This window comes from Chryseobacterium sp. CS2K3 (assembly GCF_059515185.1).
In genome coordinates this window covers 1-115,343 of the sequence record NZ_JCAKRW010000010.1, presented here as the reverse complement: position 1 = coordinate 115,343, position 115,343 = coordinate 1, and the positions used below count along the sequence as shown (strand labels likewise).

Here is a 115,343-nt window from a genome sequence, read left to right as displayed (position 1 = left end):
CAAATGAACGAAGATTAGATACAATCACAGAACCCACTGAAGCTCCTATCATTATCATTGGAAGTGGGTACGGAGGTGCTGTTTCTGCATTACGTCTTTGTGAAGCCGGAAAAAAAGTTGTTATGCTTGAAATGGGGCTTAATTGGGAAAAATCCGGGATTCCCTATTCAAACCTTTTAAAACCTGGTAAAAGTTCGGCATGGCTAAGAAAGAAAACCATTGCTCCTTTCATGAATCTTTTCTCTTTGACACCTTTCACAGGTATATTGGACCGATTAGAGTTTGATCATATCAATATTTGGATAGGAAGAGGCGTCGGCGGAGGTTCATTAGTAAATGGCGGAATGGCAGTTACTCCCAAAGAAAGTTATTTCAAAGAAGTTTTTTCCAACCTTGATGCTGAAAAGTTTTATAACCATTACTTTCCTTTGGTACGGGAAGAGCTTAAAGTAAATATCATTGATGAACAATTTTTAAAAGACTGTCCTTATTACAAATTTACAAGAGTAGGCGAAGAAGAAGCTCACAAAGCCGGTTTTAAAACAATAAGAGTTCCGAATGTCTATGATTTCAAATACATGGAAAAGGAATACCTGAATGAAGTTCCCCGCTCTGCTCTTAATACTGAAGTCATCTATGGAAATAATCACGGTAAGAACAGCCTGGATAAAACCTACCTTAAAAAGGCAATGGAAACAGGAAATCTTGAAATCCTTGATCTCCATAGAGTGGAACATATTAAATTGAATGATGATAAAAGCTTTACATTAAGTGCTCAACAAATCGATACTTCAGGAAATACAATTGCTGATAAAATTTTCCATTGCAAAAAACTAATTCTCGCCGCCGGAACTATGGGAACTTTACAGCTTTTGTTGGAATCCAATGCTATAAATGATTTTCCTATTCATGAAAAAATAGGCAAAGGCTGGGGTAATAATGGTAATTTTATGACAGGAAGAAACTGGGTAAAACCATTATCGGGAGGTACGGGAACCAAACAATCTACCATTCCCGTGGGTGGAATTGATAATTGGGAGGATCAGGAACATCCTTTTTTCACCGAAATCGCACCTTTACCAATGGGGATGGATGTTGCCACCGCTTTATATTTACTCATCAACAGGGTTGACAAAAAAGGTGAAGTTGCTTACGACAAAAGTAAGCGTGTACTGAAGTTAAACTGGGATGAAAGTAACACGGCAAAGATGAGAGAAAATGCTAAATATTTTGTCAGAAAGATGAATAAAGCCAATGGCGGCACAAGAAGTCATTTTTTATTTAATAATGGTTTTGGTGCAGACATTTGTTATCATCCGCTTGGAGGATGCGTTTTGGGAGAAGCTACCAATGAATTTGGAAAGCTAAAGGATCATGAGAATCTGTATGTTTTAGATGGCTCATTGATTCCCGGAACAATCGGGGTTAATCCATTTGTTACCATTACAGCAATTGCAGAGTATTGTATTGAAAACCTGATTAAGCAGGATGAATTTTCTTAAATTAAGAGTTTTCCTTCACTTCAATAAGATATTTTCTGATGTTCTGTTCGTGTTGCTCAGGATAGGTAAAGTTTAGTTTTTCGGCTAGATGAGTTCCTAATTCATGCACCAGATCAGCAAAGGCAAATAAAGCGGTCCAGTTTTCCTCGATATTGCTTCCGGAAAATGTAGCTTCTACCCTATTCCACAGATCGTCGGAAAGATATTTTTTGAAAAGCCTTCCGTGTTTATTGGTTGTGATATTATTCCAATTATAATCACTTGCGATATACCATTCTATCAACGGAACAAGATAATCTGTACGAAGGATATTTTCAGACATGAATTTAGCATAAAAAATATCACCACGTTTAAGACATTTTGCCACATACGAAGTATCCCACCAGAAATCGTTGAGGAGCTGTTGAAACTTCTTTTCCGTAGGCTGATGAATCATAATGGATTGATAAGTTGGAGACTTTAAGTTCTTCGTTAAACCATCTTTATCCACTAAAACTTTATATCCCAGATCCCAGTCTTCCGGAAGTATTTCTTGCTGAATCTCTTTTGAAAACTCAGATGTTTGATACAGTTTAAAATCAACTTTCACATGATCTTTATACAAAACCATCTTCATAGCATGTTTCCCTTCAAAAACAGAATCATTTTCTTCAACCGTGGAAATTGGTTCTCCGAATAGATTGAGCCATTCATTATTGATCTCGTATGAGGTTCTATTATTAAAAACGAGTTCTACATCAAGGTCACTGAAGTGATCCACAGGAGCATACGGATTCACCAATGAACTTGTCAACAAAGCAGCACGGATGTCCGGATTATTTTCTGCCCATTGAATAATCTGCTCAAGCTTTTCTTCCCTGATCTTCATAGTATTAATTAGTAAGATTCTGATATTTTTACACGATAGACATCTGAAGAATTTCTTTTAATAGATTCCACGAAGAAACCTCCTTCTTCAGGTATAACTTCTTTCAGATCAAAACTTTTACAATCTTTTGGCAAACCCGAAAATATTAAAGTAAACCAAAAATCCTTCATAAAAGGAACCGGTGTCCAATAAGGAGAAATTGAAATATTCTCAGCATGAATCAGTTTACTTCTATGCTCAGACTGATTATCAAAAAGGTAGGTTGAATGCCAGATTCTAATGAGGTTTCCTAAAAATGGTGACGCCGGAAAGCAACAATGTACAATCACCTGTTTCTCTTCTTCTGTTTTTGCCTGAAGAGATTCCAGGAGTTCTTTTGCAATAACCGGTTTTGTGATTACTTCTTCCACCTTTTATATGTAATAAAAACTGAGCAATGGATAGTTCACCTATCCATTGCCCAGCATCAATGTTAATATTCTAATTCCAGTTTTTCTTTTGTGTACGTTCTTACCTGTTCTGTAAGTTCTGGATGTTCTGCTAATTTCTTTCCATAGGAAGGAACCATTTCAAGAAGCTTTTCTCTCCACTCTCCGTTCAGTTTCTCGGGGAAACATTTTTCAAGAACATTCAGCATAGCATATACGGCTGTTGATGCTCCCGGAGAAGCTCCCAATAAAGAAGCAATAGTTCCGTTTTTATTCACAACTACTTCGGTTCCAAACTCAAGTTTCCCTCCTAATTTATCATCTTTTTTGATAATCTGAACTCTTTGTCCTGCTACTTTCAATTCCCAATCTTCTTCTTTGGCATCTTTGATAAATTCTCTTAAGTGTTGAATTCTCTGAGATTTTGTCATCGCTACCTGCTGAATAAGATATTTTGTAAGAGGAATATTGTGCCACCAAGCTCCAAATAAAGATTTAAGGTTCTTAGTATTTACACTTTCAGGTAAGTCAAGATAACTTCCTTCTTTTAAGAATTTTGTTGAGAATCCTGCGAAAGGTCCGAAAAGAAGAGCCTTCTGACCATCAATAATTCTAAGGTCAAGGTGAGGAACAGACATTGGCGGAGCATCTACTGTTGCCTGCGTATATACTTTTGCCTGATGCTTTTCTACCAATTCCTGATTGTGTGTTACCAGCCATTGTCCGGATACCGGAAAACCTCCATATCCTTCACTTTCTTTAATATCTGAACTGTCTAATAACGGAAGAGCATAACCTCCGGCACCGATGAATACAAAATCAGCAGTAACCTCTTGTTTATGGCTATGAATTCTGTCTTTCACTTTCATTTCCCATTTTCCGTCTTCTTTTGGGCTGATATCTTTTACTTCATGATATAAGAAAACCTCAACTTTTGAATCTTCCAACAGGTGTCTTCCCATTTTTCTGGTCAATGTTCCGAAATTAACGTCTGTACCCAAATCCATTTTAGTAGCAGCCATTACTTCAGATTTATTTCTTTTACTCATGACCAATGGAATCCATTCTCTCAGTTTATCGTGATCTGTAGAAAATTCCATTCCTGAGAAAAGAACAGATTCTGACATTTTATCAAAACGTTTTTTAAGATATTCAGCATCTTTTTCTCCAAATACTAAACTCATATGCGGACATGAATTTATAAAGTCCTTTGGTTCGCTGATATAACCTTTTGCCAATAGATAAGCCCAAAATTGTTTGGAGATTTCAAACTGTTCTGCGATGCTTTCTGCTTTTTTGATATCAATACTTCCGTCAGGATTTTCAGGAGTATAATTTAGCTCACAAAATGCGGAGTGCCCTGTTCCGGCGTTGTTCCATGCTGCTGTGCTTTCTTTGGCAAATCTTCCTAGTCTTTCAAAGATGGCAATTTCAAGTGTTGGATCAAATTCATGAAGCAGCGTTGCTAAAGTGGCGCTCATGATTCCGCCGCCTATCAGTACAACGTCGTATTTAGGTTTCGGTGTTCTGCTTGTAAGCGATTGTGACATAATTTTAAATTTTAGTTCAAATTTCGGGAAAAGTTTTAAAAATAGAAACGCGTTTAACGATTTTAACACGTTATTTTTTAAGATAAATACACTTATTAATTATGCAACAAAATGTCATGGAAAGTTTCAATAAAGTTTCATTGAAATGATTAATAAAAACACTTATAAATCTTAAATTTTAATTAAAAAAACTTTTTTCCACTTCTTTAATAATTCACTAAAAGGTAAGTAATTACCATCTCTATAATTTATAAAAAATTAAGTTTATTTAAGTTTGCTGAACAGAATGCTTAAACCATAATAGTTTACGCTAATATATTTATTCAATAAATCGTGATAAAATATTACGTATTACACAATAAAAATCACATTAAATTGATAAATACATAATTTTATAGATTAAAATCTATAAAAAACACATAAAATATTCATTTTTAATATGTACCTTTCAATTAAATTAATTCATATTCCTATGTAATTAGTTAAAATTATTTCGTAAACATACTACAGATGAAAATTATTAACTTCGTAAGCACATTGTTCGCTACAGTGGTTTTTGCCCAAAGCGGAAGTGTAGGAATCAACACGTCCAAACCGGACCCCAGTGCAATACTGCATATCGAAAATTTCAATGGAGTTTCAGCAACTGCTACTGCAAGTATATCAGGTGGAGCAGTAAACGGAATTACCATTACAAACGGAGGAAGTGGGTATATTACAGCACCTACGGTAAATTTTTATGGAGGCGGAACTGTTGTAAATGGCGGAACAAAAGCCCGTGCAACAGCAAATCTTACCAATGGAGTACTTACCAGTATAACCATTAATAATGGCGGAAGCGGCTATACCAGCGCTCCAACCGTTGTCATCTCCGGAGGCAATAAAGGAATGTTATTTCCTAATCTGAATATTACAGACCTTAATAACACGACTTCTCCGGTAGCTTCTCCTGCCAATGCTCTTATTGGATATAACGGAGGTACCAATAGTAACAATAAGGCTTTGCATATTTTTAATGGCGCGGCAAATCAATGGCAAAGTACGATTGACGCTGAAAATACACCTAAAGTTGCTTACCTTGATTTCACCGGAAGTTTATCTGCATTGGATAACGCCAGTGCTGGTGTCAATACACAATTGCTGGTAAATCCTCCTACCATTTCAGGGGTATCAAACATCAATGGGTTCAAGGTTGTTCCCAATCCAAGTACCGGAGGGTATTCTTTGGTTCTTCCTCAGGGAAATTATCTGGTAGAAGTAAATCTGAATCTTAATTCTCCTCAAGAAAGTCCCTCAGGGCAAGGCGGAACGGCACCTCTTTCAGGCAGCACCTATTATCTGATGGGATATTTTATAGATTTTACCAACGATGTGTATAACAATACGAGTAATACATTCATCTCGGGAAGTAATACCAGAAAAGAGGTTCCGATTGTTTCTAAAGTGAATACCAACCATTTGGCAACCTGGTCATATTATTACAGTGTTCCAGTAAATGCCAATGCCAATATCATCGGAGGATTACGATTGCGACTGGGAAGAATGCAGAACAGTACTTTTTATGATCTGGTGAATATAATTCCTACAGGATCTTATATCAAAATATCTCAACTCTAAAAAAACAACATATGAAAAGAAGTTATATTCTGCTATTATTAATCATAGCACAGATAATACATGCACAAGTAGGAATTGGTAAAACATCTATTAATGCTTCTGCTGTGTTGGAGGTATCAGAATCTACGAATAAAGGAGTTCTTCTCCCAAGAGTTGATATTGTAGATATATTAAGCAATACCAGCCCGATAATTGCTCCGGCACCAGGTCTTATTGTATATAATAAAGGGAACTCTATCAGCCCGGGGCTTTATATCTGGAAAAACAACAGATGGACCCAGATGGCGGATACTTATAATCTTGTAAGTTATATGATGCTCCAGCGTTCTACGGATTATTCTATATTGGGAGGCTTTAACAACGGTACTTTTAAAAACTTAACAGATGCTTCTTTTACAGTAGTATCGAATGATATTGGGGCTTCTTACAGCACAACATCGGGAGCTATTACACTTCCTGGAAACAGTGGCTATCTGGTAAATCTATGCCTTAATATAAGAACTGCGCTTGAGAGCAGCACCGCCGGAATCGGAGGTACTCCTGTTCATCTTCATCAGTATTTGGTAAAACTTGTAGATCCCGTTACCGGTACTCAATATGGGAAAACAATCAGTATCAATGCCCAGTCAATTGCCAGTAATAAAACCCATACTTTAAATATGAGTTTTTCTTTTGTCTCTACTTCTGCAACACCTATCTCGTTGGTTCCTTCTATTGCTCATGACGACGGTGGTACTTATCAGATGGGTGCCGGTGGTACTACTCCGAATAACGGGGAGATCATCATTACCAATACAAAAGTGGATATTCAAAGATCAGCTCTTAACCAATAATTATAATGACAATGAAAAACTATATATATCTTGTTTGTATGTCTCTCAGTTTGATTGGCATATCCATTAATGCTCAAGTTGGCATTAATACAAACACCCCTAGTATAAGCAGCGTACTGGATATTAATTCATCGAATAAAGGTGTACTTTTTCCACAATACGATCTTGTGTCACTTAATAATACCTCATCCCCTATTGCCAATCCTACAGATGGTCTTATGATTTATAATAAAGGAGGGGTATCTACTTTGCCAAAAGGATATTACGTTTGGGTTCGGGATCAGTGGCAGCGAATCATTATTTCCGGAGCTGAGCCTCAGGCTTTGTCTTTGATTATTAATTCCGGTGTTTTGATTCCTACCGGAAGTACCAATAATACACTAGCGAACTTTACTATAGCAGCCAATAAAATCACAGGAGCATCATTGGGAAGTGATACTTCTACAATTACTTTACCGGCAGGAACTTATATCCTTCGTTATTCTGTAGACTCCAGCAATGCCAATAACAATAACGGGACTGCTAATACGCAATATCTTTCTCAGAATTTCACTTGTACACGGTCTTATATAATTAATGCTGCTACCGGAACAAATATTACAGAAACTAACAGAATGTGCCAATTGTCAAGTTCATTTACATTCTTTCAGGGCAGTTATTTTTTAAAATTAACAGCTCCTACCACCATCAAACAGAAATTTGAATTTGACACAGGAAACGGATTTACAGCCAGCAATTTGAATATAAGATCTTCATTAGTACTTGTTATCACTAAAATGAGTCAATAAAAAAAGCTTAAGTACGAATACTTAAGCTTCAGATATTATTTAAAATAGGGTTTCTTAGACAGGAACCTTATTTTTATTAATTCAGTTTTGCGGTTAACTTCTTAAACTGTTTTTCAGCATTTTTACCTTCATAAAGAATCGCGTATACCGTATCAATAATTGGTAATTTCAGGTTTTTCTGCTTAGCTGTTTTGTATATAGACTGGGCAGCATAATACCCTTCGGCTACCATGTTCATAGACTGGATTGCAGATTTTACGGTATACCCTTTTCCGATAAGGTTTCCAAGATTCCTGTTTCTGGAGAAAAGAGAGTATGCAGTTACCAGAAGGTCTCCAAGGTAAGCACTTTCATTCACATCTCTTGGTGCTTCGTAGATTGCTTCAAGGAATATTTCCATTTCACGGATCGCATTGGAAACAAAAACCGCAGTAAAGTTATCTCCATATCCTAATCCGCTTGCAATTCCGGCTCCAATGGCAAAGATATTTTTAAGAATGGCACTGTATTCATTCCCCAGAATATCCTTACTTGTTTGTACTTTGATAAAATCTGAACTGAAGATTCCTTCCAGTTTCTCTGCTGTTTCATCTTCCACAGTTGCAATGGTAAGATATGAAAGTCTTTCCATAGCTACTTCTTCCGCATGGCAGGGTCCTGCTATAACAGCCTGATTTCTGAAACCAATTTTAAATTCATCACGAAGGTAATGCGCTACAACATCATTAACCTTAGGAATGATTCCCTTAATTGCCGAAACAAAGATTTTATTGGAATAATCACACGTCATTTTCTCCAATGTATCCGAAAGGTAAATGGACGGTGTTGCCAGAACAATAACATCGCAGGCACCCACCAATTCATTAATATCAGTAGTCAGTTTTAAGCTTTTCAGGTTGAAATGAGCTGCGGTAAGATAAGTTGGATTATGACCACGAAGTTCAATGGCTCCTTTTACAAACTCACTTCTTACACACCAGTGTACTACTTTACAGTTTTCAACAAGCATTTTTACGATAGCAGTGGCAAAACTTCCGCTTCCTACTACTCCTACAGAAACATCCTTTTTAGTCTTTTTTGGATTCGAAGATTCTGAAATAATTTTCTTTTTAGCCATAATTGGAATGTGAACTGCAAATATATTAAACATAGATTTAACAGAATACTTTCAGGCATGATAAAAACCATTTTCTGAAAAAAATAATACTTCAACACAATTAAACACACAATTCAACGTTAGATACTGAAAAAACTGAATTTTAAATAAAGATATATCACTAAACTTATTTTTAATTAAATTTGCAGTCTTAAAAAAAACGTTTTAATATTCTAAGAGAGGAAATATGAAAAAATTTCTAAACAGCAAGAAGAACGTAAACATTCTCCTGGGAGGACTTTTATTAGTAGTTTTTGCACAAGGTATCTTTATTGCCAAACTATTCTCAGAAAAGGATGACAAAAACTATGAAGTAAACCTTGTAAAAATAAACACTGAAAAAGACAGTGTAGATTATCTGAAAATGAAAACAGATCTTACTTTGGTAGATCAAACTGTTGCTCAGCTGAATTCTTTCCTGAAATCTAAAGATATTTCGAACGAAAAGCTTATGATGCTTGATCAGGATAGCATTGCCAATTCTATTTATCTTTCCAAACAAGCCAATCGATACAGCCAATATCTGATGGATATGCAAAAAAAACTGATGCAGGTTCCACTGGGAATGCCTACAGACGGCTATATTTCATCTAACTTCGGAATCCGTAAAAATCCTATTCCATTCAAAACTGTTTTTGCTTCGGTAAAGACAAGTGCCGCTCCGGAAACAAAAGCAGTTGCAGCTGCTCCCAAACCGGAAGTAAAAGCTGAACCGGTAGAGAAGATAGTGGAATTAACTGACAGCTACGGAAATAAAAGAGAGGTAAAGGTAATGGTAACTCCTAAAGCTACTCCTGTTGCAGCAGCACCTACAGCTACTTCTACATCTACAAAAGCTGTTGCCACATCATCTAAAGCTCCTCTTGAAAAAAATAATCCGCCTGCAGAAGCTGATCAGATGCAATTCCATAAAGGATTGGATATTGCGGTTGCTTTCGGGTCTGATGTAAGGGCGGCGGCAGCTGGAACTGTTATTTTCTCGGGACAAAAAGGAGGATATGGAAATTGCGTGATTGTTTCCCACGGAAATGGGCTTGCCACTCTTTACGGGCATTTATCTCAACTTGTTTCTAAAGTGAATGAGAAAGTAAAAGTAGGTCAGGTAATTGCTAAATCCGGAAATTCCGGACGTTCTACAGGTCCTCACCTTCATTATGAAGTACACAAAAATAATACTCCGGTTAATCCGAGATTATTTATGAATCTATAAAAGAAAGCTGTCTCAGTTGAGGCAGCTTTTTCTTTTTAAACACAAAGCACACTAATAATTTCTCAAATATCACAAACATTATTATTGCATTGACAGATCTGCGTAATCTGTGAAATCTGCGAGAGATTTTAACTCAAAGTTTTAAGATTCTTTCTGTTTGATTCTAAGGAAGCTAAGACTTAATCAGCAATCTGACTGGATGAAGTTTTGAGAATCTCTATATGGGTAAGCTTTGTAATATTACACTAAAACAGCTGCCTTAGGCAGCTGTTTTTTATTTTATAATCTTAAAAGTACCTTTCGGATGAGTAAAAGTACCGTCTTTTCCTGCAATATTGGAATACACTATATTTTTATTGTAATCCTGGATGTGTGTTACATTGAAACCTAAATGAGGCTCATGCCAGTACACCATAAAAACATTCTTTGCAACTTCTACTGCTGTATATTCTACCGTATCTGTACTGTCTTTTGAACTTCCGGCAGTTCCGGTAAAGGTCATCGTTTTGTTATCTTTAAAATCCAGAAGGAATTTTACAGCTCCAAAATCAACTTCCATTTTCTGTCCGATAGCGGGATAAGGTGATTTTAAATCCCAAGCCATTTCTCCAAGAAAAACTTTTACCCCCATTTCCAATTCATCTTTTCCGGGAAGGTTCGGATATTTTTTCACCATATAATCTACAATCGAAGGAGTAGTTTTATGCTCTGTAACTGCTTTTTTATAGTTTTCCAGATATCCTTTCACAAAATCAAGGGATGTAGGTGATAAAGATAATTTGGCAAAGTGTGATGGAACTACCTGTTCAGGCTTCAAAGATTTCATCGCATCTATTTGTCCTATCCATTGATCAATAGCCTTTACATTCTGTGTATCTGCCATCCAAAGATGTGAATCTACAGATACTGAAATCCCTCCCGCAATGGTTTTGACAGACGGAATCCAAAGAAAACTGTGAGCCGGGTCTTCAGGGTTTTGTTTAATCTCAATTGTATTACCCTCCAGATCAGGAACAGAAGTTACTGCTTCCGGAACAAAGATTTCTGATGGAGCATCCGCTTTCAATTGTGGTGCCCAAACAGCTAATTTATCATCTTTTGAAGCGGAAATAAGATAAGCGGTCTGTGCTGTAGAAATGATTTTTACGTTTGGAAATGCTTTTTTAATAACATCCAATCCAAAATAAAAGTCAGGATCGCTGTGGGAAATAAAAACCGTCTTTAAATTCTTTCCTGTTGATTTGATTTCTTTTACCAATTGTTCTGCATACTGCTTTTGAAACTGTGCATCAATAAGCATTGCATCTTTATCACCGTAAACAATAGTAGAAGTAATGGGGAAAATAGCCTTGGTTCCGGGGTTATACACTTTTACCTTCAGATTTCCTGCAAATATGCTTATGAAACCCAGAATGGCAATTAATGATAATAATTTTCTTTTTAACATTTTTGTTCTTTTTAAATTAATTAGTAAGCTGCTGTAAAACGTTCACGGATATGATTGTTTTGTTCAAGCTCATCCACTAAAGCTACTGCTACATCTTCTACAGAAAGACGGCTTCTTCCGTTTTCATCAAATACCGGAGTTTCTAATGAAGTTCTGTATTTTCCGGTTCTTGCTCCTGTATTTGCCTGATTCATTTCTACTGCCGGGCTGAAGAATGTCCAATCCAAAGTATTATTCTCTTTGATCTTGTTTAAATAATCTCTTGCAGCGGTTGCTCCAGGTTTGTAAGCATCAGGGAAGTCCGGTGTATCTACGATCTGTACATTCTCCGGTGTATAAAGGCTTCCCGCTCCACCTACTACGATCAGTCTTTTTACTCCTGATTCTTCTACTGCTTTTTCAATGTTTTCAGAACCGTTCAGAAAATCATTGTAAAGATTAGGATTGGTCCATCCTGCATTGAAAGCACTGATTACAGCATCACTTCCTTTCAAAGCTTCTGCTAATTCTTCTACATTATTTACATCTACGCTTTTAGCTGTTACGTTTTCTTGTGTTTTTACCTTCGATGCGTCTCTTACTAATGCTTCCACTGCATATCCTCTGTCTGCTAATTCTGTTACGATGTGTGATCCTACAAATCCTGTTGCACCGATTACTGCTACTTTTTTCATAATATTTTTATTTTAATTAATTGTAATAAATTTTGTTACATTTATAGTTAAAAAAATTTTATTCGAATTGATCTGCGAATTCCTGCAAAGACTTATCTCCTAAAAAATTAATAACCAACTGATCTGTTTCTTCAAATAATGTATTTAAATGAACATTGATTTCTTTTCCTACACTACAAGCCGGATTAGGATTCTGATTTTTCTTTCCTAAAACTTCTGTATTCTTAACCGCTTTATAAATGTCAGAAATTGTAATCGTCTCAGCATCTTTGGCAAGCTGGCTCCCGCCTTCTTTCCCTTGTCTGCTTATAATTAAACCAGCTTCTCTTAATACACTGATTTCTTTTCTTACGATTACAGCATTTACATTAATACTACCGGCAACCCAATCAGACGTTAACCAATCCTGAGGGCTTTTTGCCAATAAGGTCATTATATGTACTGCCGTAGCAAATCTTGTATTGTTCATTGTAATTACATTGCAAAGATAGACAAATTTTAATTGTAATAAAATATATTACAGTTAAATTTTTCTTAAAGAATCAATTTGTCCAGATCCAGGAGTAAATAATTGATATTTTGATTAATCGTTCTGGTCGCAGACTGCATCTGATTGAGCATTGCTGCACGGTTATGAAGATCATCTGCCCTGTAAAATCCTCCGTCACTGAAAATAACTGAATGATCTGCTGCTGCTTTATCATCATCAAATTGATAATGAAGCCATCTTTCCTTCATATTTCCGATGATTGATCGCTCTTCCCTGTTCGAAAACTTTTTCTCTGTATACATATACCAAATGAAAGGCGGAAAGTTTGGCGACTCCAGTTTTTCTCTCCAAATGTCTCTTAAAAGGTTTCGTTGATGAATAAACTCTACTTTTTTTCCTTTGGGATTAAGTGTTGCCAAACCAAATCCAGCTCCCAAGACCCCTCCTCCAATATCAATGGCATTGCTCCAACCCTGATCTCCTACAATTCCTCCGGCAATGGAAGCTGCTGCTCCGGTAATGATAGAATATAAAATCAGTTTATTATTTCTGGATGAATTAAGATTATCAACATAGTTTCCTATCTGTGCCACTCTTTCGCCTTCACAATCGAATTCAGCAGCCACAGCATCTAATTCTGTAAGCGCAATGGTAATTTTACTGTTTATTTTGGTTTTTAGCTGTAAAACTTTAACCTGAGAGGCTAATGATGAATCTTTTTTAAGATCAATAATCTCATGAACTTCATCCAGATTATCCAATGCATTTAAAATTAAAATACTCTGATCAGAAAAGAGTTCTTTCAGTTCTTTATTGGCAGCAAGTATAGAATCCGAGTTGTAAGACGGAACTTTATTACTGTAATTATATTTGAAAGGGGCTTTACAATAGCTGTCTTTAAGAGTAAGTATATTCTGCTGAATCATCTGATTCTTCCTGGAAACACAGGAAGTAAGCAGACTGAAAACAATAAAAAGGTAAAAGAGTTTTTTCATTCAAACCAATTTTTATACAACAGCTGAATCATTTATCAGAAATCATTAATCAGTTTCAATAATTCATCAACACGAATATAGTACAAATAAAAAAATTTACCTGAAATCAGGTAAATTTTTAAGCTATTTTTAAGCTGGATTATTTAATATCCAGTAATTCTACTTCGAAAACAAGCGTACTGTTTGGTCCGATCTCTTTGCTGATTTCCTGATCACCATAAGCAAGGTGTGGAGGAATAATAAGTCTCCATTTGCTTCCAACAGGCATTAGCTGAAGAGCTTCTGTCCATCCAGAGATTACTCTGTTTAAAGGAAAGGATGCAGGAGTTCCTCTTTTTACAGAGCTGTCAAATACTTTTCCAGAAATAGTGGTTCCGTGGTAATGACATTTTACTGTAGATTTAGGTCCTGGCTTTGCTCCATCACCTTCTGTGATAATTTCATATTGCAAGCCGCTTGGTAATTGTACAACACTTTCCCTTTTACCGTACTCTTCCATATATTCCTTACCGTCTTTCAGATTCTTTTCTGCTAATTCTTTTTTACGTTTAAATAACATATCTGCTACTCCCATATTATAATTTTTTACAAAGATAAGGCTTTTTGATATTGAAAAACATGTGCCTAAAAATTTAAAATTCAAACACTTAATGATATTATTCAATCAAAATCGCACTTAATATTGAATATCACCCTGTTAGTTTGCATTTTTACGACAATAAAATTCAAACAATTGTAATAATTACTTAACACAGATTTCAAAACTTGGCGTTATAATTGGATTTAAAAACTAAATGCCAAATCCAATACAATATAACAAGAAGTTTGACGAGCTGAATGAAGAGGAAAAAGAGCTTCTTGAAATCAACAAAAAATCAATTGCCGATTTCGTTGAGCAATCCTCTTCCATAAGTGACGTGAATTACGCAACCAGAAATGCTCATGCAAAGACTTATGCTGTTGCCAAGGGTACCTTTTGGGTAGACTCTTTACTTCCCGAACCATTAAAACCTTTTTTTGATAAGGAAAAATTTGATCTGATCATAAGGTTTTCTAATGCCCAACTTAAAATTAAAAATTCAAGAAATGATTTTCCTGCGTATGGTTTGGCTGTACAGATCAGGGATGAAAACAATAAACTGCTTTCCAATTATCCATTGGTAAATTTTCCTTTATTCCCGGTTAATTCGGTTTCTACTTTTTTGAAGTTGTTCACAGCCATTAACCGTTTTTATATGAATAAATGGAGCAGTTTTTTTTCACTGATTGCTCAGGCTGTTAAAATACTACCTTCTGTTTTCACCGGGTCCTTTATAAGAAATACTTTAAAATTAATAAGTAAAAGAAATGACTTTATCCTCTCTTTTGACTTCTATTCCGTAGGTGCTTTCCGATTAGGAGATTATATGATGAAGATAAAGCTAAGCCCAAAATCAATCAATAAGAATATCGGTAAAAAACAGGGAACAAGAAAAAGCTTGAGGAACTATCTTTATAGAAATGACTTTACAGCTGATGTTCTGGTTCAGTTTTGTTATGATCTAAAAGACCAACCTATCAACAAACTGAATGTGGAATGGAAAAATTCTCCTTATATTAAGATTGGTGAGGTGAAAATAGATAAAAATTCTTTATTGAATCCGCATGAATCCTGCAATGAACTTCTTTCTTTCAATCCTTTTGAAAGTAAGGCAATTTTTCAGCCTGTGGGAAAGATACAGAAGTTGCGTGATGAAGCTTATAAAGTGTCTGTGCAGACCAGGAGAAAGATTAATACCCTTTTGCATGGAAAAAAAAATGAGCTGTAATAACAGTTTTTATTAATTTTTATGCTACGAATGCACGAATTTTTTATTTATAAATAATAATTATATTCTTCTGTAGATCAATATTTTATACTATAGAATATTGTATAATACAAAGATTTTATTCGTGCACTAGTGGCAAGAAAAGATCTGGATATACTTTTTGTTTACTGTTTCCCAGCCAAAAACAAAAAAGCCTCCAGAAATATATTTCGGAGGCTTTCATCTATTTTAAATATTTTATTTTTCTTCCAATTTTTCTTTTTCATCTTCTTTATCAGGGAAGATAATAGATAGAATAACTGAAATCACCAATACACCTCCTACAATTCCTAAAGAAACCGGAGATGAAATGTGATACCAAGGCGCAATAAGCATTTTCACTCCAATGAATGAAAGGATAATTGCCAATCCGTATGGAAGTTTGCTGAACATATGAATAAAGTTTGCCAACAGGAAGTATAATGATCTAAGTCCTAAAATAGCAAATATATTGGATGTATAAAGGATGAACGGGTCATCTGAAATAGCAAATATGGCAGGGATAGAGTCTACTGCAAAAAGAACATCGGTAAACTCGATAACACCTACTACTACTAATAGTGGAGTTGCCATTTTGATTCCGTTCTGAATTGTAAAGAACTTATCACCGTCGTAATTATCGGAAACTTTCCAGAAACTCTTGATCAGTTTTGCTCCGGCAGTATTGCTGTAGTCTTCATCTTCATCATCACCGCCATCTCCCCACGATTTGATTCCTGCATAAACAAGGAATAATCCAAACAGAGTCATTACAACGTTGATTTTTACAGCTTCGCCAAAAATATTCATTTCAGGAAGATAAGTAAGATTAATAAGCCCTACTCCTGCAAATATGAAGATCGCTCTGAAGATCAAAGCACCAATAATCCCCCAGAAAAGAACTTTATGATGAAGAAACTTCGGAACTTTAAAGAAACCGAAAACAAGGATAAAAACGAAGAGGTTATCTACAGAAAGAGCCTTTTCAATCCAATAGGCTGCCTGATATTGTGTAAATTTCTCTACTGCCAAAGCATGGCTTTCAGGGGTTCCGTCGGTATTGAAAACCCAATATACCACTCCTGAGAAAACCATAGAGAGTGAAATCCACACAACGGTCCAGATGGTTGCTTCTTTGGAAGATACTTCATGACTTTTTTTATTGAAAATTCCTAAGTCAAGGAGTAGCATGATAACCACTGTTACCGCAAATCCCCACACCAAACCAGGGTGAAGGTCTAAAATACTTTGATGTTTTTCCACTTTAGTATGTTATTATATGATAAAAGCAATAGATGCACAGAGTACAAATATTGCTATTTTTTATTTATCTTTTGATTTATAAATGATTATAAATAATTCATCTGTACCGTCTGAACTGTTTGCTCCAGTTTTCTGTCTGCTGTAGGATCTCCGATGGCATTGAATTTCCATTCTCCGTTTCTTCTGTAGAATACTCCCATTACCATTGCAACATGCCCTTTAAAAGAAGCATCATTAGCAATATCATATTTTGCAAAAACTTCTTTTACATTCGTTGGTGTACCTTCATAGATACGGATAGAAGCGAAAGGAATAGTACCGAAATCCTGACCTCTATAGCTATTTAATACCATTGCTACGTGGTCAACATTAGGTTCCAGCTTACTGAAATCTACAGTAATCACCTCGTTATCAAGACCGTCATCTCCGTCTACGTCTCCTGTAAGATCGTCTCCACTATGTCTTACAGATCCGTTTCTTGATTTCAGGTTTCCGAAATAGATTACTTCAGTAACATTTTTATTTGAATCATATAAAATACAGCTTCCATCTAAGTCTACTGCTTCTTTTTTAGTTCCAAAAAGACCTTTTTTCACAATTGCTCCCCAGTTGATTCCTACACAAGCTTGGGAAAGTTCAGCTCCGTTTTCTTTTTTAAGGTTGATTCTCTGACCTTTTTGTAAGTTGATAGCCATCTTTTTATGTTTAGTTGTTATTTATATTTCAGCAAAATGGGATGAACCAAATTGCAAAAAGATTTAAAGGCAAATTTGCAGTTTACTTTTCGCTATTCTGCCTTTTAGTTATTATTTAAGTTCAAATTAAGCATTGCCCGCAAAATATTTGTTTCCTCATCAAAATCAAATATTTTACTCATAATGTCTATATTTTCAAGGTTTTTAATATAATCCTTCAATACGCCTTCTACTTCAGGGGGTAAATTGCGCTTTCTTTCATTCATACTGCTTTCAAGCAATTCATTTTTACTTTTCAGCTGATCAATGATGGTACTCTGATTCGATTGATTTTCAGAAACATCCAGCTTATCCAGTTCTTTGTCAAAAAGATAAAGCTTTTTATCATCTACATTAAAAATGAAATAATCATCAGACTGGAAGATCTTAAAAAGTTCATACTCATGAGTTCCTATGATATAACCACACACGAACCGAACTTTAAATCCCTGGATATTAAGCCTTCCCAATAATTTCCTTTCAATGGTATAATCTCTATACTGATACGCTGGAAAAGATTCAACCTTCAGCAGAGATTCATCTGCTTCAGATCTGTAAAATTCCTGTGCATATTTCTTATGAAAGTACAGTACATTTTCCCAATTGGCAGTAAAAATATCTTCTGTAAGATCTTTATACAGTGTTTTCAGATGTTGGGAAAACACACCGCTGTACATTTTCCTGTCAGTCTGAAAGCTGTCTATACGTCTTTCTTCAAAACCTGAAATATATTTTTTGTTGATGTCAATTTCATTCAGGACAGTCAGCATTTCATTTTCTTTCTGCCTTTTAATTTTGGTAAGCAGTTCAATGAGACTGTCCGTATACTGCAGGTGGAAAAGTTCTAATTTATTATAATCTAAAGCCGTATTTTCCTGGAACAGATTGTGAATAATATCTGTTTTGATATAAATGGATATTATGTCAATATGTTCAAAAAAATTAGCAAGGAGCTTAAGTCTGGTTAACCTCCTTCTGCTTTGTGACAATATAATGGCTGCATCTTCCCCCACCTTAGTATCCTATAAATTAACCTCTGACATTTGCTTTTAATTCATGCTCCAATGTCTGAAGATCCTGATCAAGCTTTCTTCTGTTTTCAGCTCCGGTTTTCTGGATCTGTTTCACCTCATTTAAGGTATTGATCAACATTGAAGTCGTTTCTCTTAGCGTTTCCACAGACACAATAGTCTGCTCATTAGCTCTCGCTACATTGATAGAGTTCTGACCAAGACGTTCTGCATTCTTTCTTAAAATTTCTTCTGTAGTAGAAGATACTTTTTGCTGGATCTCAATATTCTGCTGCTGTCTGTACATGGCAACGGCAAGTGAAAGCTGATTTTTCCATACAGGAAGTGTAGTGGTAAGAATAGTCTGTGCTTTTTCTGCAATAGAAACGTTGTTATTCTGTACGAGCCTGATCTGAGGAAGTGACTGCATCATGATCAGACGCACGACTTTAAGATCAGCCATTCTTCTGTCTAATCTCGCAATAAAATCTCTTTTATCTGCAATCTGATAATCCTGAAAATTCTGAGGATTGGCTTCCATCTGAGCAAGTTCACCTGCAGCTCTTTCCATTCTGATATTTCCTGCAATTACAAGCTCTTCAATTTGCTTGATAGAGTTTACATTACTTTCAAAAATCGTCTGAAGAACAGCGTTATCTTTTGTGGAAGTAATAATACCTGCATTTACTTTATAAGAGATCTGATCGATATTATTGATGATCTTATCATATTTCGTAAATAAGTTTTCCACCTGCGTTATTACTTTCTTCATGAAAGGTAATTTGCTAAGGAAGCTTTTTACTTTATTTCCGTTAAGCTCTTCAACGTCTACATAATTTAATTCTACTAACAGATCATTGATAAGCCCGCCTACTTCTCCTGAGTTTGATCTTCTTACATTTCCTAAGAAGCTGTCACTCTGATTGGTTAACGTTTTCTGTAGTTCTGCTCCAAAGTTTACAATAGACCCTGGGTTTGCTTCATCAATAGAGTTTGCCAGAGCTTCATATTTCTGACGTTCTTCTGCCTGTAACTGAGTGAGGTTTACATTCCCTTCTCTGTCTACAAGCACTGCGGGTGCAGCATTTTGATTTTGAACCGGTAAACTTGGCGTTGCCATGGGTGTAGGTTCAAATGTTTTAAGCGGTTCAATTGATCCTAGTGGATCTATCGGTTGATTTTCTTGATTATCCATAATTATTTCTGATAAAGTGATACAAATTTCTCAAGCCCTTCTCTCTGTCCTGCTCCTACAGCTTCAAATTTCCATTCTCCGTTTCTGTTGTAGATTCTTCCGAATTCTACAGCTGTTTCGATTGAGAAATCTTCGTCTAGTTCATATTTTAAGATCTCTTCATTCGTATCTGTATTGAAAATTCTGATGAAAGAATTTCTTACCTGTCCAAAGTTTTGTCTTCTAGAATCTGCATCATGAATTGTTACTACAACTGTAATTTCCTTTACTGCAGAATCAATTTTTGTAAGATCAATTTTGATCTGTTCATCATCACCCGCACCTTCACCGGTAAGATTATCACCCGTATGAATTACTGCCTGGTCCGGAGATTCTAGGTTGTTATAAAAAATAAAGTGATTATCTGAAACTAATTTTTTATCATCCCCTAATAAAAATAAAGAAGCATCCAGGTCAAATGCTGTTCCTGTAGAAGTATTATTGATATCCCATCCTAAACCTACAGTGAATTTAGGTGCGTTAATATTTTCTCTTTGTCCTTTTTGTAAGTTAATAGCCATAATATAATTCCGTTTGTGTTAAAGTATTGATGTTATTTTCGTATTCTTTTATTAAATGATAGTTATTACTGATGGCGAGTTCCAATAGAAGGTCCATCTGTTTCTTTTTTACTTTAGACGTAAGATAATCAAAATTACTTGATTCTAAGCTTAAAATATATTTTACAATTCTGGTATTAAACTCAAAACTTTGTTTATTCATCACTTCTGCAATATGCTCTACATTTTTCACCGCATAGTAATTGAAAAAGTTTTCAATTTTAGGATCAAGGTCAAAATTCATGAGTTCTGCATAATACAGAAACATAAAATCTGCTTCCACATTATATTCATTCAGGATTTTGTTGACCGTATATTCATGGCTTCCCGTTATCTTTATATCATCTATAAAAATACAAAGTTTTCCTCTTACAAAATCTTTATCGATATAATAAGTATCATTGGCAATCAGATTTTTGCGATCTTCGAAACTAAGATTACCATAATCTGTTATATAGGTATGATTTCTATTTATTTTTGATAAGATGGAAGATTTTTTTCCTTTTTGAAACAGATAGAAATCCAGATGTTTTTTAAAGAAAAAACACAGAAAATTGGAAGCTGTAGGAATTGCCATATAAGGACTTGGAAGCACTACAATCTGCTTATCTGTATTTAAAAGTTCTTCATTTTCAGTAATAAATCCTTCGAATAATTCTCTTGCAAATTTTTCAGCATACGACTTATCGCCATACTTGAAATAGCTGTATTCTGCAGGTGAGAAAGTAAACTCATCCGCCGAATGAATGTGGTGTAAGCTGTATCTTTTATTCATGTTTATCTTTAGTGTTTAAGTAAATGTGCACTGAAACCAAAGTCTTTTGCCCCTTTATAATCTGCGAAAGGATTATCACCAATATGCAGAATCTGAGACATTGGCAGTTCCTGATCTTTAATATTATTCTTCACTTCCTGAAAAATAAGCGGGTTAGGTTTCGAACAGTTGATTTCGTCAGAATAAATGTGAAAATCGATATACTGATCCAGATTTTCATGAATCAGAAATTTTCTCATTGTTTTTCCTTTGATGAATCCGGTATTACTCAGGATATTGATTGTCTTCCCTTGATTTTTAATTTCACCAAAAAAATCATGAATATTTTCAAATATGACAACCGGTCTGTATTCCAGGAACAATTCTTCACTTTTCACATAAAACTCATTGAGTTTTTCTTTATTTAAAAGTTTTATATCTACATTCAACGCTCCTAAAATCATCAGATAAATTTCAAAAGTATCTATATTTCCTCCTGTAACTTCATTGATGGTATTGCAAAGATCATCATAATATTTTACAGTTTTTGCAACCATTTCTATCGGTGCGTCAACATTAAAAAACGAGGAGAACAGCTCAACTCTTTTTGTTTTAAATTCAGGATGAGATTTGATTAAGGTGAGCCACAGGTCAAAAGAAAAATGACAGTGGTTGTGAATGTCGATATCTGTTTTCAATATGTTTTAGTTAAAAGTTTTATTTAGCTTTCTTGAAAAAGATTTAATTTTTTTGAATCATCAACAAGTGTTTAGTTTCTATTCTTCCCAAAGATAAAATTTTTATCATAAAAGTATCGCTTAGATTCTCTGTTTTAAGATATTTTATGATTTGATAGAAGAAACAATAAAAAAGGGTTGTAAAATTATTACAGTCCTTTTTCTGCTATTAGAGCTTATATTTTTTATTGAGATTGGCTACTTTTCTATTTTTCAGGCATTACTTTATATGTCGGATCTTCCTGAATATTTACTTCTACAACTGCTTCTGCATTTTTCAGCATTTTACGGCAGTCTTCACTGAGATGGCGCAAATACACTGTTTTTCCCTGCTGTTTATATCTTTTTGACAGTTTATCAAGAGCATCAATAGCACTCATATCCACAATGCGGCTTTCTTTAAAATCTACCACAATTTCGTCAGGGTCATTCATAGGATCAAATTTATCTGCAAAAGCTGTGGCAGAACCAAAAAACAATGGACCGTATATCTCATAATGTCTGATTCCGTTTTCATCGGTATGTTTTCTTGCCCGTATTCTTTTAGCATTATCCCAGGCAAAGACCAGGGCAGAAATAATAACTCCTACCAAAACAGCTAAAGCAAGATTATGAAGAACTACAGTAATTAAAGCAACTGTAATCCCTACAAATATATCAGACTTCGGCATTTTATTCACAATTCTGATAGAAACCCACTGAAAAGTACTGAGTGCCACCATCATCATTACCCCTACCAATGCTGCCATCGGGATCTTTTCTATGACAGGTGCACCCATTAAAATAATCATAAGGATCATGAGTGATGCAATAATTCCTGATAGCCTTGCTCTTGAACCTGCATTAAGATTTACCAGTGTTTGTGCAACCATTGCACAGCCTCCCATTCCTCCGAAAAATCCGTTTGTAATATTTGCCAACCCCTGAGCAACCGATTCTTTATTGGCACTTCCTTTGGAATTGGTGATCTCATCCACCATGGATAGGGTCAGAAGGGATTCAATAAGTCCTACTCCTGCCATAATCAATGCATACGGAAAAATGATCTGCAAGGTTTCCAGTGTAAAAGGAATCTTAGGAATATGAAAACTTGGAAGATTGCCGCTGATGTGAGCGATATCTGCTACTGTCTTCGTTTGAATATTAAATCCGAAAACTACAGCGAATACAACAATAATAGCCACCAGAGAAGCGGGAACAGCTTTTGTAATTTTAGGAAAGAAGTAAACAACAGCAATCGTAAGAGCTGTTAATCCTGCCATGATATACAGGGGAACTCCCTGAAGCCAGCCGACTACTCCATTGCTGTCTGTAATTTTAAATTGTTCTACCTGTGCCATGAAGATAATAATTGCCAATCCGTTCAGAAAGCCATACATTACGGGTTGAGGAATAAGCCGTACAAATTTGCCGAGCTTAAAAATTCCGACAAGCATTTGAAGAATTCCTGCCAGCGCAACAGTTGCAAAAAGATATTCTATTCCGTGAGATTGTATCAGGGCGATCAATACTACGATGGTAGCCCCTGCTCCTCCTGAAACCATTCCGGGACGTCCTCCTAAAACCGCTGTTACAAAACCCATTATACATGCTGCATACAGTCCTGTAAGAGGTGAAAGCCCGGCAAGAATGGCGAATGACAAAGATTCAGGAATCATAGTCATCGCAACGGTAAAGCCTGCCAGCAACTCATTTTTATAATTTATTTTTTTCGAAAAGTCGAATAAGCTTATAGTATTTTTCATTGAACTGCAAAGTTATGGACTTGCTGAATGGTATACAATTTTTTATTCTTTACTTCGTTATCATTAAAATATTTCACACATAAGTACATATAATATGTTAATTTTAATTAAAATTTCTCTATAAACCTACATTTTTATATTTTCGACAGGAATCTCTTATGATTTTTGTTTAAATTTGAGAGCAATTAAGCAGATTATTTGGTACTAAACAAAATATTCAAAGCATAAAAAACTGGTTGTCAAAACACAACAAGTGAACACATAAGGCTTATAAATAGTATTGCATGAAAAAACTTTAATAGGTTATATATTATTTACACAAAATGGTAGAGAAAGGAAGTTTGAAAAAGAAGAAGAGTTATAAATCCATTGAAAATAAGGAATATAACCTAATTACATTAAAGTAGCGCGGAGCATATTATTTTATTAAATTAAGCAATCCTATCCTGATTAATTTTTTAAAATTTCATTGTTCTACAAATTCTCAGATCTTCTTACCAGCCTCCTATCTCAAACATTTGCATTACACCTTGTAATACATTATAATATATCTTCTATTCTGGCTTTTATGCAAAAGTTTTATTAATAGATAATATTAAAAAAGAATGTTATACAAAGAGATCCATATTGGGACGTTTATTAAGGAAAAAGTAGATGAAAACGAAATAACAATGGAGAGGATCTGCAAGTTTCTGAGCAAAGATGAAGAGGCTGTGGAAAAAATGTACAATAGCAAATCTATGGATTCTGATCTTCTTCTAAGATGGAGTAAACTATTGGAGTATGATTTTTTCAGACTTTACAGTTCCCATCTGATTTTATATGCTCCTCCGGCTGCCATCAATAAAAATCAACAGAAGTCTGATAAAATTCCTTATTTCAGAAAGAATATTTACACCCAGGAAATCAAAGAGTTTATCATGAAAAGAATTATATCTGGTGAGATGACCCAAACTGAGGTTATTAAAGAATACTCTATCCCTAAGAGTACTCTTCACAGATGGCTTCAGAAAAGTGATAATATGAACGGATAAACTGAAACAAAATGCGCCCTAATTACAAAAAAATCTATCAGGATATGCTTAAGCTTGAATATCCTGATAAATTGAAAGATCCAAAGATCAAAGAACTTCTTGGCAAACTGGAAACTACGGAAGATGTTCTGAAATTTAATGACAGGCTCTTCAAACCTTCAAAGGAAAGCCAGAAAAACAATCAGAAGCTAAAGACTTACGATAAGAAAACCATGCTGAAACTTCTTCAGTATCAGAAGAAACACGGACATTCTACCAGCTATATGTCTAAAAAATATAAAATAAGCAGAACGACCCTCACCAAATGGAAACAAATGTTCGAGGAAGAACTTGAAAATAAAGAACAAAAAGCCGATTGATCATCGGCTTTTTTTGTAAAGGTAACTATAAGGAAAAAAGGGGGCTTTACTTGCCGGATTCGAACCGGATAACCTTGCCGGAATTACCGACTTCGTTATTCCTCCCCAAATGGCTGTAACGATGAATTTTTTCCCAACGATACTTATACAATACATTCAGAACTGAGCCAGAGGCGGGAAGAAAGGAAGTTTAGAAAATTACGATACAAAGATGTATTCCGATTCCCCGCTTCCGGCTTAGTTACTGAAATATAATCTTATAAAAACAAGGTAATAATCAAATAGTGATGTCGTGCTCTACCAGCTGAGCTACCCTTCCTTTAATTTTATTGGAAGAGACAGGATTCGAACCTGTGTCCCCGTCGTAATGAGCGAAGTAACACTATTCTACGACACTTGTTTGTTTTTTTAAAAAAAGAGGCAAATATTCGAAAAGACTTTTATAAATCATTTTCATGATCTATTCTGGAGTCGAACCAAATGTAACCGAAGTAAGCCTTCTCTACGGCACTCTTTCATCATATCAAGGTAAAAATTTTGGAATCTTCCGTGCATTTGCTCTAACCAACTGAGCTACTTTTCCTTTTCGAGGGAAAAGGCAGGACTTGAACCTGCGACACAATGTTTATGATCTCGAAGTATGATTCCAGAACGACACTTGAAAACAGCAAGGCAATGGTGCAAACAGACACGTATTAACGGTGTGCTCTCTTTATACTATCTGCCATTGCAGAACAGGACTTGCACCTGTACTTCCGTTACCCCACGAAGTATTTCTGTTTTACGGCACTTGCTTTTTTATAAAACCAAGCAATTCAATTGTAAGAGTAATGGTTCAATTAAAAGTTGACGATGGAACTCTTACACACGGCATTGGTTTATTTTTACCAGGCAATTTTCGAAAAGACTCTGTCAGTTTGGAATCGAAGTATGTCTTCTCTTACGGCACCGGTGTTAATTGTTACTACAAAATTATACGGTTAGTACGCAATCTATTTACGTAGATATTTTTTTTAAAAAAGAGAAATTACAATTTGAAATAGCTTAAAAATCCCTAAAATCGGAAGCAAAATAATTAATACATCCATAGCCCCGATTGCAACGGCATCCTTTTTCTGTTTTGGCTTGAAATAAGCACTGGCGAAAAAGATACAGTGAAAAGCGGGAATAAGCTTCTAAAAATAGTTTTTAAAAGCAGTGCCTTTTACAGCACTACTTTTTGTATGATTTCAATTGCAGATTTTTGGTCTTCCAACGCATTCAGTACATCGAAAATTTTGTCTGACCAACCAGCAATAAGGTACACATCATTTCTTTTGATATCTATTGGCTGTCTTCCATACCCTGCTAGGTCAAAAATATATAATTTGGCATTAGGTGCCAAAGCTTTATATTGGGTCCAGGAATATTCAAAAGAGTTTTGATTATTATTGCTGTCCCAAAGCTGAGTATCGGTAAACAACATTACTTTATCTACTTTTTCTTTTCTTCTGATCAAATCTTCAATCACCAGATAACCGTTTGTAGAGTATCCTACTTCTCCTTCTCGCTTGTAGAAAGCATCTACGTTTCTAAGGATTCCATTTTTAGGCATCGGAACGCGTAACCAACGGTCACCAAATATTCCCGTCACTACATTCTGGCATTTTGACTGTAGGATCATAGACATCAGAAGACCGATATCATACAACAAAATTTTACTTTTGGGAGATACTGATTTCTGCATAGAACCTGAAACGTCTGCTGCAATGACTACTGAAGTCCCAAAACCAAAGCCTTTGATGTTCTGAGCACTTTGGGCAACAGCTTCTTCCAATGCCTCCAATACGGATGACAAATAAGGGGAATCAACAGCTTTCAATTCTCTGTACGCAGCAAGAAAACGGAATGGTAACTGTTTGGAATGTGCCACCGCTTTTTCATCAGCCAGATAACGACAGACTTTCTCCATAGCTTTAGAAGACACTTCTGCTTCCAGGATGTTTCTGAGGTTTCGTAATGTTGCCATATAACCTAATTTATTACTAAAGATCAGCTCTTCCCATTTATTTTTGAAAGCCAATTTTCTTTCTGCTTCATTAATAAATTTGGTCTGTCCCAATACTGAAAGCTCTACTTCCCAGGTGTAAGGAGTTTCCAATATACCATGAGCAATTTTATTGAAAATTGTCTGTTGATCATCATTTTTAGCTTTGGGATGAACAAGGAATAAGGCATCTTTCATTGTTACCTCAGCCTTTCTGTTATATTTTGCAAATTGGTATTCGTCAAACCTATTGAATGATTTCGCGAGACCTTTCTGAATCTGCTTGGATAATCTGTTCAGCTTTTTAGTTTCTGTTCTTTTATTGGATAATTGGTAATATGCCAATAATTCTGTGATTTCATCCGCTCTCTGAACAACGCTATCCACAGTTCTGCTTACCAGATCAGAGCCTGAAATTTCTTTTGCCAACTCTGTAGCCAAGACTAAAGGAACAGAACGTAAATGCATATCTTTTCTCGCATAAACAGCTAATTTTGCTACAAATTCCGGGTCATTTTTGCCAATCAGAGACTTTATTCTCTCTAATCTGCCATCTCCTTTTTCATAAGAGATATTGGACAGTCCTGTTGTCACCACAGCACTATATAATTCTTCTTCAGGTGTCATTATGTATGCTTTTTCACCTTCGTAGTTCAAGACTTCTTTATTTTCTTTTTTCAAAAAATTAAATTTCATGAGTTACTGTTTTTTTGTTAAACATAGGGAGAGTTGCTTCCTCTCTGATTTCTGATGCAAAGTAACAATGGAATTACGCAGTCATTTTGCGTAGTTTATTTTTTATAAAATTTTATTTTTTTGAATGTCTTGTAGACCTTTTGATGTCTTTTGACTAAATCAGAATGAGAAGTTTTAATATTTTAAGCAGACCAAAATCTGTTTCTATTGCTTAGGTTTTACTTTCGCAGATGCAATCTTTTATTTAAACCTTCTATTATTCAATTCAAATAAAGGAATTAGAAATGTAAGTTTTTAAAGCGCCGGTTTTCTAGCTTTGTTATTATTAAAATTAAAGCTATGATTAAAGGATTATATGAAACTCATGTTCAGGTAAGTGATTTGGAAAAAGGTATTAAGTTTTATACGGAAGTATTAGGGCTGAAATTGGCACACAGAGATGAAACAAGACCTATAGCATTTCTATGGATTGGGGAAGATAAAGAGTTTATGCTTGGACTATGGGAACAGAAAGAGAACCTTCAGACAAGGCATTTTGCCTTTTCGAGCAGTAAGGAAGATATTTTGAACTATTCTGTAAAGTTTTTAGAGGATAAAAATTTGAATCCTTATAACTTCCTGAAAAATGGCAGCATTGAATCCATGGTTTTTGCCTGGATGCCAGCGTTGGCTATTTATTTTAATGATCCAGATGGTAATCAACTTGAATTTATTTCAATTCTTGAGGGTGATGGAAAGCCTGAATTGGGTGTTTTGACTTACGATGAATGGATGAAACGAACACAATAAAATATTTTTTAAATTTTTAATAGCCACGAATTCACAAATAAAAATCTGTGCATCCGTGGTATATTTTAAGCTTTTAGATGAAATAGCATTAACCTTCTTATATTTTTAAATAGCCACGAATTCACGAATAAAAAATCTGTGCATTCGTGGCATTTTTTTAAGCTTTTAGATAAAATGGTATTAACCTTCTTATATTTTTAAATAGCCACGAATTCACGAATAAAAAATCTGTGCATTCGTGGCGCTTTTTAAAGCTTTTAGATGAAATGGTATAACCTTCTTATATTTTTAAATAGCCACAAATTCACTAATAAAAAATCCGTGCATTCGTGGCATTTTTTTAAGCTTTTAGATGAAATGGTATCAACCTTCTTATATTTTTAAATAGCCACGAATTCACGAATAAAAATCCGTGCATTCGTGGCATTTTTTTAAGCTTTTATTGGCTATTGGCAAGTTTTTTTACAGCAAGAACGTGTTTACAGGGACCTCTTTCCCCCTGGTACTTACTGAACCATTCACACGTGCAGCGTTCTTTATCTTCTTCAAGAATAACCGTGTGATGCACACCTGTTCCCTGTACTCTTGCCTCTGTTCTTTCTTTATTTTTATTTAATATTTCTACTTTTCCACCTTCTATCAATTTTTCTGCATTCTTCATACGAGGGTTTAAACCTAAAATCCGGCTGAGTTTAAAAGGAAGTCTGCGATAGAAAAATTCATTTTCGTCAAGATCATAACCTAATAATCCCATTGCGGCTAATCTTCCCGTAATATTATCAGTTGTACTCAAGCTCAGGTTTTCATCTACAGCTAAATTTCTTCCATTGAATGATTGATTAGCATAAGCATATTTATCTAAAGCATCGATCCACTCATCAGGTACCTCTGTTGTAAGGCTCTCCAATACCGCTCCTTCACCAGAAAATCCCCGCCAGCTTTCTCTGGATAAAGAGAAACTGAATTTTATATTTCCCATATACAGCTGCCATGTGGTAGATTGCATATTAGTATGAGGAAATACCTGCATACTGTCTATGTAAGGAAGTAATGGCTCTAGCAGCCGAAGCCTGTGAAGCCCACCGATACAAACGGCATCCGCAGATTTTACCGGTGAAAACATAGGCTTGTTTCCTCTCACCATAAGATAATAGTCTGATTTTACTACTCCTTTCGGCATTCCTCTGAATAACTGCTGCGTCTGAATTTTATTAAATGTATGCTGTTTTTCGGATTCTGAAAGATAAATCTGTACAGTCCCCAGCCCTTTGATCCACTTTTCAGGTAATGGTACCTTTCTTTCAATTACTTTTTTTTCCTCTTTATAAAGACCAACTTCTTTTTCCCCCACGGAAAGCATAATTTTTTCGTTTGGACGAATACTTCCTAATGCAGTTATCATTGGCTGATTAAAATCTACATTGGTGGTTCCGTTTTCCAGAAATTCACCATCCAGCCCGTCAGGAAGAACATCTATCCTTGCATATACACCGGCACAATGAGAAAAACCTTCAAAACGAAGCCTTTCATTTCCGGCGGTTACAATAGGATCTTTAAGCAATGCCATCTGAAATGGAGACAGGTTGAAACTTGATTTCACAATATTGGAAAGTGTAATCAGGCAACGTGCCAGAATAAAAGGTTGTCCTACGTTTCCCCAGAAAAAGCAGGGAGCGTCGGTATTTTTCTGTATCTCACTGTATTTGGCAAGAAACAGTTCTTCAAGGGCATCTTTCCGAACCAGCGAAGAAGATTTTGAATAGTTGTAAATGAGCGTATCTTCCATAATTTATTTTTTAAGAAGAAGATTGCAGATTTTTTTCAGGCTTGAGTTTTCTTTCCAATCGTTTAGCTTTTCTATAACTTGTTGATTGGCTTCTGATTGGTTTAAAGCCAAAACTTCATGGTAAATTTCTAACAGTTTTTTCAAGTTGGTAATCGGTTGCTCCATTTGAAGTAATATATTAGATATGAATTCTTCCAAAGCAATATTATGATCTTTGCTTACATTCAGCATATGATGCTGCATAAGATCCGTTAATCTCTTAACAGGTGCCCATTCCAGCTTTTCGTGCAGACCAACCACTTTTCCTAATTGAGCATTATCTATCATTTTGTGGGAAACATGTTCCAGCCAAATTTCAGCTGCAGTTCCTCTGATGGTTTTATCACCATCTAAGAATATTGTTCCCAGAAATAAATATCCCATGGAATCCAAAGGTTTCTTAATCTGATATAGAGCCTGCGCTGTATGAAGCACCAGATTTCTTTCATATACTTCTGCGATACCGGAATAGAAAAGACAATATTTAATAACCTTTGCCAGAGCATTTCCTAATGTATTTGGAAAACACCACATCAATGCCGGAATTTCGGTAAGCTCTTTCTGCTCAGCCACAAAGTATTCCAGGAATAAAGGTTCTTTTCTTTTTTCTAAATGATATTTTGGAATTACAATATTTAATTCAACCGGATAATATGAATTTTTCTTACTGTCTATTGTTTTCCAACTATAATTTCCGGAGAAGAATTCTACAGGAATAGTATCATATCCAAAATCCTTAAATTCTTTAAATATAGTTTCCGGAGAACGTGTAATTCCTGCTGTCATCCACCATGACGGATGTTCAAATTTCCCTTTCGGTGTTACATTTCTACCGAAGAAAAATAGCAATAGGTCTTTGTATTCTCCTTTTAATTTTTTTTCAACCTGCTGTAATGCTTGTGATGTATTATCTAAAGCGCAACGCTGCAGTGCCAATTGAAGATCAAGATGATGAGGTTCAATATTTTTATTCTGATAAATCTCAAATTTTTCTACCAGAATCTCCGGTGAAATCCAACACGGTGAATGCGTTGTGGTAAACAATAACGGAGTATCGTCACCCAATTTTATTTTATGATTAACGTAGATTGCAATTTCTTTGAATGCCTCCATCGTAGGACATTCTGCCCCCACATTTTCAATTGGTCCTAACTTTTTCTGATAGTTGGAATAAACTTCTCTTGACGCTTCTTCATCACGGGTTTTTTGATATATTTTTTCAAGATTTTTAAGCTGAAGAGGATATTTTCCTAATAAGCTTAATCCATAATTAATAATCAGATTGCACAATAAAACATTTAAATAAGGAACTTCCCACTTTGCAATAGTTTTACAGGCTTTAAGAAATACCGGCTCGATTAATTTTACAGATTCGGCATCCACATCATTCGCAAAACGGATAAATCCATCCAATGCTATATCACAATGATGACTGTACGGATCATCAATAGCCAAAGGAAGAAAGAACATAAGGTCTTCAAAACTCTCCAGTACTTTTACTTTATTCCCGTCTGTAATAAGAGATAATTGTTCTGAAGTAATGACGTCCAGTTCAGGTTGCTTTTCTTCTATGTATTTTGCTAAAACTGGGCGCACATTCGTTAATATATTATCAGAATAATGAGAAAGAGCCTCCATCATATTTTCAGATGCAGGGATATATCTGTGAATGATTTTTGCAGCTTTTGACTGTATACCATCATCTTTACTTACAAATGCTGTGCTTAAAGCCATTCCCAACATTTCCGGATCTATGATCTTCTTTTGGAATATCTTTTCTGTAAGCATCAGACTGGCAATAACCACTGTTTTCACTTCTGAGCTCAACAAATTCGGTAAGTAATGAGAAAATTCATCACTCTTAAATTCAGAAGTTCCCACTATTTTTTTAAGATGCGTTAAGAGGGTATTGACCGCTTTTGACTGTGGTGAGGAAAGCCCTGCAAGCAGATCATCCTGAAGTTCTACTAATTCTTCATCTGTTGGTTTCAATGCTGTAAACGAATCCATAAACCAACCCGTCACATTTTTATTGAAATTTCTGTTTGCAGCTAGAAGGCATTCTCTCAGAAATCTTTTTCTTTCAATTTTCTTATCTGCTACCAGCTTTTGTATTAATGGAAACCATTCTTTCTGAAAAGGAAGTGATTTAGAAGGATATTCGCATAAATACCAAAAATGGGTACTAAGCGTATCCGGGTGATGATATAAATCTGCTACAGGATAGTTACTTAAGTGATACCCCAGTAATTCCGGCTTAGGTTTGATATAGCCTTTTTCTGTCCATCCTAAAATATCTTTATAATTAAAAGCTGTAAATTCAGCGTCTATAGAATCATTAATGAAGTCTGAAAACCAATCCGGGCATCCCCATTCCAGTATTTGCTCTGCCTGTTCAGCATTTCGGAAAATACTCCAGTAATTTTTACCAAAGTTTTTCTGATCCATACAAACAAATGATGCAATGTCTATAATTGAGTGCTGATTCACAGAACCCGCAGTATGATAAGAGTTTTTGGTCATGATGATCTTATTGATCTCACGGTCCATTTTTTTTATCGTCGGTACTAATGTTTTCTTTTCTTCTGAAGAAAGCTGTTTCAAAAAAGGGATGATCTCATGTACTTTTTCCTCATTAAGAATCTCATAAAGTCTCTCTTTCATTGGTTATTAATTTGATGTATAATTTTTTTCAGGTTATTCTCTTTTTCCCATTCTTGAAACAAATCCAGAAGACTTTCATCCACTTGGGTCTTGTTCTGATTAAGCAGTTCATAATAAAGCTCCAATAGCTTTTTAAGATTAAAAACCGGTTTTTTAATTGCTGAAAGAATGGATATCAGCAGTTTCTCAAAGGCTTGATTATGACTGGCACTCAAATTAATAACATCCGAAATACCGTCTGTAAATCTTTTCACAGGAGCCCATCCGAAATTAATTGTTTCCCCCATCAAAATCCCAAATTTCTGTATATTGAAATCTTCGGAAACCACCTTGCTTATTAAGACTTCAAAAGCCATACCAGAGAAGGTCTTATCTTTATTAAACAGTCCCGAAGAGAGGAATAAATAGTGTACCGGCTGAAAAGGTGCATTTAATTTCATCCATGCATCAAGAAACGCTACATTTCCTTTAATATCATATTGATAATCAGCATTTGATAAATTTTCATTGTATTTTTTTGCAACTACTGATCCTGAAAAATAAGGGGCTGTATATAAAATATGAATCAGGTCCCGATCATAAACACCATGATAGGAATTGAACAAATGATCCAAAAAAGAAGCGTTTTCCGGGAGCTGTTTTTGATTTTCAATATCTACTAAAATTTGTGGGATTTCTTCTGTCCCATTCCATTTGTATATTTTTCTGTAACCGAAATCCCAATGGAAACTTCCATCCAGATATTCTTTCTGATATTGATCTTTGAAATAATTCTCATCAAAAATAGGTTTCAAAAGATTAAGATAAGCTTCACTCAAGTGTTCTGTTGCATATTGCTCTGCATCCTGAAGATTTTCTTTTTCTACACGAAGTATGGCTATCTCCAAATCAAAAGGGATAGGCTGCTCGCCATACTGCTGATAAATTTTTACCTTATCAACAAGTTTACGGGCTGTAATCCAGCAGGGCGTATGATCCGGAACTGAAAGCATCGGAAGCTTTTTATTTTGTTTTAATAATTCATAAATCCCCAGCAGTAATTTGTGATAAGCTTTGAAAATAAAAGGGGTTTTCTTTTCACTCCAGCTTTCAAGGGCAGGAAATCCCAGTCTCGCTTCCTGTAAAATTTTTGATTTATTTTCATATTTCAATAAGCCGTAATGTATCAGAAATGTAGCCAGCAAATGATGAAGTCCCAATGTTTCTTTTCTTTTGAAGGCAGCTTTGAAGGCTGGCTCCAATTGATTAAGGTGTTCTTCTGTAAGGTCATCATTAAACCTTAATAATGCATCCAGAAACAGATCGAAATGATACGGTTCATTATTATTGAATATCTGAGACGCCAGAAATATAAAATCATCGATATTCTCAATAGGCAAAACAGGTTGTGATATATGCCACAAGTCATTTTTATATGGTGATTTTTCTTTGGGCTCAAGAATTCTATTTTCTACAAAAAATTCTTTTAACAAAGTATGGGCATCGGTAAGAATAGAGTCTCTATAAGAATGCAATTCGTTCTTAACCCTTTCTGAATTTTTGTTTGCGTATTTAGCAATAATTTTTGCAGCTTTTGTCTGAAGGGTTTTATCTTTATTCAGAAAAACAGGCATTAAAAGAATACAAACTTCCTCGCTGTATGTTTTGTCATGTTTTACAATTTTCTCCAAAGCCTGAAGTATTGCATTGATAGTATTCTTTGTGGGAACCGTCATCAATGAATCTGCAAATTGTAAAAATTCTTCAGTTTTAAAATCATTATCTGTAAATACTGAGCTGAGTACCTTCAATACTCCAGGGTGCAAAGAATATTGCGTTGAATGAAAAATAATAAACATTTCATCCTGCAATCCTATAATCTCTTTATTCGTAGGTTCCAAATGGGTAAAGAGTTCCAGAAACCAAGCATTATGCTCTTTTGAAAAATTGAAATTGATAGCATTGAGTGTAGTTTTCAACAATCTCGGACGATCTATTTTATTTTCATCAGAAAGCTTTTTGAAGATATCTTTCCAATTTTTATCCCTGTAAGATCCAGTCACTCCAGATTCATATTCAAATAAAAGCCAGATATGAGATTTGAGTGTCACCGGATAAGTAAACAGTACTTCATCAGTTCTTGAAGAAGATGCCAATAGTTCAGCACATATTTCATCATTTATGGTAAAATATTCCTTACTTTCCCATTCTAAAACTTTCAAATAATCAAAACCTTCTAAAAACAGGGAACTTCCTCCGATCCATTCCGGAACGTAGAATTCAAATAGTTCGTCTATAAGATTAACTGGGACTGAATAGTATCCGGGTCTTAATTTCTCATATTCAGCTTTTGTTGTACTACATGCCAAAGCTGCTAACACAGAGATTGCATTGTGCCCCCATTCCTTATTGATGTGTTTCTTCAGGATGGAAGCAACTTCTTTTTTATCTTTTGGTATTAGTTTTTTAAGAAACGGAACTATTTCCTTGATTTTATAGTTTAAATATATCGTCTTAAATTCCTCTGCAATAAACATAAATTCTTTCTTGTCAGCTAAAATAACAAAAATTGACTGACAGACAGTAAATTATCCCCAGAAAGTGAATTTTTTAACAAAAATTTAAGGTAATTAAAGTATATATATTGTCTGATTTAATTCACTGTATAAAATTCCCTGTTTAAAGATTTATTAATTAAAAACAGTAATCTTAGTATAAATTTCATTATTACGGTTCTGATATAGTAAGGAAAAAACGGTTTGAGCTGATTACTCAAAATATGCTGGGATTATCGCGTAAAAAAAGCTGTACAATGAGTGTACAGCCTTTGAGTTTATTCATTTTTCAGAGAGTTCTTAATTGTTTTTCATACACCAATGTAGGATTTTGGCAATGTTTCTTGCATCATCTACCCCTCTGTGATGAGTTCCGTCAAGCTTGAACCCAAGTTCATTCAAAGCCCTCTGCATTCCTACGCTTTTTCTAATGGTGGGATGTATTTCCCCGAATAAGGTTTTCACATTGATATGATCATCACCTAACGGATAATCCACATAAAACCTTCTTGCCTGATCCTGAAGCATATTCAGATCATAGTTTCCATAGCTTGCCCAGGTTAGGTTTTCGGAATCATATTCTGCTCTTAGAATATCAAAAGCATCTTCAAGCGCAATACCTTCATTATCCAGCAAGTTTTGGGTAAGCGTTGTCAGTTCTGTGCAGAAAGGGCTTACTTTTGAGTGCTGAGGTTTTATTAAAATTCCTTCATTTCTGGAGATCTTTCCGGTTTTTGCATCCATAATGCATACTCCGATTTCTATGATCTCACTTTCCTGACCTCTCGGGGGTCTGTTTTCCCAACATGTTGCTTCGAGGTCTATAATTAATATATTATCTGTTGTTTTCAATTGTTTATGTTTTAAGGTTAAAAGAAGAAAGTTGGTCGTCTTTAAACGTTTACTCCCGTCTCTATTATTATCCCAAAATCTCATTGAGAATTTTGGCTGTGTTATAAGCATCGTCTGCCCCGCTGTGATGATTTCCATCGAAATTCATTTTAAGATGATCAAGAGCTCTCTTCAATCCTATAGATTTATGAAGTTTGAAATGTCTTTTAAATTCGTACATCACGTCAAGATATTCTCCTGAAAAAGGATTTTCTATTCCGAGCCAGTCACACTGTTCGAAGATCTGTTCTCTGTCGAAATTACCATATCCAGCCCAGGTAAGCAGTTCCGGATTGTACTCCTCCATTATTTTTTCGCAGGCTTCTTCGAAATAGATTCCTTTTTCTTCTATAAGTTGCGGTGTAATTCCTGTTAGTTTTGTACAGAAGCTGTTAATCTCTGATCTTTCGGGAATGACATAAATGCTTTGTTTTTGGGAGATTAAGTTGGAGGTAAGGTCCAATTTACAAATTCCCATTTCTATGATATCGACTTTTTGTCCAATCGGAATCCTGTCGTTTTCCCAACAGGTTGCTTCCAGATCTACAATTATTATTTCATTGGTTGTTTCCATGATTATTATAAATCTCTAGCTTAGTTCCTTGGAGCAAAAGGCGGCGTCCATTTTTTCTTTTTCATTATTTCTTTCACTTCTTCGTAGGAAATCGGATAGAAGTTATGGCAATCTACTCCCACATCAAAGCTTAGCGCCATTTCATCATCCGGTAATGTTCCGTGTGAGTGTCCGTATAATTGCCAGACTCCACGATGTGAACCATTCCATGTTCTCATAGAGTAATGAAAGAGAATGATCTTCTGTTTTCCATTATTGTTATCCTCTTCATCTATTCTGAGTTCATGATAATCTCTGATGGAAGCAAATCTTGTGGGATGCGTTAAAGCAGCACCTTCATGATTTCCTTTTATGAGATGAATATTGCCATTTAACTGATCCAGAATTTCTTTTGTAAAATCCGGTTTACCAAGACTGAAATCTCCTAAATGGTAAACAGTATCTCCAGGATTTACTTTTTCATTCCATCTTTTGATCAGCTCTTCGTTCATATGTTTGAGAGACTCAAAGGGTCTTTCGGAGAATTTTATAATATTTTCATGACCAAAATGATGGTCTGCTGTAAAAAATATATTGGGTTTCATTTTTTTATTTTTTGTTGTTTTATTGAACCACCCATCAAATCTGTGATTTGACACCCATCCGTAGAAGGGAATATTACGTTTTCAACTTCAATCTTTGTGAAGGGTGGCATCCTATTTTTTTAATTTTGAAATGCTTTATAAAAAGCAGTTTCAATTTCCTGTTGATCATTTTCAGTATACCTTCTTGAAAAATGGATCGGAACAGCTTGCTTTACCTTACATTCATTCATAATTTTTCCTGATGCAGACGCAAAACTGTGATAATTGAGCCTGGCAAATTCCTGATCCGAATCTTTATAAAACGTTTCAATGTACACCATATCTGCATTATTGAAGACCGATTTTATTTTTTTATAATTGTCCTCATCGGCTGCATGGTCCATGATAACGCCTAATCTGTAACCTTCACTTCTGGTCAGTAAATGAGATAGATCTGATGCTTTGTACAAGGTTCCTTCTATCTCAATTTCTTTATCCGTATCATTATTTTCAAAAGCTGTCTTCAGTTCGCTAATCCATTTCCCTTTCTTAAAATCAGAAGCATTTTCATTGAAGGTGACTGCGTCTTTTTCTTTAAACAAATAAGCTATAGAATCTGTTTTATGATCAAGAATGGCAAAATCAACATCCACATAGACATCTTCAAAAAGAAAATTCTGTGTTTTTACCAATTCCAGGTTCCAGTATGGCGGACGGATTGTATATATATTAATTTCATCTTTGGAAATAATTTCACGGATCTCGTATTCAATGGCATTTTCATCGATTAAATTCCAGGTATAGGATTTTAATCTTGCTTCGACCTGCTGATGAATATTTTTTGGTCCGCAAATCACTACTTTTTCTCCGCTTCCGATCTGATGCCTGAAAATACCGTCAAAATTCGAAAAGTGATCGATATGGGTATGGCTGATGAATATCGCGGATATTGTTTGTATCTCCTTTACCGTCAGTAAACTCGCTTCACCACAATCGCATAAATAATGCTTTCCTGAGTTGGGAACTTTTATTAATACACTGATGTCTTCTTTTAAAAGACTTTTTATTTCTGCTTGTAACATTATTTTTTTTCTTTTTAAACCACCCCGTCAAAAATTTTTTGAATTTTCGCTACCCCTCCAAGGGAGGGGAATTTTCACGTCTTCATCTGAAATATTTGTAAACATTCTAGCTATTCAATACATCTCAAAGGTTTGTGGTTGTGTTTATACATAAAAAAGTTCCGGTAAAAAAATTACCGAAACTCAATCTTTATTTTAAACAATAAGTTCTTTTATCGCTTTTCTACGTACACCAAAATCAGATTTCCTGATCTTACACATACGATTATCCGCTGGATGATGAAAAACAATACCTTCCATATTATTCTCAGGATTGCTCAAAAAGTTTTTGATACATTCAAAATCTAAACTTTCTAACCTAAGAATATTACTTCCATGTTTTACTAATAAATGACCTTTAATATTTTCAGGATTTCCTTGTACTTTCTCACCAATAAGCTCGTAAGTGCCATCTTCTACCTTGCCCGATTCAGCCAACGCGTTGAATCCTTCCCAGAAGTATTGATCATCTTTTTTCTCTATGCTACACTCTACCCAATGCGGATGATGACCTGTAATAAGATCTGCTTCCTGACATGGAATTGCACCTTCAGGAGCTGATTTCCCTTTTTTGGCATCGTATCTTTTGTATAATTTCCCTTTGATCACCGCACATGCAGAACCATCAAACTTTTGCGTAGCAATAGCTTTTCCATCAAAAACCCAATTGTTTTCAGGATTGATTTCGTTAATAACTCTTCCTAAATTATTTATATCTTTTTTGAATAATGTACTTATCTTTTTCATTTTTAATCTGTTTTAACAGCAAAAGTTTTTTATTTCATTGGCATCACTCCCAAACTACACTTTTGCTGAAATCAACTCTTCTTTTATAAAATCAATTACTAAAGAATTCAACTTTTTGTTGATCCTTTTCTGTTCCTCTTTTTCTATCGTTGTGAAAACAGCCGGAAAATCTTTCTCAAAATCTTCAAGAATATCCTGTGCAAAAAGACCGATTACCTTCCCTATCATTTTGGGTTGGAATTCACCTATTTTACTCATTACATTATTTAGTCTGTTTACGGTGACATAGTTCTGAATTTCTTCCCAGATATTTTGAGCTGTTTCACTGAAAAACACCTGTTTCTGAACAGTTTTTTCCTTCTTTTTCACCATTTTGGATTTTTCGATCCATTTTTCATTCTTGTTTTTAAGAATTACTCTTGCACCATTTCCGAAATATCTGGTTTTCAAAGTTTTTATAATTGTTCCCTCACACATATTGTTCAGTTCCGGGAATCCTAACCATGTCGGAATTTTGGAATTGAAAACATTCGGGAATTTCAAAGCTTCCTCTAATGTTCCTTCAAAAAGGGTTTTAGCATAGAAAAATCCGGTTTCCTCAAAAATCTGATTGATGATATCGGTATCCAGGTAAGTCACTCCATTCAACTTAATGTCGAATGCATAAAATTCGTTGTAAGGAGCATATTCAATACCTTTCTGCACTTTCACAGCATCTTTTACCGGTTCTACATCTTTATGTTTGTAACCGCCACCGAACAACTCGCCATAGATTACTACAGTTTCAACATTCGGGTATATTGTTTTCACTTTTTGGAACACATTAATTACATTTTTTCTATAACGTTCCAAAATATGATGGGCATTGAAGAACTTTTCATCTTTTTCAATGAAAGCGGTTCTTTTTCCGATCTTAATCTCCTTTCCGTCGGTAAAGAAAGAAAAAATTAGCACCATGAACCTTTTCCTGCACGATGAAAACCTCATCCCCAAAGCCCTGTAATCTGATCTGATCGATCACACGGGTCTGGTAAGCATTTTCTATAGAGTTATATGTTTTAAAAATCATTTTTTTAGTTTTTAATTGTTTTAAAATTCTTTAAAAGAACTTCAATATTTTTCTTTCCCACAGGGTTCATGGAATGACAATAAAATTTTGGCAATCTTAAATGGTTGTCCATACAGTATTCTATAAGCCATTTTGCACAATCGTAGCCTGTTTTTTCTACAAAACCTTCTGCATTCGGTTCGGGATAATGCACATCTGCAAGGTCATGATCAAAAGAAATCATTTCCGGAAGTCCTTTTTCCAAAATTCTGTTGATAAACTGATCGTAATTTCTCACGATATGCCAGTCTTTTCTGAGGAAAACATCCTGTTTTGTGTGATGATAAACCTCTATCGGATATCTTACATCATCCAGAAACAATAGTCTTTTGTTCATTTCCATCGTATTATTTTTTGTCAAACTTTTCCTAATTCTCAAGAATCCAATCTACAACGGTCTTTAAAAAATGTAATCTTACTTCTTCAAATCTTGTAATATTGGGAATATGATTAATTTCCAGTAAATGTTTTTGACCGTTTTTCTGAATGATGTAATCATTTGCGATCACATCCATTCCTATTTTATCTTTTAATAGTAAAGTATCCTGTAAAAGTTCCGCATCAATTTCCATGAATTGGGCATTATCGGGATGTATTGATTTCAACCATGTTTCACCTTCGAGCTTTATCTGCCAGGATTTTTCACCTATATTTAAAATTCTTACTGCATCACCTTCAAAGTAAGGTTCAAGCACACTATTTTCAGTACTTTCCCAACTTCCTGTAAATTTATGCTTGTTTTCTCCACAATGCCAGTTTCCCCATTTTGCAACCAACTCATTATCTGTATTGATGTAAGCTCCTTTAGAGATAAATCCTCTTTGGGAATTAAATTTTGAATACTTCATTGCTTTGGCTAGACACGGAATTTTCAATCGGCATTCCAGCATACCATAAGCGTTTGGAAAACATGGACCGTTCCAGAGTGCCAATCCGGAGATAAAATCCAGATCTTCTTCAAAAATCCCATGATAAACGACTTTATCTACCGGAAGCATACCTACTCCCTGAGCTTTTTCAACGTATAATGTTCCATCTACTACCTTTATCATCGGAATGGATTGATGCCAGATCATAAGACCATCATAATGTTGTCGTATATATTCGTATTCTTGTTCGTGTAAGCCGATAACGGCTATTCTATTGTGAGTCATTTTTTTAGTTTTAATTGTATTATTCTTATTTGAAAAGTAAATATTCAATGCTTTGAAAATACTTTTCACGTTGGAATTTGGATAAAATCCGGAACTGTTGATACAGTTTATTTCCACTATCTTCCAACCTTCACCTGTTAAACAAATATCCATTACAAAGGCTTTTTCAAGATTAAAAAGCTGAATCATTTCATTAGCGAAATCTAATCCGTCCTGTGAAACATGTTCTTCGAAAGGAGCATCTTCATGAAGTCGGTAATAACCGCTATCAACAATTTGTCCGCCCACGATCCAAAGTCTTGCTTCTTTTATGGTTCGCTTTGCTTCAGAAATCTGAATTAAAGAATCTGCTGTAATTCTGTTGGCTTGGTTTTCCAGCCTTTCAAAAACAAAATCTTTCCAATCTGTTTCTGTAAACACTTTGCCTGTAAATATTTTTGCTTCGTTGTAAGGCTTGATGAATTTTTCTTCACCTTTTTCCCAAGTTATTTCTTCTGAAATTTTTTGGACGGAAACCTTATGATTCAACAGATTTTCACCATAATACTGTGAATAGACCTCATATAAATGATTTCCTCCATAAAAAGAGCCTGGATACCAATCTGAATTCTGCTTTGCCAGTCTTGCTATTGTCACAGAACCATAAGCGAAAACATCTTTTCGATCTGTTTTAAAGTCCAATTGATCTGCTGTTGGAGGAATATTTATGACTTCATAATCAATATTCAATTCTTCCAGCGCATCAAAAATTTTATAATGATCCGGATCTGAATATATATTAGAGTGAATTAGAAAATACATGATTATTAGTTTTTAATTTTAGGATGGAGCTTTGGAAATGAAACAAAAAAGTTAATATTATATCATTAAACTTCCGGCTTTTTTCCTCAACTTCCAGTTTTATATTACACCATCATATCTGCACAATTGGAGCTTGCGAAGGCAAAGGGTTTTGCTTTAAAGACATATCCCATTCCCAGAATATATCCCATAGCATCTTTTAATGCTACATTGGATTTAAAATCCGGATCGGTATTAATGTCTGCGTGTACCTCCATTTCCACTCCATAATTGTCCAATACAGCACAAATCGCGTAAGCAATTTCAACGGATTTGTTGACTTCATTCAGCATTCGTTCTTTGATACTGATGGTCTGTATTTGTCTTTCTTTTCTGATAAAGGTAAACGCTCCTTTTCCTTCACGAATGAATACTACTGCCGTAGCATAATTAATAGCTTCTCCATATACGTGAGAGTCTGATCCCACACATACTTTCAGACGATGTCCGCTTGCCTGTTCGCGAATGATGGCTTCTTCTACCAGCTGTGTGATAGAGTGTTGGAAAATTTTTCCACTCATATTCTGCCATGTTTGTTGTTGCGTTTCCATTTTTTCTACATGTTTTAAATTTTGCTTTAAATTAATTTGTGATTACACTATAAATCATTATGTATAGGTTTGAGAAAGCTTTGTCTATTTATAAACTATGCTTGCTTGTTTTTGAAAAGATCGTCTGCGCTTGACCAACTTTCTCTTGTCCTATTTCATTTAAAAAAGTAAAAGGTTGTCTATATTTTTATTGACTAAAGATCTTCTGCTCTCGACAAACCTTTTTTCTTTTCTTCATTTTGTGTGAATGGTAACTGGTCAACTTTATAATTTGAATTTTCATGGTTTTAGATCAATTCGGTATTGACCAGTTATTCACATCCAGTACTCTATAAGGGAATCGAACCCTTGTTTTCTGCTCGAAGGGCAGGCGTCCTTACCGTTAGACGAATAGAGCGGGTTTTATAAGTAATCAATAATTCGTGATGAGTAATAATAAAAACTACTCTTCTATCATTCATTACTTATTGCTCATTAAAAAGAATAAGCTTGTCTTTAAATTTGCTTAACAAAAAGAACTTCTACGCTTGACAAGCCTTTCTTTCGAAAATTATATTGAGCATTTAATATTTTTTTTGACCAACTGACTAGGAATCGAACCTAAACAACAAGAGTACAGTTCCTGCATGCTGCCATTACATTATCAGCGGTTTTAGTGGAAGTAGTAGGATTCGAACCTACTCAGCAATGAAGCAACAGATTTACAGTCTGCCCCGACTCTCCAACTTCGGCGTACTTCCATATTTTGTGGCTAATGAATAATTTATCATTCATTACTTATAAAAAGAAAAAGCCTGTCTGTATTTTGTGTTTTGGCTTAAAGATCTTCTGCGCTCGACAGACATTTTTCTTTTATTAATAAAGGATATTTCTTAAAAGACAGTATGTTATGGAATTTTCACTTCTAACATTTTATCTCTTTCATTGAGATGGCTATGGGATTCAAACCCACTCAGCTTACGCAACGGTTTTGCAGACCGCCCCGACTCTTCCACTTCGGCGAACCATCATTTTTAAGATTATTTGTTTTCATTAAAAAATAAAGCCTGTCTGTATTTTTGTTTGATATAAGAACTTCTGCGCCCGACAGACTTTATTTTACCTAAAATTGTATTAATCTTTTTTCTTAACTCCTGATTGTTTGTTATTAAAAAGAAAAGTTTGTCTGTATTTTCGTGTTTGGTGTAAAGATCTTCTGCTCTTGACAAACTTTTACTTTTCTACTGAAACAATTAACATGAGTTACTGCGATTTTGGAAAGATTCGAACTTTCAACTTCTGGTTTAACAGACCAGCGCTCTACCATTGAGCTACAAAATTTTTTGTACGGGAAGAGGGATTCGAACCCTCAGCGCCTTGATCCTAAATCAAGTATGTCTACCGTTCCACCATTCCCGCGGTATTTTTTATGAGTAATACTCTATATTTCCAGTATTATTTATTACTCATTATTCTGTCTGGAAAGCAAGATTCGAACTTGCGACCTCCCGCGTCCAAGACGGGTAAACAACCACCGTTATCTTTCCAGCTTTTGGGTTCACTTTTTTTCTTTTCCGGGAGACAGCCGGATTGGAATTTTTTTGTGAACCGCTTAGTAATCCCAGAAAGATTTGAACTTTCAACCCCCGGTTTAAAAGACCGGTGCTCTAACCCATTGAGCTATGAGATTTTATATTTTGGGTATCTTCGGGAATCGAACCCTGTTCTCCGGTTCCACAGACCGGCGCTTTACCAAATAAGCTAAAGAAACCATAAAAAAAGCGCCTCTTTTTGGGAGGCGCTCGTTTATATTTTTACGTAAAAGATCATTAGCTGACCCACGTATATAAGCACCTTTTATCCACAATTTCACTACCAAAAACACACGCAGTACCTGTCGGCTCCTGTCCGAATATTACTGATGGTTGATTGAGTATGTTATGTAATTGTTTCATTTTATTTTTGTTTTGTTTTTAAATTATTTTTTATTGAATCCTGAAAACCTGTTGCTTTCAATTTTCGGTTGCAAAGTAAATATGAATTTTTGAAACCCGCAAATAAATTTTTAAATTAAAATATTGAAAATCAAATAGTTAAATACAAAATAAAGAATAAGAGATTTCTGTCCGCAATATTTTGCAGATATCTCAAATACCTAAATGACTGTCTCTCATTGGGTTGTCTATCACTCTATTTTATTGTATTAAAGTTGCATTGTTAATTAAAAATTTTTCATGTTTATGGTTATTTTTTTTCATTCTAAATAATTCCTGACCTAAAAAACAAAAAACGTCTCGATTTTTCGAGACGTTTCAGCTATATTTTGATTAATTTTTTACGAGTTTACAGTAAATAATTTCCAAAGTCAGCACATTTCGCCTCATTCCATATCATCTCATCATACGCGAATAATCCTTTTGTAGAAGGGCTTTCGCATAGTATTGTATTGATATGTGCTCTTTGTATTGTCATAATTTTCTGGTGCAAAGATATGAAATTTGATATGATGTATCAATGTTTAGTGATTAAACATCCTGTTTCTGCTGGTTTTAAATCTTGAAATATCTTTTAGAATTGTTTCATCAATTGGATTAAAATATTTTAATTCATTGACGATTTCCGAGCGGGTTCCTATTTTTTCAGCAATGATTTCGTAGGCAATATTTCTTGTTATTGATTCCAAATCCGGATCTTTTCTGAACTCATGTTTCATGGCATCCAGATAGGTAATCTTTTTATATGCGGGAGTTTTCTTATAAAGTTCCTGTATTTCTGACTGCAGTTTCTCAACGTCAAAGATATTGGCGAAATAGTTATTCAAACAATTGAATGCGTCTTTGTCTTCTTCCCATCCTTTTAAAAGGATTTTTTGTGCTGCTTCGGGGTTTTCCATTTTCTTACGGTAAATCAAAGAAGCTTTCACCATCTGATTGTTTGAAATATAATCATCGGTCACCATCTGATAATAGGTGTGAGCATTTTTAAGGTCGTTAATTTCCTTGTAAAGATCACCTACCTTTTCTTTCTGCTCCATTTCTTTGTAAAGGTCTATTGCTTTTTTATATTGTTTTGCTTTTTCATAGCAATTGGCTGCATCAGATTTATTTTTCAGTTTTTTAAGGTAAACTGCGGCGGCTTCATTGTAGAATCCTCCATTTTCTAATGTTTTTGCTCCTCTGTAATTGTCCTGAAGCAGGTTCATATAGACTTTTGCAGCTTTTTTATAATTATTTTCGGCAATGTATTTTTCGGCGAGCTCTTCATATTTGCTTCTGATTCTGTCAAACAGTGAGTTTTCCAAATAAAAATTTCCACCACCAGCTCCTTTTCGGCTTGCATTTCTTTTGTTTTGTTCTTTATCTTTTAGAGAAGCAATGACCATCAGGATGATGAAGGCAATGATCAGGAAAATAATCAGGGTTCCTATGACACTCCAGAAGCTTTCATGAAAAAGCTGGGCAACGATTCCAATGATCTTAAACATTGCCAGCAACACAAAGGCTGCCATAAATTTGTCTATAAATTGCTGTTTATTCATCGTCATCGGAGTTTAAAATGGTTTTATCATCTCTGAACAAACGGTAAAGAAGCAATATAACACCAATTGCCAGTACCCACACGAACCAATTGTAACCGAACATTTTCACTAAAGGATAAAAAAGATATACCAACATTGCCACAAGGATAATGATCAGAATAAATTTCACCCAGGTCGGAACATTATCGCCACCTACATTTAAAGATTTATTTTTAAACAGGAAAGAATACAATCCTACGCCTGCAATCATAAGAATAACCATATAGAGGATATCTGAAACAGGAGTTTCCTTTTTCAGTTCATTTCCACCGGAGTCGACACCTTTCACTTTTGAATCTTTTATAGTAGAAGGCGGAGGAACTTTATCAAGCATATCGATGGTTCCATACAGTTTTCCCAGGGAATCTTCCATCAATACCTGTCTTTTCTTGAGGAGATATTTTACGACATCACCGTTTACCGGTTTTCCTTTGGTATATTGTTTCAGGGAATCTGAAATTTTACGTTTTAGCGGTTCGGTTCTTTCTTTAACCTGCTTTGTTATTTTCTTGGTATAAATGGTTTTAAGGGAATCCCGGCTGTGTTGTTCATTTTTATTGAGCTTTTGAATATCATGACTTATTTCCCCAACTTCTCTGCCTCCTTTCTTTTTATATTCTTCTTTTGCTTTTTGGGGTTGTCCTTCCAATAATCCGGCGTTGAGAAGTTCATTGGACAATCCTTTTCTTTTGCCATGATACATGGAATCAATCTTCATATCTATTTCGGAAACTCCTGACTGAAAGGCAATCATGTCTGAAGGTGTTTTCACCTCATCTGTCACAATTTTACCTGATGAAACAATATTTTCTTCCTGTTCAGGGTTATTTTTATCTGATGGCAAAGCAATTTTCAGGACAATAGCAATCACAATAACTGCCCAGAATGCCCTACGGAAATTTCGGGTTCCTTTACTTTCAGGGGCATCGTTTGTACCTCCTCCGAATAGTCCTTCAAACCAGGTAAATTTCCCAAACCCATCACCTCTGGATGTTCCCATGATATCTAAAGGAACTCCCAGCTCTATTGCCCTTTCCGGATATTTTTCAATGTATTTTAAATACTTTTCAATTTCTTTTTTGTTCCCAGCCATTACCTTTTTCAGATCAAACGGCAAGTTATTCATCCATTCTTCTTCGGTTTGTGGCTTTTGTAATGCTTCCAGAACTTTATCATCATCCATTTCTACCGTGTAGCTTTCTATGAACTGAGGAATTTTTACGCCATTCAAAGGTTTTCTAATTGGTTGATCTATCTTTTCCGGTTCCTGAATCAAATCCAGCCAATTAATCTGCTCAGATAATTTTACAATACCGAACTCAGGATGCATAATGAGAAGTTCTGCATCTACGATTTGCCAGTCTTCCTGATTTATTTTGGGGTAAAATGTAGTATTTTCAGGGATGAAGAGTTGATTATCTATAGACTGGAAGTAAGCATTTCTCCCGATTTCCTGAGGGGCAAGGTCATTAAATACCAGAAAGCATCCGTACAATACATTGGGAATGTCTGCCGGGACCGCATATGATTTTATTCCGCGAAGGTCTATCCCAAGGGTTTCCATTTCCTGTAGCCACACAACGGGTGAAGAACCTTTAATCAAAAGTCCTTTTCGGGGATAATTATTTTTCGGAAAAGGTTTTATTCTAAGCTCCATAATCCAAAATCTGTTCTATAAATGCTTTTAAAAATCGATCACACATCTCATCCATTGTTTTTACTTTCAACAGGGCATGTTCCGGAAGATAATATTCTGATCCTCCAAACTCGGTATAAGTTGCCAGCGATAGGAATCCATTGGCTGTAGAAGGAATAAAAAATTCTTCAATGCTTTTATTACTGCTTCTGAAAGTCAGCATTCCGCGGGAGTCTGTAATGATCTCGCTCCCATCCGGGAAGGTAAATTTATTCTTGTTCTGTTCGGCAAAGACTTTGATGTCAAATCTGTTTTTTGAAAAGTTTAATGTATTTTCAGAAGCGCTGTATAATCGATGTCCTGAAATGACAAGATCTCCATTTACGTTGATTCCAATTCTATTAAAATTATTAATGATTTTCATCCCGCTTTGTTTCAGCTTTGCGGCTTCTGCTTCTGCCTTTGTGGTATTTTTATCAATCTCTTTGTCTTTGCCGGAAATGGTTTCTAAAGAGATATTTCCTTCTATATTTATTTTGTATAATAAGGGGTTGGCAAACTCATGAAGATAAAAGTTTTTCCCGAAATAGATCAGCTCGTAAGTCTGCGGAATATTCAGCCCGGTAACATTTTGTTCTGAGTATTCTTTTGTATTTAAATTCAGCTTGGAGACTAATTTTTTATTCGGCTGATACTGACATAGAATAAAATGCTGCTGTTTATTTTTGGCAAGTGCAAATTTTCCGGCAGGTTTTACGGAAATGTCTTCTATCAGAACTTCACAGCCATGATACGTTTTATAATAATCATAAGAATGTCTGTCATAATAATTATCGGAAAGGTAAGTTTTCAACAGTTGTTTTTTTGAACTCAGAATAAAAAATTCTCCTTCATATAAAAACTGTGTAATTTTATTAACGGGTGTAGGAAATAAAATAGGGTAATTCAGTGGAAGGTCTGTTTTCTTTGCATTTAAATTAATTGTTGCCGTTTTTTGCTTTGGCGGATTTGCCCATAATTCCTGAAGTGGAAGTTTTATTTTCTGGATATGTTTTCTTGCTCCTTTGTCATGTTTATAAAAATTAATTTCGCCGTCTGAAGAGGTTGTTACCAGAAATTTCAATCGGTCCCTGTTCTGATAAATGACTTTCTGTACTTTTTCATCGGTAATATTATCCTGATGGGTAATGAAGAAGACTTCAATATCTTTTTGTGTATTTTCTTCATTAAAAAATTTTTCTAATGCTTCTGAAACTTCCAGAACCGGGCTGACATGATTCAGATTTTCAATTACTTCTTCAACTTTATTAAGGGTAATTGGTAATCCGGTTTGTCCTAATGCAAAAACCTTACATTCGGAATGTGCTTTAGGATGCTTAATAACGGCAATAGCTGATGCAAATGCTAATACTTTTGGAGTTCCCCAATTTCTCAGGGAAGTATCAATCAGGATTACTCTTTCAAAGATATTCTCTTCAGGTGGTATTTCCCTTTGAATGTATAATGCTTCATTATTGGCGACACGATTCATAAACACCTCATCTTCATTGGCAAATTCAGATAAAAGCATTCTGTGAAAATCACCTTTATTGGTCATATCGGAAATACCTCCAATCGGCTGCTCTCCCGGGGAAAGGTGGCGCATGGGGATTCTGAGCCCGCTCCAGATTCTTTTGATAAGGCTTCCCACCTGAAATGTTTTGGGTTCTTCAATCAGTTCTTTGATAAAGTCTTTATTTGTATCCGCTGTTGTTTCTTCCTGCGCTATTTCGTCATTCAATTCCGGTTCATCCACTAAACCTTTCATTGCATCTATGATGGATTGTATGGTTGGAAACCTTTCGTTGAGATCTATTGCGGACAGATCTTTATTCAATACTGATGGTCCTGCGTATTCTTTTTCGGCGCTTGCAGCCAGTTGTTGTGGTCTTTTATAATAGATTTTTAAATTGGCTTCGGCATTCGAGGCAGATATTCTGTTGTGACTGTCTTTAAATAAGGTCTGTAAAAGAATAATTCTATTTTGCTTTTGTTTGTAAACCTTTGGAAGCGCTTTTATTTTTTCAAGGAATTCGATTTCTTTTTCTGCATTAAACTCAAAGTTTCCGGTACTGTAAAACTGTGCGGTTTTTCTTAAAGGACCTGCAAAATCTGTATATCCATCCTGCATGGCATATAAAACCATCAACAAAGCTCCAAACGGAGCCCATCCTATTGGCTGAAGTTCTTTTAAAATTTCCATGATATAAGGTCTGTACGCAATCGCCCCCACTCCCGGTACCGAGATGAGGTTATTATCATTATATCCGGAGTCACCGGGAATATCTTCGTCGGTTTTCCATTCCCAGAAATAGTTTTCATAGGATTGGAAATATGCCTTTAATTCCATTCTCTTGATTTTTCAGTAAGGCGGAAAGAGCTTACGGACAATGGTCGGAAATCTGTTTTTCTGATGGCAAGATAATTTCCGTTCTCGTCCCATAAAAGCCATCCGTCCGATTCTTTATTATATTTCTGTTGTAAGAAAATGCTTAAATTCTTAAATTCAAAATCAAACCCTGAAGGTAAAAAATGTCCGTCCTTTACCCAATATGTCTTCCCAGGCAGGCTTAATAATGGGGTTCCCATGAAAAAAGCATGGTCATTTATTAAAGTCCATTCTATTTTTTCTAATCTGAATTTCGGTAGTGCAACAATAATGTCTTTGATCTCATCCATATTGCATAGCATTGCCACTGCCGGATATTCTTCGTTGCTTTCCTTTAGCCTTACATTTACTTTTTCACTGATTCCAAAGTAATTGTTGTTAAAAGCCGGAAAAGTAAGTCTTAATGCTTTATCAATCGGGGTCCAAAGTAATCCTGTTCTTATTTTTTTGCTTGGCACCAAGGCTTCCTTTTTAAACAAAAGTCCATCACGTAATTCATATAATAAAAAGTTGGGCAACTGATGAATTTCCGAAGCCTGTGACTGTTCTTCGGTAAAGCCTTTGAGCCACATCGTTTCATCATCCACCGCAATCTGAATATTCTTCCAGTCTCTGACAGATCCCAGAAAGTCTTCATCAATTCGGGGAAGTTCTGCCCAGAATTCTTTTATATCGTTTGAAGAATTTTCTGCCATAAGCTTTCTATTTCCTGCTGAATGTATTGTTTCTGTTCAGGGTTTCGGATCCATTCGCAGCGGGTTTGCAGGTATCTTAATTTATCTTTGATCACGTTTTGTTCTTCAAAGCTCAGCATTCCCTGGTTCCATTTATCTACAAGGATTTTTACATCCTTCATCACGTCTTCCGGATTGGGCGTTTTGTTCTGCATTGCCTGTGGATGGGAATTCGGATGATCATCTTTTTCAATAGTTCTGTTGATAATTCCTTCCAGAATTTCAATCTGTTCTTCGGTGTCCCAGATATGTTTTAAAACCCAAAGGTCGGAAAGTACAGCTTCTTTTCTTCCACAAATTAAAGCACTGGCGGCAATCAGATTCTGAAGTTTCACAGCTCTGCGGTCAGAAATGGCAATTCCTGTATTTCTAAGACTCATGATGGTATTCAGGTAGACTTCGTAAATAGGTCTTAAATCTACTGCTTTACATAAATTCTGAAGTTCTCTGATCTCATCTGCATGAATTTCAGGAATATCTGTTTCTTCTTCGTTTTCTAATTTTCTTCCGGCTAAAAGAACCTGCTGTAATAGTTCGGGATTTACATAATCTACATTGATTCTCACCAAAAAACGATCAAATAATGCATTCAAAGCTTCATCTTCGGGAAGAACGTTACTTGCCCCTACAAACATCAAAGCTGGTAAATGTTTGGTTTCTTTTCCTCTTTTGAAGATTTTTTCGTTCAGTGCCATCAGTAATGAGTTCAGGATCGCAGAATTGGCATTAAAAATTTCATCCAGAAAAACCATGGAGGCTTCAGGCATCATCCCTTCAGTATTGGTCAACAGTTCTCCTTCTTTTAATTTTCTAATGTCAAAAGGACCGAAGATCTCGTTGGGTTCTGTAAAACGGGTCAACAGGTATTCAAAGTTTTTTCCGTCTTTCACTGTTTTCGCCAGAGTTCTTACAATGGCTGATTTTGCTGTTCCCGGCGGTCCGTATAAAAAGGCATTCTCTCTTGCCAGAAGACAGATTCCCAACAGATCCACCACATCATTTTTACCTACGAAAGTATCTTTTACGTAGTTTAGAACGGTATTGAGTTTATTGATATTCTGAGTCATTGATTTTCTTCAGTTATTATTTTTAATTCTCTCCAAAATGCGTCTTTATGCATCCCAAATTCTGCCATAAGCAGTTTATTGATAAACGGAATTTCCGCCAGTTTGTAATCTTTTTTTTCAACAATCCTTTCCAGATATAATTTCCGGTATGTTTTGTCTTTAAGTTCTTCTTCCCAATTTACTCTTTTCAGATCAAGATCATATCCAATCCCTGAATAATGAAATTCTGTCAGAATATCTTCAAGCATTATAATCAAAGCATCTTCAGGGTCTACTGAATGTAATGCTGTGATAATGTCCGGTAAGAATCGTAATGATAAGTCTGCCGACAGTATAGACGAGATATCTCTGGCTGCTTTAAATTTTGGGATAAGTTTTTCGAGATTGTTGGCTGTATTCTCTCTTATAAGGTAAAGTTGGGCACTATGATATAGTATTTTTGCAGCCCAGACAGCCGTTTCTCTGTTACAGGTTAGCTGATCAGATAAAAACTCAAGTCTTTCTTTTTCAAATTCTTCATCAAAATAGGTTTCTGCTTCCTGCTCTTCTTTGAGGGAAATTTCCTGGATATTCGAAAAAAGGGTAATGCATTCATTCTTTCTCAGCAGAAAGATGGTATCTAAAAACGGTGACTTGGTTTCCATCATCTAACAAAATTAAAATTATTTCGCTGAGAACAAAATTTTTGAGAGGGGATTGATATTTTTTTTAAATGCCACTAATGCCTTTAGATTTGCAAAAGGATTTAGTGGCAAAATATTAATCATGTCATCGCCGTGGCTGTAGCAATGACGTTTTAAGCTACTATTTCAATGATATTGTTTTCAGGATCGAGAATCACGCTTTCGTAATATCCGTCACCTGTTGTTCTGGGCTCACCTGCGATTGTATAACCATCTTTTCTCAAAGTTTCTGTGAGCTCATTTACTTTTTCTTTACTGTCTACAGAAAAGGCAAGATGAATAATCCCGAAATGCTGGGCTTCGTAAGAATTTACGCTTTCTTTTATATCTGGTCTGGTCATAATTTCAATACGACTTCCCTGATCAAAACTCAGGAAGTAAGATTCGAAGTTTTTAATCGGGTTGTGGTATTTTTCGTTAGAAGCAGCTCCGAAGTATTTCTGATAAAACTCTTTTGTTCTTTCCAGGTCTTTTACCCAAATGGCGATATGCTCTATTTTCATTTTTTAAATTTTAATAGGGACAAAATTACCATGCTTGTTTTATGGATACCTGCTCTCTGTTATTGTATTGTTGTTCTGTATTTACCGCTTAATTTTTAGAGTGAAATAAGAATAAATTGATTAAAATATTAAGTTTATAACTCTTTAATGCTTTTAAAAAGGATTCTTTATCAATTGGAAACAAAGACTCTCAATCTGTTCGTTATGAGGAGATCAATATAAAAGTTATTATCTTTGTGCCAGTCAAAATAAAATTATGAGTATTCACATCAGTGCAAAAAAAGGAGAAATTGCTAAAGTAGTATTGCAGCCGGGGGATCCGCTTCGTGCACAGTATATTGCTGAGAATTATTTAGAAAATGCTAAACTGGTAAGTAAAACCAGAGGTATCTTTTATTATACGGGTCTTTACAAAGGTAAGGAGATCACTGTAGGTGCGAGTGGGATGGGTTTTCCTAGTATCGGAATCTATTCTTTTGAATTATTTACAGAGTATGAAGTAGACACGATCATCAGAATCGGGACTTGCGGTGCATACAATACAGATCTTAAACTTTTTGATATCTTGAATATTGAAAATGCAGCGAGTGAAAGTACTTACGCCAAATATGCATGGGGAATAGAAGAAGACATCCTTCCTCACCAGGGAAATATCTTCAACACGATTAATGAAACTTCTAAGGAGTTATCTACAAATGCAAAAGCAATCAATATTCACAGTAGTGATATTTTCTACAGAAAAGATCCAAACACTCCTGAAATTGCTACAAAATATAACTGCCCTGCAGTAGAAATGGAAGCTTTCGGATTATTTGCGAATGCTCAGCATTTAGGAAAGAATGCCGCTACAATCCTTACTGTAACAGATATCATTCCAACTCACGAAAAAATCTCTGCTGACGAAAGGGAAACCGCTTTGAAACCAATGATGGAATTGGCTTTAGAGTCTGCAATTAAGAGTTTATAAGAAAACATTTGCTTTTAGCATTTGAATCCATAAAAAAAGAGCTTTACTTTATCAGTAGAGCTCTTTTTTATATTCTGAAAAAATTCCTGGCGGTTTCTGTAGTTTCATCGGCAACTTCGGAAATGTCGGTTTTCTTAAGGTGGGCAATCGTTTGTGCCACATAAGGCAAAAAGGACGGTTCATTTCTTCTGTTCTGAATTCTTGGCATATTCTTCGGCAGCATGAATGGTGCGTCGGTTTCAATCATCATTCTGTCGAAAGGGACGTATTTGATAACCTCTTCCAAATGCCTGAATCTTTTCTCATCGCTAATGGCTCCGGTAAATCCTAAGTAATATCCTTTATCCAGATATATTTTTGCTTCTGCCAATGTTCCGGTAAAGCAATGTACGACGGCTTTAGGTAATTTAGAAAGATATTCATCTGTAATTTCGTTAAACCTTTTGAAGGCTGATCGTTCATGAAGAAAAAGTGGCTTATTCATTTCAATTGCCAACTCCAACTGAGCTTTATAGCATTTTTCCTGAAGGGGTCTTGGTGAAAAATCACGATCAAAATCCAAACCGCATTCTCCAACTGAGATGACATGATCTTTTTTCAGTAATATTCTCAATTGATTAATGCTTTCATTATTAAATGATTTTGCATCGTGAGGATGAATACCAGCTGTTGAGAATAAAATATCGGGATAATCTTCTGCAATTTCCGCTGATTCTTTACTTCCGCGCACGCTTGTTCCTGTAAGAATCATATGGTCTACTCCATGATCCAACGCGCGGTTGATGATTTCGTCTTGTTCGTTATAGAACTGTTTATTGGTCAGGTTAATGCCAATATCAATGTACATATTCATTTGTTTTTTGTTATTATTTTATCCGGGTTACTATTTCCCAGTTTTCATTTTGTTTTGGGTTATCTGTTGTGTTCATCACAAGTCTGAATTCAATTTTTCCTTTGTCTTTCGTGGTGAAAATTTTAAAATAAAGATTCCCTGTTTCAGCATATTCTTCTGATGGCTGATGAGTAAGGTAATAGCTCTGAACCTTAGAAAGATCTTTCTGAAGATTGGTATTTTTAACCAAAAAATCCAGGAATTGTTTTCTTTTGTCTGCGATTGATTTTGAACTTAGATCAGTTGTTTTATAAGTACCTTCAAAAACGGCGACCAGATTATCACAACCGGAAAGTTCAGCAGTAGCTTTGAAGTTATCAGAAGTATATTTTTCTTCTACCGTTTCTGTGTAATTGTGAATGTCAATACTTCTTTTATGTTCTGTAGCAGCTTTAAAAACTTTTTTATCTTTCCATTTGGCAAGGTTGCAACTTGTAAGATAAGATTCTTCGTACACATTTCCGTCTTTATAGACAAAGGAAAGCTCCGTTGATTCCAGGCTGTCAGCCGGTTTGCTATAAGAACGGTAGTTTTGTGTTGCCGTAGCTTTCAGTTTTCCGTTTTCATAAGATAATCCGTCTATAATATTATAGGAAAAAGGAGCATACTCCAGAATTTCATGTCTCTGGCTGATCTTATTGTCTTTTCCCATGATGATATAAAAGATCTCGGAATTGGTATTGGAATTTCCACCCAACATACCTTCGGAATTTCTTTCTATGATATAATCTGTAATACCGTCATTATTGAAATCTTCGGAAGCAATCTTCTGTAAGGTAACACTATAGGGGTCTTCATCATTTTTAAAAGAAACTGTGTAGTTTTTATAGTCTATTTCCTTCGGTTTTTCACTTTTTACCTCTTCATCCAATAAGACTTTAAGAATATCAAAATCTTTTTGAGCTTCAGCGTTTGGAACAGGCTTTACAACTGCTAATGAATCTTTTTTCACTTCAGGCTTACTTTCTTCTTTTCCTTTGCATGAAAACAGAACTAAAGCAGCTATTACAATATATTTCATGTGATGTGGTAATTTATGAATGGCAAGTTAAATCATTTTCAAATAATATTATGAATGAATAATTTCTTTAAGTATTGCACTCAGTTTTGGAAGTGCAGAAGAGCTGTTCTCCTGTATTGAATTTAAAGTTTTAAAACCTTTAAGAATATAATGGAAATAAGTATCATTTTCAGGATTAATAATAACGATGTGCTTAGCTCGTATTTTCACCGTTTCTACGATATTTACAGGTAAAGCCGTAGATCCTGAGGTTCCTACTACGAATAATATATCCGTATGATCTGCAATGTCATAGGCAGTATCAAAATAATAATACTTTTCATTATAACATTCATCAAACCATAAGGTATGCGGACGTAGCCAGCTGCCACATTTTGTACATTTCAATCCATCAATATCTTCCTGAGTAAGGTCTTCCGTATATTCTTTTTGTTTTACATTTTCAGGGAAAGCAATAGGTCCGCTGCATTCTTTTGAACAACGTACATTCTGTTTGTTTCCATGAATTTCATAGACCTTCTGTACTCCTGCTCGCTGATGAAGTCCATCGATATTCTGAGTTATCAATTTGAATCTGTCACCTAAAAGCTCTTCAATTTCAGTAAGGGCAAAATGACCATCATTCGGCTTTGCTTCTTCAATGAGCTTTTTCCAAAAGAGATTGTACTGCCATACTTCTTCAGGTTCCTGTCTGAAATACTTCAAGGTTCCAAATTCTTCAGGACGATGATATTTTGTTCCTTTAATCCAGATTCCGTCTATGGAACGGTAAGTGGGAATTCCACTTTCTGCTGAGATACCAGCTCCGGTAAGAAAAGTAACATAACCGGATTTATTTTTTATAACCTCATTGAGTATTGATTGTAATGCTTCCATGTTTTTTAGTTTTTAAAGCTGAATTAAACGAATATATCTGCCGGTCAATTCTATTGTGTGTAAAATTACTCTCCAGAGACGCAATCTTTTTGCGCAGCAAACTAATCGTTGATAAATTTTTCCAGAAAGCCAATCAGTTTCTTCCCTCCATGGCTCCAGCGGATCCCATGTCCTTCTTTTTCTCTAACTTCAAAGACAATTTCATGTTTATAGTGAAAGAAAACGTTCCACCACGTCTTATTTTCCAGGATATAATGAATTTTCTGCATTACTTTTTCCTGTTTTTGCTGATTATTGCCTTTTACTTCACCCCAAAAGTCTTCATCCATCCTTCCGGTATGTTTTTCCCAGGCACGTTGTGCAATGGTAATTTCAGAATTAAAAGGTTCTTTACATGCTTTAACCAATATTTCATGCAAAGGCGGAACAGCCCGTTCATCACGAATACTTGCAGAGGTAAGCCGTTGTCCTAAAACAATCAGCCAGTTTTCAAAGGGAATGGTTTCCATATGTCTTGCTTTTACCTCAGCAGTTTCAACACTGTTAAATATTTGAATAAACTGACTGAAAATTTTTTGTCTGCTAACATTTATTTCTTCATTAAAATAAGGAAGGTCCCAATCCAGCATATCATCCTGAAATTTTTGGATATTCTCTGACAGCTTTTCCAGATGTTCTTCTGCTAAAACAGCATTGTATTTTTCTTTCCAGGAATCTGAAAATAAGAGAATATAATTTTCAAATCTATTCATTATGTGTTTGTATTAAATTAACGAATAGTTTTTCTTCTTTGATCAGATAAGCAATAAGATTAAACCATTCTTTACAATGATCCAGAATCCATGCATCTGAGGAAATTATAATTCCTGATGTTTCTGCAAGAATTTTATCCGGGCTGAATTGTAATTCTACTTCCCAGTTGAGGTTATGATCCGCAGCAAAATCAAGAATAATTTGTTTAATTCTTCCGCTATTGGAAACCGGTTGATCAAATATCCAAACTAATTTATGGGCATGGCATTTCTTGAAAAAAATAGAGACAAGTTCTATCGCTTTTTGAGTTTGATTGACTCTTTTGTATGTTCCATGAACTCCTGAAAGGTCACGAAAACAGCTGTCAAGCCCTTCGAAAACATAGGCTTCCGACAATAAACTTTCCAGTAAGATCAACACATTAAAACCATCAAGATAAAGGGTTTAGGTCCGCCATATTTAACTGTTTCAGTTTTCTGTCCCGAATCTGCATATCGGACGCTGCTGCTCCTCTCAAAACCTGTATCTGTCTTGTTTTCAAACGATATCTATTACCCACAAGCTCAGATGCTGTCTTTTCTGCATATCCTCTTGTCAGTAAATACTGCATATCCTGAACAGCCAGCTTCAATTTACTGATCTGCTTTTCTGTCCCGAATAAGGTATCATCGCCTGTATTTTTACCACGGTTTCTGCTATTCATATTCAAAAATAGAGTTTTTGGATAAAGATTGAACTTATTTTCGGAAAGATCATAATTTTATTGTTTAAGCAAATGCTTTTTAAGCACTTATCATTTTATTCCCTTGTAATAAGTTATGTTATGTTTTTTACAACAAAAGAGATATTTTATACAACGTTTTGATGTTTTTTCGGAATAAGTTTGCAAAGACTTAAAAATACCTTTATGAATACACTGAAAAAACTATGTTATTTGTCTGCAGCGATTCTTTTATCAGCGCCTTTCGTATCATGTTCCAATGATGATGACACTGAAATTGTAATTGAACAGCAGACTCCTTCACAGGTTCTTGCTTCTACTCCATGGGAAACTACGGGAGCTAAGGATAAAAATGGGAATAGTGTCGCATTAACTGATGCCAGTGTAGCTGGTTATGTTGGTTTTGCTTACTTCAAAGCAGACGGAAAGTTTGCAATTTACAGCCTGACTGATATATTAAGATCAAGAGGAACATGGCTTGTAGATGCACAGGGAAAAACAAGAACTATTGCTTCTCTAAATCCTGATGGTTCTACAATTTTCACGCGTGATGTGGAAATCCTTGTTCTGAACAAGAATGAATTCACGTACAGAATTCGTCCTAATGCAGCGGATCAGTCTATTTATTATGATATTATCCACACGAAGTCTTCTCATACAGAACCTACGAACGGACAACTTACATTAGCTTCTACTCCTTGGGAAACTACAGGGGCTAAGGATAAGAACGGAAATACTGTAGCACTAGCTGATGCCAGTGTAGCGGGATATGTAGGATATTCTTATTTCAAGGCAAACGGAACTTTCAAAATCTTCGGATTGAATGATGTTCTGAGATCTCAGGGAACATGGTCTATTTCTCCTGATGGAAAGAAAAGAACTCTGGTTGGTTTAGATAGCAACGGGAATGTTACCTTCACTCGTGTTGTAGATATTCTTACGCTGAATGCAACTACTTTTACCTACAGAATTACTCCTGATGCAGTAAACAACCCTACTGTATATTACGATATCATCCATACTAATGTAACTCATAACGAGCCTCAGTAGTGATTATTTTTTTGATAATAAGGAAAACCTGCTCTGCGAGCAGGTTTTATTGTTTTTATGATATTGATATTAATTAAAGAGCGATTTTTTTTCTTTATTTATCCAGCCTGCTAAATTTTCATAGTTTACATAATAAATTTTCAGGTCTGCGTTGTAGGCACTGCTTGTAAAATAGATTCTCTTGCTTGCAGTAACTGCCTGATTGGTAAAGAACCACTTTCCCCGATTGACATCTGCCACCGTACTGTTTGTTACTTTGTATACTTTTAAATCAGCCTGGTATGAATTGTCTACAACAAATACTTTTATATCTGCCTGATTGATATTCTTGGTTTCAAAAACTTTCTGAGCTTTCATTAAGGTTCCTGAGAAAAACAATAAAACGAGTACTATCAGTTTCATAAGTATTTGTTTTTAAGCTTAATAAAAGATACGGATTATTCTACCAATATTCTTCCCACCATTTTTTCCAGATTGTATTTTCCAATTGATCAAGATTTACCTTTTCACCTATAACCGGCAAAGTAATAGGCTGGTTATTTTCTTCTGCATTCTTAGCTGCGAGCTCTATAGGTTCAAACCATGCATGCTGAGCGAGTTTGAATTTTGAATGATGTACCGGGATAAAGTTTTTTGCTTTTAGTTCTTTGACCTCATCTATCAGCTGATCAGGCAAAGTATGAATGTAGGGCCATTTTTCATTGTATTGTCCGCATTCCATGACGGCAAAATCAAAGGGACCATACTTCTCTCCTATTTCTGCAAAATGATTTCCGTAGCCGCTGTCTCCGCCTAAAAATAAATTCTTAGTAGGTGTTTTCAATACAAAAGAGGTCCAAAGTGAGATATTTCGGTTCAAAAGTCTTCCGGAAAAATGTCTTGCCGGCGTCAGGGTGATTCTGAATCCTTCAGCAATATCAATGCTTTCCCACCAGTTTTTTTCAATGATCTTTTCCAGATCCCAACCCCAATATTCAAAGTGCTGCCCTGTCCCCAAACCACAAATAACTTTTCCTACTCTGTCTTTTAAAGACTGAACTGTTTTATAATCCAGATGATCCCAGTGGTCATGAGAGATCAACAAAAAGTCGATATCCGGCATATGTTCCGGCTTGTAGTAATCTGCACCCTGAAATGCCTTGATGGAACCCGGCATCGGTGAGGCATTTCCACTGAACACAGGGTCTATCAGGAATTTCTTACCATCAACCTGTATAAAGTAAGAGCTATGCCCGAACCAGATTAAAACATTCTCTTTCGGATCAAGCTTCTTCAAATCCGTTACTACAAATGGAAGTGTTGTTTTAGGAGATGTATTTTCTACCTTACATAAGCTGTTCAAAAGTGCTTTGGTCATACTTTCTCCTTCCAATAACGGTGGCGTGATAAGTATATTCTGAAATCTTCCGTTGATATAATTGGGAAGTGTACTGAAGTATTCCTTTCTTTTTTCATCAGGAAACTGTCCGAGTTGTTTTACTAAATTCATTTCCTTATTTTTTACATTCTGAGTCTTTCTTCTTCAAAATCGAGTCTCGTTAAATAATGTCTTATATATTCTTCGTCAATATTGGGATTGCGTCTGTTTTCTTCTCTAAGCCAGATTCTTTGTACTTCTAATGTTGAAAAGTAAATTTCTTTAGCTTCATCAGAGAGTTTGTGAACGGAGTCTTCTTTATCTTCCTGCTCCCAGCGGTCCATCAGTTTATTGAAATATTCGTTTTCGCTTCTTCTTTCTTTATAGTTTTCATTAAGGTATTTCAAAGCGACACGGCGCATTCCTTTTCTTAAAAAATGCTCTGATTCTTCTTCCGACAGATATCCGCCACTAGCATCTGATAATTTTAGTTTCTTTATCAAAGTTGGTAATGTTAATCCCTGAACAATCAATGTAGCTAAAATCACAATAAAGGTAATGAAAAGAATAAGGTCTCGATGAGGGAAAGGCTGTCCGTTATCCATCACCACCGGAATAGATAACGCTGCAGCCAATGAAACTACCCCGCGCATTCCTGTCCAACTCATCAATATCGGGGCTTTCATTCCCGGGTCTCTGTCTGCTACTTTAATAAAGTTTCTCATGATCAAGGTAACAAAAACGGCTCCAAAGGAAGATAAAAAACGAACAATAATAAGTACAGCTGTAATTACTAAGCCATAGGTAACGGCTTGTGCAAGGCTTATTCCTTCTTTATCTAATCCTAACATAATTTCCGGAAGGTCTAATCCTATCAACAGAAATACAATTCCGTTGATCAGAAATACGAAACTTTCCCATACGTTGGACCCTTTCAATCTTGATTCTGAAGTTCTGAAAATTTCATGTCTTCTAATGGATAGGAAAAGTCCACCACTCACCACTGCCAGAACCCCTGATGAATGAACTTCTTCTGCTACAATATACATCACGTAAGGCGCTACAAGACTAAGAATAGCATCCATATTGACGTCAGTAGGAAATATTTTTTCAATTTTCAAGAAAATAAAAGCTAAAACCACACCTATTCCTAATCCTCCGAATACCATCCATCCAAAGCTTAAAGCCGCGTCCTGCCAGATAAATTGCCCTGTCGCCACTGCTACCATTGCAAACCTGAAAATGATAAGAGAAGAGGCATCATTGAATAGACTTTCTCCTTCCAAAACGGTAGATACATTTTTGGGAACTTTTACAAATTTTAAAATAGCTCCTGCACTCACGGCATCAGGCGGAGATACAATTCCGCCCAGTACAAAACCTAATGCTAATGAAAACCCGGGAATATATGAATTTGCTACAAAAGCTACTGTTATTGCTGTAAGAAATACGACTATGAATGCAAAACTGGTAATGATTCGCCTCAACTTCCATATTTCTTTCCATGAAACGGCAAATGAGGCTTCGTAGAGTAAAGGAGGTAAAAAAATGATAAAAATAAGTTCAGGATCAATCTTTATTTTGGGTAATCCGGGAATAAAACTGATCACCAGCCCGGCAATCACCAAAATTATGGGATATGCTACTTTTAAACGATTGGCAAGCATAACAGCACCAATAATTACGAGGACTAATCCTAGATAATAAACGAAATTTTCCACCATCTATTTTCAATTAATTTTAAACCAATTTAAATATTTTTTGAGAAATATGATGGCAACAGGTGAATATCAATAGTGATAATCAATAAAAAATTTTATTAGCTTTTGATTAAAGCCGCACATATTTGTTTTACTGATTTCTGAAAACTTTGGGCGATAATCCTGTTTTCTTACGGAAGAATCTTGCGAAATAATTTGGATAATCGAAACCAAGACTGTAGGAAATTTCACTCACGGAAAGTGTTGTATTTTTAAGCTTATCTTTTGCTTCTTTCACTACATAATCGTGAATATGATCTAATGGAGATTTCCCTGTAAAATGTTTAATGAGGTCTCCGAAATAATTAGGTGAAAGATGACTTTTCTGTGCAAAATAAGCTACCGAGGGCAATCCTGCAATATGATCGCTTTCTTTGAAGTAGTTGTCCAGATTTTTGTAAAACGCATCGATGACTTTGTGATAAATTTTACTTCGGGTATCAAACTGACGGTCATAAAAGTCTTTGACATAGGTAAGAATCAGATTAACATATGAAATAATGACTGTTCTTGAATAATATTCTTTCTGAAATTCATGATTTGTTTTTCTGAAGAGATCCCAGAGAATATTTTCTTCTTCTTTTGTCAGAAAAAGAGCTTCATGATTGTTATAATGCACAAAGCTGTAATCTTTAGCATATTTTTCCAGGTATTTTGCATTGATCATGATACAAAGACCGGAAAATGGAGGTGCAATTTCCCACTCTAAAGTATTTTGGGGACAGTCTGCATACAGATAGGATGAATCGGATTGATCTGCCAGCAGTTGATGAGCAGTAAAGTTAATTTCCATCGGAGGCTTGATTGCGAGAAGATAAAAATCAATGGTAACAGGTTCAGATTTTAGTCTGATATCATTTTGTGTTTCAAAATCTACAATGTGAAGATCATCACTTTTTAAGTTATCCACATTCAGATAATTACAAAATTCCGGTATGTTTAATATTTTTATACTCATTGTGCGGATTCCAATAATGGAGTAAAATTAAACATTATGAGCGGTTACCTTATGATACAAACCAAGGTAAAACGGATACATTTTACTGATCTATGTTATAATATTGTAATGATAAACATAATTAACAGACTAAACAGTAGCATAATAGCTATTGCTACAGCACCTTTAGCAACATGTTTCATGTATCTTTTTCCGTCAAATGTAAATTTTTCAGGATGAATACTGAACTCTTTAAATACAAACGGGTCTATTTTCAAATCTGGTCTAAAGCGAACGATTCCTTCTATAAATCTTGCCCGTAACGCTCTGCCGTTTTTAATATAATGAGTACAGCCAATATCTGTTCCGTCAAATATCACTTTAATCTCGTTATGATCAATTCTTACAGCCAAAACCCATGTTTTAACCTCGGTTGTCAGATAAACCTGATATTCATCTGAAAGGTAGGAAGCTCCCAACTGACTGTAAAGAATTTCTTTTATACTTCCGTCTTTTTTATAAAAATGAATGCCCTGATCATCAACCCTAATTTTTCTTATGGCTACCCTCATATTTTTTTTCACATGTCGGAAAAATTTATACATTGCTATTGCCCAAACCGGATAATACAGGAGAGCTACGATAATAAGTATCGTCACACTTCCTGAAACCAAGAAAGGTAATACAGCCAGCGCGACAAATACGATCAACAATATTGCTCCTCCAAAAATTCTGATTAACCAGGTCATTACCCAGCCAGGTTTGGAAGCCAACGGTAAAAAATCTTTTCTTATCTCCTCTTGCATCTGTTTAAAATACAAAAAAAATGATAATAAAAAAAGAGCCTCAGCAATATTCTGTGACTCTTTACTACAAAACTGAAATAAGATATGTTATAAAAACTATGAGATGGTATATATTTTTTCTGTGGTAACGTTATAAGTATCGGAAACTACATTATCTACAAACCTCCATTCTGCTACAGCATCTCCAGCCGTATATTTCACATGAAGATAACCTCTTTTGTATAGATTGGCATATTCCAAATCATCAATCAAAGATGAAAATGCATCAGCTAATGCTATTGCTTGAGTAGGATCTGAAGTAATCCCCAGATATCCTTCAAGCCCTGGTGAAGAAACGGAGCTGCATGCCAATTCTGTCCCGACAGCTTTTCCATTGGCATCGGTTAACTTTCCTAGCCATGCGTTGTGTGTGTCACCGGCAAGCACAATTACTTTTTTTCCGGCAAGGATGGAATACAATGCTTCTCTTTCCATAAAATATCCGTCCCAGGCATCAAGATTATATGGTAAAGTGGTTTTGATTCTTGCGATTTCCTGTGCTGTCAACGTTGGATCCTGTAACTGATATCTTTTTTTAATGGTAACCAGCTGAGTAATGGTATTCTGAAGAGCCAGCATCGTAGCCGGCTATGCACTTCCGTGTTTTTTTATCTCTGCTAAAATCTGATTGAGTAACATTAATAATTCTGCCGGAACCATCATTTTAGTCATTAAGATCTGCTGTCCTAATACTTTCCATTTTGCAGTATCAGCACTGATTTGTGATCCCAGCCATGTCATCTGCTCACTTCCGATCAGCTTGCGACCTGTACTTAAAAAATCTGCCTGAAACTGAGGTTGATTAAAGTTACCTGTAGTATCCAGATAATCTGAGTATTCCAATTGTTTATCTCTTGCAATCACTCTCGTATCCATCATATAAAGGGAAAGTATATTTCCGAAGTTGAAGCTTCTGTAGATCTTCAGATCTTTTCCTGTTTTAAGAGGAATATATTCACTGTAAGCCTGGAAAGCTGCCATTTTCCTTGCCTGGAAGTCACCTTCTTCAGGCTGATGGTTCTCTGCTCCGGATTTATAGGTATCATTTGCAAATTCGTGGTCATCCCAAACACAAATGAAAGGTTTTTTCTGATGTGCTAATTGAAGATTTTTATCGCCTCTGTATTGTCTGTATCTTTCTCTGTAATCGTTTAGGTTAAGGATTTCCTTTGCTGGTTTATGGGCTCTTCCTAGTTGATTGGTATAAGGGTTTGTTCCATATTGCCCGGGAGCATATTCATAGATATAATCTCCAAGGTGTACCACAACATCTGCTTCAGATTTAGCAATTGCACCATATACATTGAAAAGCCCTGCCGGAAAGTTAGAACATGAAACAACTGCCATTTTCACTTCGTTTACAGTATCTGCTTTGGAAGGTAACGTAATCGTCTCTCCTATTACACTAGATTCTTTGGTTTTAATATTATAAAATCTGTAGTAATATTTTGTATGGGAAGGAATATTCTGTACATCCACTGCAACTGTAAAGTCATTCACAGCCGTTGCATTTGCCTGACCTTTTCTAATTACTTCAGTAAAGCTGCTGTTCTTGCTGATTTCCCATGTTATTTCTGCATCTGTTCCACTGGAATATCTTGTCCAGATAATCACTCCTGTTGCGGTAGGATCAAAACTTGCAACTCCTGTTTCAAAACCGGCATTTTTCAGATCACCGGGAGCACTTCCACTGTCTGTGAAGTCATCGCTGCAACTTTCGATCAAAGGAGCTATGAATATCCCTCCTACTGCCAGTAGTGAGTTTTTAAGAAATCGTCTTCTGTTAAGTGGATTGTTATCTGCCATTATTACTTTTTTTGCAAAGCAACGGGATCTGACGAAGAAGGCTGTTAACTAAGTTTTAATTATTCTTTATGCTTTTTTTAAACATATGTTTAACATAACACTTTACAACATTTTTGATAAGTTTAAAATTATAATAATTCGCTTAAATTTTTATAATTCACAATGTATTTATTCCCCAGATAAAGAATATTATACTTTTATTCAATCCCTATAACAAAAACTTAACATAATAAAATTTATCTCAAAGCTTAGAAATATATTTATATATTTACAACTCTAGACAACTATTTTTTAACAAAATTATCATGAAAAAAGAAAAATCAATTCAGAAACTTGAGGCAAAAGGATTAGGAGGATTTACTAAAATCTTCGGAAAAAAAGTTTTAGGAGGTGAAGGTGCCCCAACAAAATCAATCCCTGAAATTGTTATTAAGCCCCACAAGCCTAAAGCATTAGAACCGGGAGATGGTCTAGAAATAGATGACACTAACGATGGTCCTTACTAGAATTCTAAGAAAAAACTTCTAATAACTGCCTCAGATTTATCTGAGGCAATTATATTTAAACCCCGTACATGTATTGTACTATTTGAATCCAAAATAATATGCAAAAATATATCGTCGGAATATTTATATTGTTGTTATACAGCTGTGGTGCCAATAAATATAGTCCGTTATCAAAATACAATACCTTTGAAAGAGAAGGAAATTACATTCGAGTAAAAAATGATTCAGCACAAATAACAATGTTAATATTAGGAGGGCATCTGAGGGCACAAAACGAACAAGGGTTTGATTCTATAAAACCAAGACTTCAGAAACCAATCAATAAATACAAAGGGGAAAAATTGTTCTATTTACAAAATTCTACCACCAAAACGTATGACTGTGCTTTATTCATTGATAAAAATAAAGAAACTCCTTCATTACAGGAAACAAAAAAATTCATAACCAAAAGCATACAATGTGGTAATTCTGTAGTATCATTTAAAATATCAAAGCAAACCCATAAGGACAACTTAAAATTCTATTTAGAGAATTTTAAATGTATGAACTAATAACATAATGATTTTAATTATATCCAAATCCGGAGATCTTCCAACTGAACAAGTAGCCAATTGGTTAACAGCATATAAAGTACCTTTTTATATATTAAATGATAATATTTATGATGTTCTTGATATTGATTTTAATAAAGGAACTATCTTTATTGGAGGTTATCCTATTGACGTCTTTAAGGTAGTCTGGTTCAGAAGATATCCGTATGCATTGCGTGAAAATCAAAAAATGGATATCAGGAACAAGTTATATTTCTCTTTGATAGAATATAATTTGATAGAATCTAAAGCTCTCAGAGAGTATTTGCTGTTTGAACTGAACAGAAGAAATGTTACCTGGCTCACCAATCCTTTTTACGTTACCGAGAATAAACTGATACAAATGCAGATGGCTAAAAATTGTGGTCTTTTAATTCCGGATACGTACATACCCAATAATAAAAAAACGATTGAAGATTTGATCACTTCCGGTCATAATCTTATTACTAAGCCAATCGTCAGCGGTATGAATTTCAAGTTCAATGATAGTATTTTTACAATGCAAACCACGAGTGTGAATCATAAGGTTGATAATATTCCTGATTATTTTAAGCCTGCTCTTGTACAACAGAAAGTAAAAAGAAATTATGAAGTCAGAGTATTTTATTTGCTGGGTAAATTTTTCTCAACAAAAATAATCACCTACGATCATTCAGTTGTAGATAATCGTCTTTTAGTAGCCAATGAAGAATGTCGATTTGAAATTTGTAAAATTCCAGATGAGATTGAAAATAAATTGAAGACCCTACTCGATTCAATGAATTTAAATTGTGCATCTATAGATTTAGTCGTCACCGATGAGAATGAATACTGCTTTTTAGAAGTAAATCCTGTAGGACAGTTTACCTTTCACTCAGTATTCAATAATACTTACTTAGAAATTGAAATTGCTCTTGCCTTAAAAAACATGTTAAAAGAATGCAACAAAGAAAATATCTTACCTTAATCCATTTCATTTTAGATGATGATTTTTCAAAAAAACTGAAAAGCTTCAATGAAGAAAAGGAACCTCAGAAAGTAATTTCCCACAAATACAACTCAATAGGCTATAAAGTGAAAGTTTATGACAAGGTTTGTACACCTTTTATAGACTTAAAACGATTTGAAAAATGAAAAAATACTTTGAATTATATCAAGACTGCTTTATTGTAAAAGGAGCGAAAAACATTATCCTTTCCGATTTCCACTTTAATAAAATAGTTAATATTACAGATTACTATGAGTTTTTCATTGATGAATATTACTTTCCTATTGAAGAAGATCTTTCAGAGTTAACAGCATTTTTTGTAGATGAAGGATTTGGAGCAATTACAGAATGCGTTTCACCCAAAGCATTTCGTAAAGAATTTAAATGGCGATCAGCAACGAAGATTAATGAAGTAATTATAGAACATAAGACGACAGATAATTTTAATATCAATGAAGTTTACGGCAAAATAGAAGAACTTTCTTCCAGTTTTATTCAGATCAGACTTTTAGAGTTTTCTTTTTCTAAACTTAAAGAAATTTTATCACTTCTTGAGTTTTCTTCGATAAGAACAGCTGAAGTGCTATTACCTTATAATGAGTTGGCTCATAGCGAAGAAGTAATAGAAATGTTAAAAGAAAATCCTCGAATAATGACGGTATACTTTTACAATGCTCCTGAAAATAAATCTATTGTAGACAATGATCAAATGTTTACAATTATCTATTATGAAAAAAACTTAACCAACCCTAAACACTGTGGTATCATCAGTGAAGATTATTTTTTAAATGACTTACAGAATATTTCGAAAAGTAAATCTGTAAACAATTGTTTGTATGGGAAATTATTTATTTCTGCTGATGGAAGTTTAAAAAGTTGTCCTTCTTCTCAAAAGGTCATTGACAATATCAAAATAACTTCAGTAACAGATTTGTTGCCAAAAATCGATAATCAAAAAGAAAGGTTTATCACAAAAGACCAGATAGATATATGCAAAGATTGTGAATACAGATATTTTTGTACAGATTGCAGAGTATACAGGGAAGATCCCGAAAATGTTTATTCCAAACCTTTAAAATGTGGCTACAATCCTTATGAAGGCACTTGGGAGGAATGGAGTAAAAACCCAATAAAAATTAAAGCTATACAATATTATGATCTTGAGAACCTTAATTAGTAGTTTGTTCATCTGTCTTTGCTCTAATATTTTAATAGCCCAGAACATTAGAGTTGAATATAATGTAAAGGCAAAATCTGACTCTACGAAAGCGCAGACAACAGAAAGTACTATGCTTTTAGATATTTTTGGGACAACTTCTTCGCGTTTTTATGCTCAAAACCTGTATAAGAGCGATTCTATTAAAAGCAGTGGTGTCACTCCTAAAACTTTTTCAATCAACTTCAATAATGCCATAATAAAAAATAATAATACTTTAAAAAAGTACTACAGAATATTAGTGGATGCTTATGAAGTTACCACTGAAGTACCCGCTTTAAAGTGGGAAATTACCTCAGAAAAGAAGAAAATAGGCGATTATGAATGTCAACAGGCAACCTTACAATATAAAAACAGACAATGGACAGCATGGTTTACCCAGGACATCCCTATTTCTGAAGGACCATTTGTCTTCAAAGGATTACCAGGCTTAATCATATGGATATATGATGATAAAGGCAACTATGATTTCATGTTAAATAAGCTGATAAAAAACTTTTACGATCCATATGAGGGAGTTGATTTCAGGAATCATAATCTTGTAAAAGTTACCCCGGAGCAATTGAATAAAATATATTTGAACCATTATTTAGATCCTTACAAAGAAGCTAAAATGGGGAAAGTAAAGATAAATTTCCAAGATGAAAAAGGAAATCCTATTACCAATGTCAATTGGAATGAACTGGCAAAATATAAACAAGAGGAAATTAAGCAAAATAATAATCCTATAGAGCTTTCGGATGCGGTAAAATATCCTAAATAAATTCTTTTTGTATATTTTTTGAAATAATAGAATACGAAAATAATTATCAATTGATAAATATAAAAGGCTCCAAATTATGGAGCCTTAATTATCTAAATATATTTTAATTAAAGTTTTTCAGCAGGAGAATTTAAAACTTTTACTTCAATGTAATTGACTACTTTTGTTGCTCCCGATTCATTTTTAATATTTGGTTTAAAACTTGGATAATTCATAATATCACTAGCCCAAAAATAATGTCCGTCAACCTTTTTCTTAAAATTTGTTCTTACTGTTCCCGACAATGAATAAGGAACAGTATATTCAGCAGAAGTATATTTCATATGTGTAAATACTTTCACTCTTACTTTTGAACGAGCCGGAACTTTTACTTTATAGGAAGATTCTATACTTTTTTCGTTGCTGGTATCTTCACCATGTGCCTTTTCTCCTCCAACGGTAACTTCAGTTGAAATTTCGGCTTTTGCTATAGCAAAATCAATACCTACCTTAGCTCCTACTTTCAAAGTACCTGACACTTTTCTTTGCCAAGATGTTTTATAACCTTGTTTATAGCCATATTTAACAGTAAGCTCAGTTTCTGAATTACTTTGATTTACAGCCTCGGTTTCAAAAACTTCATCAGGCATATCACCATCTTGTTTGTTAGATATTTGTGGCTTCCCAAGTTTAATTTTAGCATCAGGTTTAGTTCCTGCATAATTATCTTTATTAGCGTCTACTGAAAGATTAGAATTAAACCAGATTCCATCAGCTATTTCACCTTTGTATGAAAAGGCTTTTTTCAAATTATGTTTATCTCCATTAGATTTTATGTCATAACCCAAATCTTTCAAATGCGCATCTGTTAGTGAAATTTCCTTTGATTCGTTTGAATGTTTGGTAGTGTGCGACTTTTGATCAAGTTGAATAACTTTAACAACTTTCCAACCCTTTTTTATTAACTCATTTGCAGATTCATTGTTGCTTACTCTAGCATTTTTAGCCATTAAAGCATCAGCATTATCCTGCTGCTGTACTGATTCTAAGGTTTCATTTGTACAACTACTAAGGATTACAATTGGTAAAATAATCAAGCTTTTTGAAATAATTGACTTTTTTTTCATCTTTACAATTTATTTGATTTTTGTAATTCAAAGGTAATCTTCAAATGAAGAAATCTGTATGTTTTCAAATGAAATATTTATTAAGTATAACATTGATATTTAAATAATTACAATTGTTATTTTTATTAAAAAACATGGTATTATCATGAGTAATTTATTTTAAAAAGACCATACCAAATAATATTTTTATAGATCAATTTATTTTTAGTTTAAATCTATAAACATTAACTATTTTTAACTGGTATTTTTTGAATATTAAAAAAATGGCGTTATTTTATAATTAAACTCTATTTGAAAAAAATGATTAAGTCGGTTTTGGCTGATCAATTTATAATTGTTTCTAAATTCAGTTAAAGTCACACTTCTTAGCTTTCAAAAATAAAATATTTGAATCATCTTTCTTTGCGATTAGAAAATAACCTATTGGTTCAACAAAAAGTATAGATTTGGATAAGTCCCAACTTTTGAGCTTGATCCTAATATTATGAATAGAGAATAAACATAAAAAAAGCACCTACATTTCTGTAAGTGCTTGATTTAAAAAGTGGTCCCACCTGTAATGTCCCCCATGTGTTTATGTGGCAGTAGATGGAGTTATATTGACTTTATATCAGCTATTTATAAAAATATTGGAGTTGTGTGGAATGCTGTGTATGTAGATGGGTTTAAGCGTGATTGGGGTTTTAATTTCCTTTAACGGGAGCTTAGATATCAATAATGGGTAAATTATTTTATATTTCGGTTTTTAACTAACTTAAAAGCTTGAACTAACGGATTCAAAAAATTCGCAGTTGTAGATATTCCACCTTCACTCAAAACTGATGCCACATAAATTGCATCATCACATTTTTCTGTATCAAAGTAATAGCTAACTTCATCATCTTTATCAATTATAAAAAATGCTAAGATCTCATTAGGTTCATTTTTATTAGTAAATTCATCAAAGTTTAAAATTTCATAAACATTATCAAATCTTAACATTTGTGTGACATAAAAAAACTTATCTATATTCTCATTTTCAATTCTCTTAGCAATTTCACTAATTTTTCTAAAAATTGTAGTCTTAATCGAGCTGTCAAATGACAGCAAACTAAAGGTTTCATCGTTATAAACTATCATACATGTAGGCATGAGCACTTTTTGCATATTAAACGCTTGTAAGTGCATAGCGAAAAAATTCTCCGTAAAATTTGCATTTCCATACATTTTTTCAAAAGCAACTATAGGAACTTTAAGCTCAGGTAATTGCCCCATAACCTCTACTCTAGAACCTTTTTTGAATTTATTTTCTTCTGTGTGAAAAATATAGTCATCAATCAAAAGCATATTTCTGGGGATTCGGTGAAAATAAAAATCATCAATCTTACTTTGTAATTTCTCACAAAGCGCACAATCTTCATCAATTATACTCCGCATCTCATTCATAAATTCCTTCATATGAGTGATACCCGCAATAAAATTATCATACAAATCTTCTGTTGACCCTTTCTCATAAAAAGAAAACTCTGCAGAAAAGTAGATTTCTTTATGACCCAAATCTAAAAATCTTGTCCGCAAAGATTCAATAATGGTAGAATATTCAACATCATTTTCAATTGTATAAACATATTGGGGTAATGACAATTCTTCTTTGTCAGAATAAATTGTTATACTAATTCTTTTTTCTAAATCGAAAGGCTGTTGTTTTAAAACTGCATTTCTTTTCTCTATAAACCATTTGCAGACATCATTTACTAAATATTTATTTCTAAGTTCTTCATAAGTTTTATTATATTCTGTATGCGCAAGTGATTTTTGCAATACAAACGTGATATTTCGGTATTCAGATAAAAAATTATCTAAAGCAGCTATATTATCAAAAAAATCAGTCCCTTTTTCAAATTTGTCTAAACTACTTAATGCACTATAAAATTTATGCATTGCTGGATAAAGTAGCCCTTTTGTTTTATTTGTCATATATCCATATGTTAATCAAATCCATCTTATGCTAATAGTAAAAACGATCTAAAACCTCTTTATTTTATCTTTTTACAATATTTTATAATTCTTACTACTTAACTCTCTTCCTCATAAAAAATTTTGTAATATTTTCTACCGTTTTCATCAATACCATGCTCCATTAAATTTCGATTTCCATGTATATATATATGAAAATTTTTATCCAATTTGAGAACGCTTTTTAATATTCGTGATTGCTTTTTCACAGCTTGTGTAGAGATTGCAAAATCATTTATTTGTTCTAAATGATTTTCTTTTCGATATAACTCGTCAAAATTTCTAAAAGAATCAATTATATTTTCATTCTCAAACACATCTTTCTCAAATTCATCTTTTTTGAAACTTTCATTGTTTTTAAAATAATCTACGGTTCTGTTGAGTAAAGCAATTTTATCAGTTTTCGATACATCGAATTCATTTTGAATCTGTTTTGTTATAAAGTTTTTTGTAATATTTAAAAAGTCCTTAGTATTATGATATTCATCTGAATACGGACGAATTTTTAAAAAATTATCTTTCCAATATTGTGCTTCATTACCCTTGTTTGTATTATCTACAATTACTAATTTATAACCTTTATCTTTTTCAGTATTAAATATAATACACCCTTTATCCAATTTATTTATATTAATTCCCTCTCTACTTAAAACTTCAAAATTATTCGCCTTCTTCCCAATTTCTAAAAAAGTATCTTTATTTTCAGACTTAAATAAACCAACAGCATCAATAGTTTCTCCTTCAAGAATACAATCTTTAAAATATACTGTATAAAATTCTCCCAATTTGATTTTAGGGTGTATACTCTCATTGTATAAACTTTGAGCTATATTACAAGATTCCTTTAATAAATTTTCGGAATTATTAAAAATATTTGTTACATAAGTAAAAACTTCATTTAATGCTAAAGTTGCATCATGATAAAAATGATAGAATTCTTCATATTTAAACGCCGATAGAAAATAATTTAATAATAATTTTTCAAGGTTATCATCAATTTTCAAAAGTGATTCAGAAAATTCAATATCATCTTGGCTCAATTTATTTCCTACTTTATGAAGAGATAAACTTTCTATTTTAATATATTCTTTATATAACATATAATAAATTCTAATTTATGAATTAACGAAAAATATGTAGCCAGATTATTAGATATATATATAATACTTATTGCAATGCCCAACACTAAAATTGAGCTCCACCAAAGAATTGTATAAAATCTCTTTTGCTCATTTACAAAAGACTTTGTATTTAAGTCCTTTGGGTTACATTCGTCAAATATTTTATTTATTTCTTCTTCACTTAGTAATTCTTTATATCGTTCTTTAAGCTGACTATAATGCTTGTCAAATAATGCAACTCTTTTTGTTAGTTCCCATCTCGAATAAAATAATATCCCAATTGAAATTACTAAAAATGAATATGATAATATGACAACTTCAAGAGTAAATCCGCCGACAAAATCTCCTTTTGAAACAGCTCTAATAACAATTACAGAAATAAAGAATGATATAATAGTAATTATATTTTTTTTAAAATCACTTATAAAACCATCTACGATTTTATCTATTTTCTCTTGAAGTCCAATTAATATTTCAGATAATTTGTTTCTTACTTCTATATATTGTTTAACATTTTGTCTCTCATATATCTTATAGTTTGACAAAATAGAATCAAAAGAGGTTTTGGCTATTAATAAACTTTTAGGCTCGTAATTGAGAGAAATAATATTTCTTGCAATACTTATTTTGTCATTCGTATTTCCTCCTATATAAATCCATTCATATATTTTGAAATATAAATCTACAGAAGCTACATCAATATCTATATTTTCTACTGAGGACGTTTTTATTTCTTCACCAAAAGTTTTATATCCATTAAGCTTATATAGAAATTTATCTTCTTTAACACTTGAATAGTCAAAAATAAACATCAATGTATATAACACACAAGCTTTTTGAAATACCTTAATAAAATTTTCATTTATATTCTCAGTCACAATAGGATACAAATCATCTGGTAGTAAAGTTTTTTTCTCTATATCCCAATGACATAAATTCATTGCAGTAAAAACCTTATCTGTTCGGGTCTTAAGTTCAACTAATTCATCTCCATTATTTTCATCTCTTCCTTTGTTTAATACTTTTATCGTCTGGGTTTCAAAAAAAACTTCATTTGAATCGTCTTGAATTTCGAGGATTAACTTATTAGTTTTTATATTATCTTCAATTATTTTTAAAAATAGTAGGAAAGATAAATTTTCAAGATATTTTGTAAACTCACTTATAAAATACACTGAGAGGTAATTATTTTTTTTATTTTTAATAATAGTAATTATCAGCTCTATTGTATCTCCAACCTCTAACCCGCCATTTTTCAAACTTTCAATATACTCACTTAAAACACCTTCTCTACTAGCATAATTTTCTAATATTTCATCGTCTTTTAGCAATGAAATATGGAAATTGTCTCTATCATTTATTTTTTCAACAAAAATATCGGTGTCCTCAGGAATAAGAGTTTTATCTACTATAAAAACAAATGAAAGTATGACTTCTGAAAAATCCTCCTTTATAGAGCTCGGAGCAACAGAAGCACTTGTAAATAAATTTAAAATATTTAATGAAAAATCAATCATTTCCTTCTATCTTTCCTGCAAATTGATAACCTTCAGGACTTAATATTCCTAAATATAGATTTCCATCTTTTTCAAAAGGAACAAAAGTTTTTTTCGGATTAGCAACGTCATGTTTAATTACCAAATCTATTTCTTTTGATAAAGATATCGTGTTTTTAAATTTGTCTTTGACTATTTTAGGCTTCTTTACGAATGTTGCATCAAATTTATATTTAGTTGGAAGTTTATTTATTTTCTCCTTAACCTTTGCCATATCTAACTCACTATCGTTAGGCTGATAATTACCTATTATATTATCTCTAAAATGATTTAAATCAAAATCACCTTCACCTCTAAAATATGCTATTGTTGCATTCCACAAATGTAAATAATCAGATTTATGATTCTTCTTAATTGGTTCTAGAATATCTCTTTTTATTGAATTATATGCTGTTAAAGTATTCTTATCATCATCACGTATTTCAACTAACTCAAGAAATTCTTTCCACCAATATGCCGCCTTCGTTGTATTTGAATCATAAGTAAGTAATTTATACATTTCGGTCTCATCATCATCTATTTTTACATTAGCTATAAAAGATTTAAAAATCTTCTTTTTTGTAGGCAACCCATTTGTGATGACACCTGTAACTTCCTCTATAAATTCATTATAATCTGCTTTTGAAAGAATAATTTTATATTCGTTTTCAGTCATTTGAACAAAGGAAATAATTAACATCCCTTTTTGAATTTTTATATTTAAATGATCGATTTTTGTTTGAGCAGTATTTTCTTCTTGCAAAAGTCTTTTCGCAATTGATTCACTGATTAGATCTCTGTCATTCCCTGCAATAAAATTATTTATATATGTTTTCATGGTTAGAGAATTTTCCTCAAAAACATATTCTCTATCTCCCTCATTATTCGAAACATTTTCTAACAATTCAATTATATAATTATTTACATTATCGGTTTGAGTAAATTGTTGTAACGTTACCTCTTGCAAAGCAATATCAACTTTATAGAGGCTATGATAAATGATATTCATGTATTAGTTTTTTAATTATTAATTTAGAACCAATTTACAAATAAATAATTTCATGGTTTACTATTAAATACAGAATTACTTAATTTCAAACTCTTTTCTTATTTGCAAATTTCATATAGTAATGCGACAAATCATGACGTATTATATATTAATTTATAGTGTATTATTTTACTTAAAGTACAATTGGTGATTTCTATAGTTTAAACTTCCTTTAGTAAGAATTGTCGGATAACACATATCATCTTCACTAAAATTCAACTTCGACACCTTAATTACCTCTTTGGAAATGTCAGTTAATTCAAATGCATAGTTTGGATTATATATGCTCTCAATTACATCAATTTTAGTATTTCATATGCTGCCACATCTCTTTGAGGCATTAATATTTTTTCGGAAGTATTTTTGATTTGGTCTTCTTTACTGATATAGTATTGGGTAAATAAGTGTTTTACTGGATAACTAAAATATTCTACAGAAACAGTACACGATTTCAATTCATCTATTACATTATTTTCATTCGATTTCCAAGTTGTATTTAGTTTTGGAGTTTGCAATGGAACTCAAAACCGGATTAAAAGAATCAGATGTAATTCTGCAATTAAGTTATATGTTTTTATTGTTATTTTTAGAACGCCTTTTAATATATAAATCGTAGATATTTCTATACATCGAATAGCAATATATTAATACTACATCAGTTTTAGGAGATTCCTAATTTTCTTCTACACTTTTTTAATTCATTTTCACTAAATAAAGGTCGAAATTCTTCTAACAAAGCTAAGTATCTATCGATAAGTCATTCTATCAGCCAAAATTAAATCTCTTAAGCCATTCGTTTCCTGATCATTTATTAATCTTTTTGATCCTTCATAATAGCCATATTTATCTAATAAAAGTTGTAAGCTCTTGAACGAACGAATCTTTTTCATTTCTAAAAAATTATTCGCTAATTGAAATTCAAATTTCAATTTTAAATCAGTTGTATTCATATCTTTCTAGTAATCACCATTCAATATCAAATATAACAATCATCAGCATTAAGATGTAATAGTTTTTCAATAATTAAATTTACAACAACTCTTATTTTTATCTGTATAATAAAAAAGTCCTCTTTTAAAAGAAGACCTTAATAGTTCTTTGCATTACTCTTATTTAATTTCAAAACACTTCGTTTTCATTTTTAATATTTTCCTGTTCCCACTGCAATAGTTGTTTGGGAAAATCATCAGTCTCTCCAAATTTATTTATTTCTCCTTCTACCATATAACCCACATATAAAATATCCTTTTTTAAATCTACTACTATAATGAAATTAGTCATATCACAATTATGAACCTCACAACCTCCTGCTTCTAAAATGTCATTTTCGACCATAATCTCTCCTTCAACTGCCCATCTAGTTTTCATATACTCATATCTTTTCTTTCCAATTAAGCTTATTAATCTTCTTTTTAAAATAGGATTACTTAAAAGTTTTACATCATAAGAGTATTCTCCATTAAATTTTCTAAGAGAATTCAATGAAGTTTCTTCTGTTTTTGTATTTGAAATATTAATGCTCTTATCATTCTCTTTTTTAGTAGTGTTTTCATTGGTATCTTCTACAGGCTGTGTTTCATTTTCTTTTTTCCGAAATAAGCATCCCATTAATCCAATTGTATTTTCATCAATTATATCAATAATCAACTGTCCTCCATCTGGGTTATCAATGATAATTTTATCATTTTCAACTTTAAACGGAAATCTTTGCGATGATTTAGTTATTCCATTATAATAGTATCCATCTTTTAATTCAATATAACCGACAATAGAACATCCACTTTCATAAAGATTTCCGTTATTTCCTTTACTTGATACATATTCGTAAATTCCATCTAAGGAACTTTCAGATTTACACGATAATAACACCGCTAAAATAAAAAACAGGAGTATTTTTTTCATTGTTAATTATTTTTTGTTAGATCATTATCTCCTGAAATCCTTATATATCGAACTTTACCTAACATTGGAACATTTACAACTAAATCTCCATCAACATATGTAAATATCATTTTTCCGTTTTCAACATCCACCTTATCATCATATTGTTTACAATTCCAAATTTCACCAATGTATTTAATTTTGTTTCCATTAATAATCAAATCCTTTTTAGAATTAGCCATTCCAAACATCTGAATATTCATAGAATACGAACCATCATATTTATGATTTATGGATTGATTACAGGCAGTAGTTATTAATGTTAGAAAACACAATAAAGCAATGTTGATTTCTTTCATAGCTAGGGGTTTAGTGTTCAATTTTATAATTCTTTTTTTAATATTCTTTACTGAAACCCGTAATGATGTATGAAAACAAAAAACGGGCTTGAGACATTGTCAATACCCGTAATCGAGGGAGTCGAAGCCCTGTACAACAAAGTAAAGCAATGCCCAAGCCCTTAGCTTGAGCATTTTGCTAAACTCCTTCCTGTTGTACTTGAAATTTTCGACTTTTCGATTACAGAAATCAGTTTGCGAAATGCAATATGTTTTTATCTAATTTTAAATATTTCTATCTTATATTTTATTTTTCCGTTTACTACCGTAAAGCTATTAATTTTAATAGTGTTAAACAACATTTTTATGTTTCCTCCACCAATGATAATTTGAATTCGTTCATCTTAAATGGTATAAAACTTTATCTAAGTGGTATTCTCCATTCAAAAATAGTGTTAAAATTCATTGTAAGTGCCTAACATCAAAGTCAATTTTAAATTAATCTACTTCGTTAAAAACAATGTTTATATAAAGGAGCAGTATAAAGCACCAGTTTTGTATTTCAATTTTACTTTTTATCAAAACTGCAAGTAATAATTATTTTTCGCCTAATACAGTATCCACTTATAACTCTGTATTCCTCAAGTAAACCTTCTTCATAAAGAGCTTTTGTCCAATTTGAAATACTTTCCACACTTACATTCAATCGTTTTGCAGTATACTCCCTTTTTGCGAAATACTCTATAATACTTTTGCTCATTGAATTATACTCTCCCCACAGCAGTTTTTCTCCTGTTTTCAAATCTTTATTGGAGTAAATTTCAATAGGCAACTTAATATTTCTTCTGTCTGTATTTTCTATTTTGTCTGTATCATTAATTTCTGCTTCATGAATAGTTTTATAATGGTCAGTTAAGAAATATTGTCTTCCTTTTTTGATTAAATATTGCTTTTCTAAAAGATTCTTTCTACAATTTCCAACAATATTTGGATGTAGATTCAAGAATTCTCCAATTTTTTTATTTGTCATTTGATTAAATCCGAGTTTCTTTTTCAGGGAAAAATCCAAGCCCAACATCAGCTTTTCATTTAGCGACAATTCTTTATTTGATAAGATTTCAAAAGGAATTTCTATTATCAATTTCCTTGTAAACCCTAAATGCGGTGCGAACTCATCTTCAAAGTTCCCTTCGGTATATCTTTTCACTGTACTATTTTTTTATGTGATAAATTCTGTTTCCTTACTAATAGTAGTAGTAGTAGTAGTAGTAGTAGTAGTGAATTCAAGAGGTTTAATCTACCACGGGTTATAAAAATGCATGTCCTCTTTCATTTTAGTACCACTCGATCCCTTTGTTGTATTCAAGAGGTTTCATATGATTATTTCCATATAAACTACTCTACTACTCCTTTTTTTCAAGAAGTAACAGTACTACTTTATCTCCAATCATGCATTTCAATTCACCTAATATTACATTTTAATCTTAACGATCCTGCATTTCAATATCACAGTGTTTGCATTTCATTTTCACCAAATATGCATTACATTTTTACCAATCATGCATTTATAATTAATGACATAATTAAAAAGTTCAATTAAAAACCCTAATTAAAAAAAAGATGACTGTTAACCGGCTGGAGGCGGTAAAAACCGCCTCTCTTTCTTTTTTCTTCGTAATATCAATAAAAGCCTCTTTGTTGTTTAAATGATTGTAGCTATTGAAATTAGATAGTATTGAACTGTTTTAATAGTGTTCCTTTGAATAAATGAAATCAAATAAAACCCTGTCAGTGCTTTTAAACATTATTCTCCATTGGAAAATTTTTAATCGGGAATCTGTATCAGATTTTACAATTGATTTTGTAGAACATCACTGAAAACATTTCCTACAAACGAATTATTTAATTTTCAGTTTGAATACTTTATCAATATTTTAGAATTATAACTAACCTATGTTGTTTAATTCAAAATTACTTCTGGACTTCGTCGTGTTAAATAATTAAATGTTTGCAAACTTATATTTAACAAGAGGTTATGTCATATTTCTTTTTAAGTTTTTCTGTTCTTAAGATCTGGATCCGCAGATAAACCCACGTTTCTTTGAGTGCCTTCCTCTTTAATAAAAAGACACTGAAAGAAAACTATATCAAGAAATCAGTGAGAATCTATAATTCTAAACTGTTTCAATAAATCCTGTGTAAATTTTGAAAGCGGACGATTATGAATCTCTTTTTCATTTATAAAATTACCAAATAAATATCTTAAATAGGTCTTCTTATCAGGAAACAATCCTTCTATTTTTAAATGATTTTTAATAAGCTTCCGTGTGTAAATCACAGACTTCATAAGAATCTCATCAGCTATATCATGATGGCAATTGTAAATATCTTCTATAGAATAAAGCTCATTATGTTTAGAAACAACATCAAAAGTATCAGTTACCTTTGGAATAAAATTTACTTTTAAATCCTGTTTTTTTAATTCTTTAAGAGAGAAAATCTTTCTAGGATCTGGATTATACTCTAAATAAAACTTAGCTAGATCAGACAAATTATTGAAATAAGGATGAAAGTGCTCCTGCAAGTTTAAATCAGCATTATTTTTTGTATTATTACAATTAGCACATGAAGGAATTAAATTGTATAATGAAATTGATAAATATGGATATTTTGTTTTTGGAAAAAAATGATCAAATTGAAACAAGGCTTTTTTACCCTTTATTGTAATTCCATACTGTGCGTTACAGTAACAACATGATTTCAAATTGATTTTTTCTGCAAGCCAAACTCCTCTGTTTTTACCATCTCTAAATCTATCTTTATAACCAAAGCAATCCAATAATTCAGTACCAAACGCTGTAATTTCAGAATTTTCATAGATTATCTCTTCCCATCTTTGAGTTTTAAAATGATCTATTATTATTTTTAGTTTATTTGGTTTCTCAGTAATTATAGTATCAAAATTCCTAAGCAAATAATTAATAATTTTTCGTTGTGTTGAATCTTTTACTTTCTTTTTTAAATCACTTAATTTATCCTCGGGTTTTGTATATTTTTTAAATTTTGATAAATATTCTAACTCAAAATCAATTATAGATCTAAACTCCTTTTTATCTAACCTGTTCTTTAAATCAATTATTATCATTTCCAAATATTTTTTTATATTCTTCCTTTATAAAATTCTGGTAGGTAGATTCTTGATATTTATTTTCATACATATCCATCAATCTTTCCCTAATAACAAAATCACCTATAATGTCTATAATATCTTTTTCCATAGCTTGATTTGTAGTTTTCTCTTTCTTTAGTTCTTTTATTAAATTTTCAATTACTGTTGTTGCAAATTCTCCCATATAACCATTTTTCATAAAGAAGCTATCTGCAAGTAAATCATGAATATTAGAACCAAAAGTCCTATCTCTATTAAATATTTGTTTTGAAGAATTTATTTTTTCTCCATGTTCATTTGTCGATTCATCCATTTCCAAAAACATTATATTTTGAACTGGGATATCTGATAAGATAAATGGAGAATGAGTTACAAAACATATATTCAAATTTACTCCAGACAAATTAAGATTCTCTATTCCATTTAGTAGACGATTGATAAACACCCTTTGATATTCCGGATGAAAATATAGTTCTATCTCTTCAAGAATAATATTGAGATTAGTATATTTTATCTTATCTTTTTTTTTCTTAACGGAATTAAGATTATATAAGTGATAGAAAACAGTATTCAATATATATATTATTTGCCTTTCCCCAGAACTTAAAGATTTAAATGGTATATTTTTATTTTTACTCTTAGAACTTAATAATATTTCAATCCGAAATATTGGTGGAGGAACCAGCTCTGCAACACTCAAATTTGGATGGATAACCTGTAAAGCAGTAATTGATTTAGAATATGAAGCAGTAAATATATTTGTACTGCTCAAATTAATATTTAGCTCTTCTGAATATTTTAAAAAGTTAAATACTTGTCGTAATTTTAAAGTAATATGAGTAGAATCTTTATAAAGATTATCTACAAGTTTTTTAATTTTATCATCGTAAAATTTTCGCTTATTACGATCAAAATAATCTGTGTATTCTTTATATTTCGTAGCTATTTTAGCTATTTTGCAATTTAAATAAATCTTTACAATTTCCCATTTTTCATCTTCAAAACTCCCTAACTTCAGTCCATGTTTCTTAAATAATAATTCTAGAATCTGTAAGTTAATTTCCACATCATTAAACTTAACACCTTGCTTGGTATCATCCCTATATAGATACTGATTTTGAAAATCAGAAACCGACAATAATTTCAATTTTAACTTTTCTGCAATTAAATTATCTGTAATTCGCTTTGCATTATGATGTGGCTGCAGGATATTTGAAATTAACCTAGATTCCGCCAACTCTTTTTCCCTGCTTGGAGCTATTGTTCCTCCTTGCTGTCTATAAGGATTTAAAACAATCGGAATTTGATAAGCATCATTTTTATGAAATAAATTATTAATCCAGAAACCAGGTTTATCCTTTTTATATCCCATTTCATGATGATTATATGCCCACAGAGAATAATTTAAAATCTGAGTATGAAAAAAGTTACCATCTATAAATTTTTTAAATAATTGTGATTTTTTTTCTTCAGTTCCTATTAAAAGTTGTCTAAAATTTCTTCCAAACTTTCCCTTTGAAACAGTTATTGAATTGTCACGAACTATAATTTTTATACATCCATTTACATCAGTAAAATAAAATTCAAGATTTATCTCGGGAATATGCTCAAGCTTGATTTCATTATTTAAACCACTAAAATTAACTTGAAAACCATATGCAAACGATATATTATTTATTGCACATATTAATAAATCTATAAGAGTACTTTTACCACTTCCATTTTTACCTACGATAGCTGAAACATTTATTTTTATATCTCCCCTATTATATAGATTTTCATTAATAGAGGGATTGTAAGTAACTTTTTCCACTTCCTTTTTGTCATTATCTAGATCAAAAGTGTAATCATTATAAAATCTATAAATATTTCCGATTTGTAAATTTTTTAGAAAATTAGGATTACAATTCGCTAATGGTCTTATTGCAATAAGTCTAAAACTCATCTTAGTTTTTTATTAATGGTTATTATTGGCTTAAATGTAAAAATATTAATCATATATAAAAAATAAAACCTGCCAGAAGCAGGTTTATACTTGGTATTGATTTTAAATTTAGGCAGATTTACTAAAATACTCTTTCAATAGTTCTGCATTCTCATCCTGTGATATTTTAATATAGCTGTTAAATGCCTTTTCAGTTCTATGCCCTGTAATATTCATAATTACCCTTGTAGGAACACCCCTCTTGAACATATTAGTAGCAAAGGATCTTCTTGCAGTGTGAGTACAAATCATTTCATATTTCAAAAGATTTTCTTCAATCCTTTCTTTCCCTTTATTTCTAATTTTTAGAATTTTATCATTAATATTTGCCAAGTCGCCCAACACTTTCAAATTTCTATTCATTGTTTGATTAGATACAGATTTCGGAAGATTGTTCGGATTATCTTTGTACTTATCCATGATCTCCCTCACTGCTGGAAGAATCGGAATATTTACCCATTCATTCGTCTTTATGGTTTTAATCCTAAGAATATCACCAACAATATGCTCCTGCTTTACTTGGCTAAAATCACTAAACCTTAACCCTGTATAACAACCGAAGACAAATAAATCCCTCGTTCTTTCCATTGTTTTATCACTACTTAAATCCAATTTTAAAAGCTTGGAAATCTCTTCTTCGCTGAGATAAATATTATTGACATCTTCTCTTACGGTCTTAAAATTTTTATGCTGGTATCCTGTGAAAGTGTTATAACCGTCCTCAGTTGCCGAGTTTAAAATCGCTTTAAGATTTTTAATGATTTTACCAAAACCGTTATTAGTCAGCCCTTCAATTCCTGTATAGAAATCCATGAAGTCATAATAAAAATCAATATCAAAGCTCATCCAGTCTAATTTGTTTCTACTATAGTCTTGATAATCTTCAAGCTTGTGTAAAGCAGTACGATAGCTTTTAATCGTACTCGCTGTAAGACGGTTCTTACCATTTTCTAAGTACTTTTCAGCATATTCAAAGAAAGTATATTGTTTCTTTTTCTCCGTCCCATTCTTATCAGCATTGTAAACAGACTTTACATAATCAGTAGTAGGATCATTACCCTCGATCAGCATACCATTAACAATATCTTCCACTTTTTGACGAATTCCCTTAATGTAAATGTTGAACCTGTCAGAGCCAGGATAACTCCTCTTTACCATCTGTGTTCTCTCATCCCAGTATTTTTCGTCAATATTCTTATGAGTTGAAAAATGGGTTGTTTTCTTTTTATGAGTATACCTCAGCATCAAAAGGGATTCAGGACTTTTCTTTTTCTTCTGATAATCAAGCTTACTCAGGATAAATTTAAATGTTGCCATTATTTTAATTTTTTAAATTGCTAATTGTGAATTTTGCGGCATAGTTTTGTTGTAGTAACTTTAGCCCTAAATCCTAATGTGCTACAACGGTTAGGGCTAAAATTATTATTAGAATGGTAAAAAGTCATATTCCTCTTCCAACTTCTGAATTGCTTTTCTTCTCTTGCTTTTTTGGGAAGAAGACAAAGGGCTCTCATCAATTACATCCATTAGTTGCTTAAATATTGATATATTTTCAGGATGACGATTCTCAATATTTTTCAATGCTGTATAAATAATATTTATCAAATCATACTTTACAGGTTCTACTTTTTTCTCGTAAGGCAGAACCAATTGATTTTTTAATTTAGTAAGCATTCTCTTAAGTTGAACTAAAGCTGAATTTTGAGATGGTTCTACAAGTAGAGTTTCGAACAACAATTTACTTTTGAAAATTATCTCAGGTTTTTTCACTTTTATTTCATATTTGATAATATGTTCGTTAATAAAACGTTCGGCAGTGTAAGTTCTTTTTTGCTTCGCATTTTCAACAGCGTCATATATTTTGAAACAAATACCTTGTTTTTTATCTTCAAACATCTTCATATAAGATTTTGAATAAATAAGATCATGATTATGCATCCTCAAAATTTTCTTCAGAAATTGTTCAGCATTTATCTCTGAGTTACAGTACCCTCCGTATTCAAGTTCAATGACTTCTGATTTTTTAATATCTATCTCGAGAATCTTTTTAATGATAACATAAAAATCCTGCAATTCTTCATTTTCTACTGTATGGTAATTATGTCCGAATAAAAAATATGGAATGCTGAGGTTAATCATAACCTCTCCAGAATTCTTAACATAAAGAGAGAAGTTTTTGTAATTTGGATTAACTTTCTCAATTAATGTATACTGGTTACGTAAAGTAGGATGATCAATAAGATTATCCCAGTTCAAATTTAATACTTCTTGTTCATCTACCTTTATAGATATAAAGTCTACCTGCGTTTTGTATAAATTATTGTGGTTCATGATATTTTATTTAATTGTTAATATTATTAATGGGCAACTGCCCAATTAGCCCCTTTACCAAGCTCTATTGTAAGAGGTATAGAAAGTTTTACGACATTTTCCATCTCATATTTTATAAGTTTTTCTATGATTTCCACTTCATTTTCGGGAACTTCGAACAGCAACTCATCATGAATTTGAAGGATCATTTTAGACTTCAAACCTTTCTCTGCAATGGCTTTATCACAGTTCACCATTGCCATTTTAATAATATCGGCTGCACTTCCCTGTACAGGAGAGTTCATTGCAAGGCGTTTCCCTTTTTCACGAATTGCCATATCGTTAGAAGCGAGCTGAGGAATTGGTCTGGTTCTTCCGAATAGAGTTCTGGAATAACCATGATGATCTGCATAATCTACTAATCCTTCCAAGCAGGATTTTACCCCTTTAAACTGAGCAAAATAATCTGACATCATTTTTTCAGCATCTTCCTTAGAATGATGTTTCTTTGTAATTGCTGTAAGAGATTCCGCTAAACCTACCGCTGACATTCCGTAGATTAGTCCAAAGTTGATTGTTTTGGCAATTTTCCTTTGTTCCTCCGTTACTTCTGAAATTTTACTGCAATTGAACACTTTAGAAGCGGTCAATCTGTGAATATCTATATCATTATTATAGGCTTTCAATAAATATTCATCTTGACTCATTTCTGCCATCACCCTCAACTCGATCTGTGAATAATCCGCACCAATCAGCACACATCCTTTTTCAGCAATAAAAACCTCTCTGAACTTGGAAGCGATAATTTTAAGTTCATCAATTTCGTTGTCCTTGTCCCTTAATTTTACATTAGGAATATTCTGTAGATTCGGATTACTACAGCTAAATCGTCCTGTTGCCGTTCCTATCTGATTTAAGTTACAATGAAGCCTCTTTGTTTTTGGGTGAGCTTCTTTCAATTGATTACAGAAACTTAACAAAGTGTTGATTTTCCTGTAATCCAAGATGAGGGATATTATTTCGTGGTCGTCTTTAAGTTTTGCCAAGTGCAATTTATCAACAGAAATCAATCCTAATTTACCTTTGGAAGTAACTTTCGGTTGAAGTTCCAACGTTTCAAAAAGCAGAGTACTCAGCTGTTCATTGCTGTTAAGGTTGATTTCCGTTCCTGCAACCTCCATTATTTTTTCGGTGGTCGTATGTAGTCGGTTCAATAGCTGATGTTCTACACCGTTTAATTTTTTGATGTCTATTTTTATACCATTGAGTTCGATTTTAACGAGAACATTAATTAATTGATGTTCTAATGTATTGATTGCTATATCCATTTTAGTTGTGATTTAATTGTTGATTTAAGTAATGGTACAATTGTAGGGTTAGGTCTGCATCTTCACAGGCATATTTCGTAAGCTCTTCTTTCGGAACCTCAGTAATATCCCTGCCTTTCCTCATTTCTTCAAAGGAAATCTGATGATAGTGTAGATGGAGTTCAGAAATTTCTTTCAATCCATGTGTTTTGCGGTTGGGATCCAAGAGATAATCTAAAATCATCGTGTCGATAATTTCACCTTTGATCTCAATACCATACTGCTGAAAGAATTTCAAATCAAATTTGGAATTGTGAAATACTTTAGTTATTGTTTTATCTTCAAGTATCGGAAGCAATGGTTGTAAGAATTCTTTAGCCTTAGCTTTATTTTTATAAAAAGGGAGAACGATGTTAAATCCCTTTCCTTTCTCAATAGATATAGCAACACTCACTATATGGTCTGTAAATGGGTCTAATCCTGTTGTCTCCAAGTCTATGACAAGAATCTTTTGTTTTATTATTACTTTTGCCATTGTTTAAATTTTAATTGTTAATTTTTGGTGCTATTATCAGTACTGAAAAATTTCTGTAAATGATTGACTAATCGTGTCATTTTATTAGGAGTATCAACGGTTTTGTAGTCAGTCTTAACATCATTGATCGTTAAAAGCAACTGTTCATCAGGCTTTGCGGTAATGATTTCAACAAATACCTTAGTATTACTCGGAGTTTCTACATAGCCTATACCTTTATATTCCAGATATTTTTTAAGCCTTATGGTAAATCCTCTCAAACTCAGCTGATATCGTGATCCTATTGATTCTTTCCTGAATTCAGCAAATAATTCTTTTTTATGAAGCTTGGTTTTGGTCAGTAATATCTGATCTAAAAATTCCATCAGTTCCAGTCCAACCTCGCTAATAAGTTTTCTTAACTCTAAGTTGATAGGAGGCGCTTTTATCAAACCTTTTTCAAGGTACAGTTTAACGCAGTGTAGCATATAGTGGTCAAACCCTAACCATTGATTCTCGTTCCACTCATCAAAGAAGTGATGTCCGAAGTCATCGTAAACTGTTAAATCTTTTCCGTAGTGAGTTGACAGTTCAATTTCATGTTTTCTCCTTTCTGTACTGTTTCCTGACGGAGATTTTACATAGTAGTTGCTTGTGATAATCATTTTCGGACCATACGCAAATGCGATAAAAATATCATGCTTGTACTTCCTGCTTATGGTAAACCCGTCTGTTATTCTGCCAAAGAATCCCTCAAAATTTTGATTTTCTTTAATATCATTAATGGCTACAATACTGGTGAAAGGCGTTACCCTTTGGAATGCAAAACCGGAACTGCTGGAAAAATCTTTTCCTGAAATATTGCACAGAAACCTCATATAGCTTAAGCCTCTTACCAACAAGGATTTTCCTGTTCCTCCCTCTATCAGTCCGATCTCATTAACAATACTATCAAGCAGTATCACCGCCTTTGCCAATGCAGGATTTTGGAATGTATGAAGCATATAGCCAATCATTACCTCGAATGAAAGAATTCTCTCTTCTATATTTCCCGCAACGTTGTGTATAAACGCTCTAAATGGAATAAACTCTTCCAAACAAGGCTCATTATAACTAAAACCCCTCTGAATGATCTGATCGTAAAAAACATGATGTTCTAAATCCTCATAATCTACAGTTTCGAGAGTTTTTGCCTGTACTTTTACCACTGTATTTTGGTAGCAGAAATAGCTTATTTCCTGTGTATCCCTTAGTGGTTTAAGCTCTTCATATCGCAAAAACGATAATGTTGCATCTTCTGAAATCTGCCGTGCTTTATTGATCCAAGCATTTTTGATTTCATATTTGGTTACTCCGTACTCGAGTTCTGATTCCTGATCAAAATTCTCGTCAAGATATTCGAGTGCTGTCTGTATGATGTCCGATTTACTGACGATCCCTACAATATTATTCTGTATTCTGACAAGATGCTCAACTTCAAAGATTTTAGTTCTTCTGAATCCCAAATCTTCGGCATAACCTATATATCCGTAAGTATCAAACCTCACCTTACCTTTATCAGTAACCTCAAACGGAATTTCTATTTTTCCTTTGTTTCCCATTTTATTTCTTTACTTTTTGGGGTTAGACTTTAAAAATTCCTCCACCTCAGAAAGCTTATACCGAACATTCTTACCGATCGCATAAGAAGGGAAATTGGAATTAGCTTTCTTAAAGTTGTGGAAGTGTGAAATTGAGATCTGAAGATGTTCGCACAACTGTTTATCTGTTAAAAATTTCTCTGAACCTGTTGGCACTCCTGCAGCTATGCCTTGCTCCGTCAGCAGAGATAGTACTCTCCCTGCTATCCGAATCTCCAGTTCCGAAAAGACTTTTATCAAATGGTATGTTAGTGCGTTGTTATCCATGCTCTGTCTCAACTTGACAAAGCAAAATTATAAGGAACAATAAGGGAATTTAAGAACGCGTAAATTCTTATATGGATAGATTTAAATTTTACGCTTTTTTGAGATTTTTAATTCGTGTTGTAAGAAAATGGTCTAGTGATAAAGAAGGATTTGTGATAAGAGATTTGTCATAAGCGTTTCTAATATGAGGGAAAGCGTTGTATAATGCTTTCATAAAATGTATTCGAGTAACTTTAGTATACCGTAATTTTTTAGGAATAAATCTCTTTCGTACAACTGTTGCATTGGCTAATCTCTCTTCAATTTTGGAATTAATTTTATCAATATACTTTGCCTTCATACGTTCTAGAATATCCTCTTTATATTGATTAGTAATAATTTTGAAAGCTTGTTCTAATAAAGATTTCTGATCTACTCTTAGATACAGTAATTTTAATTCAGTAATATTTCCAGTAAATTCGAAAGTATTAAAGTACAGTTTTTCTATGGAGCCTGAATCTAAAGAATCTTTTAATGTTTTAAAGAAAAAATTTTTAAAATTCTCTCGATGTTCGTGACTTACATACAACGGTATTTTCTGATATGTTCTAAAGTCTCCGTTATCTTCTTCGAAAATCGGAATTGTTTTTTCAATAATATACTTATTCTCATCATCTATTGTTTGTTTTAAATTTAAAAATTCTTTTTCAATTGTCTTTAACTTCTGGTCGTTAGTAATCTTTCTGAGAGATTTGGCATTGTTATCTATCAGTGTTAAATAGTCAACGGTAACATCAATCCCATTGTTAGAAGCAATGTTATTCATCCATTGATTTAAGAAGCTATCATTATTATCCGAAAAATACTCAGATGCATACAAGTATAAAAAATATCTCTCTTGAAAAGTAAATTTCTCCATGTTATCTTTAAAGTATTGAGGATTTAGGCTTTCCTCCTCCAAAAAGTAATCTAAAAATGTAAAAATTTTGATAACTGATTTAATAGATATTTGAGATAACTGATGTTTAGACATATAAACAAGACTTTTATAAGGAACTAATATAAAAATATTCGAGGATATATAAAGATTTTGGAAGATTGACGAAAATGGAAATTTTCTCAATCTCTTTAGGTAAAGGCAACACAGATATAAAATAGGAAAATAACTTCTGTAGTTTTATAGTCACAAAATCATTTTAATTTTTATTTTAAAATAGAACTACATCCTTGCGAAGTCAATCCAGCAAGGCTTTTCCGAGGAAGTTTAAGCGTATATTTCAGCGTTGTAATTTTTGGAAATAAAAAAGCCCCATAAATAGGGGCTTGTCGAGTTTTTGTAGTGGTCCCACCTGGGCTCGAACCAGGGACCACCTGATTATGAGTCAGGTGCTCTAACCAACTGAGCTATAGGACCTCAAAACTTGGTTAAATTTTGTGTTTGCAAAAATAGTAAAAATTATTTCACTACAAAATTTTTTATTGCTTTTCTTGGCAAAGTTCTACCAACACTCCGTTTGTCGACTTAGGATGAAGGAACACAACTATTTTGTTATCAGCACCTTCTTTCGGTTCTTCAGAGATAAATTGAAACCCTTCTTTTTTCAGTCTTTTCACTTCCTCAACGATATTTTCAACCCCAAAAGCAAGATGATGGATACCTTCACCCTTTTTTTCAATGAATTTTGAGATCGGACTTTCAGGATTACTCGCCTCTAATAATTCTATTTTACTCTCTCCCGTTTCATAAAAAGAAGTTACCACCCCTTCCCTTTCCACCGTTTCTTTTTTATAGGATTCTTTTCCCAATAATTTTGTAAAAAGTTCGTCCGAGATCCCCAAAGACTTTACTGCAATACCGATATGTTCTAATTTCATAGTTATTAATGAGTATAATTAATCGTAAATTTGATACTCCTGCTTAATTTCAAAGTATCAATTCAAACAAAAGTACTAAATTTGCATAAATTATGGAAAGTAACAGACAAAGAAAAGTAGCTCAGATCATTCAGGAAGACTTCGCAGAGCTTTTCCGCAAACAAGCTGCTGACAGCAAACAAAGTATATTAGTATCCGTTTCAGACGTAAAAGTAACGGCTGATTTGGGTATTGCTAAAATTTATTTAAGCATTTTCCCACAAGAATTTCGTACTGCTGTAATGAAGGAGATAGAAGAAAATAAACCTCAGTACAGAAACTTTATTGGTCAGAAAATGGCAAAACAGGTACGTATCATCCCACAGCTTAACTTTTATCTGGATACCGCCCTTGATGATGTAGAAAGATTGGATAGAGAATTAAGAGGCGAAGGAGACAACCCTGTTTTATAGATTTTGAAGAATATTGCATTTTACATAGCATCCAGATACCTTTTAGCTAAAAAAGGGAGTACTGCAGTTACATTTATTACATGGTTATCCGTAGGTGCCATGATGGTTGCTGTGACTGCAATGTTCGTCATTATTTCCGTATTTTCAGGACTTGAAGACCTGAATAAAGACCTAATCTCTAATCTTCATGCTGATCTTACTTTAAAAAGCTCAACAGGTAAAACCATTAAAAATCTGGATCAGGTTAAAAAGGTTTTGAACAACAATAAGGAGATCGCCAGCTACTCCCGCATCATTGAAGAAAAAGTATATATTAGCTTTAATGGTAAAGGAGATATTGCCTACTTGAGAGGTGTAGATTCCGCTTATGTAAATGTAAATCCTATTAATAAGGAAGTTTTTTATGGAACTTACCCAAGTTTCAAATATTCTAATGAAGTTCTGATGGAAAACAGCCTGAACAACAGGTTGTCTGTTCCGGTAGATTCTTCCAATCATTATGCAACGGTATTTATGCCGAAGCCAGGAACCGGAATTATCAGTAAAGAAGAAGATATTTACAACAAACGAGATATTTCAGTGACGGGAGTTTTTCCGGGAAAAGATCAGCTGGATAGCTATGTCATTTCTCCCATTGAACTTACTGAAGAATTATTAAACCTTCCAAGAAATTCAGCATACCAGATTGTTATTAAGTTAAAAAATCCGGAAAATGCCGATTCAGTAAAACAAAATTTACTTACTTCTCTTGGAAAGAATGTCGAGATCAAAACCAAAGAAGAGGAAAATGCCGCCTTCTGGAAAATGATCAATACAGAGAAAATGTTTATTTACCTGATTTTTGCATTGGTAATCTTTATTACAACATTTAATCTTGCCGGAGCCATTATTATCCTTCAGCTGGATAAAAAAGAACAGGCAAAATCTCTTATCTCACTTGGATTCCCTCTAAGTCATTTAAGAATGACCTATTTCTACACAGGTATACTTATCGTTATTTCAGGAGTAATTTCGGGATTAATTGTTGGGACAGCATTATGCTATTTCCAATTATATACTGAATTCTTCAGAGCCAATGAAACACTCCCATTCCCTGTAAAAATAGTTGGAAAGAACTATTTCATCGTAGCGCTTACCGCTTCTGTATTCGGAATTGCAATCTCATGGTTCTTCTCAAAGATCAGCAAAGAGTATATTACTAAAAATTAATATATTAAGTTTATATATTTAACCTAAACAACTTTTTAGGGTTTCATTTTTTCGTACCTTTACGCCCCAATTTTAAAAAAATGAAACGAATTTTATCCTTTTTTCTACTAATTTTCACATTTGTCAGTGGTTTAGCACAAATCCCTGACGGATATTATACACCCGCCAATGGATTAACAGGTTCTGCACTTAAAACCTCCTTAAAGAACATTATTACAGAAGGACATCAGGATCATGGATATGGAGGTTTATGGACAGCTTATCTTACTACGGACCGTGACTATTTTTACGAAAATGACGGTACAATCCTGGATATATATTCTGAAAATCCTAATGGACAAGACCCTTATAATTACACCCCGATTACCAACCAGTGTGGAAACTATTCTGGTGAAGGAGTTTGCTACAACAGAGAGCACATCATTCCTCAAAGCTTATTTAATGAAGCTTCTCCAATGGTGGCAGATGTTCATTTTATCCGTGCAGTTGACGGTAAAGTAAATGGCATACGATCTGATTATCCTTTTGGAATAGTGGGAACCAATGTTTCATATCTGTCTCAAAATGGCTCCAAATTAGGGACTTCTGCTTCGCAGGGTTATTCAGGAACTGTATTTGAACCTATCGATGCATTTAAAGGAGATGTTGCCAGAATGATATTTTATTTTGTAACAAGATATCAAGACAAACTTCAAGGTTTCTCGTCAGGTGGAATGCTTACCAACACTGCATTTCCGGGTTTACAACCATGGGCATTACAACAATATCTGGAATGGCATCTTATGGATCCCGTATCTGCAGAAGAAACAGCCAGAAACAATGCATCATTTACTTATCAGGGGAATAGAAATCCGTTTATAGACCACCCTGAATATGTAATGCAAATATGGGGAGACCTGACACCGGATACAGAAAACCCTACAGCAGCTACAAATTTAGTAGCCAGCAACCCCACTTCAAACTCCATAGACCTTACCTGGACTGCCGCAACAGATAATGTAGGTGTAGTAGCTTATAATATCTATGTAAATGGAACACTAAAAACTTCTGTATCAGGAACTGCAACCTCCACAACAGTAACAGGATTATCTCCTTTAACTACCTATAATTTCTATTTAATTGCCAAAGATGCATTTGGAAACTCTTCCCCTCAAAGTACTGTAGCAACTGGAGTTACACTCGACGGACCTGTCGGAACAGGAAGTTGTGGAACAGAAAATTTTGATAGCATTACAGGTACTGACAATTCTTACAGTGAAAGAATATGGACAAATAATGATATCACATGGAAAGCAACCAACACAAAAATAGATGAACCACTGAATACATCAAGAGCTATAACCATCAGAAACGGAGAGCTTACAAGTTCCTCTATCGCTGGAGGTATTAAAAGTATAACATTAACAACTAAACGTATATTCTCAGGTTCAAATGGAAATTTAAATGTTTTCATTAACGGAACTAATGTAGGTACTATTCCTTATACTACTACAGCCACCACAACAACAATCGATAACATCAATATCAGTGGGGATATAACGATAAAAATTACCAGTACAACATCCAATAGACCCACCATTGACGATCTTAGCTGGACTTGCTACAACGGATCATTAGCAACTTCTGAAATTAAAAAAGACAAATCTCAATTCACAATCTTCCCTAACCCGGTTAAGAACAACGAATTATTTGTAAAAGGTGAGAACCTGAACAAAATTTCAAAAGCAGAAATCTATGATCTTTCCGGAAAAGTGATAGAAGTGATTGCAAATCCTTTCAAAAATTCAAACAAAATCAACCTGAAAGGACTGGTAAAAGGAACTTATATCCTAAAAACAGATCATTTCTCTACCAAATTCATTGTAGAATAATTATTACAAAATATTTCACACTAAAAGACCGGATTTTTCCGGTCTTTTTTTTAATTTTGATCATATGGATTCCAATAAAAAATTAGGATTGATAGGACGTAATATTTCCTACTCTTTTTCTAAAAAATTCTTCGAAAACAAATTCCAAAAGCTTATGCTTAAGGACTTTTCCTATGATATTTTTGACCTTAATGAAATCAGTGAAGTAGAAAAGCTATTCTCATCACCTGAACTTTTAGGATTCAATGTCACGATCCCTTACAAAGAACAGATCATTAATTACCTTGATGAGCTAAGTGATGAAGCTGAAAAAATAGGCGCGGTAAACTGTGTTTTAATTCAGGATGGTAAAAAAACAGGATACAACACTGATGCATTCGGATTTGAAAAAACGTTACTTCTTCATAAAAAAAACAACCAGGATAAAGCATTAATTCTAGGAAACGGTGGTGCTGCAAAAGCTGTAAAATATGTTTTGGATAAGCACAACATCGCTTCACAAACCATTTCAAGAAGTACAGAAATTAATTTTGAAAACCTAGATAAAGAAACAGTTCAGGAACACACGATCATCATCCAGTGTACTCCTGTAGGAACATTCCCGAATGTGGAAGAATGCTTAAAGTTCCCTTTTGATGGGCTTTCTGAGGAACATCTGGTTATCGACTTAATATACAACCCGAATTATACTCAATTTATCATCAATGCATCTGAAAAAGGAGCAAAAACTGTAAACGGCTATTATATGCTTGAACAACAAGCAGAAAAAGCTTGGGAAATTTGGAATTTTCAAAAAAAATAACATAAATTAGTACTTTAATTGACTTTAAAGCTATACATAAAGGATATTAACGCCACTCACATAAAAGATTTGCTATGATTACAGAAAACAATCTTTCTGAAAACGAAGAAAAGAAAAATCCTAACGAAGTATCTCAGGAAACATCAGAAAATACAAATTCTCATGATGCTGCCCCTCATGAAGATGATACTGAACACATGGAAGAACATGAAGATGTAGATATTTCTTTGGCTGATGCCTTAAAGGAAATGGAAAAAATAATCAACACTCCCAATGCTGGTGAAAACTTTAAAAGATTCAATCAGCTGAAGGATAAAGCAAGTCATTATATTCATGATGAAATAGAAGATAAAAAGCATGAATATGCAGAGGCTGGAAACTCTTCTGAAAATTTCAGTTACGAACATCCTCTACAAACAAAGTTTTCGGCTTTAGTAAATATCTTCAAAGAAAAACATGATGACTTTCAAAAAGGTCAGGAAGAGGAGCAGAAAAAAAATCTTGATCACCGTCAAAGTATCATTGAAAGATTAAAAAATCTATACACCAATTCTGAACCTGGTACCAACCTTTTCAAATCTATCCGCGAAATCAAAGAAGAATGGTCAAAAGCCGGACAGGTAGCCAAATCAGAATTTAAAATCCTTAATAATAATTATTTCCACCATCTGAACCAATTTTATCAGATGCTGGATTTGAATAAAGAATTTCTAGAGCAGGAATACAGTCACAATCTTGAAAAAAGACAGCACATTATTGCCAGAGCTCAAGAACTTGAAAACGAACCTGTAATTCAAAAAGCATTAAATGAGCTTCAGTATCTTCATAAATTATGGAAAGAAGAAGCTGAGCCAGTAGCTGAAGAATTCCGTGAAAAAACGTGGGAAGAGTTTAAAGAAATTTCCAACAAAATCCACGAAAGAAAATCTGAACTTTCTGCATCTATTGAAAAAGAACAGGCTGCCAACCTTGAAAAGAAAAGCCAAATCATTGCTGAAATCAAGAAGCTTTCTGAGCCATCGGAAACTCCTAACCACAATTATTGGCAAAATGCTATCAAAAGAGTGGAAGATCTACGTTCCGACTTCTTAAAGACCGGAAGTGTCCCTAGAAAACTCTCCAATCAAAACTGGAATGATTTCAAAACAACACTCCGAGGATTTAATACAACAAAAAACAATTATTATAAATCCTTAAAAGGTTCTCAGCAGGCAAATCTTGAAGAAAAATTAAAACTGATCCAGACTGCTCAGGACAATCAGAATAATGAAGAATGGGATATTGCCGTACCGTTATTCAAAAAGCTTCAGGAAGACTGGAAAAAAATAGGACATGTTCCAAAGAGCATGACCAATAAGATCTGGGATGAATTCCGTGACGCTTGTAACGCATTTTTCAATAATTACAGAGAGAAAAGCAATACTTCCACAGATAACTGGAAAGAAAACTTTAAAAATAAAAGAGCTCTTCTTGACGAATTAAAAACAGTAAGCAACGAAGAAGGAAGTATTGAAAAGATTGAGCAGATTAAAACAGCATGGAATAATATTGGAAAAGTTCCAAGAGATAAAATCTCTATCAATACTGAATTCAACAAGACTTTAAGAGAGAAACTGAAGATCAATAAAATCAACGAGCTTGAATTAAAAGAAGAAGGTTTATCTGAAAACCAGCTTACTGATAAGGCAAGAAAGATTAAAAATCAGATTTCTGATCTTGAAGCTGAAATTGTAAAGCTAGAAAACAACCTTTCTTTCTTTAATAAGCCATCAAGAGAAAACCCTCTTTTAAGAGATACTTACAATACAATTGATGAGAAAAAAGCTCATTTGGAAACATTAAAGCAGAATCTTCACAATATTATTGCCGGAGAATAAGTCTTAACAAATATACAAAGGCGGAGCAAAGCAATTTGTCTTCGCTTTTTCTTTTTATATATATGAACAACGACGAATTTTACATTAAAAGATGCATTGAACTGGCTCAAAAAGCCATAGGCAAAACCTACCCAAATCCCCTTGTTGGCAGTGTAATAGTACACAATGGGGAAATCATCGGTGAAGGCTATCATCATAAAGCAGGAGAAAACCATGCTGAAATCAATGCTATCAATTCCATCAAAAATAAAGAACTCATTCCGGAATCTACTATCTACGTTTCATTGGAACCATGTGCACATTATGGAAAAACACCACCTTGTGCTTTAAAAATAAAGGAACTCGGCTTTAAAAAAGTAGTAATCGGAGCTATGGATTCTCATGATAAAGTGAACGGAAAAGGAAAGAAAATTATCCAGGACGCTGGCATTGAAGCCGTGTCGGGAATTCTTGAAAACGAATGTATTGAACTGAATAAAAGATTTTTCACCTATCACGAAAAGAAAAGACCTTATATCATTTTAAAATGGGCAGAATCCGGTGATGGCTTTTTGGATAAGGATTTTAAACCTACAGCAATTTCAAATACATTGGTCAATCAGTTTGTACATCAATTAAGGGCTGATGAACATGCTATTTTAGTAGGCACTCAAACAGCTTTAAATGATAATCCCAGCTTAACCGTAAGAAATGTTGAAGGAACAAATCCTGTCAGAATTTTAATTGATTTTGATTTAAAAATTCCTGATACCTTTAAAATTTACAACAACGAAACTAAAACTCTTGTTTTAAATACCATTAAAGAAGGCTCTGAAAATAATATCCATTTCATTACAATAGAAAAGGAAAACTTTTTGAATCATCTGATGAACATTTTATATAAAGAGCAGATACAATCTGTTATTATCGAAGGCGGAAGCTTCACATTACAGCAATTTATTGATGCCAAACTCTGGGACGAAGCTATTATTATTAGAAATGAAAATCTAAAGTTAGAAAACGGCACCAAAGCTCCTGAATTCATCGAAACAGCTTATAAAACAGAAAATTACAGAGATAACACTATTTCTTTTTACAAGTCAATTTAACACATTTTATCACTCCAAATTGAAATAATTTCTTTACATTAGTAATATCAAAAAATATTATCATGAAAAATTTAAAGAAAGTTTCAAGACAAAACTTAAAAAAGGTCAGCGGAGGTATTGCTCCTAAATGTTGTTCATATTACCCACCACAATGGCAACATTGCTGCCCGACACCTTCAAGCATGAGCTGCCCACCACCTTGGGTAGATGGATCATTTCCATGTTAATACAATTACATCGTACAAATTAATTAACTAAAATTATCATGAGAAATCTAAAAAAATTATCCAGAACAGGATTGAAAACAATTCATGGAGGTTCTGTTTTTGTAACATGTACACTACCTAATGGACAGCCTACAAGATGTAGAGACAAATGTCCTCAGGATTTTTGTGGTCCGACAAGCTATATGTGCCTGATTCCAATGGACCTTTGTGGCGATGGAATTTAAAAAGAATGATACTCAATAAAAATATAAGCCGTCAAATTTTGACGGCTTAATTTATGATTATGATCTAGAATACATATTTTTGCATAAATAAAGCCGGAATACAGAATGACGTTTGAGTATAAAACCATAGAAAAACCCATAGAAAATACTTTATTAAAAGAAAAAGGAAGCAAGTTTATAGGATTTGCCTTTCCGGTTACCAATGAAAACGAGCTCAAGGCTGCATTGGAAAAAATCAGGGAAGAACATCCAAAAGCCACACACCATTGCTATGCTTTCAGAATGGGACTTTCCGGTGAAAATTACAGAGCAAACGATGATGGAGAACCATCCGGAAGTGCAGGATTGCCTATCTACAACCAATTGCTGGCTAATGAAATCACCAACGTTCTTGTCATTTCTGTACGTTATTATGGCGGAACAAAGCTAGGTGTTTCAGGTTTAGTAAAAGCCTATAAAGAATCTGCAAAGATCACGCTCGAAGAAGCCAATATCATTACCAGAGAACTGGAAACTGAAATTGAGATTCAGTTTAACTTCAATCAACAGAATATTATTTTTACTTTACTTTCAAAATTTGATGCCAAAGTTTTAAGCTTTGATGCGAATGAAAACTGTATTCTTACCGCTTCTCTTAAACTCGCGCAAAAAGAAGGTATTACCGAAAAGCTAACGGAAATGCAGCATGTAACATTTGAATTTAATGATTAATGATCTTTAAAATTTGATAAAAAAAACACCTCAAAAATATCTGAGATGTTCTATATTTCATATTAAATCTGTAAAATTAATCTCTTCTTCCACCGAGAAGCAATGATCCCCAGTAGAGAAGTTGCGCTAAAGATCCTAAAGCTGCAACCACATAAGTACGCGCTGCCCATCTTAAACTATCCTGCACTCCAACAAATTCCTCCGTTGTTACAGTTCCTGTATCCTTAAGCCATTTCATTGCTCTGTTACTCGCATCATATTCCACCGGAAGTGTCACGAATGCAAATAAAGTAGTCATTGCAAACATTGCTACACCGATGGCAAGAACCGTTGTATTTCCATTTGGATTTTCTATTGATCTTGAGGCTGCCATAATAGCGATACCAGCTATAAGGACAAACTGCATCAAACTGGAACTTATATTAACAATAGGAACCAATTTTGAACGTAAATTCAACATTGAATATCCTACCGCATGTTGTACTGCATGTCCGCATTCATGGGCTGCCACTGCTGCTGCTGCCGCATTTCTTTGCATATATACTCCTTCTGAAAGGTTTACTGTTTTATCTACCGGATTATAATGGTCCGTCAGCTGCCCGGGAACTGATATTACCTGAACATCATTAATCCCGTTATCTCTCAACATTTTTTCCGCTACTTCTTTCCCCGAAAGTCCGTTTCGAAGATGAACATTGGAATAATATTCAAATTTTGATTTCAACCTGGACGAAACCCACCAGCTCACCAGCATTGAAATACCAATAATGATATAATAACCCGCCATTTTATATAGATTTTGTGTTCATTTTTTAAGCATAATGATATAAAAACTGTGCCAAAGTATCCGATATTATTATTTATATTTGTCCTCAAATTACTCTCAAAAAACATGTCAACAGTTTCAATTATTGAAGTAAAAACCACTGGTCAACTCAAGCAATTCGTAAGATTTCCTATGGATCTGTACAGAAATAATCCGTACTATGTTCCATCCTTTATCAATGACGAAATCAACATTTGGAATGCTGATGAAAATCCTGCACTTCAATATTCTGAAGCGAAACAGTATTTAGCCTATAAAAATGACAAAATTGTAGGAAGAATTGCGGTTCTTATTAACCATAAGGAAGAAAAAGAATTAGGAATTCAGAAAGTACGTTTTGGATGGATTGATTTTATTGACGACAAAGAAGTTTCGCAAGCCTTAATTCAGAAAGCAATAGATTACGCAAGAGAGAAAAATATCAGTAAGATTGAAGGACCTATGGGATTCACCAATCTTGATAAAGCCGGAATGCTGATCAAAGGATTTGATCAACTGGCAACTATGATTGGTATTTACAATAATGATTATTATCCCAAACATCTTGAAAAACTAGGTTTAGTCAAAGAAAAGGAATGGGTGGAGTTTGAAATTAAGTTCCCGGAATCACTACCTGAGAAAATAATTAAATTTAACGAGCTTATTTCGCAAAAATATAATTTAAAGGTTTTAAAATTCAACACGAAAGATGAGATCATCCGATATGTAGATCCTATGTTTGACCTTCTGGATGAAACCTACAAACATCTTTCAACCTACACTCCTATTTCGGACGAACAACGTAAGACCTATAAAGAGAAATACTTTAAACTTATTGATAAAGATTTTATTGTATGTATTGCTGATGCAGATGACAATCTTGTTTCTTTCGCAATAACAATGCCTTCTTATTCAAAAGCCTTGCAAAAATCCGGAGGAAAACTGCTTCCGTTTGGATGGTGGCATTTCTTAAGAGCGGGAAAGAAAAATGACAGAGCAAATTTCTACCTGATCGGGATTCACCCTGATTACCAAAGAAGAGGAGTTACTTCTATTATCTTCAAAGAAATTTTTGATACCTTCAAGAAAAAAGGGGTAAAAATCCTGGAAACAAATCCTGAACTGGAAGAGAATAAAAGCATTCAGCTATTATGGCAAGACTACAATCCTGTGAATCACAAGAGAAGAAGAACCTATTCAATGACATTGGATAACGAATAAAAATGAAACTCTCTACAAATTATCCGGATACACTTCTTACTCTTTGTTTTTAATTACGAAATAAAAAACCTGTTACATGAAACCGCAACTCATCATTTTCGCAGTTCTGATAGCTGCTTATATTGTTTACAACTTTTTTTTCCAGGTATCGGACGACAAAACGAATACTGCGGTAAATATTGTTTTTGGAAGTATTCTATTTGGATACATTTCATATATGGCATATTCTCTTCTAAAAAAAATGAAGAAATAGTATTATTTTTTATTTATGATTCATTAAAATAGAATGTTGCTTTTAAGCAGTCAATAATCATATCTCCATCCTTTTCAAAATAAGTTTTAATTGTAAAAAAACTTAGTACTACAATTACAATCCAGAGGGATTAAATGCCTTTGAGATATCAAACCACATCTACCTATTGATGGTGAATACAAAAAAAGGTGAAAAGTATACAAAAAAAAATAATCATCGATAACTAATTTTTATTGATTCTAAATTACTGATTTCACTCATTTTCACCCGACTTTTAAGCTGATAAATTTCATGCTTTCTTGTTTATTCGTTAAATTTGCAAATTGAGATAATAATGCAAAAATGAATTTACCTGAAAGTTATATTCCAATACTTATCCAGGCAGGTGTAGCAGTAGGATTTGTTGCTGTTTCATTGCTTGGTGCACATTTCTTAGGTCCACAACAGAAAAAAGGAAATTCTGTAAAAAACCAGAGCTGGGAATGTGGGGTTCCTGTAGAAGGAAATGCTAGAACACCGTTTTCTATCAAATACTTCCTGACTGCGGTATTGTTCGTACTATTCGATATTGAAATCGTATTCTTTTATCCTTATGCGGTAAACTTCAGAGAATTCGGTATGGAAGGATTCCTTGCTGTGCTTACGTTCGTTGCGATCTTCTTCGTAGCGTTTTTCTATGTTTGGAAACGTGGGGCACTGGATTGGGATAAATAAAAGTAAATATGAGTTTGAATGATGGATTTTGAATCAATAATCCAGCATTTATAATTCAAAATCTAAAAACAAACAACATGTCAGATAAAAAACCAGTAATAAGAACAGATGCACCTGCTCCCGAAGGCTATGAAGGAGAAGGGTTTTTCGCAACAAAACTGAGCAGTGTAATCGGGATGGCAAGAAAGTTTTCGCTTTGGCCGTTACCTTTTGCTACCTCTTGTTGTGGTATCGAGTTTATGGCTACCCTGAACCCTACTTATGATGCTTCAAGATTTGGGATGGAAAGAAACTCTTTCTCTCCAAGACAAGCAGATATGCTGATGGTTTGCGGAACTATATCAAAAAAATTAGGACCAGTCCTTAAAGAAGTATACACTCAGATGGCTGAGCCGAAATGGGTAGTAGCTGTAGGAGCTTGTGCTTCCAGCGGTGGTATTTTTGATACGTATTCTGTACTTCAGGGAATTGATAAAATTATTCCGGTAGACGTTTATGTTCCAGGATGCCCTCCAAGACCAGAACAGATCATTGAAGGAGTAATGCAGGTACAGGCTCTTGCAGAAAGCGAAAGCATCAGAAGAAGAGATATGCCTGAATATCAGAAATTATTAGATTCTTACAACATAAGCAACTAACGGAAATGACAAACGAATTTGTACTAGAAGCAATCACAAGAGAATTTCCGGAATCTGTTATTTCAAGCTCAGAACCTTATGGAATGCTGACCATTGAGGTAAAGAAAGAAGATATCAAGAAGATTATTCACTATCTTAAAGATTCAACACTGGAAATCAACTTCCTTACAGATATCTGCGGGATTCACTACCCTGAATTTCCGGAAAAGGAAATTGGTGTTGTATACCATTTACATAATATGATGACCAACTTCAGATTACGTCTGAAGATCTTTATGTCCAGAGAAAATATTGAAGTAGACTCACTTGTTGAGCTATATGCCGGAGCTAACTGGATGGAAAGAGAAACGTATGATTTCTATGGGATTAAATTTAAAGGACACCCGGATCTTAGACCTATCTTGAATATGGAAGATCTTGGATACCACCCAATGTTGAAGGAATATCGCCTTGAAGACGGTACAAGAACCGATAAGGATGATAATATGTTCGGAAGATAAAATAATGCAATAAGCAATATGCAATAAGCAGTAAGCTTAAAGCCTATAGCCTATAGCCTAAAGCATTTAAATTATGAAAGATAACTCATTATCTAATATACTAAACCAGTACGAAAGTAAGGAACAGATTGACGGGCAACTCTATACCCTGAATTTAGGACCTACCCACCCTGCTACTCACGGGATTTTCCAGAATATCTTAACGATGGATGGAGAAAGAATCCTTCATGCTGAGCAAACAGTAGGATATATCCACAGAGCATTTGAGAAAATTTCTGAAAGAAGAAACTATTCTCAGATCACTACCCTTACAGACCGTATGAATTACTGTTCTGCACCTATCAACAATTTAGGCTGGCACATGACAGTAGAAAAGCTGATTGGTGTGAAAGTTCCAAAACGTGTAGATTATATGCGTGTTATCTTAATGGAACTTGCAAGAATCGGTGATCACCTGATCTGTAACGGGGTAACCGGAATGGACTCGGGAGCTATTACAGGTCTTACTTACATGTTCATCGAAAGAGAACGTATTTATGATATGTATGAGCAGATTTGTGGAGCAAGGATGACAACCAATATGGGAAGAATCGGAGGATTTGAAAGAGATTTCACTCCTAAATTCCATGAGTTACTGAAAGACTTCTTAAAAACTTTCCCACCAAGATTCAAAGAATTCTGTACATTACTAGAAAGAAACAGAATTTTCATGGACAGAACCATCGGTACGGGAGCTATTTCTGCCGAAAGAGCATTAAGCTACGGGTTCACAGGTCCAAACTTACGTGCAGCAGGAGTAGATTACGATGTGAGAGTTGCACAGCCTTATTCTTCATACGAGGATTTCGATTTCATTATTCCAGTAGGAACTTCAGGAGATACTTATGACCGTTTCATGGTTCGTCAACAAGAAATCTGGGAATCTATTAAAATTATCAAACAAGCATACGAAAATCTTCCAGAGGGACCATTCCACGCAGATGTTCCTGATTTCTATCTTCCTGAAAAGGCAGATGTTTATCAGAAAATGGAAGCGCTGATCTACCACTTCAAAATCGTAATGGGAGAAACTGATGTACCGAAAGGAGAAGTTTACCATGCAGTAGAAGGTGGAAACGGAGAGCTAGGTTTCTATCTTGTAAGTGACGGAGGAAGAAGCCCTTACAGACTTCACTTCAGAAGACCATGTTTCATCTACTATCAGGCTTACCCTGAAATGATTACAGGCTCTGTAATTTCAGATGCCATTGTAACGATGTGTAGTATGAACATTATTGCGGGAGAATTAGACGCATAAAAAAATTATAAATGTTGGATTATGAATTTTGAATTAATCCAAACTAATATAAAAATTGAAATTATTTAGATTCAAAATCTAAAATTCAAAATTTAAAATTTAAAAAAGTGAGCGAAACAATAGCTTTTAAACCGGAAAGTTTAGCACAGGTACACAAAATTATCGCAAGGTATCCTGAAGGAAGACAAAAATCAGCTCTTCTACCTGTACTTCACTTGGCACAGAAAGAATTCGGAGGATGGTTAGACGTTCCTGTGATGGATTATGTTGCCGGACTATTAAGTATCCAACCGATTGAAGTATATGAAGTGGCAACTTTCTATACCATGTTTAATATGAAGCCGGTAGGTAAATATGTTTTGGAAGTTTGCAGAACCGGACCATGTATGGTTTGTGGAAGTGAAAAAATTCTTGATCATATCAGAACCAAGTTAAACATAAAGGATGGAGAAACTACCGAAGATGGTATGTTCACCCTAAAGCCTGCAGAATGTCTTGGAGCATGTGGATATGCACCAATGATGCAACTTGGAAAGTTCTTTCATGAAAATTTAACGATAGAAAAAGTAGACGAAATCCTTGAGCTTTGCAGACAGGGACAACTTGCTTTAGACTAATAAAGATTTTGGATCCTTAATTTTGAATTTTGGATTTAAACTTAGTTAATTTTTTTAATAATTATAAAAAGCTAGAAGCCAAAAGCCTATAGCGAAAAGCATAACAAACAATGAGTAAAAAACTTTTACTTAAAGACGCACATATAGAAGGTATCCGCTACTTTGAAACGTACCGTAAACAGGGAGGTTATACAGCAGCTGAAAAAGCCTTGAAAATGACTCCTGACGAAATTCTTGAAGAAGTAAAAGCTTCAGGATTAAGAGGTCGTGGTGGAGCTGGTTTCCCTACAGGAATGAAATGGAGCTTTTTGGCAAAACCAGAAGGCGTTCCAAGACACCTTGTAGTAAATGCGGATGAATCTGAGCCTGGAACATTCAAGGACAGATATCTAATGGAATTCCTTCCTCACCTATTGATTGAAGGAATGCTAATTTCATCTTATTGTTTAGGTTCTAATACTTCTTATATCTATATCCGTGGTGAATACTCATGGATTCCGGATATCCTTGAAGAAGCTATTGAAGAAGCTAAGGCAGCAGGATTTTTAGGTAAAAATATTTTAGGAACTGGTTTCGATCTTGAAATCTATGTACAGAGAGGTGGTGGAGCATATATTTGCGGTGAAGAAACTGCATTGCTTGAATCCCTTGAAGGAAAAAGAGGTAACCCAAGATTAAAACCGCCATTCCCGGCTGTAAAAGGTCTTTGGGAGAGACCAACGGTAGTAAATAACGTTGAATCTATTGCGGCAATTGTTCCAATCATTGATATTACAGGTGCTGAGTATGCAAAAATCGGAGTGGGAAGATCTACAGGTACGAAATTGATTTCAGCTTGTGGAAACATCAACAAACCGGGTGTATACGAAATTGATATGACGATCACTGTAGAAGAGTTTATTTATTCTGATGAATATTGTGGTGGTATTAAAGACGGAAAAAGATTAAAGGCTTGTATCCCTGGAGGAAGTTCTGTTCCAATTGTTCCGGCTAATTTATTGCTAAGAACGGTGAACGGAGAGCCAAGATATATGAACTATGAATCATTGGCAGATGGTGGTTTTGCTACCGGTACAATGATGGGTTCAGGAGGTTTCATCGTTTTAGATGAAGATCAGTGTATTGTAGATCACACTATGACTTTAGCAAGATTCTATAATCACGAGAGCTGTGGACAATGTACTCCTTGCCGTGAAGGTACAGGATGGATGTACAAAATCCTGAAGAAAATTGAAAAAGGAGAAGGAAAAATGGAAGACATCGATCTGCTTTGGGATATCCAGAGAAAAATCGAAGGAAACACTATTTGTCCATTGGGTGATGCAGCAGCCTGGCCGGTTGCAGCAGCAATTCGTCACTTCAGAGATGAATTTGAGTGGCACGTGAAAAACCCTGAGTTATCTCAAACTCAAAACTATGGATTGGCACATTATGCAGATCCTATCCCTGCTGTTGAAAAAAATGCTTAGAATGAAAAAATTATTGGTAGCTGGCTTAATGATGTCAAATTTTGTATTTGCACAGAACACAAAAAGTGATAGTACACAATATGACAGATCAGTTGAAGAGGATTTAACATATGTAAAAAGCGAACAACAAAAGATTAAAACCGAAAAGAAGGAAAAACCCTTGCCATTAAGCAAAAAAGGTCAGGTTTTCGTTTTTTATGGTTGGAACAGAGCAGCGTATAGCAATTCTGACATCCATTTTACAGGAAACGGATATGATTTTCAATTGAATAATGTAACCGCACAGGACAGACCTACAAAATTTGGAATTGTTTATTTTGATCCAAGCTGGTTTACTGTAACACAGTATAATTTCAGAATAGGATACTTTATTAAAGATAATTTAGCGCTAGTTTTAGGAATTGATCACATGAAATATGTGATGGATCAAAATCAAACCGTTAACTTTAAAGGACATATTTCAGATCCTGAATATGCAGCAATGGTACAAAACGGGCAGGTAAATCTTGCAGACGAGAAGTTCCTTACTTTTGAACATACGGATGGGCTTAATTATGAAAACTTAGGTCTTGAGAAATACAAAAATCTTATTCATAAGAAAAATATAGATTTGGTATGGTCTTATGGAGCAGGTATCGGGTTTATGTTCCCGAAAAGTAATGTAAAACTTTTTGGTAATGAAAGAAGTGACCGTTTTCACGTTGCAGGTATGGGAACCGATATCAGATCCAGCATCAACTTAGTTTTCTGGAAAAACTGGATGCTAAGAGTAGAAGGAAAAGCCGGTTATATTAATATGTGGGATATTAAAACTACATTGAATAACAAACCTGATAAAGCACGCCAGGACTTTGTTTTCGGACAGGTTCTAGCAGGAATTGGATATACATTTAATACGAAAAAATATAAATAACAAAGCCTATTGCTTAACGCATAAAGCTTAAAGCATATCATATGAGCGAAGAAGTTAAAAAATTCAAAATAACTATAGACGGACAGACTACTGAAGTTTTGCCTGGTACTTCTATTCTGGAAGCTGCGAGACAAATCGGTGGTAAATCTGTACCTCCTGCTATGTGCTACTACAGCAAACTGGAGACCAGCGGAGGAAGATGTAGAACTTGTCTTGTGGAAGTTTCTAAAGGATCTGAAGCAGATCCGCGTCCTATGCCGAAGTTGGTAGCAAGCTGCAGAACGAATGTAATGGACGGTATGGAAGTAAAAAACCTTACTTCTGAGAAAGCTCAGGAAGGAAGAAAAGCGGTTACCGAATTCTTATTGGTAAATCACCCGCTAGACTGCCCTATCTGTGACCAGGCAGGAGAATGTCATCTTCAGGACTTAGGATATGAACATGGTGTAGAAAGTACAAGAACAGAATTCGAAAGAAATACTTACGAAGCTGATGATCTTGGACCTAACATCAAATTGAATATGAACCGTTGTATTCTTTGTGCAAGATGTGTATTAACGGCTAATCAGCTTACAGAAACAAGAGAACACGGTATTCTTTTCAGAGGAGATCACGCTGAAATTTCAACCTATTTAAATAAAGCTTTAGATAATGACTTTATCGGAAACATTATTGATGTTTGTCCGGTAGGAGCATTAACAGACAGAACAGCTCGTTTTGCAAGCAGAGTTTGGTTTACTAAGCCAATGAACGCTTCATGTAAATGTGATAAGTGTTCCGGAAAAGCAGTAGTTTGGATGAAAGGTGATGAAATTGTAAGAGTAACTGCAAGAAAAGACCAGTGGGGAGAAGTTGAAGAATTCATCTGTGATACATGTCGTTTCGAAAGAAAATCATTATCAGACTGGAACATCGAAGGTCCTAGACATATTGACAGACATTCTGTAATTTCATTGAATCATTACCAGAAGCCAAAAGACGAATTGATAATGATTGATAATCCTGATGCAAAGGAGATCAGTGAAAAAGACGAAAAATAATTTTAATAAAGACAATTAGATTTCAGACACAAGACATCAGACTTAACCTCATATCTAGTATCTGACATCTCACATCTAAAAATCTTTACAACAATAAAATGGATTTACTTACATTTAAACTTATACTTGTACTAGCGCTTTTCCTGCTATCCTTGACGATTGCAGCCTACTCTACCTGGGCAGAAAGAAAAGTAGCCTCTATCATGCAGGATAGAATTGGTCCTAACAGAGCTGGACCTTTCGGATTACTGCAACCTCTTGCTGACGGTGGAAAATTCTTCTTTAAGGAAGACTTTACGCCTGCCAATGCTGAAAAATTCCTTTTCGTATTGGGACCGGCTTTAGTAATGTTTATTTCATTGATCACAGGAGCAGTTATCCCTTGGGGTAAAAGTTTAAATATTGCAGGTACTTCTTTTGATCTACAGGTTGCTAACATTGACGTTGGTGTACTTTTCATCATCGGAATGGCTTCAATTGGTGTTTACGGAATCATGATCGGAGGTTGGGCTTCGAACAACAAATATTCATTATTAGGTGCTATCCGTGCTTCTTCTCAGATGATTTCTTATGAATTGGCAATGGGATTAGCGCTTCTTTCTATTATTATGATGGCAGGAAGTTTAGACTTAAAAGAAATTACTGAAAGCCAGACTACCGGAAAATTATGGGGAGTTATTCCTTGGGTTTCAGGGATGAACTGGAATATTTTCTATCAACCAATTGCTTTTCTTGTATTCTTTGTAGCCGCTTTAGCTGAAACAAACAGACACCCGTTCGATTTACCTGAATGTGAATCTGAATTGGTAACAGGATACTCTACAGAATACTCTTCAATGAAGCTAGGTTTATATATGTTCGGTGAATATGTGAACATGTTTATCTCTAATGCTTTCATGGTAGTTCTTTTCTTCGGAGGTTACAATTATCCTGGTATTGAATGGGTAACTCAGAACTGGGGAGAAAACGTTGCCGGAATCTTAAGTATTGCAGCATTCTTAACGAAAACTGTAATCGGTATTTTGATCTTTATGTGGATCAGATGGACGCTTCCAAGATTCAGATATGACCAGTTAATGCACTTAGGATGGAAAACTTTAATCCCGATGGCATTGGTAAACCTATTAATTACAGGAGCTGTAATTTTAGCGTTTGGAAATTAAATTATCGAAACCTAACAGGTTTTAAAAACCTGTTAGGTTTGTGTGAATATTGAATATTAAAAATTAAGATAACAGACAAGATTAGTCTAAATCTGGTGTCTAACATCTAATATCTATAATTAAATGAAACTTACAAACAGATCAAAAGTTGTTTCCAATAAAGAAATGACCCTTGCTGAAAAAATCTATCTTCCTGCGATCTTTACCGGGATGGGGATTACATTTAAGCATGCTGTAAGAACCGTGATAAAAGGTGCTCCCGCAGTATATTCGTATCCGGAAGTACAGAAGCCAAGAACTACCATCTGGAGAGGTCAGCACGTTTTGAAAAGAGACGAGGAAGGCAGAGAAAGATGTACAGCTTGCGGACTTTGTGCGGTAGCTTGTCCTGCAGAAGCCATTACGATGACTGCTGCTGAAAGAACTAAAGAGGAAAAAGGACTTTACAGAGAAGAAAAATATGCTTCAGTATATGAAATCAATATGCTAAGATGTATTTTCTGCGGAATGTGTGAGGAAGCTTGTCCTAAATCTGCTATCTATCTTACAGACAGATTGGTAGATGTAGAAACCAACAGAGGTTCTTTCATCTATGGAAAAGATAAATTAGTTGAAAAAATAAATGAAAGGATTGACATCACAACAAGACAATCCGAGAAACAAAAAAATGCGGTAAAATAATGGATCAGTTTTTATTTTTCTTGGTGGCGTTTTTAGCAGTGTCAAGTGCAGTTTACTTTGTATTTGCAAAAAATCCTCTATATGCTATTTTGTCATTAATCGTTACAATGTTTTCAATTGCCGGGATGTATATTCTTTTGAATGCTCAGTTCCTTGCAATTATCCAGATTATAGTTTACGCAGGTGCTATTATGGTACTTTTCCTTTACATCCTGATGATGCTTAACCTTAATAAAGAAGACGAAAGCAAGAAGGGAAATACTTTAAAATTTGTTGGAGTATTTACTGCAGGACTTCTTTTGATAGGAGTATTAGGGGTATTCAGAGGTGTGAAAGACAACCATATTGTAGTGGAAAATGTAGACAGAGGTGTGGGTCTTACTAAAAACCTTGGTAGACTTTTGTTTAATGAATATGTTTTACCGTTTGAGCTTGCTTCCATCCTAATTTTGGCAGGTATTGTGGGCGCGGTATTAATCGGTAAAAAAGATTTATAAAATTATGGGAGAAGTAAATACATTTATACAAAGCATCCCTTTGGATTACTTCATTATCCTTTGTTCAGTATTATTCTGCTTAGGTGTAATGGGAGTATTGCTTAGAAAAAATGCTATTGTGATTCTGGGCTGTGTAGAGCTTATGCTGAATTCTGTAAACCTTTTATTGGCAGCTTTTTCAGCATACAAAGGCAACGGCGACGGACAACTTTTAGTTTTCTTCATTATGGTGGTAGCTGCTGCTGAAGTAGCGGTAGGATTAGCAATTATTGCTATGCTATATAGAAACACCCGTTCTGTAGATGTTAGTATATTTAATAAATTAAGAGGATAAGAATGGAGAATTTAGTATATGCAATAGTACTTTTACCACTTTTAGGGTTTCTTATTAACGGTTTATTCGGGAAAAATCTACCAAAAATGTTGGTGGGTTCTTTGGCAACAGCAGTGGTTTTCGGATCTTTCTGTATCGCTGTGAGTCTTTTCATGAATTTTAATTCTGAAAGCCAGCCCGTAATCGTAAAAGCTTTTGAATGGTTTAGAGTCAATGGTATTCAAATTAATTTTGGATTCCAGATTGATCAGCTTTCTTTAATGATGGTAATGATCATCACGGGTATCGGTTCACTGATCCACTTATACTCTATCGGATATATGAGTCATGATAAAGGATTCTATAAGTTTTTTACTTACCTGAACCTTTTCATCTTCTCAATGTTATTGTTAGTAATGGGAAGCAACTACCTTATCTTATTCATCGGATGGGAAGGAGTAGGTCTTTGTTCTTACCTGTTGATCGGATTCTGGTATACCAACGAAGAATACGGTAAAGCGGCAAGAAAAGCTTTCATCATGAACAGAATTGGTGACCTTGCGTTATTGATTGGTATTTTCATGATCGCTTCTCAGACGAATGCTGTAGATTATCTTTCTGTAGCAGAAAACGCTTCAAAATTTGAATTAGACGGAACAGTGATCATCTTTATCACAGCGAGTTTATTCATCGGTGCTACCGGTAAATCTGCTCAGGTTCCATTATATACCTGGTTACCAGATGCGATGGCTGGTCCAACTCCTGTTTCTGCGTTAATTCACGCGGCAACGATGGTAACGGCGGGGATCTATTTAGTAGTAAGATCTAACTTCTTATTTACTTTAGCACCTACAGTACAAGGAGGAATTTTATTCATCGGATTCTTAACGGCGGCTTTAGCAGGATTCTATGCACTCCGTCAGAACGACATCAAAAAAGTATTAGCATACTCTACTGTTTCACAGCTTGGATTTATGTTCATTGCTTTAGGACTTGGAGCGTATACTACAGCAATGTTCCACGTAATGACGCACGCTTTCTTTAAAGCTTTATTATTCTTAGGAGCAGGTTCTGTAATCCACGCAATGAGCAACGAGCAGGATATGCGTTTCATGGGAGGTCTTAAAAAATATATTCCTCTTACGCACGCTACTTTCCTGATCGGAACATTAGCCATCTCAGGTTTCCCTCTATTATCGGGGATGATCTCTAAAGACGAAATTTTAGTAGCAGCTTTCGCTAAAAATCCAATCTACTGGGTTATCTTATTTGTTTTAGCGGCAATGACTGCAACGTATATGTTCAGATTATACTACCTGACTTTCCACGGAGAATTCAGAGGTACTGAAGAACAAAAACACCATTTACATGAAAGCCCGTCTAATATGACATTACCATTGATCGTATTGGCTATACTTTCTGTAGTTGGAGGTTTCATCAACCTGCCACACTTCATCGGTCATGGTCATTATGCTAAGCTGATGGAATGGTTAAAGCCAGTTCTTACAGAACAAAGCTACAGCCAGATGGAAGCTACTCTATCAGGAGTACCTTTCAATACTGAAATGATCTTATTAGCAGCTACAGTGATTATGTTCTTCTCTGTATGGTTCATCGTTAGAAATACTTATGTAAGTAAGAAAAAGATGGCTGTTGCAGAAGAAAACTATACCGGATGGGAAAAGCTTTCTGCTAAGAAATTATATGTTGACGAACTTTACAACGCATTGATTGTAAAAACTGTTGAAGGATTAGGACGCGGAGGAAAAATGTTTGATAAGGGTATCTTAGATCGTTTTGTAAACTTTGTAGGTGATGGTGCTGAAGATAGTGGTAAAGCTATGAAGCGCGTACAAAACGGAAATGTAGAGACGTATATTCTTATCATGTCTTTAGCTGTGGGAATTATATTAATTGTTAACTTTTTATTACAATAATAATGTCTTGTTTATTATTAACATTATTACTATTACCTCTAGTAGGTTCGGGATTAGTTTTTGCGTGGAAGAGTAATTCCAGCAAATATTTGGCACTGGGAATTGCATTGGTTCAAATGCTTATTACCTTCTACATTCTGGCGGATTTCGATTTTGCTCCGACTGTAGACAGCGTATTGCAGCATGAGATCAATTATCCGTGGTCACAATTTATGAAGAGCTCT

109 protein-coding genes, 8 tRNA genes and 2 pseudogenes (1 of these 119 running past the window's edge) are annotated in these 115,343 nt (G+C 34.1%); 42 read left to right on the top strand and 77 right to left on the bottom strand.

Annotated features, from left to right (window positions below):
* Positions 1 to 1,502, top strand: partial view of a GMC family oxidoreductase N-terminal domain-containing protein gene (locus tag AC5YGG_RS16975; RefSeq protein WP_496145633.1) — the 3' portion only. 79 nt of this gene lie to the left of the window's left edge; the window shows 1,502 of its 1,581 coding nt (coding positions 80-1,581); the start codon falls outside the window, past its left edge; it ends in the stop codon at positions 1,500 to 1,502.
* A gap of 1 nt (position 1,503) precedes the next feature.
* On the opposite strand, the gene AC5YGG_RS16970 is transcribed toward AC5YGG_RS16975, so the two are convergent.
* The 3 genes from AC5YGG_RS16970 to mqo form a co-directional block, all read right to left on the bottom strand.
* The gene (locus tag AC5YGG_RS16970) at positions 1,504 to 2,370 is read right to left on the bottom strand and encodes an AadS family aminoglycoside 6-adenylyltransferase (protein WP_496145632.1); all 867 of its coding nucleotides are present in this window, start codon (positions 2,368 to 2,370) and stop codon (positions 1,504 to 1,506) included.
* A gap of 8 nt (positions 2,371 to 2,378) precedes the next feature.
* On the bottom strand, positions 2,379 to 2,780 hold the full coding sequence (locus AC5YGG_RS16965) for a hypothetical protein (protein WP_496145631.1): 402 nt from the start codon (positions 2,778 to 2,780) through the stop codon (positions 2,379 to 2,381).
* Positions 2,781 to 2,842: 62 nt separating this feature from the next.
* Positions 2,843 to 4,348 (bottom strand): malate dehydrogenase (quinone), encoded by a 1,506-nt coding sequence (mqo, locus tag AC5YGG_RS16960; RefSeq protein WP_496145630.1) that lies wholly within the window; start codon positions 4,346 to 4,348, stop codon positions 2,843 to 2,845.
* Positions 4,349 to 4,858: 510 nt separating this feature from the next.
* Here mqo and AC5YGG_RS16955 point away from each other — a divergent pair.
* From AC5YGG_RS16955 to AC5YGG_RS16945, 3 genes are read left to right on the top strand one after another with little or no spacing between them, the layout of a single operon-like run.
* Positions 4,859 to 5,965 (top strand): phage tail-like protein, encoded by a 1,107-nt coding sequence (locus AC5YGG_RS16955; protein ID WP_496145629.1) that lies wholly within the window; start codon positions 4,859 to 4,861, stop codon positions 5,963 to 5,965.
* Positions 5,966 to 5,976: 11 nt separating this feature from the next.
* Positions 5,977 to 6,798 (top strand): phage tail-like protein, encoded by an 822-nt coding sequence (locus AC5YGG_RS16950; protein WP_496145628.1) that lies wholly within the window; start codon positions 5,977 to 5,979, stop codon positions 6,796 to 6,798.
* 11 nt (positions 6,799 to 6,809) lie between these two features.
* Positions 6,810 to 7,586: a phage tail-like protein gene (locus AC5YGG_RS16945; protein WP_496145627.1), complete on the top strand. Its 777-nt coding sequence runs from the start codon at positions 6,810 to 6,812 to the stop codon at positions 7,584 to 7,586.
* A 76-nt stretch (positions 7,587 to 7,662) separates the two neighbouring features.
* On the opposite strand, the gene AC5YGG_RS16940 is transcribed toward AC5YGG_RS16945, so the two are convergent.
* Positions 7,663 to 8,703: an NAD(P)H-dependent glycerol-3-phosphate dehydrogenase gene (locus tag AC5YGG_RS16940; RefSeq protein WP_496145680.1), complete on the bottom strand. Its 1,041-nt coding sequence runs from the start codon at positions 8,701 to 8,703 to the stop codon at positions 7,663 to 7,665.
* 226 nt (positions 8,704 to 8,929) lie between these two features.
* Between AC5YGG_RS16940 and AC5YGG_RS16935 the strand changes: the two genes are divergently transcribed.
* Positions 8,930 to 9,952, top strand: a complete 1,023-nt coding sequence (locus AC5YGG_RS16935; RefSeq protein ID WP_496145626.1) for a M23 family metallopeptidase — start codon at positions 8,930 to 8,932, stop codon at positions 9,950 to 9,952.
* 274 nt (positions 9,953 to 10,226) lie between these two features.
* Here the strand turns inward: AC5YGG_RS16935 and AC5YGG_RS16930 are convergent, their stop codons facing one another.
* From AC5YGG_RS16930 to bamJ, 5 genes are all read right to left on the bottom strand, one after another.
* Positions 10,227 to 11,399, bottom strand: a complete 1,173-nt coding sequence (locus AC5YGG_RS16930) for a MoaF-related domain-containing protein (RefSeq protein ID WP_496145625.1) — start codon at positions 11,397 to 11,399, stop codon at positions 10,227 to 10,229.
* A gap of 20 nt (positions 11,400 to 11,419) precedes the next feature.
* On the bottom strand, positions 11,420 to 12,073 hold the full coding sequence (locus AC5YGG_RS16925) for an NAD(P)-dependent oxidoreductase (RefSeq protein WP_496145624.1): 654 nt from the start codon (positions 12,071 to 12,073) through the stop codon (positions 11,420 to 11,422).
* 58 nt (positions 12,074 to 12,131) lie between these two features.
* Entirely contained in the window at positions 12,132 to 12,542 is a 411-nt protein-coding gene (locus tag AC5YGG_RS16920) for an Rrf2 family transcriptional regulator (RefSeq protein ID WP_496145623.1), read from the bottom strand.
* Between the two features lie 65 nt (positions 12,543 to 12,607).
* Entirely contained in the window at positions 12,608 to 13,558 is a 951-nt protein-coding gene (locus AC5YGG_RS16915; RefSeq protein ID WP_496145622.1) for a hypothetical protein, read from the bottom strand.
* Between the two features lie 139 nt (positions 13,559 to 13,697).
* Positions 13,698 to 14,132 carry a BamJ family beta-barrel-assembly machinery protein gene (gene bamJ / locus AC5YGG_RS16910; protein ID WP_051934256.1) on the bottom strand — a complete coding sequence of 145 codons (435 nt, stop codon included), beginning with the start codon at positions 14,130 to 14,132 and terminating at the stop codon, positions 13,698 to 13,700.
* Positions 14,133 to 14,352: 220 nt separating this feature from the next.
* On the opposite strand from bamJ, the gene AC5YGG_RS16905 reads away from it, so the two are divergent.
* A complete protein-coding gene (locus AC5YGG_RS16905) occupies positions 14,353 to 15,366 on the top strand; it encodes a catalase family protein (RefSeq protein ID WP_496145621.1) in 1,014 nt (337 codons plus the stop codon).
* Between the two features lie 237 nt (positions 15,367 to 15,603).
* On the opposite strand, the gene AC5YGG_RS16900 is transcribed toward AC5YGG_RS16905, so the two are convergent.
* The 8 genes from AC5YGG_RS16900 to AC5YGG_RS16865 form a co-directional block, all read right to left on the bottom strand.
* Positions 15,604 to 16,647, bottom strand: coding sequence for a TerC/Alx family metal homeostasis membrane protein (locus tag AC5YGG_RS16900; protein WP_496145620.1), 1,044 nt, complete (start codon positions 16,645 to 16,647; stop codon positions 15,604 to 15,606).
* Between the two features lie 86 nt (positions 16,648 to 16,733).
* Complete coding sequence (locus tag AC5YGG_RS16895; RefSeq protein ID WP_496145619.1) at positions 16,734 to 17,342, bottom strand: TerD family protein; 609 nt, start codon at positions 17,340 to 17,342, stop codon at positions 16,734 to 16,736.
* 104 nt (positions 17,343 to 17,446) lie between these two features.
* Positions 17,447 to 18,394 (bottom strand): hypothetical protein, encoded by a 948-nt coding sequence (locus AC5YGG_RS16890; protein WP_496145618.1) that lies wholly within the window; start codon positions 18,392 to 18,394, stop codon positions 17,447 to 17,449.
* A 16-nt stretch (positions 18,395 to 18,410) separates the two neighbouring features.
* Positions 18,411 to 19,586, bottom strand: coding sequence for a toxic anion resistance protein (locus AC5YGG_RS16885; protein WP_496145617.1), 1,176 nt, complete (start codon positions 19,584 to 19,586; stop codon positions 18,411 to 18,413).
* A 2-nt stretch (positions 19,587 to 19,588) separates the two neighbouring features.
* Positions 19,589 to 20,146, bottom strand: a complete 558-nt coding sequence (locus AC5YGG_RS16880; RefSeq protein WP_496145616.1) for a TerD family protein — start codon at positions 20,144 to 20,146, stop codon at positions 19,589 to 19,591.
* A complete protein-coding gene (locus AC5YGG_RS16875) occupies positions 20,136 to 20,960 on the bottom strand; it encodes a phosphoribosyltransferase family protein (RefSeq protein WP_496145615.1) in 825 nt (274 codons plus the stop codon). Before AC5YGG_RS16875 ends, AC5YGG_RS16880 begins: the two co-directional genes overlap by 11 nt.
* An 8-nt stretch (positions 20,961 to 20,968) precedes the next feature.
* The gene (locus tag AC5YGG_RS16870; RefSeq protein WP_496145614.1) at positions 20,969 to 21,637 is read right to left on the bottom strand and encodes an HAD family hydrolase; all 669 of its coding nucleotides are present in this window, start codon (positions 21,635 to 21,637) and stop codon (positions 20,969 to 20,971) included.
* A gap of 245 nt (positions 21,638 to 21,882) precedes the next feature.
* Positions 21,883 to 23,421 carry a SulP family inorganic anion transporter gene (locus AC5YGG_RS16865; protein ID WP_496145613.1) on the bottom strand — a complete coding sequence of 513 codons (1,539 nt, stop codon included), beginning with the start codon at positions 23,419 to 23,421 and terminating at the stop codon, positions 21,883 to 21,885.
* 605 nt (positions 23,422 to 24,026) lie between these two features.
* Between AC5YGG_RS16865 and AC5YGG_RS16860 the strand changes: the two genes are divergently transcribed.
* On the top strand, positions 24,027 to 24,455 hold the full coding sequence (locus AC5YGG_RS16860) for a transposase (RefSeq protein WP_496145612.1): 429 nt from the start codon (positions 24,027 to 24,029) through the stop codon (positions 24,453 to 24,455).
* 11 nt (positions 24,456 to 24,466) lie between these two features.
* Positions 24,467 to 24,814, top strand: coding sequence for a helix-turn-helix domain-containing protein (locus tag AC5YGG_RS16855; protein ID WP_496145611.1), 348 nt, complete (start codon positions 24,467 to 24,469; stop codon positions 24,812 to 24,814).
* A 1,204-nt stretch (positions 24,815 to 26,018) separates the two neighbouring features.
* On the opposite strand, the gene AC5YGG_RS16850 is transcribed toward AC5YGG_RS16855, so the two are convergent.
* Complete coding sequence (locus AC5YGG_RS16850) at positions 26,019 to 27,536, bottom strand: TROVE domain-containing protein (protein WP_496145610.1); 1,518 nt, start codon at positions 27,534 to 27,536, stop codon at positions 26,019 to 26,021.
* Between the two features lie 339 nt (positions 27,537 to 27,875).
* On the opposite strand from AC5YGG_RS16850, the gene AC5YGG_RS16845 reads away from it, so the two are divergent.
* Positions 27,876 to 28,325 (top strand): VOC family protein, encoded by a 450-nt coding sequence (locus AC5YGG_RS16845; protein WP_496145609.1) that lies wholly within the window; start codon positions 27,876 to 27,878, stop codon positions 28,323 to 28,325.
* Positions 28,326 to 28,764: 439 nt separating this feature from the next.
* Here AC5YGG_RS16845 and AC5YGG_RS16840 read toward each other — a convergent pair whose 3' ends face one another.
* The 28 genes from AC5YGG_RS16840 to AC5YGG_RS16705 form a co-directional block, all read right to left on the bottom strand.
* Entirely contained in the window at positions 28,765 to 30,111 is a 1,347-nt protein-coding gene (locus tag AC5YGG_RS16840) for an SWIM zinc finger family protein (protein WP_496145608.1), read from the bottom strand.
* A 3-nt stretch (positions 30,112 to 30,114) separates the two neighbouring features.
* Positions 30,115 to 32,814: a DUF6493 family protein gene (locus AC5YGG_RS16835; RefSeq protein WP_496145607.1), complete on the bottom strand. Its 2,700-nt coding sequence runs from the start codon at positions 32,812 to 32,814 to the stop codon at positions 30,115 to 30,117.
* The gene (locus AC5YGG_RS16830) at positions 32,811 to 35,330 is read right to left on the bottom strand and encodes a DUF6493 family protein (RefSeq protein WP_496145605.1); all 2,520 of its coding nucleotides are present in this window, start codon (positions 35,328 to 35,330) and stop codon (positions 32,811 to 32,813) included. Before AC5YGG_RS16830 ends, AC5YGG_RS16835 begins: the two co-directional genes overlap by 4 nt.
* 318 nt (positions 35,331 to 35,648) lie before the next feature.
* Positions 35,649 to 36,338: a 3'-5' exonuclease gene (locus AC5YGG_RS16825; protein WP_496145604.1), complete on the bottom strand. Its 690-nt coding sequence runs from the start codon at positions 36,336 to 36,338 to the stop codon at positions 35,649 to 35,651.
* On the bottom strand, positions 36,268 to 36,813 hold the full coding sequence (locus tag AC5YGG_RS16820) for a 3'-5' exonuclease (protein ID WP_496145603.1): 546 nt from the start codon (positions 36,811 to 36,813) through the stop codon (positions 36,268 to 36,270). Before AC5YGG_RS16820 ends, AC5YGG_RS16825 begins: the two co-directional genes overlap by 71 nt.
* A 20-nt stretch (positions 36,814 to 36,833) precedes the next feature.
* Positions 36,834 to 37,397 carry a metallophosphoesterase family protein gene (locus AC5YGG_RS16815; RefSeq protein ID WP_496145602.1) on the bottom strand — a complete coding sequence of 188 codons (564 nt, stop codon included), beginning with the start codon at positions 37,395 to 37,397 and terminating at the stop codon, positions 36,834 to 36,836.
* 119 nt (positions 37,398 to 37,516) lie between these two features.
* On the bottom strand, positions 37,517 to 38,458 hold the full coding sequence (locus tag AC5YGG_RS16810) for an MBL fold metallo-hydrolase (RefSeq protein ID WP_496145601.1): 942 nt from the start codon (positions 38,456 to 38,458) through the stop codon (positions 37,517 to 37,519).
* A 195-nt stretch (positions 38,459 to 38,653) separates the two neighbouring features.
* Positions 38,654 to 39,244: an RNA ligase 1 family protein gene (locus AC5YGG_RS16805; protein WP_496145600.1), complete on the bottom strand. Its 591-nt coding sequence runs from the start codon at positions 39,242 to 39,244 to the stop codon at positions 38,654 to 38,656.
* A 54-nt stretch (positions 39,245 to 39,298) separates the two neighbouring features.
* A complete protein-coding gene (locus AC5YGG_RS16800) occupies positions 39,299 to 40,201 on the bottom strand; it encodes an RNA ligase family protein (RefSeq protein WP_496145599.1) in 903 nt (300 codons plus the stop codon).
* A complete protein-coding gene (locus AC5YGG_RS16795; RefSeq protein ID WP_496145598.1) occupies positions 40,158 to 40,313 on the bottom strand; it encodes a hypothetical protein in 156 nt (51 codons plus the stop codon). The genes AC5YGG_RS16800 and AC5YGG_RS16795 overlap by 44 nt, the downstream gene beginning before the upstream one ends.
* A 4-nt stretch (positions 40,314 to 40,317) precedes the next feature.
* Positions 40,318 to 40,689, bottom strand: a complete 372-nt coding sequence (locus tag AC5YGG_RS16790) for a cyclic-phosphate processing receiver domain-containing protein (protein WP_496145597.1) — start codon at positions 40,687 to 40,689, stop codon at positions 40,318 to 40,320.
* Positions 40,690 to 40,720: 31 nt separating this feature from the next.
* The gene (locus AC5YGG_RS16785; RefSeq protein ID WP_496145596.1) at positions 40,721 to 42,307 is read right to left on the bottom strand and encodes an ATP-grasp domain-containing protein; all 1,587 of its coding nucleotides are present in this window, start codon (positions 42,305 to 42,307) and stop codon (positions 40,721 to 40,723) included.
* 104 nt (positions 42,308 to 42,411) lie between these two features.
* Positions 42,412 to 42,897, bottom strand: a complete 486-nt coding sequence (locus tag AC5YGG_RS16780) for a ribonuclease H-like YkuK family protein (protein WP_496145595.1) — start codon at positions 42,895 to 42,897, stop codon at positions 42,412 to 42,414.
* Between the two features lie 325 nt (positions 42,898 to 43,222).
* A tRNA-Glu gene (locus AC5YGG_RS16775) sits at positions 43,223 to 43,294 on the bottom strand.
* Between the two features lie 259 nt (positions 43,295 to 43,553).
* Positions 43,554 to 43,637: transfer RNA gene (locus AC5YGG_RS16770), tRNA-Tyr, on the bottom strand.
* Between the two features lie 187 nt (positions 43,638 to 43,824).
* Positions 43,825 to 43,906, bottom strand: a tRNA-Cys gene (locus AC5YGG_RS16765).
* Between the two features lie 316 nt (positions 43,907 to 44,222).
* Positions 44,223 to 44,295, bottom strand: a tRNA-Leu gene (locus AC5YGG_RS16760).
* A 58-nt stretch (positions 44,296 to 44,353) separates the two neighbouring features.
* A tRNA-Pro gene (locus AC5YGG_RS16755) sits at positions 44,354 to 44,425 on the bottom strand.
* 67 nt (positions 44,426 to 44,492) lie between these two features.
* Positions 44,493 to 44,566: transfer RNA gene (locus tag AC5YGG_RS16750), tRNA-Lys, on the bottom strand.
* Between the two features lie 9 nt (positions 44,567 to 44,575).
* Positions 44,576 to 44,648 (bottom strand) — tRNA-His (locus AC5YGG_RS16745).
* A 571-nt stretch (positions 44,649 to 45,219) separates the two neighbouring features.
* Entirely contained in the window at positions 45,220 to 45,348 is a 129-nt protein-coding gene (locus AC5YGG_RS16740) for a penicillin-binding protein (RefSeq protein ID WP_496145594.1), read from the bottom strand.
* A gap of 46 nt (positions 45,349 to 45,394) precedes the next feature.
* Positions 45,395 to 46,414 carry a soluble NSF attachment family protein gene (locus tag AC5YGG_RS16735; RefSeq protein ID WP_496145593.1) on the bottom strand — a complete coding sequence of 340 codons (1,020 nt, stop codon included), beginning with the start codon at positions 46,412 to 46,414 and terminating at the stop codon, positions 45,395 to 45,397.
* Positions 46,407 to 48,110, bottom strand: coding sequence for an APC family permease (locus AC5YGG_RS16730; RefSeq protein ID WP_496145592.1), 1,704 nt, complete (start codon positions 48,108 to 48,110; stop codon positions 46,407 to 46,409). The genes AC5YGG_RS16735 and AC5YGG_RS16730 overlap by 8 nt, the downstream gene beginning before the upstream one ends.
* On the bottom strand, positions 48,100 to 50,478 hold the full coding sequence (locus tag AC5YGG_RS16725; RefSeq protein WP_496145591.1) for a hypothetical protein: 2,379 nt from the start codon (positions 50,476 to 50,478) through the stop codon (positions 48,100 to 48,102). The genes AC5YGG_RS16730 and AC5YGG_RS16725 overlap by 11 nt, the downstream gene beginning before the upstream one ends.
* Complete coding sequence (locus tag AC5YGG_RS16720) at positions 50,469 to 51,212, bottom strand: hypothetical protein (RefSeq protein WP_496145590.1); 744 nt, start codon at positions 51,210 to 51,212, stop codon at positions 50,469 to 50,471. The genes AC5YGG_RS16725 and AC5YGG_RS16720 overlap by 10 nt, the downstream gene beginning before the upstream one ends.
* Positions 51,185 to 52,318, bottom strand: a complete 1,134-nt coding sequence (locus AC5YGG_RS16715; RefSeq protein ID WP_496145589.1) for an AAA family ATPase — start codon at positions 52,316 to 52,318, stop codon at positions 51,185 to 51,187. The genes AC5YGG_RS16720 and AC5YGG_RS16715 overlap by 28 nt, the downstream gene beginning before the upstream one ends.
* Complete coding sequence (locus AC5YGG_RS16710; protein WP_496145588.1) at positions 52,315 to 52,965, bottom strand: conflict system bpX4 domain-containing protein; 651 nt, start codon at positions 52,963 to 52,965, stop codon at positions 52,315 to 52,317. The genes AC5YGG_RS16715 and AC5YGG_RS16710 overlap by 4 nt, the downstream gene beginning before the upstream one ends.
* 149 nt (positions 52,966 to 53,114) lie before the next feature.
* Positions 53,115 to 53,504 (bottom strand): VOC family protein, encoded by a 390-nt coding sequence (locus AC5YGG_RS16705; protein ID WP_496145587.1) that lies wholly within the window; start codon positions 53,502 to 53,504, stop codon positions 53,115 to 53,117.
* A gap of 256 nt (positions 53,505 to 53,760) precedes the next feature.
* On the opposite strand from AC5YGG_RS16705, the gene deoD reads away from it, so the two are divergent.
* The gene (gene deoD, locus AC5YGG_RS16700; protein ID WP_496145586.1) at positions 53,761 to 54,471 is read left to right on the top strand and encodes a purine-nucleoside phosphorylase; all 711 of its coding nucleotides are present in this window, start codon (positions 53,761 to 53,763) and stop codon (positions 54,469 to 54,471) included.
* Positions 54,472 to 54,538: 67 nt separating this feature from the next.
* On the opposite strand, the gene AC5YGG_RS16695 is transcribed toward deoD, so the two are convergent.
* The 6 genes from AC5YGG_RS16695 to AC5YGG_RS16670 all read right to left on the bottom strand — a co-directional run bounded on the left by AC5YGG_RS16695 (position 54,539) and on the right by AC5YGG_RS16670 (position 58,716).
* A complete protein-coding gene (locus AC5YGG_RS16695; protein ID WP_496145585.1) occupies positions 54,539 to 55,324 on the bottom strand; it encodes a TatD family hydrolase in 786 nt (261 codons plus the stop codon).
* Between the two features lie 13 nt (positions 55,325 to 55,337).
* A complete protein-coding gene (locus tag AC5YGG_RS16690) occupies positions 55,338 to 56,384 on the bottom strand; it encodes a hypothetical protein (protein WP_496145584.1) in 1,047 nt (348 codons plus the stop codon).
* 48 nt (positions 56,385 to 56,432) lie between these two features.
* Entirely contained in the window at positions 56,433 to 57,260 is an 828-nt protein-coding gene (locus tag AC5YGG_RS16685; protein WP_496145583.1) for an SIR2 family NAD-dependent protein deacylase, read from the bottom strand.
* A gap of 101 nt (positions 57,261 to 57,361) precedes the next feature.
* Positions 57,362 to 58,012, bottom strand: coding sequence for a tRNase toxin domain-containing protein (locus tag AC5YGG_RS16680; protein WP_496145582.1), 651 nt, complete (start codon positions 58,010 to 58,012; stop codon positions 57,362 to 57,364).
* On the bottom strand, positions 58,005 to 58,433 hold the full coding sequence (locus tag AC5YGG_RS16675) for a DUF5616 domain-containing protein (RefSeq protein ID WP_496145581.1): 429 nt from the start codon (positions 58,431 to 58,433) through the stop codon (positions 58,005 to 58,007). Before AC5YGG_RS16675 ends, AC5YGG_RS16680 begins: the two co-directional genes overlap by 8 nt.
* A gap of 10 nt (positions 58,434 to 58,443) precedes the next feature.
* On the bottom strand, positions 58,444 to 58,716 hold the full coding sequence (locus AC5YGG_RS16670; RefSeq protein ID WP_496145580.1) for a DUF434 domain-containing protein: 273 nt from the start codon (positions 58,714 to 58,716) through the stop codon (positions 58,444 to 58,446).
* A 204-nt stretch (positions 58,717 to 58,920) separates the two neighbouring features.
* Between AC5YGG_RS16670 and AC5YGG_RS16665 the strand changes: the two genes are divergently transcribed.
* The gene (locus tag AC5YGG_RS16665) at positions 58,921 to 59,784 is read left to right on the top strand and encodes a DUF4822 domain-containing protein (RefSeq protein WP_496145579.1); all 864 of its coding nucleotides are present in this window, start codon (positions 58,921 to 58,923) and stop codon (positions 59,782 to 59,784) included.
* 69 nt (positions 59,785 to 59,853) lie between these two features.
* Here AC5YGG_RS16665 and AC5YGG_RS16660 read toward each other — a convergent pair whose 3' ends face one another.
* The 6 genes and pseudogenes from AC5YGG_RS16660 to AC5YGG_RS16635 form a co-directional block, all read right to left on the bottom strand.
* Positions 59,854 to 60,186 (bottom strand): 7(1) septoil knot domain-containing protein, encoded by a 333-nt coding sequence (locus AC5YGG_RS16660; RefSeq protein ID WP_496145578.1) that lies wholly within the window; start codon positions 60,184 to 60,186, stop codon positions 59,854 to 59,856.
* Between the two features lie 40 nt (positions 60,187 to 60,226).
* Positions 60,227 to 61,273 carry an MBL fold metallo-hydrolase gene (locus AC5YGG_RS16655; protein WP_496145577.1) on the bottom strand — a complete coding sequence of 349 codons (1,047 nt, stop codon included), beginning with the start codon at positions 61,271 to 61,273 and terminating at the stop codon, positions 60,227 to 60,229.
* 11 nt (positions 61,274 to 61,284) lie between these two features.
* Positions 61,285 to 62,865, bottom strand: coding sequence for a Na+/H+ antiporter (locus AC5YGG_RS16650; RefSeq protein WP_496145576.1), 1,581 nt, complete (start codon positions 62,863 to 62,865; stop codon positions 61,285 to 61,287).
* A gap of 127 nt (positions 62,866 to 62,992) precedes the next feature.
* Positions 62,993 to 63,859, bottom strand: a complete 867-nt coding sequence (locus tag AC5YGG_RS16645) for a helix-turn-helix domain-containing protein (RefSeq protein WP_496145575.1) — start codon at positions 63,857 to 63,859, stop codon at positions 62,993 to 62,995.
* A 95-nt stretch (positions 63,860 to 63,954) separates the two neighbouring features.
* The gene (locus AC5YGG_RS16640) at positions 63,955 to 64,644 is read right to left on the bottom strand and encodes a hypothetical protein (RefSeq protein WP_496145574.1); all 690 of its coding nucleotides are present in this window, start codon (positions 64,642 to 64,644) and stop codon (positions 63,955 to 63,957) included.
* A gap of 96 nt (positions 64,645 to 64,740) precedes the next feature.
* A pseudogene (locus AC5YGG_RS16635) lies at positions 64,741 to 66,489 on the bottom strand (alkaline phosphatase D family protein).
* 305 nt (positions 66,490 to 66,794) lie between these two features.
* Between AC5YGG_RS16635 and AC5YGG_RS16630 the strand changes: the two are divergent.
* The 6 genes from AC5YGG_RS16630 (at position 66,795) to AC5YGG_RS16605 (ending at position 70,531) form a co-directional block, all read left to right on the top strand.
* Positions 66,795 to 66,995, top strand: coding sequence for a hypothetical protein (locus AC5YGG_RS16630; RefSeq protein WP_496145573.1), 201 nt, complete (start codon positions 66,795 to 66,797; stop codon positions 66,993 to 66,995).
* A gap of 98 nt (positions 66,996 to 67,093) precedes the next feature.
* On the top strand, positions 67,094 to 67,546 hold the full coding sequence (locus AC5YGG_RS16625; RefSeq protein WP_496145572.1) for a hypothetical protein: 453 nt from the start codon (positions 67,094 to 67,096) through the stop codon (positions 67,544 to 67,546).
* A gap of 7 nt (positions 67,547 to 67,553) precedes the next feature.
* Positions 67,554 to 68,531: an ATP-grasp domain-containing protein gene (locus tag AC5YGG_RS16620; RefSeq protein WP_496145571.1), complete on the top strand. Its 978-nt coding sequence runs from the start codon at positions 67,554 to 67,556 to the stop codon at positions 68,529 to 68,531.
* Positions 68,504 to 68,698: a hypothetical protein gene (locus AC5YGG_RS16615; protein WP_496145570.1), complete on the top strand. Its 195-nt coding sequence runs from the start codon at positions 68,504 to 68,506 to the stop codon at positions 68,696 to 68,698. Before AC5YGG_RS16620 ends, AC5YGG_RS16615 begins: the two co-directional genes overlap by 28 nt.
* On the top strand, positions 68,695 to 69,729 hold the full coding sequence (gene gwsS, locus AC5YGG_RS16610) for a grasp-with-spasm system SPASM domain peptide maturase (protein ID WP_496145569.1): 1,035 nt from the start codon (positions 68,695 to 68,697) through the stop codon (positions 69,727 to 69,729). Before AC5YGG_RS16615 ends, gwsS begins: the two co-directional genes overlap by 4 nt.
* Entirely contained in the window at positions 69,713 to 70,531 is an 819-nt protein-coding gene (locus AC5YGG_RS16605) for a GLPGLI family protein (protein WP_496145568.1), read from the top strand. The genes gwsS and AC5YGG_RS16605 overlap by 17 nt, the downstream gene beginning before the upstream one ends.
* A gap of 107 nt (positions 70,532 to 70,638) precedes the next feature.
* Here the strand turns inward: AC5YGG_RS16605 and AC5YGG_RS16600 are convergent, their stop codons facing one another.
* The 18 genes from AC5YGG_RS16600 to mce form a co-directional block, all read right to left on the bottom strand.
* Positions 70,639 to 71,637, bottom strand: coding sequence for an aerolysin family beta-barrel pore-forming toxin (locus AC5YGG_RS16600; RefSeq protein WP_496145566.1), 999 nt, complete (start codon positions 71,635 to 71,637; stop codon positions 70,639 to 70,641).
* Positions 71,638 to 72,363: 726 nt separating this feature from the next.
* Entirely contained in the window at positions 72,364 to 73,593 is a 1,230-nt protein-coding gene (locus AC5YGG_RS16595; RefSeq protein WP_496145565.1) for a hypothetical protein, read from the bottom strand.
* A gap of 98 nt (positions 73,594 to 73,691) precedes the next feature.
* Positions 73,692 to 74,732, bottom strand: coding sequence for a nucleoid-associated protein (locus AC5YGG_RS16590; RefSeq protein ID WP_496145564.1), 1,041 nt, complete (start codon positions 74,730 to 74,732; stop codon positions 73,692 to 73,694).
* Complete coding sequence (locus AC5YGG_RS16585; RefSeq protein ID WP_496145563.1) at positions 74,705 to 76,270, bottom strand: hypothetical protein; 1,566 nt, start codon at positions 76,268 to 76,270, stop codon at positions 74,705 to 74,707. The genes AC5YGG_RS16590 and AC5YGG_RS16585 overlap by 28 nt, the downstream gene beginning before the upstream one ends.
* Positions 76,263 to 77,297 carry a nucleoid-associated protein gene (locus AC5YGG_RS16580; protein WP_496145562.1) on the bottom strand — a complete coding sequence of 345 codons (1,035 nt, stop codon included), beginning with the start codon at positions 77,295 to 77,297 and terminating at the stop codon, positions 76,263 to 76,265. Before AC5YGG_RS16580 ends, AC5YGG_RS16585 begins: the two co-directional genes overlap by 8 nt.
* Positions 77,298 to 78,455: 1,158 nt before the next feature.
* Positions 78,456 to 79,238: an Ivy family c-type lysozyme inhibitor gene (locus tag AC5YGG_RS16575; RefSeq protein ID WP_496145561.1), complete on the bottom strand. Its 783-nt coding sequence runs from the start codon at positions 79,236 to 79,238 to the stop codon at positions 78,456 to 78,458.
* A 2-nt stretch (positions 79,239 to 79,240) separates the two neighbouring features.
* Positions 79,241 to 79,576 (bottom strand): hypothetical protein, encoded by a 336-nt coding sequence (locus AC5YGG_RS16570; protein WP_496145560.1) that lies wholly within the window; start codon positions 79,574 to 79,576, stop codon positions 79,241 to 79,243.
* A gap of 547 nt (positions 79,577 to 80,123) precedes the next feature.
* Positions 80,124 to 80,762 (bottom strand): hypothetical protein, encoded by a 639-nt coding sequence (locus AC5YGG_RS16565; RefSeq protein ID WP_496145559.1) that lies wholly within the window; start codon positions 80,760 to 80,762, stop codon positions 80,124 to 80,126.
* 948 nt (positions 80,763 to 81,710) lie between these two features.
* Positions 81,711 to 82,700: an HNH endonuclease gene (locus AC5YGG_RS16560; RefSeq protein ID WP_496145558.1), complete on the bottom strand. Its 990-nt coding sequence runs from the start codon at positions 82,698 to 82,700 to the stop codon at positions 81,711 to 81,713.
* Positions 82,687 to 84,669: an AAA family ATPase gene (locus AC5YGG_RS16555; RefSeq protein WP_496145557.1), complete on the bottom strand. Its 1,983-nt coding sequence runs from the start codon at positions 84,667 to 84,669 to the stop codon at positions 82,687 to 82,689. Before AC5YGG_RS16555 ends, AC5YGG_RS16560 begins: the two co-directional genes overlap by 14 nt.
* 108 nt (positions 84,670 to 84,777) lie before the next feature.
* On the bottom strand, positions 84,778 to 86,025 hold the full coding sequence (locus AC5YGG_RS16550) for a site-specific integrase (protein WP_496145556.1): 1,248 nt from the start codon (positions 86,023 to 86,025) through the stop codon (positions 84,778 to 84,780).
* Between the two features lie 108 nt (positions 86,026 to 86,133).
* Complete coding sequence (locus AC5YGG_RS16545) at positions 86,134 to 87,039, bottom strand: hypothetical protein (RefSeq protein ID WP_496145555.1); 906 nt, start codon at positions 87,037 to 87,039, stop codon at positions 86,134 to 86,136.
* 26 nt (positions 87,040 to 87,065) lie between these two features.
* Entirely contained in the window at positions 87,066 to 88,346 is a 1,281-nt protein-coding gene (locus tag AC5YGG_RS16540; protein ID WP_496145554.1) for a DNA polymerase, read from the bottom strand.
* A 1-nt stretch (position 88,347) separates the two neighbouring features.
* Complete coding sequence (locus tag AC5YGG_RS16535) at positions 88,348 to 88,860, bottom strand: ribonuclease H-like domain-containing protein (protein WP_496145553.1); 513 nt, start codon at positions 88,858 to 88,860, stop codon at positions 88,348 to 88,350.
* A 17-nt stretch (positions 88,861 to 88,877) separates the two neighbouring features.
* Complete coding sequence (locus tag AC5YGG_RS16530; RefSeq protein WP_496145552.1) at positions 88,878 to 90,440, bottom strand: hypothetical protein; 1,563 nt, start codon at positions 90,438 to 90,440, stop codon at positions 88,878 to 88,880.
* A 394-nt stretch (positions 90,441 to 90,834) separates the two neighbouring features.
* A complete protein-coding gene (locus tag AC5YGG_RS16525; protein WP_496145551.1) occupies positions 90,835 to 91,758 on the bottom strand; it encodes a hypothetical protein in 924 nt (307 codons plus the stop codon).
* Positions 91,759 to 92,065: 307 nt separating this feature from the next.
* Positions 92,066 to 92,139: transfer RNA gene (locus AC5YGG_RS16520), tRNA-Ile, on the bottom strand.
* A gap of 62 nt (positions 92,140 to 92,201) precedes the next feature.
* A complete protein-coding gene (mce, locus tag AC5YGG_RS16515) occupies positions 92,202 to 92,600 on the bottom strand; it encodes a methylmalonyl-CoA epimerase (RefSeq protein ID WP_496145550.1) in 399 nt (132 codons plus the stop codon).
* Between the two features lie 92 nt (positions 92,601 to 92,692).
* Here mce and rbfA point away from each other — a divergent pair, with 92 nt between their 5' ends.
* From rbfA to AC5YGG_RS16470, 9 genes are all read left to right on the top strand, one after another.
* Positions 92,693 to 93,052, top strand: a complete 360-nt coding sequence (rbfA, locus tag AC5YGG_RS16510; RefSeq protein ID WP_065396629.1) for a 30S ribosome-binding factor RbfA — start codon at positions 92,693 to 92,695, stop codon at positions 93,050 to 93,052.
* Between the two features lie 3 nt (positions 93,053 to 93,055).
* Entirely contained in the window at positions 93,056 to 94,261 is a 1,206-nt protein-coding gene (locus tag AC5YGG_RS16505) for an ABC transporter permease (protein ID WP_496145549.1), read from the top strand.
* An 80-nt stretch (positions 94,262 to 94,341) separates the two neighbouring features.
* Positions 94,342 to 96,132 carry an endonuclease gene (locus tag AC5YGG_RS16500; RefSeq protein WP_496145548.1) on the top strand — a complete coding sequence of 597 codons (1,791 nt, stop codon included), beginning with the start codon at positions 94,342 to 94,344 and terminating at the stop codon, positions 96,130 to 96,132.
* A gap of 64 nt (positions 96,133 to 96,196) precedes the next feature.
* The gene (locus tag AC5YGG_RS16495) at positions 96,197 to 96,934 is read left to right on the top strand and encodes a shikimate dehydrogenase family protein (protein ID WP_496145547.1); all 738 of its coding nucleotides are present in this window, start codon (positions 96,197 to 96,199) and stop codon (positions 96,932 to 96,934) included.
* A gap of 74 nt (positions 96,935 to 97,008) precedes the next feature.
* A complete protein-coding gene (locus AC5YGG_RS16490; RefSeq protein ID WP_496145546.1) occupies positions 97,009 to 98,811 on the top strand; it encodes a DUF349 domain-containing protein in 1,803 nt (600 codons plus the stop codon).
* 62 nt (positions 98,812 to 98,873) lie between these two features.
* Positions 98,874 to 99,899 (top strand): bifunctional diaminohydroxyphosphoribosylaminopyrimidine deaminase/5-amino-6-(5-phosphoribosylamino)uracil reductase RibD, encoded by a 1,026-nt coding sequence (gene ribD / locus AC5YGG_RS16485; RefSeq protein ID WP_496145545.1) that lies wholly within the window; start codon positions 98,874 to 98,876, stop codon positions 99,897 to 99,899.
* A 62-nt stretch (positions 99,900 to 99,961) separates the two neighbouring features.
* On the top strand, positions 99,962 to 100,126 hold the full coding sequence (locus AC5YGG_RS16480) for a bacteriocin-like protein (RefSeq protein WP_496145544.1): 165 nt from the start codon (positions 99,962 to 99,964) through the stop codon (positions 100,124 to 100,126).
* Positions 100,127 to 100,164: 38 nt separating this feature from the next.
* Positions 100,165 to 100,350: a bacteriocin-like protein gene (locus AC5YGG_RS16475; RefSeq protein WP_496145543.1), complete on the top strand. Its 186-nt coding sequence runs from the start codon at positions 100,165 to 100,167 to the stop codon at positions 100,348 to 100,350.
* A gap of 105 nt (positions 100,351 to 100,455) precedes the next feature.
* Positions 100,456 to 101,061 carry an IMPACT family protein gene (locus AC5YGG_RS16470; protein ID WP_496145542.1) on the top strand — a complete coding sequence of 202 codons (606 nt, stop codon included), beginning with the start codon at positions 100,456 to 100,458 and terminating at the stop codon, positions 101,059 to 101,061.
* Positions 101,062 to 101,137: 76 nt separating this feature from the next.
* On the opposite strand, the gene AC5YGG_RS16465 is transcribed toward AC5YGG_RS16470, so the two are convergent.
* On the bottom strand, positions 101,138 to 101,848 hold the full coding sequence (locus tag AC5YGG_RS16465) for a zinc metallopeptidase (RefSeq protein ID WP_496145541.1): 711 nt from the start codon (positions 101,846 to 101,848) through the stop codon (positions 101,138 to 101,140).
* Between the two features lie 105 nt (positions 101,849 to 101,953).
* Between AC5YGG_RS16465 and AC5YGG_RS16460 the strand changes: the two genes are divergently transcribed.
* The 16 genes and pseudogenes from AC5YGG_RS16460 to AC5YGG_RS16385 form a co-directional block, all read left to right on the top strand.
* Positions 101,954 to 103,087: a GNAT family N-acetyltransferase gene (locus tag AC5YGG_RS16460; protein ID WP_496145540.1), complete on the top strand. Its 1,134-nt coding sequence runs from the start codon at positions 101,954 to 101,956 to the stop codon at positions 103,085 to 103,087.
* A gap of 76 nt (positions 103,088 to 103,163) precedes the next feature.
* Positions 103,164 to 103,340, top strand: coding sequence for a hypothetical protein (locus AC5YGG_RS16455; RefSeq protein ID WP_496145539.1), 177 nt, complete (start codon positions 103,164 to 103,166; stop codon positions 103,338 to 103,340).
* Positions 103,341 to 103,682: 342 nt separating this feature from the next.
* Positions 103,683 to 104,054 carry an NADH-quinone oxidoreductase subunit A gene (locus tag AC5YGG_RS16450; protein ID WP_034693436.1) on the top strand — a complete coding sequence of 124 codons (372 nt, stop codon included), beginning with the start codon at positions 103,683 to 103,685 and terminating at the stop codon, positions 104,052 to 104,054.
* 77 nt (positions 104,055 to 104,131) lie between these two features.
* Positions 104,132 to 104,692 (top strand): NADH-quinone oxidoreductase subunit B, encoded by a 561-nt coding sequence (locus AC5YGG_RS16445; protein ID WP_002983540.1) that lies wholly within the window; start codon positions 104,132 to 104,134, stop codon positions 104,690 to 104,692.
* Positions 104,693 to 104,697: 5 nt separating this feature from the next.
* Positions 104,698 to 105,192, top strand: a complete 495-nt coding sequence (locus AC5YGG_RS16440; RefSeq protein ID WP_496145538.1) for an NADH-quinone oxidoreductase subunit C — start codon at positions 104,698 to 104,700, stop codon at positions 105,190 to 105,192.
* Positions 105,193 to 105,265: 73 nt separating this feature from the next.
* On the top strand, positions 105,266 to 106,489 hold the full coding sequence (gene nuoD, locus AC5YGG_RS16435; protein ID WP_047096007.1) for an NADH dehydrogenase (quinone) subunit D: 1,224 nt from the start codon (positions 105,266 to 105,268) through the stop codon (positions 106,487 to 106,489).
* A gap of 107 nt (positions 106,490 to 106,596) precedes the next feature.
* Positions 106,597 to 107,106, top strand: coding sequence for an NADH-quinone oxidoreductase subunit NuoE family protein (locus AC5YGG_RS16430; protein WP_309434015.1), 510 nt, complete (start codon positions 106,597 to 106,599; stop codon positions 107,104 to 107,106).
* A gap of 110 nt (positions 107,107 to 107,216) precedes the next feature.
* Positions 107,217 to 108,575 carry an NADH-quinone oxidoreductase subunit NuoF gene (nuoF, locus tag AC5YGG_RS16425; RefSeq protein WP_045492881.1) on the top strand — a complete coding sequence of 453 codons (1,359 nt, stop codon included), beginning with the start codon at positions 107,217 to 107,219 and terminating at the stop codon, positions 108,573 to 108,575.
* A gap of 1 nt (position 108,576) precedes the next feature.
* Entirely contained in the window at positions 108,577 to 109,488 is a 912-nt protein-coding gene (locus AC5YGG_RS16420; protein ID WP_496145537.1) for a hypothetical protein, read from the top strand.
* A 41-nt stretch (positions 109,489 to 109,529) separates the two neighbouring features.
* Entirely contained in the window at positions 109,530 to 110,528 is a 999-nt protein-coding gene (locus tag AC5YGG_RS16415; RefSeq protein WP_496145536.1) for an NADH-quinone oxidoreductase subunit G, read from the top strand.
* Between the two features lie 98 nt (positions 110,529 to 110,626).
* Positions 110,627 to 111,691 carry an NADH-quinone oxidoreductase subunit NuoH gene (nuoH, locus tag AC5YGG_RS16410; RefSeq protein ID WP_496145535.1) on the top strand — a complete coding sequence of 355 codons (1,065 nt, stop codon included), beginning with the start codon at positions 110,627 to 110,629 and terminating at the stop codon, positions 111,689 to 111,691.
* Between the two features lie 123 nt (positions 111,692 to 111,814).
* Positions 111,815 to 112,372, top strand: coding sequence for a NuoI/complex I 23 kDa subunit family protein (locus AC5YGG_RS16405; protein ID WP_040996950.1), 558 nt, complete (start codon positions 111,815 to 111,817; stop codon positions 112,370 to 112,372).
* Positions 112,372 to 112,869 carry an NADH-quinone oxidoreductase subunit J family protein gene (locus AC5YGG_RS16400; protein ID WP_076553061.1) on the top strand — a complete coding sequence of 166 codons (498 nt, stop codon included), beginning with the start codon at positions 112,372 to 112,374 and terminating at the stop codon, positions 112,867 to 112,869. The genes AC5YGG_RS16405 and AC5YGG_RS16400 overlap by 1 nt, the downstream gene beginning before the upstream one ends.
* Positions 112,870 to 112,873: 4 nt before the next feature.
* On the top strand, positions 112,874 to 113,203 hold the full coding sequence (nuoK, locus tag AC5YGG_RS16395) for an NADH-quinone oxidoreductase subunit NuoK (RefSeq protein WP_065396642.1): 330 nt from the start codon (positions 112,874 to 112,876) through the stop codon (positions 113,201 to 113,203).
* 2 nt (positions 113,204 to 113,205) lie between these two features.
* The gene (nuoL, locus tag AC5YGG_RS16390; RefSeq protein ID WP_496145534.1) at positions 113,206 to 115,119 is read left to right on the top strand and encodes an NADH-quinone oxidoreductase subunit L; all 1,914 of its coding nucleotides are present in this window, start codon (positions 113,206 to 113,208) and stop codon (positions 115,117 to 115,119) included.
* 2 nt (positions 115,120 to 115,121) lie between these two features.
* Positions 115,122 to 115,343 (top strand): annotated as a pseudogene (locus AC5YGG_RS16385) (NADH-quinone oxidoreductase subunit M); the annotation flags it as partial.

What these genes read in the sequence shown, in the direction of transcription:
- AC5YGG_RS16970 (WP_496145632.1), bottom strand. Translation starts at nt 2,370, where the DNA reads ATGAAGATCAGGGAAGAAAAGCTTGAGCAGATTATTCAATGGGCAGAA.
- mqo (WP_496145630.1), bottom strand. Translation starts at nt 4,348, where the DNA reads ATGTCACAATCGCTTACAAGCAGAACACCGAAACCTAAATACGACGTT.
- AC5YGG_RS16955 (WP_496145629.1), top strand. Translation starts at nt 4,859, where the DNA reads ATGAAAATTATTAACTTCGTAAGCACATTGTTCGCTACAGTGGTTTTT.
- AC5YGG_RS16950 (WP_496145628.1), top strand. Translation starts at nt 5,977, where the DNA reads ATGAAAAGAAGTTATATTCTGCTATTATTAATCATAGCACAGATAATA.
- AC5YGG_RS16945 (WP_496145627.1), top strand. Translation starts at nt 6,810, where the DNA reads ATGAAAAACTATATATATCTTGTTTGTATGTCTCTCAGTTTGATTGGC.
- AC5YGG_RS16940 (WP_496145680.1), bottom strand. Translation starts at nt 8,703, where the DNA reads ATGGCTAAAAAGAAAATTATTTCAGAATCTTCGAATCCAAAAAAGACT.
- AC5YGG_RS16935 (WP_496145626.1), top strand. Translation starts at nt 8,930, where the DNA reads ATGAAAAAATTTCTAAACAGCAAGAAGAACGTAAACATTCTCCTGGGA.
- AC5YGG_RS16930 (WP_496145625.1), bottom strand. Translation starts at nt 11,399, where the DNA reads ATGTTAAAAAGAAAATTATTATCATTAATTGCCATTCTGGGTTTCATA.
- AC5YGG_RS16925 (WP_496145624.1), bottom strand. Translation starts at nt 12,073, where the DNA reads ATGAAAAAAGTAGCAGTAATCGGTGCAACAGGATTTGTAGGATCACAC.
- AC5YGG_RS16920 (WP_496145623.1), bottom strand. Translation starts at nt 12,542, where the DNA reads ATGAACAATACAAGATTTGCTACGGCAGTACATATAATGACCTTATTG.
- AC5YGG_RS16915 (WP_496145622.1), bottom strand. Translation starts at nt 13,558, where the DNA reads ATGAAAAAACTCTTTTACCTTTTTATTGTTTTCAGTCTGCTTACTTCC.
- bamJ (WP_051934256.1), bottom strand. Translation starts at nt 14,132, where the DNA reads ATGGGAGTAGCAGATATGTTATTTAAACGTAAAAAAGAATTAGCAGAA.
- AC5YGG_RS16905 (WP_496145621.1), top strand. Translation starts at nt 14,353, where the DNA reads ATGCCAAATCCAATACAATATAACAAGAAGTTTGACGAGCTGAATGAA.
- AC5YGG_RS16895 (WP_496145619.1), bottom strand. Translation starts at nt 17,342, where the DNA reads ATGGCTATCAACTTACAAAAAGGTCAGAGAATCAACCTTAAAAAAGAA.
- AC5YGG_RS16885 (WP_496145617.1), bottom strand. Translation starts at nt 19,586, where the DNA reads ATGGATAATCAAGAAAATCAACCGATAGATCCACTAGGATCAATTGAA.
- AC5YGG_RS16880 (WP_496145616.1), bottom strand. Translation starts at nt 20,146, where the DNA reads ATGGCTATTAACTTACAAAAAGGACAAAGAGAAAATATTAACGCACCT.
- AC5YGG_RS16875 (WP_496145615.1), bottom strand. Translation starts at nt 20,960, where the DNA reads ATGAATAAAAGATACAGCTTACACCACATTCATTCGGCGGATGAGTTT.
- AC5YGG_RS16865 (WP_496145613.1), bottom strand. Translation starts at nt 23,421, where the DNA reads ATGAAAAATACTATAAGCTTATTCGACTTTTCGAAAAAAATAAATTAT.
- AC5YGG_RS16860 (WP_496145612.1), top strand. Translation starts at nt 24,027, where the DNA reads ATGTTATACAAAGAGATCCATATTGGGACGTTTATTAAGGAAAAAGTA.
- AC5YGG_RS16855 (WP_496145611.1), top strand. Translation starts at nt 24,467, where the DNA reads ATGCGCCCTAATTACAAAAAAATCTATCAGGATATGCTTAAGCTTGAA.
- AC5YGG_RS16850 (WP_496145610.1), bottom strand. Translation starts at nt 27,536, where the DNA reads ATGAAATTTAATTTTTTGAAAAAAGAAAATAAAGAAGTCTTGAACTAC.
- AC5YGG_RS16845 (WP_496145609.1), top strand. Translation starts at nt 27,876, where the DNA reads ATGATTAAAGGATTATATGAAACTCATGTTCAGGTAAGTGATTTGGAA.
- AC5YGG_RS16840 (WP_496145608.1), bottom strand. Translation starts at nt 30,111, where the DNA reads ATGGAAGATACGCTCATTTACAACTATTCAAAATCTTCTTCGCTGGTT.
- AC5YGG_RS16835 (WP_496145607.1), bottom strand. Translation starts at nt 32,814, where the DNA reads ATGAAAGAGAGACTTTATGAGATTCTTAATGAGGAAAAAGTACATGAG.
- AC5YGG_RS16830 (WP_496145605.1), bottom strand. Translation starts at nt 35,330, where the DNA reads ATGTTTATTGCAGAGGAATTTAAGACGATATATTTAAACTATAAAATC.
- AC5YGG_RS16825 (WP_496145604.1), bottom strand. Translation starts at nt 36,338, where the DNA reads ATGGAAATCATCACAGCGGGGCAGACGATGCTTATAACACAGCCAAAA.
- AC5YGG_RS16820 (WP_496145603.1), bottom strand. Translation starts at nt 36,813, where the DNA reads ATGGAAACAACCAATGAAATAATAATTGTAGATCTGGAAGCAACCTGT.
- AC5YGG_RS16815 (WP_496145602.1), bottom strand. Translation starts at nt 37,397, where the DNA reads ATGAAACCCAATATATTTTTTACAGCAGACCATCATTTTGGTCATGAA.
- AC5YGG_RS16810 (WP_496145601.1), bottom strand. Translation starts at nt 38,458, where the DNA reads ATGTTACAAGCAGAAATAAAAAGTCTTTTAAAAGAAGACATCAGTGTA.
- AC5YGG_RS16805 (WP_496145600.1), bottom strand. Translation starts at nt 39,244, where the DNA reads ATGAAAAAGATAAGTACATTATTCAAAAAAGATATAAATAATTTAGGA.
- AC5YGG_RS16800 (WP_496145599.1), bottom strand. Translation starts at nt 40,201, where the DNA reads ATGGTGCTAATTTTTTCTTTCTTTACCGACGGAAAGGAGATTAAGATC.
- AC5YGG_RS16795 (WP_496145598.1), bottom strand. Translation starts at nt 40,313, where the DNA reads ATGATTTTTAAAACATATAACTCTATAGAAAATGCTTACCAGACCCGT.
- AC5YGG_RS16790 (WP_496145597.1), bottom strand. Translation starts at nt 40,689, where the DNA reads ATGAACAAAAGACTATTGTTTCTGGATGATGTAAGATATCCGATAGAG.
- AC5YGG_RS16785 (WP_496145596.1), bottom strand. Translation starts at nt 42,307, where the DNA reads ATGTATTTTCTAATTCACTCTAATATATATTCAGATCCGGATCATTAT.
- AC5YGG_RS16780 (WP_496145595.1), bottom strand. Translation starts at nt 42,897, where the DNA reads ATGGAAACGCAACAACAAACATGGCAGAATATGAGTGGAAAAATTTTC.
- AC5YGG_RS16740 (WP_496145594.1), bottom strand. Translation starts at nt 45,348, where the DNA reads ATGACAATACAAAGAGCACATATCAATACAATACTATGCGAAAGCCCT.
- AC5YGG_RS16735 (WP_496145593.1), bottom strand. Translation starts at nt 46,414, where the DNA reads ATGAATAAACAGCAATTTATAGACAAATTTATGGCAGCCTTTGTGTTG.
- AC5YGG_RS16730 (WP_496145592.1), bottom strand. Translation starts at nt 48,110, where the DNA reads ATGGAGCTTAGAATAAAACCTTTTCCGAAAAATAATTATCCCCGAAAA.
- AC5YGG_RS16725 (WP_496145591.1), bottom strand. Translation starts at nt 50,478, where the DNA reads ATGGAATTAAAGGCATATTTCCAATCCTATGAAAACTATTTCTGGGAA.
- AC5YGG_RS16720 (WP_496145590.1), bottom strand. Translation starts at nt 51,212, where the DNA reads ATGGCAGAAAATTCTTCAAACGATATAAAAGAATTCTGGGCAGAACTT.
- AC5YGG_RS16715 (WP_496145589.1), bottom strand. Translation starts at nt 52,318, where the DNA reads ATGACTCAGAATATCAATAAACTCAATACCGTTCTAAACTACGTAAAA.
- AC5YGG_RS16710 (WP_496145588.1), bottom strand. Translation starts at nt 52,965, where the DNA reads ATGATGGAAACCAAGTCACCGTTTTTAGATACCATCTTTCTGCTGAGA.
- AC5YGG_RS16705 (WP_496145587.1), bottom strand. Translation starts at nt 53,504, where the DNA reads ATGAAAATAGAGCATATCGCCATTTGGGTAAAAGACCTGGAAAGAACA.
- deoD (WP_496145586.1), top strand. Translation starts at nt 53,761, where the DNA reads ATGAGTATTCACATCAGTGCAAAAAAAGGAGAAATTGCTAAAGTAGTA.
- AC5YGG_RS16695 (WP_496145585.1), bottom strand. Translation starts at nt 55,324, where the DNA reads ATGAATATGTACATTGATATTGGCATTAACCTGACCAATAAACAGTTC.
- AC5YGG_RS16690 (WP_496145584.1), bottom strand. Translation starts at nt 56,384, where the DNA reads ATGAAATATATTGTAATAGCTGCTTTAGTTCTGTTTTCATGCAAAGGA.
- AC5YGG_RS16685 (WP_496145583.1), bottom strand. Translation starts at nt 57,260, where the DNA reads ATGGAAGCATTACAATCAATACTCAATGAGGTTATAAAAAATAAATCC.
- AC5YGG_RS16680 (WP_496145582.1), bottom strand. Translation starts at nt 58,012, where the DNA reads ATGAATAGATTTGAAAATTATATTCTCTTATTTTCAGATTCCTGGAAA.
- AC5YGG_RS16670 (WP_496145580.1), bottom strand. Translation starts at nt 58,716, where the DNA reads ATGAATAGCAGAAACCGTGGTAAAAATACAGGCGATGATACCTTATTC.
- AC5YGG_RS16665 (WP_496145579.1), top strand. Translation starts at nt 58,921, where the DNA reads ATGAATACACTGAAAAAACTATGTTATTTGTCTGCAGCGATTCTTTTA.
- AC5YGG_RS16660 (WP_496145578.1), bottom strand. Translation starts at nt 60,186, where the DNA reads ATGAAACTGATAGTACTCGTTTTATTGTTTTTCTCAGGAACCTTAATG.
- AC5YGG_RS16655 (WP_496145577.1), bottom strand. Translation starts at nt 61,273, where the DNA reads ATGAATTTAGTAAAACAACTCGGACAGTTTCCTGATGAAAAAAGAAAG.
- AC5YGG_RS16650 (WP_496145576.1), bottom strand. Translation starts at nt 62,865, where the DNA reads ATGGTGGAAAATTTCGTTTATTATCTAGGATTAGTCCTCGTAATTATT.
- AC5YGG_RS16645 (WP_496145575.1), bottom strand. Translation starts at nt 63,859, where the DNA reads ATGAGTATAAAAATATTAAACATACCGGAATTTTGTAATTATCTGAAT.
- AC5YGG_RS16640 (WP_496145574.1), bottom strand. Translation starts at nt 64,644, where the DNA reads ATGCAAGAGGAGATAAGAAAAGATTTTTTACCGTTGGCTTCCAAACCT.
- AC5YGG_RS16630 (WP_496145573.1), top strand. Translation starts at nt 66,795, where the DNA reads ATGAAAAAAGAAAAATCAATTCAGAAACTTGAGGCAAAAGGATTAGGA.
- AC5YGG_RS16625 (WP_496145572.1), top strand. Translation starts at nt 67,094, where the DNA reads ATGCAAAAATATATCGTCGGAATATTTATATTGTTGTTATACAGCTGT.
- AC5YGG_RS16620 (WP_496145571.1), top strand. Translation starts at nt 67,554, where the DNA reads ATGATTTTAATTATATCCAAATCCGGAGATCTTCCAACTGAACAAGTA.
- AC5YGG_RS16615 (WP_496145570.1), top strand. Translation starts at nt 68,504, where the DNA reads ATGCAACAAAGAAAATATCTTACCTTAATCCATTTCATTTTAGATGAT.
- gwsS (WP_496145569.1), top strand. Translation starts at nt 68,695, where the DNA reads ATGAAAAAATACTTTGAATTATATCAAGACTGCTTTATTGTAAAAGGA.
- AC5YGG_RS16600 (WP_496145566.1), bottom strand. Translation starts at nt 71,637, where the DNA reads ATGAAAAAAAAGTCAATTATTTCAAAAAGCTTGATTATTTTACCAATT.
- AC5YGG_RS16595 (WP_496145565.1), bottom strand. Translation starts at nt 73,593, where the DNA reads ATGACAAATAAAACAAAAGGGCTACTTTATCCAGCAATGCATAAATTT.
- AC5YGG_RS16590 (WP_496145564.1), bottom strand. Translation starts at nt 74,732, where the DNA reads ATGTTATATAAAGAATATATTAAAATAGAAAGTTTATCTCTTCATAAA.
- AC5YGG_RS16585 (WP_496145563.1), bottom strand. Translation starts at nt 76,270, where the DNA reads ATGATTGATTTTTCATTAAATATTTTAAATTTATTTACAAGTGCTTCT.
- AC5YGG_RS16580 (WP_496145562.1), bottom strand. Translation starts at nt 77,297, where the DNA reads ATGAATATCATTTATCATAGCCTCTATAAAGTTGATATTGCTTTGCAA.
- AC5YGG_RS16575 (WP_496145561.1), bottom strand. Translation starts at nt 79,238, where the DNA reads ATGAAAAAAATACTCCTGTTTTTTATTTTAGCGGTGTTATTATCGTGT.
- AC5YGG_RS16570 (WP_496145560.1), bottom strand. Translation starts at nt 79,576, where the DNA reads ATGAAAGAAATCAACATTGCTTTATTGTGTTTTCTAACATTAATAACT.
- AC5YGG_RS16560 (WP_496145558.1), bottom strand. Translation starts at nt 82,700, where the DNA reads ATGATAATAATTGATTTAAAGAACAGGTTAGATAAAAAGGAGTTTAGA.
- AC5YGG_RS16555 (WP_496145557.1), bottom strand. Translation starts at nt 84,669, where the DNA reads ATGAGTTTTAGACTTATTGCAATAAGACCATTAGCGAATTGTAATCCT.
- AC5YGG_RS16550 (WP_496145556.1), bottom strand. Translation starts at nt 86,025, where the DNA reads ATGGCAACATTTAAATTTATCCTGAGTAAGCTTGATTATCAGAAGAAA.
- AC5YGG_RS16545 (WP_496145555.1), bottom strand. Translation starts at nt 87,039, where the DNA reads ATGAACCACAATAATTTATACAAAACGCAGGTAGACTTTATATCTATA.
- AC5YGG_RS16540 (WP_496145554.1), bottom strand. Translation starts at nt 88,346, where the DNA reads ATGGATATAGCAATCAATACATTAGAACATCAATTAATTAATGTTCTC.
- AC5YGG_RS16535 (WP_496145553.1), bottom strand. Translation starts at nt 88,860, where the DNA reads ATGGCAAAAGTAATAATAAAACAAAAGATTCTTGTCATAGACTTGGAG.
- AC5YGG_RS16530 (WP_496145552.1), bottom strand. Translation starts at nt 90,440, where the DNA reads ATGGGAAACAAAGGAAAAATAGAAATTCCGTTTGAGGTTACTGATAAA.
- AC5YGG_RS16525 (WP_496145551.1), bottom strand. Translation starts at nt 91,758, where the DNA reads ATGTCTAAACATCAGTTATCTCAAATATCTATTAAATCAGTTATCAAA.
- mce (WP_496145550.1), bottom strand. Translation starts at nt 92,600, where the DNA reads ATGAAATTAGAACATATCGGTATTGCAGTAAAGTCTTTGGGGATCTCG.
- rbfA (WP_065396629.1), top strand. Translation starts at nt 92,693, where the DNA reads ATGGAAAGTAACAGACAAAGAAAAGTAGCTCAGATCATTCAGGAAGAC.
- AC5YGG_RS16500 (WP_496145548.1), top strand. Translation starts at nt 94,342, where the DNA reads ATGAAACGAATTTTATCCTTTTTTCTACTAATTTTCACATTTGTCAGT.
- AC5YGG_RS16495 (WP_496145547.1), top strand. Translation starts at nt 96,197, where the DNA reads ATGGATTCCAATAAAAAATTAGGATTGATAGGACGTAATATTTCCTAC.
- AC5YGG_RS16490 (WP_496145546.1), top strand. Translation starts at nt 97,009, where the DNA reads ATGATTACAGAAAACAATCTTTCTGAAAACGAAGAAAAGAAAAATCCT.
- ribD (WP_496145545.1), top strand. Translation starts at nt 98,874, where the DNA reads ATGAACAACGACGAATTTTACATTAAAAGATGCATTGAACTGGCTCAA.
- AC5YGG_RS16480 (WP_496145544.1), top strand. Translation starts at nt 99,962, where the DNA reads ATGAAAAATTTAAAGAAAGTTTCAAGACAAAACTTAAAAAAGGTCAGC.
- AC5YGG_RS16475 (WP_496145543.1), top strand. Translation starts at nt 100,165, where the DNA reads ATGAGAAATCTAAAAAAATTATCCAGAACAGGATTGAAAACAATTCAT.
- AC5YGG_RS16470 (WP_496145542.1), top strand. Translation starts at nt 100,456, where the DNA reads ATGACGTTTGAGTATAAAACCATAGAAAAACCCATAGAAAATACTTTA.
- AC5YGG_RS16465 (WP_496145541.1), bottom strand. Translation starts at nt 101,848, where the DNA reads ATGGCGGGTTATTATATCATTATTGGTATTTCAATGCTGGTGAGCTGG.
- AC5YGG_RS16460 (WP_496145540.1), top strand. Translation starts at nt 101,954, where the DNA reads ATGTCAACAGTTTCAATTATTGAAGTAAAAACCACTGGTCAACTCAAG.
- AC5YGG_RS16455 (WP_496145539.1), top strand. Translation starts at nt 103,164, where the DNA reads ATGAAACCGCAACTCATCATTTTCGCAGTTCTGATAGCTGCTTATATT.
- AC5YGG_RS16450 (WP_034693436.1), top strand. Translation starts at nt 103,683, where the DNA reads ATGAATTTACCTGAAAGTTATATTCCAATACTTATCCAGGCAGGTGTA.
- AC5YGG_RS16445 (WP_002983540.1), top strand. Translation starts at nt 104,132, where the DNA reads ATGTCAGATAAAAAACCAGTAATAAGAACAGATGCACCTGCTCCCGAA.
- AC5YGG_RS16440 (WP_496145538.1), top strand. Translation starts at nt 104,698, where the DNA reads ATGACAAACGAATTTGTACTAGAAGCAATCACAAGAGAATTTCCGGAA.
- nuoD (WP_047096007.1), top strand. Translation starts at nt 105,266, where the DNA reads ATGAAAGATAACTCATTATCTAATATACTAAACCAGTACGAAAGTAAG.
- nuoF (WP_045492881.1), top strand. Translation starts at nt 107,217, where the DNA reads ATGAGTAAAAAACTTTTACTTAAAGACGCACATATAGAAGGTATCCGC.
- AC5YGG_RS16420 (WP_496145537.1), top strand. Translation starts at nt 108,577, where the DNA reads ATGAAAAAATTATTGGTAGCTGGCTTAATGATGTCAAATTTTGTATTT.
- AC5YGG_RS16415 (WP_496145536.1), top strand. Translation starts at nt 109,530, where the DNA reads ATGAGCGAAGAAGTTAAAAAATTCAAAATAACTATAGACGGACAGACT.
- nuoH (WP_496145535.1), top strand. Translation starts at nt 110,627, where the DNA reads ATGGATTTACTTACATTTAAACTTATACTTGTACTAGCGCTTTTCCTG.
- AC5YGG_RS16405 (WP_040996950.1), top strand. Translation starts at nt 111,815, where the DNA reads ATGAAACTTACAAACAGATCAAAAGTTGTTTCCAATAAAGAAATGACC.
- AC5YGG_RS16400 (WP_076553061.1), top strand. Translation starts at nt 112,372, where the DNA reads ATGGATCAGTTTTTATTTTTCTTGGTGGCGTTTTTAGCAGTGTCAAGT.
- nuoK (WP_065396642.1), top strand. Translation starts at nt 112,874, where the DNA reads ATGGGAGAAGTAAATACATTTATACAAAGCATCCCTTTGGATTACTTC.
- nuoL (WP_496145534.1), top strand. Translation starts at nt 113,206, where the DNA reads ATGGAGAATTTAGTATATGCAATAGTACTTTTACCACTTTTAGGGTTT.